Origin of the sequence: Mesorhizobium sp. M0894 (assembly GCF_040319725.1) — a bacterium.
Taxonomy (GTDB): domain Bacteria; phylum Pseudomonadota; class Alphaproteobacteria; order Rhizobiales; family Rhizobiaceae; genus Mesorhizobium.
Genome location: NZ_JAMYOG010000003.1, coordinates 1 through 111,839, shown reverse-complemented (window position 1 = coordinate 111,839; position 111,839 = coordinate 1). Strand labels below are relative to the sequence as shown.

General features: G+C 61.5%; 106 protein-coding genes, 2 tRNA genes and 4 pseudogenes (1 of these 112 running past the window's edge). 66 read left to right on the top strand and 46 right to left on the bottom strand.

What is annotated here, in order from left to right:
- Positions 1-755 carry the 5' portion of an NAD(P)H-quinone oxidoreductase gene (locus tag NKH91_RS06795; RefSeq protein WP_352847175.1) on the bottom strand. Its footprint begins 256 nt before the window's first position, so only the first 755 of its 1,011 coding nucleotides appear in the window; it begins with the start codon at positions 753-755; the stop codon falls past the left edge of the window.
- Positions 756-879: 124 nt separating this feature from the next.
- Here NKH91_RS06795 and NKH91_RS06790 point away from each other — a divergent pair, with 124 nt between their 5' ends.
- The 3 genes from NKH91_RS06790 (at position 880) to NKH91_RS06780 (ending at position 2,736) form a co-directional block, all read left to right on the top strand.
- Positions 880-1,074, top strand: coding sequence for a DUF1192 domain-containing protein (locus NKH91_RS06790; RefSeq protein WP_023720974.1), 195 nt, complete (start codon positions 880-882; stop codon positions 1,072-1,074).
- 95 nt (positions 1,075-1,169) lie between these two features.
- Positions 1,170-2,417: an MFS transporter gene (locus tag NKH91_RS06785; RefSeq protein ID WP_352480880.1), complete on the top strand. Its 1,248-nt coding sequence runs from the start codon at positions 1,170-1,172 to the stop codon at positions 2,415-2,417.
- A gap of 31 nt (positions 2,418-2,448) precedes the next feature.
- The gene (locus NKH91_RS06780; protein WP_023720972.1) at positions 2,449-2,736 is read left to right on the top strand and encodes an ArsR/SmtB family transcription factor; all 288 of its coding nucleotides are present in this window, start codon (positions 2,449-2,451) and stop codon (positions 2,734-2,736) included.
- A gap of 146 nt (positions 2,737-2,882) precedes the next feature.
- Here NKH91_RS06780 and NKH91_RS06775 read toward each other — a convergent pair whose 3' ends face one another.
- Both NKH91_RS06775 and NKH91_RS06770 read right to left on the bottom strand, forming a co-directional pair.
- Positions 2,883-3,539, bottom strand: a complete 657-nt coding sequence (locus NKH91_RS06775; RefSeq protein ID WP_352847178.1) for a glutathione S-transferase family protein — start codon at positions 3,537-3,539, stop codon at positions 2,883-2,885.
- A gap of 61 nt (positions 3,540-3,600) precedes the next feature.
- Positions 3,601-4,467 (bottom strand): alpha/beta fold hydrolase, encoded by an 867-nt coding sequence (locus NKH91_RS06770; RefSeq protein WP_352847180.1) that lies wholly within the window; start codon positions 4,465-4,467, stop codon positions 3,601-3,603.
- A 97-nt stretch (positions 4,468-4,564) separates the two neighbouring features.
- Here NKH91_RS06770 and NKH91_RS06765 point away from each other — a divergent pair, with 97 nt between their 5' ends.
- From NKH91_RS06765 to NKH91_RS06755, 3 genes are all read left to right on the top strand, one after another.
- A complete protein-coding gene (locus NKH91_RS06765; protein WP_352640174.1) occupies positions 4,565-5,089 on the top strand; it encodes a winged helix-turn-helix transcriptional regulator in 525 nt (174 codons plus the stop codon).
- A 76-nt stretch (positions 5,090-5,165) separates the two neighbouring features.
- Complete coding sequence (locus NKH91_RS06760; RefSeq protein WP_023720968.1) at positions 5,166-5,396, top strand: hypothetical protein; 231 nt, start codon at positions 5,166-5,168, stop codon at positions 5,394-5,396.
- 100 nt (positions 5,397-5,496) lie between these two features.
- On the top strand, positions 5,497-5,928 hold the full coding sequence (locus NKH91_RS06755) for a GlcG/HbpS family heme-binding protein (protein ID WP_352847184.1): 432 nt from the start codon (positions 5,497-5,499) through the stop codon (positions 5,926-5,928).
- A 10-nt stretch (positions 5,929-5,938) separates the two neighbouring features.
- Here the strand turns inward: NKH91_RS06755 and NKH91_RS06750 are convergent, their stop codons facing one another.
- The 3 genes from NKH91_RS06750 to NKH91_RS06740 all read right to left on the bottom strand — a co-directional run bounded on the left by NKH91_RS06750 (position 5,939) and on the right by NKH91_RS06740 (position 7,619).
- Positions 5,939-6,340, bottom strand: coding sequence for a hypothetical protein (locus NKH91_RS06750; protein ID WP_023720966.1), 402 nt, complete (start codon positions 6,338-6,340; stop codon positions 5,939-5,941).
- A 198-nt stretch (positions 6,341-6,538) separates the two neighbouring features.
- On the bottom strand, positions 6,539-6,721 hold the full coding sequence (rpmF, locus tag NKH91_RS06745; protein ID WP_006203806.1) for a 50S ribosomal protein L32: 183 nt from the start codon (positions 6,719-6,721) through the stop codon (positions 6,539-6,541).
- A 139-nt stretch (positions 6,722-6,860) separates the two neighbouring features.
- Entirely contained in the window at positions 6,861-7,619 is a 759-nt protein-coding gene (locus tag NKH91_RS06740) for a transglycosylase domain-containing protein (protein ID WP_031194544.1), read from the bottom strand.
- 79 nt (positions 7,620-7,698) lie between these two features.
- On the opposite strand from NKH91_RS06740, the gene NKH91_RS06735 reads away from it, so the two are divergent.
- On the top strand, positions 7,699-8,616 hold the full coding sequence (locus NKH91_RS06735; RefSeq protein ID WP_352640176.1) for a polyprenyl synthetase family protein: 918 nt from the start codon (positions 7,699-7,701) through the stop codon (positions 8,614-8,616).
- 178 nt (positions 8,617-8,794) lie between these two features.
- Here the strand turns inward: NKH91_RS06735 and NKH91_RS06730 are convergent, their stop codons facing one another.
- The 3 genes from NKH91_RS06730 to tkt form a co-directional block, all read right to left on the bottom strand.
- On the bottom strand, positions 8,795-10,684 hold the full coding sequence (locus tag NKH91_RS06730; RefSeq protein ID WP_023720962.1) for a potassium/proton antiporter: 1,890 nt from the start codon (positions 10,682-10,684) through the stop codon (positions 8,795-8,797).
- Between the two features lie 218 nt (positions 10,685-10,902).
- Positions 10,903-11,913, bottom strand: a complete 1,011-nt coding sequence (gene gap / locus NKH91_RS06725) for a type I glyceraldehyde-3-phosphate dehydrogenase (protein WP_023720961.1) — start codon at positions 11,911-11,913, stop codon at positions 10,903-10,905.
- A 158-nt stretch (positions 11,914-12,071) separates the two neighbouring features.
- Positions 12,072-14,063: a transketolase gene (tkt, locus tag NKH91_RS06720; protein ID WP_352847187.1), complete on the bottom strand. Its 1,992-nt coding sequence runs from the start codon at positions 14,061-14,063 to the stop codon at positions 12,072-12,074.
- Between the two features lie 260 nt (positions 14,064-14,323).
- Between tkt and NKH91_RS06715 the strand changes: the two genes are divergently transcribed.
- The 4 genes from NKH91_RS06715 (at position 14,324) to NKH91_RS06700 (ending at position 16,825) form a co-directional block, all read left to right on the top strand.
- Positions 14,324-14,596: a DUF4164 domain-containing protein gene (locus NKH91_RS06715; RefSeq protein ID WP_006200774.1), complete on the top strand. Its 273-nt coding sequence runs from the start codon at positions 14,324-14,326 to the stop codon at positions 14,594-14,596.
- Between the two features lie 4 nt (positions 14,597-14,600).
- Positions 14,601-14,966, top strand: a complete 366-nt coding sequence (locus NKH91_RS06710; RefSeq protein ID WP_023720959.1) for a cell division protein ZapA — start codon at positions 14,601-14,603, stop codon at positions 14,964-14,966.
- 174 nt (positions 14,967-15,140) lie between these two features.
- Positions 15,141-15,800 carry a peroxiredoxin gene (locus NKH91_RS06705; RefSeq protein WP_023720958.1) on the top strand — a complete coding sequence of 220 codons (660 nt, stop codon included), beginning with the start codon at positions 15,141-15,143 and terminating at the stop codon, positions 15,798-15,800.
- Between the two features lie 152 nt (positions 15,801-15,952).
- Positions 15,953-16,825 carry an MBL fold metallo-hydrolase gene (locus NKH91_RS06700; RefSeq protein ID WP_352847189.1) on the top strand — a complete coding sequence of 291 codons (873 nt, stop codon included), beginning with the start codon at positions 15,953-15,955 and terminating at the stop codon, positions 16,823-16,825.
- Positions 16,826-16,996: 171 nt separating this feature from the next.
- On the opposite strand, the gene NKH91_RS06695 is transcribed toward NKH91_RS06700, so the two are convergent.
- The 3 genes from NKH91_RS06695 to NKH91_RS06685 all read right to left on the bottom strand — a co-directional run bounded on the left by NKH91_RS06695 (position 16,997) and on the right by NKH91_RS06685 (position 19,999).
- A complete protein-coding gene (locus NKH91_RS06695; RefSeq protein ID WP_352847191.1) occupies positions 16,997-17,512 on the bottom strand; it encodes a hypothetical protein in 516 nt (171 codons plus the stop codon).
- Between the two features lie 347 nt (positions 17,513-17,859).
- Complete coding sequence (rpoH, locus tag NKH91_RS06690; protein WP_023720954.1) at positions 17,860-18,771, bottom strand: RNA polymerase sigma factor RpoH; 912 nt, start codon at positions 18,769-18,771, stop codon at positions 17,860-17,862.
- A gap of 187 nt (positions 18,772-18,958) precedes the next feature.
- Complete coding sequence (locus NKH91_RS06685; RefSeq protein ID WP_352847192.1) at positions 18,959-19,999, bottom strand: RluA family pseudouridine synthase; 1,041 nt, start codon at positions 19,997-19,999, stop codon at positions 18,959-18,961.
- Between the two features lie 26 nt (positions 20,000-20,025).
- Between NKH91_RS06685 and NKH91_RS06680 the strand changes: the two genes are divergently transcribed.
- The 6 genes from NKH91_RS06680 (at position 20,026) to NKH91_RS06655 (ending at position 23,199) form a co-directional block, all read left to right on the top strand.
- Positions 20,026-20,409 carry a fimbrial protein gene (locus NKH91_RS06680; RefSeq protein WP_352494185.1) on the top strand — a complete coding sequence of 128 codons (384 nt, stop codon included), beginning with the start codon at positions 20,026-20,028 and terminating at the stop codon, positions 20,407-20,409.
- The gene (locus tag NKH91_RS06675; protein ID WP_352494186.1) at positions 20,406-20,813 is read left to right on the top strand and encodes a VOC family protein; all 408 of its coding nucleotides are present in this window, start codon (positions 20,406-20,408) and stop codon (positions 20,811-20,813) included. The genes NKH91_RS06680 and NKH91_RS06675 overlap by 4 nt, the downstream gene beginning before the upstream one ends.
- A gap of 90 nt (positions 20,814-20,903) precedes the next feature.
- Positions 20,904-20,978, top strand: a tRNA-Glu gene (locus tag NKH91_RS06670).
- Between the two features lie 161 nt (positions 20,979-21,139).
- The gene (locus NKH91_RS06665) at positions 21,140-21,985 is read left to right on the top strand and encodes a DUF4238 domain-containing protein (RefSeq protein WP_352588427.1); all 846 of its coding nucleotides are present in this window, start codon (positions 21,140-21,142) and stop codon (positions 21,983-21,985) included.
- Between the two features lie 97 nt (positions 21,986-22,082).
- Positions 22,083-22,316 (top strand): hypothetical protein, encoded by a 234-nt coding sequence (locus NKH91_RS06660; RefSeq protein ID WP_352494188.1) that lies wholly within the window; start codon positions 22,083-22,085, stop codon positions 22,314-22,316.
- A gap of 244 nt (positions 22,317-22,560) precedes the next feature.
- The gene (locus NKH91_RS06655) at positions 22,561-23,199 is read left to right on the top strand and encodes a glutathione S-transferase family protein (RefSeq protein ID WP_352588326.1); all 639 of its coding nucleotides are present in this window, start codon (positions 22,561-22,563) and stop codon (positions 23,197-23,199) included.
- Positions 23,200-23,893: 694 nt separating this feature from the next.
- Here NKH91_RS06655 and NKH91_RS06650 read toward each other — a convergent pair.
- Positions 23,894-24,961 carry an adenylate/guanylate cyclase domain-containing protein gene (locus NKH91_RS06650; protein ID WP_023720940.1) on the bottom strand — a complete coding sequence of 356 codons (1,068 nt, stop codon included), beginning with the start codon at positions 24,959-24,961 and terminating at the stop codon, positions 23,894-23,896.
- Between the two features lie 116 nt (positions 24,962-25,077).
- Between NKH91_RS06650 and NKH91_RS06645 the strand changes: the two genes are divergently transcribed.
- The 4 genes from NKH91_RS06645 (at position 25,078) to tolA (ending at position 28,204) form a co-directional block, all read left to right on the top strand.
- Positions 25,078-25,518, top strand: coding sequence for an SRPBCC family protein (locus NKH91_RS06645; RefSeq protein WP_023678521.1), 441 nt, complete (start codon positions 25,078-25,080; stop codon positions 25,516-25,518).
- Between the two features lie 418 nt (positions 25,519-25,936).
- Positions 25,937-26,518 carry a VOC family protein gene (locus NKH91_RS06640; RefSeq protein WP_023720938.1) on the top strand — a complete coding sequence of 194 codons (582 nt, stop codon included), beginning with the start codon at positions 25,937-25,939 and terminating at the stop codon, positions 26,516-26,518.
- A 27-nt stretch (positions 26,519-26,545) separates the two neighbouring features.
- The gene (locus tag NKH91_RS06635; protein WP_352588332.1) at positions 26,546-27,436 is read left to right on the top strand and encodes a glutathione S-transferase family protein; all 891 of its coding nucleotides are present in this window, start codon (positions 26,546-26,548) and stop codon (positions 27,434-27,436) included.
- A gap of 363 nt (positions 27,437-27,799) precedes the next feature.
- Positions 27,800-28,204 carry a cell envelope integrity protein TolA gene (gene tolA, locus NKH91_RS06630; protein ID WP_352999141.1) on the top strand — a complete coding sequence of 135 codons (405 nt, stop codon included), beginning with the start codon at positions 27,800-27,802 and terminating at the stop codon, positions 28,202-28,204.
- Between the two features lie 137 nt (positions 28,205-28,341).
- Here tolA and NKH91_RS06625 read toward each other — a convergent pair whose 3' ends face one another.
- Positions 28,342-28,557 carry a hypothetical protein gene (locus tag NKH91_RS06625; RefSeq protein ID WP_023720934.1) on the bottom strand — a complete coding sequence of 72 codons (216 nt, stop codon included), beginning with the start codon at positions 28,555-28,557 and terminating at the stop codon, positions 28,342-28,344.
- Positions 28,558-28,889: 332 nt separating this feature from the next.
- Here NKH91_RS06625 and NKH91_RS06620 point away from each other — a divergent pair, with 332 nt between their 5' ends.
- Positions 28,890-29,882, top strand: a complete 993-nt coding sequence (locus tag NKH91_RS06620; RefSeq protein ID WP_352884049.1) for a DUF2865 domain-containing protein — start codon at positions 28,890-28,892, stop codon at positions 29,880-29,882.
- Between the two features lie 91 nt (positions 29,883-29,973).
- Here NKH91_RS06620 and NKH91_RS06615 read toward each other — a convergent pair whose 3' ends face one another.
- Entirely contained in the window at positions 29,974-30,324 is a 351-nt protein-coding gene (locus NKH91_RS06615; RefSeq protein WP_023720932.1) for a hypothetical protein, read from the bottom strand.
- 661 nt (positions 30,325-30,985) lie between these two features.
- On the opposite strand from NKH91_RS06615, the gene pstS reads away from it, so the two are divergent.
- From pstS to phoB, 6 genes are read left to right on the top strand one after another with little or no spacing between them, the layout of a single operon-like run.
- Positions 30,986-32,047, top strand: a complete 1,062-nt coding sequence (gene pstS, locus NKH91_RS06610) for a phosphate ABC transporter substrate-binding protein PstS (RefSeq protein WP_352847197.1) — start codon at positions 30,986-30,988, stop codon at positions 32,045-32,047.
- A gap of 58 nt (positions 32,048-32,105) precedes the next feature.
- Entirely contained in the window at positions 32,106-33,095 is a 990-nt protein-coding gene (pstC, locus tag NKH91_RS06605) for a phosphate ABC transporter permease subunit PstC (RefSeq protein WP_352451142.1), read from the top strand.
- A 3-nt stretch (positions 33,096-33,098) separates the two neighbouring features.
- Positions 33,099-33,950, top strand: coding sequence for a phosphate ABC transporter permease PstA (gene pstA, locus NKH91_RS06600; RefSeq protein WP_023720929.1), 852 nt, complete (start codon positions 33,099-33,101; stop codon positions 33,948-33,950).
- Positions 33,947-34,750 carry a phosphate ABC transporter ATP-binding protein PstB gene (pstB, locus tag NKH91_RS06595; RefSeq protein ID WP_352847200.1) on the top strand — a complete coding sequence of 268 codons (804 nt, stop codon included), beginning with the start codon at positions 33,947-33,949 and terminating at the stop codon, positions 34,748-34,750. The genes pstA and pstB overlap by 4 nt, the downstream gene beginning before the upstream one ends.
- Positions 34,751-34,782: 32 nt before the next feature.
- A complete protein-coding gene (phoU, locus tag NKH91_RS06590; protein ID WP_254816572.1) occupies positions 34,783-35,490 on the top strand; it encodes a phosphate signaling complex protein PhoU in 708 nt (235 codons plus the stop codon).
- A 16-nt stretch (positions 35,491-35,506) separates the two neighbouring features.
- Entirely contained in the window at positions 35,507-36,196 is a 690-nt protein-coding gene (phoB, locus tag NKH91_RS06585; protein WP_031212149.1) for a phosphate regulon transcriptional regulator PhoB, read from the top strand.
- Positions 36,197-36,205: 9 nt separating this feature from the next.
- Here the strand turns inward: phoB and NKH91_RS06580 are convergent, their stop codons facing one another.
- Positions 36,206-37,450: an ROK family protein gene (locus tag NKH91_RS06580; protein ID WP_352619693.1), complete on the bottom strand. Its 1,245-nt coding sequence runs from the start codon at positions 37,448-37,450 to the stop codon at positions 36,206-36,208.
- Between the two features lie 286 nt (positions 37,451-37,736).
- On the opposite strand from NKH91_RS06580, the gene xylF reads away from it, so the two are divergent.
- The 4 genes from xylF to NKH91_RS06560 all read left to right on the top strand — a co-directional run bounded on the left by xylF (position 37,737) and on the right by NKH91_RS06560 (position 42,818).
- Complete coding sequence (xylF, locus tag NKH91_RS06575) at positions 37,737-38,777, top strand: D-xylose ABC transporter substrate-binding protein (RefSeq protein WP_352494193.1); 1,041 nt, start codon at positions 37,737-37,739, stop codon at positions 38,775-38,777.
- A 142-nt stretch (positions 38,778-38,919) separates the two neighbouring features.
- A complete protein-coding gene (locus NKH91_RS06570; RefSeq protein WP_352494194.1) occupies positions 38,920-40,251 on the top strand; it encodes a sugar ABC transporter permease in 1,332 nt (443 codons plus the stop codon).
- A 14-nt stretch (positions 40,252-40,265) separates the two neighbouring features.
- Positions 40,266-41,066, top strand: a complete 801-nt coding sequence (locus tag NKH91_RS06565; RefSeq protein ID WP_023720922.1) for an ATP-binding cassette domain-containing protein — start codon at positions 40,266-40,268, stop codon at positions 41,064-41,066.
- 129 nt (positions 41,067-41,195) lie between these two features.
- On the top strand, positions 41,196-42,818 hold the full coding sequence (locus tag NKH91_RS06560) for a CHASE domain-containing protein (RefSeq protein WP_352817753.1): 1,623 nt from the start codon (positions 41,196-41,198) through the stop codon (positions 42,816-42,818).
- A 99-nt stretch (positions 42,819-42,917) separates the two neighbouring features.
- Here the strand turns inward: NKH91_RS06560 and NKH91_RS06555 are convergent, their stop codons facing one another.
- The 5 genes from NKH91_RS06555 to NKH91_RS06535 all read right to left on the bottom strand — a co-directional run bounded on the left by NKH91_RS06555 (position 42,918) and on the right by NKH91_RS06535 (position 46,243).
- On the bottom strand, positions 42,918-43,163 hold the full coding sequence (locus NKH91_RS06555; RefSeq protein ID WP_006328050.1) for a YMGG-like glycine zipper-containing protein: 246 nt from the start codon (positions 43,161-43,163) through the stop codon (positions 42,918-42,920).
- Between the two features lie 345 nt (positions 43,164-43,508).
- Entirely contained in the window at positions 43,509-43,679 is a 171-nt protein-coding gene (locus NKH91_RS06550; RefSeq protein ID WP_352494195.1) for a hypothetical protein, read from the bottom strand.
- Positions 43,680-43,817: 138 nt separating this feature from the next.
- Positions 43,818-44,852, bottom strand: a complete 1,035-nt coding sequence (locus NKH91_RS06545; protein WP_352515608.1) for a sensor histidine kinase — start codon at positions 44,850-44,852, stop codon at positions 43,818-43,820.
- Between the two features lie 190 nt (positions 44,853-45,042).
- Positions 45,043-45,207: a DUF1328 domain-containing protein gene (locus NKH91_RS06540; RefSeq protein WP_023678541.1), complete on the bottom strand. Its 165-nt coding sequence runs from the start codon at positions 45,205-45,207 to the stop codon at positions 45,043-45,045.
- 241 nt (positions 45,208-45,448) lie between these two features.
- The gene (locus tag NKH91_RS06535) at positions 45,449-46,243 is read right to left on the bottom strand and encodes a response regulator (protein WP_023678542.1); all 795 of its coding nucleotides are present in this window, start codon (positions 46,241-46,243) and stop codon (positions 45,449-45,451) included.
- Positions 46,244-46,458: 215 nt separating this feature from the next.
- Between NKH91_RS06535 and NKH91_RS06530 the strand changes: the two genes are divergently transcribed.
- Together NKH91_RS06530 and NKH91_RS06525 are read left to right on the top strand one after the other, a co-directional pair.
- Entirely contained in the window at positions 46,459-46,662 is a 204-nt protein-coding gene (locus NKH91_RS06530; RefSeq protein WP_023720919.1) for a NepR family anti-sigma factor, read from the top strand.
- Between the two features lie 3 nt (positions 46,663-46,665).
- Positions 46,666-47,217, top strand: coding sequence for a sigma-70 family RNA polymerase sigma factor (locus NKH91_RS06525; protein WP_023678544.1), 552 nt, complete (start codon positions 46,666-46,668; stop codon positions 47,215-47,217).
- Between the two features lie 30 nt (positions 47,218-47,247).
- Here NKH91_RS06525 and NKH91_RS06520 read toward each other — a convergent pair whose 3' ends face one another.
- Positions 47,248-47,568, bottom strand: a complete 321-nt coding sequence (locus NKH91_RS06520) for a response regulator (protein WP_502898977.1) — start codon at positions 47,566-47,568, stop codon at positions 47,248-47,250.
- Positions 47,569-47,855: 287 nt separating this feature from the next.
- On the opposite strand from NKH91_RS06520, the gene NKH91_RS06515 reads away from it, so the two are divergent.
- Positions 47,856-48,182: an ElaB/YgaM/YqjD family protein gene (locus NKH91_RS06515; protein WP_352847208.1), complete on the top strand. Its 327-nt coding sequence runs from the start codon at positions 47,856-47,858 to the stop codon at positions 48,180-48,182.
- A gap of 10 nt (positions 48,183-48,192) precedes the next feature.
- Positions 48,193-48,672 carry a hypothetical protein gene (locus tag NKH91_RS06510; protein WP_352847211.1) on the top strand — a complete coding sequence of 160 codons (480 nt, stop codon included), beginning with the start codon at positions 48,193-48,195 and terminating at the stop codon, positions 48,670-48,672.
- A gap of 58 nt (positions 48,673-48,730) precedes the next feature.
- On the opposite strand, the gene NKH91_RS06505 is transcribed toward NKH91_RS06510, so the two are convergent.
- Positions 48,731-50,257, bottom strand: coding sequence for a sensor histidine kinase (locus NKH91_RS06505; protein WP_352847213.1), 1,527 nt, complete (start codon positions 50,255-50,257; stop codon positions 48,731-48,733).
- A 146-nt stretch (positions 50,258-50,403) separates the two neighbouring features.
- Between NKH91_RS06505 and NKH91_RS06500 the strand changes: the two genes are divergently transcribed.
- Complete coding sequence (locus tag NKH91_RS06500) at positions 50,404-50,577, top strand: hypothetical protein (RefSeq protein WP_023720914.1); 174 nt, start codon at positions 50,404-50,406, stop codon at positions 50,575-50,577.
- A gap of 59 nt (positions 50,578-50,636) precedes the next feature.
- Here NKH91_RS06500 and NKH91_RS06495 read toward each other — a convergent pair whose 3' ends face one another.
- Positions 50,637-51,557: a diacylglycerol/lipid kinase family protein gene (locus NKH91_RS06495; RefSeq protein ID WP_352847216.1), complete on the bottom strand. Its 921-nt coding sequence runs from the start codon at positions 51,555-51,557 to the stop codon at positions 50,637-50,639.
- Positions 51,558-51,809: 252 nt separating this feature from the next.
- Here NKH91_RS06495 and NKH91_RS06490 point away from each other — a divergent pair, with 252 nt between their 5' ends.
- Entirely contained in the window at positions 51,810-53,153 is a 1,344-nt protein-coding gene (locus NKH91_RS06490) for a PRC-barrel domain-containing protein (protein WP_352847219.1), read from the top strand.
- Positions 53,154-53,204: 51 nt separating this feature from the next.
- Here NKH91_RS06490 and NKH91_RS06485 read toward each other — a convergent pair whose 3' ends face one another.
- Positions 53,205-54,773, bottom strand: coding sequence for an alkaline phosphatase family protein (locus NKH91_RS06485; protein WP_352847221.1), 1,569 nt, complete (start codon positions 54,771-54,773; stop codon positions 53,205-53,207).
- Between the two features lie 219 nt (positions 54,774-54,992).
- Here NKH91_RS06485 and NKH91_RS06480 point away from each other — a divergent pair, with 219 nt between their 5' ends.
- The 4 genes from NKH91_RS06480 (at position 54,993) to NKH91_RS06465 (ending at position 58,108) form a co-directional block, all read left to right on the top strand.
- Positions 54,993-55,925 (top strand): VOC family protein, encoded by a 933-nt coding sequence (locus NKH91_RS06480; protein WP_023720910.1) that lies wholly within the window; start codon positions 54,993-54,995, stop codon positions 55,923-55,925.
- 10 nt (positions 55,926-55,935) lie between these two features.
- Positions 55,936-56,571, top strand: a complete 636-nt coding sequence (locus NKH91_RS06475; RefSeq protein ID WP_352847222.1) for an alpha/beta hydrolase — start codon at positions 55,936-55,938, stop codon at positions 56,569-56,571.
- Complete coding sequence (locus tag NKH91_RS06470; protein WP_352476216.1) at positions 56,564-56,863, top strand: GNAT family N-acetyltransferase; 300 nt, start codon at positions 56,564-56,566, stop codon at positions 56,861-56,863. The genes NKH91_RS06475 and NKH91_RS06470 overlap by 8 nt, the downstream gene beginning before the upstream one ends.
- Before the next feature lie 186 nt (positions 56,864-57,049).
- Complete coding sequence (locus tag NKH91_RS06465; RefSeq protein WP_352547168.1) at positions 57,050-58,108, top strand: dipeptidase; 1,059 nt, start codon at positions 57,050-57,052, stop codon at positions 58,106-58,108.
- Positions 58,109-58,196: 88 nt separating this feature from the next.
- On the opposite strand, the gene NKH91_RS06460 is transcribed toward NKH91_RS06465, so the two are convergent.
- The 5 genes and pseudogenes from NKH91_RS06460 to NKH91_RS06440 form a co-directional block, all read right to left on the bottom strand.
- On the bottom strand, positions 58,197-58,457 hold the full coding sequence (locus NKH91_RS06460; protein WP_023720906.1) for a hypothetical protein: 261 nt from the start codon (positions 58,455-58,457) through the stop codon (positions 58,197-58,199).
- Positions 58,458-58,459: 2 nt separating this feature from the next.
- Positions 58,460-59,692, bottom strand: a complete 1,233-nt coding sequence (locus tag NKH91_RS06455) for an aminomethyl transferase family protein (protein ID WP_352847224.1) — start codon at positions 59,690-59,692, stop codon at positions 58,460-58,462.
- A complete protein-coding gene (locus NKH91_RS06450) occupies positions 59,692-60,957 on the bottom strand; it encodes a phytoene desaturase family protein (protein WP_352847285.1) in 1,266 nt (421 codons plus the stop codon). Before NKH91_RS06450 ends, NKH91_RS06455 begins: the two co-directional genes overlap by 1 nt.
- Positions 60,900-61,319 (bottom strand): annotated as a pseudogene (locus NKH91_RS06445) (NAD(P)-binding protein); the annotation flags it as partial. The gene NKH91_RS06450 and the pseudogene NKH91_RS06445, both read right to left, overlap by 58 nt.
- Complete coding sequence (locus NKH91_RS06440; protein ID WP_352884059.1) at positions 61,306-62,925, bottom strand: phytoene desaturase family protein; 1,620 nt, start codon at positions 62,923-62,925, stop codon at positions 61,306-61,308. The pseudogene NKH91_RS06445 and the gene NKH91_RS06440, both read right to left, overlap by 14 nt.
- Before the next feature lie 186 nt (positions 62,926-63,111).
- On the opposite strand from NKH91_RS06440, the gene NKH91_RS06435 reads away from it, so the two are divergent.
- The 6 genes from NKH91_RS06435 to NKH91_RS06410 all read left to right on the top strand — a co-directional run bounded on the left by NKH91_RS06435 (position 63,112) and on the right by NKH91_RS06410 (position 68,598).
- Positions 63,112-63,888 carry a methyltransferase domain-containing protein gene (locus tag NKH91_RS06435; protein WP_352847227.1) on the top strand — a complete coding sequence of 259 codons (777 nt, stop codon included), beginning with the start codon at positions 63,112-63,114 and terminating at the stop codon, positions 63,886-63,888.
- A 6-nt stretch (positions 63,889-63,894) separates the two neighbouring features.
- Positions 63,895-64,611, top strand: a complete 717-nt coding sequence (gene betI / locus NKH91_RS06430) for a transcriptional regulator BetI (protein WP_031194530.1) — start codon at positions 63,895-63,897, stop codon at positions 64,609-64,611.
- Positions 64,612-64,637: 26 nt separating this feature from the next.
- Complete coding sequence (locus NKH91_RS06425) at positions 64,638-65,726, top strand: ABC transporter substrate-binding protein (protein ID WP_352480842.1); 1,089 nt, start codon at positions 64,638-64,640, stop codon at positions 65,724-65,726.
- A 114-nt stretch (positions 65,727-65,840) separates the two neighbouring features.
- Positions 65,841-66,917, top strand: a complete 1,077-nt coding sequence (locus NKH91_RS06420) for an extracellular solute-binding protein (RefSeq protein ID WP_352847229.1) — start codon at positions 65,841-65,843, stop codon at positions 66,915-66,917.
- Positions 66,914-68,191 carry a flavin monoamine oxidase family protein gene (locus tag NKH91_RS06415; RefSeq protein ID WP_352847232.1) on the top strand — a complete coding sequence of 426 codons (1,278 nt, stop codon included), beginning with the start codon at positions 66,914-66,916 and terminating at the stop codon, positions 68,189-68,191. Before NKH91_RS06420 ends, NKH91_RS06415 begins: the two co-directional genes overlap by 4 nt.
- Before the next feature lie 5 nt (positions 68,192-68,196).
- The gene (locus NKH91_RS06410) at positions 68,197-68,598 is read left to right on the top strand and encodes a hypothetical protein (RefSeq protein WP_352480839.1); all 402 of its coding nucleotides are present in this window, start codon (positions 68,197-68,199) and stop codon (positions 68,596-68,598) included.
- A 2-nt stretch (positions 68,599-68,600) separates the two neighbouring features.
- On the opposite strand, the gene NKH91_RS06405 is transcribed toward NKH91_RS06410, so the two are convergent.
- Genes NKH91_RS06405 through NKH91_RS06395 form a run of 3 tightly spaced genes read right to left on the bottom strand, consistent with a single transcriptional unit; the run spans position 68,601 to position 71,463 of the window.
- Positions 68,601-69,674: an ABC transporter ATP-binding protein gene (locus tag NKH91_RS06405; protein ID WP_352847288.1), complete on the bottom strand. Its 1,074-nt coding sequence runs from the start codon at positions 69,672-69,674 to the stop codon at positions 68,601-68,603.
- Between the two features lie 22 nt (positions 69,675-69,696).
- Complete coding sequence (locus NKH91_RS06400; protein WP_352847235.1) at positions 69,697-70,521, bottom strand: ABC transporter permease; 825 nt, start codon at positions 70,519-70,521, stop codon at positions 69,697-69,699.
- 24 nt (positions 70,522-70,545) lie between these two features.
- On the bottom strand, positions 70,546-71,463 hold the full coding sequence (locus NKH91_RS06395; protein ID WP_352847237.1) for an ABC transporter permease: 918 nt from the start codon (positions 71,461-71,463) through the stop codon (positions 70,546-70,548).
- Between the two features lie 297 nt (positions 71,464-71,760).
- Between NKH91_RS06395 and NKH91_RS06390 the strand changes: the two genes are divergently transcribed.
- Together NKH91_RS06390 and NKH91_RS06385 are read left to right on the top strand one after the other, a co-directional pair.
- A complete protein-coding gene (locus NKH91_RS06390) occupies positions 71,761-73,179 on the top strand; it encodes an aminotransferase (RefSeq protein WP_023720896.1) in 1,419 nt (472 codons plus the stop codon).
- 108 nt (positions 73,180-73,287) lie between these two features.
- Positions 73,288-74,061, top strand: a complete 774-nt coding sequence (locus NKH91_RS06385) for a glucose 1-dehydrogenase (protein WP_031194526.1) — start codon at positions 73,288-73,290, stop codon at positions 74,059-74,061.
- Positions 74,062-74,169: 108 nt separating this feature from the next.
- Here NKH91_RS06385 and NKH91_RS06380 read toward each other — a convergent pair.
- The 4 genes and pseudogenes from NKH91_RS06380 to NKH91_RS06365 all read right to left on the bottom strand — a co-directional run bounded on the left by NKH91_RS06380 (position 74,170) and on the right by NKH91_RS06365 (position 79,635).
- Positions 74,170-76,679 (bottom strand): annotated as a pseudogene (locus tag NKH91_RS06380) (vitamin K epoxide reductase family protein).
- A 194-nt stretch (positions 76,680-76,873) separates the two neighbouring features.
- Entirely contained in the window at positions 76,874-77,761 is an 888-nt protein-coding gene (locus NKH91_RS06375) for an arginase family protein (RefSeq protein ID WP_352847239.1), read from the bottom strand.
- Between the two features lie 355 nt (positions 77,762-78,116).
- Positions 78,117-78,617 (bottom strand): DUF6496 domain-containing protein, encoded by a 501-nt coding sequence (locus NKH91_RS06370; protein WP_352847241.1) that lies wholly within the window; start codon positions 78,615-78,617, stop codon positions 78,117-78,119.
- 283 nt (positions 78,618-78,900) lie between these two features.
- Positions 78,901-79,635, bottom strand: coding sequence for a phosphoribosyltransferase (locus NKH91_RS06365; RefSeq protein WP_352847243.1), 735 nt, complete (start codon positions 79,633-79,635; stop codon positions 78,901-78,903).
- 302 nt (positions 79,636-79,937) lie between these two features.
- Between NKH91_RS06365 and NKH91_RS06360 the strand changes: the two genes are divergently transcribed.
- Positions 79,938-80,348, top strand: a complete 411-nt coding sequence (locus tag NKH91_RS06360; protein ID WP_352847246.1) for a CBS domain-containing protein — start codon at positions 79,938-79,940, stop codon at positions 80,346-80,348.
- A gap of 89 nt (positions 80,349-80,437) precedes the next feature.
- On the opposite strand, the gene NKH91_RS06355 is transcribed toward NKH91_RS06360, so the two are convergent.
- Positions 80,438-80,917 (bottom strand): Hsp20/alpha crystallin family protein, encoded by a 480-nt coding sequence (locus NKH91_RS06355; RefSeq protein WP_352847248.1) that lies wholly within the window; start codon positions 80,915-80,917, stop codon positions 80,438-80,440.
- A 266-nt stretch (positions 80,918-81,183) separates the two neighbouring features.
- On the opposite strand from NKH91_RS06355, the gene NKH91_RS06350 reads away from it, so the two are divergent.
- A complete protein-coding gene (locus NKH91_RS06350) occupies positions 81,184-81,621 on the top strand; it encodes a DUF2267 domain-containing protein (RefSeq protein ID WP_352847250.1) in 438 nt (145 codons plus the stop codon).
- Between the two features lie 48 nt (positions 81,622-81,669).
- The gene (locus tag NKH91_RS06345; RefSeq protein ID WP_352847253.1) at positions 81,670-82,140 is read left to right on the top strand and encodes a YbhB/YbcL family Raf kinase inhibitor-like protein; all 471 of its coding nucleotides are present in this window, start codon (positions 81,670-81,672) and stop codon (positions 82,138-82,140) included.
- A 39-nt stretch (positions 82,141-82,179) separates the two neighbouring features.
- Here the strand turns inward: NKH91_RS06345 and NKH91_RS06340 are convergent, their stop codons facing one another.
- Together NKH91_RS06340 and NKH91_RS06335 are read right to left on the bottom strand one after the other, a co-directional pair.
- Complete coding sequence (locus NKH91_RS06340; RefSeq protein WP_352847255.1) at positions 82,180-83,655, bottom strand: FAD-dependent oxidoreductase; 1,476 nt, start codon at positions 83,653-83,655, stop codon at positions 82,180-82,182.
- Position 83,656: 1 nt separating this feature from the next.
- Entirely contained in the window at positions 83,657-84,706 is a 1,050-nt protein-coding gene (locus NKH91_RS06335; RefSeq protein WP_352847257.1) for a hypothetical protein, read from the bottom strand.
- A gap of 104 nt (positions 84,707-84,810) precedes the next feature.
- On the opposite strand from NKH91_RS06335, the pseudogene NKH91_RS06330 reads away from it, so the two are divergent.
- Positions 84,811-85,089 (top strand): annotated as a pseudogene (locus NKH91_RS06330) (alpha/beta fold hydrolase); the annotation flags it as partial.
- 649 nt (positions 85,090-85,738) lie between these two features.
- Here NKH91_RS06330 and NKH91_RS06325 read toward each other — a convergent pair.
- From NKH91_RS06325 to NKH91_RS06310, 4 genes are all read right to left on the bottom strand, one after another.
- Positions 85,739-86,713, bottom strand: coding sequence for a glycosyltransferase family 9 protein (locus tag NKH91_RS06325; protein WP_352788887.1), 975 nt, complete (start codon positions 86,711-86,713; stop codon positions 85,739-85,741).
- A 212-nt stretch (positions 86,714-86,925) separates the two neighbouring features.
- A complete protein-coding gene (locus NKH91_RS06320; protein ID WP_352884070.1) occupies positions 86,926-90,168 on the bottom strand; it encodes an efflux RND transporter permease subunit in 3,243 nt (1,080 codons plus the stop codon).
- Positions 90,165-91,238 (bottom strand): efflux RND transporter periplasmic adaptor subunit, encoded by a 1,074-nt coding sequence (locus tag NKH91_RS06315; RefSeq protein WP_352847264.1) that lies wholly within the window; start codon positions 91,236-91,238, stop codon positions 90,165-90,167. The genes NKH91_RS06320 and NKH91_RS06315 overlap by 4 nt, the downstream gene beginning before the upstream one ends.
- Complete coding sequence (locus NKH91_RS06310; RefSeq protein ID WP_352847266.1) at positions 91,238-92,758, bottom strand: efflux transporter outer membrane subunit; 1,521 nt, start codon at positions 92,756-92,758, stop codon at positions 91,238-91,240. Before NKH91_RS06310 ends, NKH91_RS06315 begins: the two co-directional genes overlap by 1 nt.
- A 344-nt stretch (positions 92,759-93,102) precedes the next feature.
- Between NKH91_RS06310 and NKH91_RS06305 the strand changes: the two genes are divergently transcribed.
- From NKH91_RS06305 to lpxD, 10 genes are all read left to right on the top strand, one after another.
- Positions 93,103-93,858, top strand: a complete 756-nt coding sequence (locus tag NKH91_RS06305) for a response regulator (protein ID WP_352494212.1) — start codon at positions 93,103-93,105, stop codon at positions 93,856-93,858.
- Complete coding sequence (locus NKH91_RS06300; RefSeq protein WP_352788862.1) at positions 93,855-95,270, top strand: sensor histidine kinase; 1,416 nt, start codon at positions 93,855-93,857, stop codon at positions 95,268-95,270. Before NKH91_RS06305 ends, NKH91_RS06300 begins: the two co-directional genes overlap by 4 nt.
- Positions 95,271-96,154: 884 nt before the next feature.
- Entirely contained in the window at positions 96,155-97,270 is a 1,116-nt protein-coding gene (locus tag NKH91_RS06295) for a porin (RefSeq protein ID WP_352847269.1), read from the top strand.
- 354 nt (positions 97,271-97,624) lie between these two features.
- Entirely contained in the window at positions 97,625-98,416 is a 792-nt protein-coding gene (locus NKH91_RS06290) for an antitoxin Xre/MbcA/ParS-like domain-containing protein (protein WP_352515605.1), read from the top strand.
- Positions 98,417-98,782: 366 nt separating this feature from the next.
- Entirely contained in the window at positions 98,783-99,742 is a 960-nt protein-coding gene (locus NKH91_RS06285; RefSeq protein WP_352847271.1) for an aspartyl/asparaginyl beta-hydroxylase domain-containing protein, read from the top strand.
- A 225-nt stretch (positions 99,743-99,967) separates the two neighbouring features.
- A complete protein-coding gene (locus NKH91_RS06280; RefSeq protein WP_352788873.1) occupies positions 99,968-100,834 on the top strand; it encodes a MipA/OmpV family protein in 867 nt (288 codons plus the stop codon).
- 231 nt (positions 100,835-101,065) lie between these two features.
- The gene (locus tag NKH91_RS06275) at positions 101,066-101,557 is read left to right on the top strand and encodes a class I SAM-dependent methyltransferase (protein ID WP_352884076.1); all 492 of its coding nucleotides are present in this window, start codon (positions 101,066-101,068) and stop codon (positions 101,555-101,557) included.
- A gap of 222 nt (positions 101,558-101,779) precedes the next feature.
- The gene (locus NKH91_RS06270; RefSeq protein ID WP_352847276.1) at positions 101,780-103,360 is read left to right on the top strand and encodes a GMC family oxidoreductase; all 1,581 of its coding nucleotides are present in this window, start codon (positions 101,780-101,782) and stop codon (positions 103,358-103,360) included.
- 459 nt (positions 103,361-103,819) lie between these two features.
- Positions 103,820-105,916, top strand: a complete 2,097-nt coding sequence (locus NKH91_RS06265) for a DUF3313 family protein (RefSeq protein ID WP_352847279.1) — start codon at positions 103,820-103,822, stop codon at positions 105,914-105,916.
- Positions 105,917-106,050: 134 nt separating this feature from the next.
- Positions 106,051-107,130, top strand: coding sequence for a UDP-3-O-(3-hydroxymyristoyl)glucosamine N-acyltransferase (lpxD, locus tag NKH91_RS06260; RefSeq protein WP_352847282.1), 1,080 nt, complete (start codon positions 106,051-106,053; stop codon positions 107,128-107,130).
- A 493-nt stretch (positions 107,131-107,623) separates the two neighbouring features.
- On the opposite strand, the gene NKH91_RS06255 is transcribed toward lpxD, so the two are convergent.
- A tRNA-Arg gene (locus NKH91_RS06255) sits at positions 107,624-107,688 on the bottom strand.
- A 158-nt stretch (positions 107,689-107,846) separates the two neighbouring features.
- Between NKH91_RS06255 and NKH91_RS06250 the strand changes: the two genes are divergently transcribed.
- Together NKH91_RS06250 and NKH91_RS06245 are read left to right on the top strand one after the other, a co-directional pair.
- Positions 107,847-109,163: a tyrosine-type recombinase/integrase gene (locus NKH91_RS06250; RefSeq protein WP_352884081.1), complete on the top strand. Its 1,317-nt coding sequence runs from the start codon at positions 107,847-107,849 to the stop codon at positions 109,161-109,163.
- Between the two features lie 982 nt (positions 109,164-110,145).
- Entirely contained in the window at positions 110,146-110,862 is a 717-nt protein-coding gene (locus NKH91_RS06245; RefSeq protein ID WP_352884084.1) for a pentapeptide repeat-containing protein, read from the top strand.
- A gap of 381 nt (positions 110,863-111,243) precedes the next feature.
- On the opposite strand, the pseudogene NKH91_RS06240 reads toward NKH91_RS06245, so the two are convergent.
- Positions 111,244-111,753, bottom strand: a pseudogene (locus NKH91_RS06240) (transposase); the annotation flags it as partial.
- Between the last annotated feature and the right edge of the window lie 86 nt (positions 111,754-111,839).

Here is a 111,839-nt window from a genome sequence, read left to right as displayed (position 1 = left end):
CCGCCCTGCGTCGCGATCTGGACGATGCGGCCCTCCACGGACGCAGCCTCGTAGTTTCGCGCGACATAATCGCCGCCGACCATGTCGAGGATGACGTTGGCGCCCTTGCCGCCGGTTGCCTCCTTGACCGCGGCGACGAAGTCCTCCTCGCGGTAGTTGACCGCCCGGTCGGCGCCGAGCTTGAGGCAGGCGTCGCATTTCTCCTTGCTGCCGGCGGTGGTGACGACATAAGCGCCGAAAGCGGCAGCAAGCTGGATCGCCGTCGTTCCGATACCCGATGAGCCGCCATGCACGAGCAGCGTCTCGCCGCTCTTCAGGCCGCCGCGCTCGAAGACATTGTGCCAAACAGTGAAGTAGTTTTCCGGCAGCGCCGCCGCTTCGGTGTAGGTAAAGCCGGCTGGCAGCGGCAGCACGCTGCCGGCATGAACCTTGACATATTCGGCATAGCCGCCGCCCGCCGTCAGCGCGCAGACCCGGTCGCCGACGCGCCAGCGCGATATCTCGTCGCCGAGGGCGGCGACTTCGCCCGCCGCTTCCAGGCCCGGCAGATCCGACGCACCCGGCGGCGGCGGATAGGCGCCCTTGCGCTGCTGCACGTCGGGCCGGTTGACGCCGGCGGCACGCACCCGGATCAGGATCTCGCCAGGGCCGGGTACCGGCACGTCGCGGGTTTCCGGTTTCAGCACCCGCGGCCCGCCCGGCTCCGAGATGGCGATCGCCATCATCCTGGTCGGAATTTTCTGTGCGTTCGCCATGAATTTTCCCGTCGTGTTTCGCCGGTTTCTAGCGCCAGCTGTTGCCGGCCATTTGCATCCATACCCCCGCCCTATGTATGCTCATTGGCAAATCAGGCAAATGGGCAATCACGGAGGAGCGACGATGGCGGTCTTCGACGACGAACCCAAGAAGAAAGCGCGCCCGCACGAGATCGGGCAGGATCTGTCGCTGCTTTCTGTCGATGAATTGTCCGAGCGGATCGGCATCCTGCGCGGCGAGATCGCCCGGCTGGAAGCCGAGCTCATGACCAAGGGCTCCACCAAGTCGGCGGCAGAGGCGCTGTTTCGCCGCGGATAGTACTGCGGGCAATTCCAAAAGCTCGGGCACGCCGCCGAAAAGCCCGAATGCCGCTGTCTCCAGACCTGTGCCCCGAACCCCAGCCGGATTGAACAATGTTCGCAAGCTACAGACCGATCCTCTCGCTGCTGCGCGGCACCGCGTTCCTGCTGGCGGCATCCGGGCTGCACGGGCTGCTGTTGCCGCTGCGCGGCCAGGTGGAGGGCTTCTCGACCGCATCGCTCGGCCTGATGGGCACGGCTTGGGCCGGCGGCTTCGTCACCGGCTGCTTCTTTGCGCCACGCATCGTGCGCCGCGCCGGTCATGTCAGGGCTTTCGGCGCCTTTGCCGCATCGGGAGCGATCGTCGCACTGCTCACCGGCCTGATCATTGATGAATATACCTGGATCCTGCTGCGCGCCTTCACCGGCTTCACCATGGCCGGTGCTTTCATGGTCATCGAAAGCTGGCTGAACGAGAAGGCCACCAACGAAAACCGCGGCACCGTCTTCGGCCTCTACATGATGGTCACCTATGCCTCGATCATGGGCGGTCAGATGATCGTTGCCGGCGGCGATGTGAAATCGGCGTCGCTATTCATGATCACCGGCATTCTGTTTTGCCTATCGCTGATCCCGACGGCGGTCTCGACGGCGTCGCACCCCAAGCCGCTGCAGGACGTGTCGCTTGACGTCAAAGGGCTCTACGTCAATTCGCCGGTGTCGGCGATCGCCTGCGTGCTGATCGGCATCGCCAACGGCGCCTGGGGCACGCTTGGTGCCGTTTATGGAGCTCGCATCGGCATCTCGACGGCCGAGATCGCGCTCATGATGAGCCTGGTGGTCATCGCCGGCGCCGCCATGCAGCTTCCGGCCGGGCGGCTCTCCGACACGACGGACCGTCGTTTCGTGCTGGCGGGCGCGGCTTTCGGCGCTGCGCTGTTCGCCATCGCCATCTTCCTGTTCGAACCGCGCTCCGGCGTCTTCGTCATCGTCTGCACCGCCGCCTACGGCGCCTTCGCCTACACGCTCTATTCGATCGCGGTGGCGCATGCCAACGACCATGCCCGATCGGAAGACTTCGTCAAAGTGTCGGGTGGCCTGCTGCTGCTTTATGGCTTCGGCACGATGATCGGCCCGCTGCTGGCCGCCGGCCTGATGGGCTGGATGCGTCCCGAGGGGCTGTTCCTGGCTACTGCGCTGGCGCATCTCTGCCTGGCCGCCTATACGCTGCTGCGCATCAGCCGTCGCGCGCCGGTGCCAATCGAAGGCCGCGATGCCTTCAAGACCCAGCCGGCCGACCGCTCGGTGACGCCGGAAGCGTTGCGGCTCGACCCACGCAGAAAAGCTGAAACCGACGGTTGAGATTCGAGACGCTTTGCCCCACAAATAAGGCATGATGCTTTCCGACGCCTTCATGGCGATTGCCGATCCCAACCGGCGCTATCTCTTGGAAGAGCTCCGGCGCGGACCGAAGACCGTCAACGAACTGGCCTCTGGCTTGCCGGTGTCCCGCCCGGCCGTTTCGCAGCATCTGAAGGTGCTGCTTGATGCCGGGCTGGTCAACGCCAAGCCGGAAGGCACCAGGCGCGTCTATACGGTCAGCAATGCCGGCTTCCTAAAGCTCAACATCTGGCTCGACCAGTTCTGGGATGCAGAGCAGCTCGGTTCACCCGGAAGCTGAGAGGCGTCGTCCGCGCGTCGGGCAGCTCGTGCAGCCTCGGGCCTGGAGCAATTCCAGGAAAAGTGTGAAACGGTTTTCCGTCCGGAATTGCGCAAAAACAAAGGGATAGAGCGGTTCGGCGTTTCCGTGAAACGATGAACCACTCTCTAGCCGTTGTTGTAGGGGAAGAGCTTGAAATAGGGCTGCGCTTCCTCGATCACACGGGCGACCGACGGGCGCCGCAGCAGCCGGTCGTGATAGCGCCTCACCGCAGGATATTTGTCGCCGAACGGCTCGACCTTGTTAGCGTAGAACAGCGCGGGGGCGGCGGCGCAGTCGGCCATGGTGAAGCTCCCGCCCACCGCCCATGTCCTCGACTGCATGTCCTGTTCGATGACGGCGTAGGAGCTGCGCAGCTGGGCGCGCGCCTGCTCGACGCCGAACGGATCGGTCTTGCCTTCCGGCCGCAGCCGGTCGCCGACGATCTTCTGCATCGGTTCCTGGACGTAGAAGTCATAGAAACGGTCGGCAAGCCGGGCCTGTCGGGCGAGGTCGAGATCGGCAGGGATCAGTTCGACCGGCCCAGGATAATACGCGTTGAGATATTCGATGACGATCGACGATTCCGGCACGGTCCGGTCCAGCGCATCGTCGCGCAGCACCGGCATCTTGCCGAGCGGCCACAATTTCAGAAACGCCGCGCGCGACTGTTCATTGCCGAGATCGACGACGACGGATGTGAATGGCGTGCCGTTCTCATAGAGCGCGATCAGCGGCTTCCAGCAGAAGGAGGCCAAGGGATGAAGATGCATAGTCAGGGACATTGGTTGTCGTTCCTTGGGTGGTTCGTCTCGCGGAAATTCGGTGTTGAGGTCAGGCTTGGTACTATTTGGCTTGGCTGTGGGTGACGATGGCATCGATGATCGCGGCCCAGTGGTCGGGATGCAGCTCGTGGCCGCCGCCCTCGATCCGGACCAGCCTTGCGCCGGCGACCGCGTCGGCAAGAGCGGCGCCATGCTCGACTGGAAAGATCGGATCGTCGGTGCCGTGGATAACGAGGAGCGGGATCTTCATCTCGTGCAGCCGCCCCGTCCAGTCCTGGCCGCTCCGATCTTCGCCGCTCCCATCTTCGCCGCTCTTGAGCATGAAATGATTGGTGGCGCTTAGAAAGCCGCCGGACCGGTCGTAATCCTGTTCGACGAAAGCCCGCGTGCGCTGCTCGTCGAATGAGCGTGCGGTGCCGGTGAGCGCATACGCGTCCTTGACGATGAAATCGACCGCCTGGCCACGGTCAGACCAGTCGACCTTCGCGCCTTCGTCCGAATGTTTCCTGTAGGCCTCGGTGGTTCCGGGCAGATGCGACGTATCAATGCCCAAGGGCGAGCTGCTGATCACCGTAAGCGAAGTGACACGCGACGGGTATTTCAACGCAACGAGCTGCGCAATCACGCCGCCCATCGACATGCCGACCACGTGCGCCTTTCGGATTCCCTGGTCGTCAAGGACGCGGATGGCATCGTCCGCCATGTCGTCGAATGTATAAGGCGGCTCGCCCGGCGCGTATTTCGTCGAACGGCCGGTATCGCGATTGTCATAGCGGACCACGAAGCGACCCTCGCCGGCCAGCTTCCGGCAAAACGCTTCCGGCCACCAGAGCATGGAAGCCATGGCGCCCATGATCAACAATACCGCCGGATGCGCCGGATCGCCGAACGTCTGGGATACGATTTCGGGGTGTTCGGCGTTTCTCATGGCTTTCCTCCTCGGGTCGCGAATCTGATTGCAATTTGCAATCGGTTGCACGATATTAAAACCGATACGATAATGCAACCGGTTTTTGGAGATTCGCATGAACATCGATCGCCGGTCCGGATGTCCGATCAATCTGTCGCTCGAAGTGTTCGGCGATCGGTGGAGCCTGATCATCCTTCGCGACATCATCTTCGGCGGCAGACGCCACTTTCGCGAGCTGCTCAATGGCTCGATGGAGGGCATCGCCTCCAACATCCTCGCCGACCGGCTGAAACGGCTGATGGAGCTCGGCATGCTGACCAAGGCGGACGATCCCTCCCACAAGCAGAAGGCGATCTACAGCCTGACCGAAATGGCTATTACGCTGGTGCCGATCCTGGCGCATCTCGGCGCCTGGGGCCGCGTCTGGCTCCCGGTCAGCGAAGAGCTCTCTATCCGTGCCGAGCTTCTGGAAAAAGGCGGCCCGCCGATGTGGGATAAGTTCATGAACGAGTTGCGCCACGAGCATCTAGGTGCGTCTCCCGCCCCATCTGGACCCACCGTGCGCGCGACCTTGCAGGCCGCATACGATGCGGTGATCGCCCGCAATGCGGAGCGAGTCGGGTGCGATCCGGCGCCATGACCAACTTATTTTCCCAATTGCGGGCTGGCTCTGCTATCAAGGGACTGAAGATAATTTACCGGATTGGATAACGCTCTTGGTCGAGAACTCTAAGGACACTGCCCGTGCGCGGGCCGATTTGCGTTTCAAGAAACAGGAAGAGGCAGCCACGGTGCGCCAGAAGGCCATGGCGGAATATGTCGCCGAGAGCGACGCTCGCCAGGCCAAAACCAACAAGCTGCGGGCGCTGCGCCTCGCCAAGGAAGCGGAAGACCTGGCCAATGCGCCTCCGGCGCCGGTGAAGAAGTCCCGCGCCAAGAAGAAATAAGCCGGCGCTCCTTGGATCGCATTGCTTCGTTTCGTACGCGGAACAGTTTTCACCGCGATCTGTTCTGCCGGTTGATAACTGGCGCGTTTAGGAGGCGGCCATGACCGCACTGACGCTCTACAAAGCCCTTGAGATCATCGCCGCCGCCTTTGCCAAGGGTGCCGAGCTCAAGCTCAGGCCGCTTGGCGTCTCGGTGCTCGATGCCGGCGCGCATCTGGTCTCGTTCCAGCGTCAGGACGGCGCCTCGTTCCTGCGTCCGCAAATGTCGGCCGGCAAGGCCTATGGCGCGCTCGCTATCGGCATGGGCTCGCGCCGGGTGGAGGCTTTCGCCAAGGAGCGCCCGCATCTGATAGCCGGCGTCTCCGACGTGTCGGGCGGACGCGTCCTGCCGGTCGTCGGCGGCGTGCTGATCCGCGATAAGGCTGGCACGATCATCGGAGCCGTCGGCATTTCCGGCGATACGTCGGACAATGATGAAACGGCAGCCATCGCTGGCATCGAGGCGGCTGGCTTCACCGCCGACCCGGGCTGAGCCGGAATCCTTAATTCATGTTGATGTCGCGGCTGGCCGACCGCATCGACACCGAAAAGCCGGCCAGCACGTCGATCAGTGCTATGACCATCAGTGTGAAGAAAACGGAATGGGCGGCGCCCTTCACCAGCAGGAATTCGACCAGATAGGCCACAAAGACGAAGGTCGACAAAAGGTGGTCCATGATCGAGGCATTTGTCGTTCGCGTCGACTTCACCACTTCGACGAACAAGAAGATCAATGCGATCAGCACGATGAGATCGCCGAGGGTCATCGAGAACACCCCGCCCGACATCATCCGGACCGAAAACATTTCGGTCGCCCACGGGTCGTCGCCGCTGCCGAATATTCCCAGAAGCCCGAGATTGTAGAGAATGAAAGGCACGATCAGCAGCGGAATGGCACCGAACATGTGGCGGCTCCGGTTGGACTGATCTTTGTAGAGTGCGCCCGGCGTTCGCCGTCAAGAATTTTCGTGCGGCCCATAAACACGGACAAAGACGGCGTGAAACAACAATGTCAGCCCCGGTCGGTATGATCAGTTGTCGACGAACGCAAAAAGACCGGCCAGTGGCCGGTCTTTTGCAATAATAAACCGTCGAAAGCTGTCTCAGCTTTCCTTCGGCTCCAGCACCTGGCGACCGCGATACATGCCGGTCTTCAGGTCGATATGGTGCGGACGGCGCATCTCGCCGGAGTTCTTGTCCTCGACATAGGTCGGGGCCTTCAGTGCGTCGGCGGAACGGCGCATGCCGCGCTTCGACGGAGAGGTTTTTCGTTTCGGAACGGCCATGGATATGCTCCACTACATGGTCAAAACGCCCCGGCGGCCCTCGTGAAAGGGCCACGTCAGGGGCCGGAATCTGAGAAAGTCGGCTGCCTATACACGCTCGATGGCGTTTTGGCCAGCGTCGCGGTGTTTTTTTTTGACACTATCGCAGGCAGCCGACATAGGCGCCGGCGCGGCCCGCGCGCCGTTCGATCAACGCGGCAAGCCGCCTCAGTCCCGGCCCGGGCTTCGCCGGATTGCGCACGATCGGGTTCGGCAAGGTGACGGCAAGCAGCGCTGCCTGTCGGCGCGACAGCTGTTTTGCCGAGACGCCGAAATGATGTTGGGCGGCGGCCTCGATGCCGTAGATGCCCGGTCCCCATTCGGCGATGTTGAGGTAGATCTCCATGATCCGCCGTTTCGACAGCACCGCATCGAAATAGACGGCCAGCGGCAGTTCGACGACCTTACGGACCGAGCCCAACGGCCGCGACCATAGATAAAGGTTCTTTACCGTCTGCATGGTGATGGTCGAGGCGCCACGCGTCATCTCGCCGGCGAGCGCATCGTCGACGACGCCGCGCAACTCGCCTAGATCGACGCCGCGATGGAAACAGAACTGCCCGTCCTCCGACATGATGACCGAATATGCCAGCACCGGCGCCACATCGTCGATAGAAACCCAGCGCCGATCGTAGCCGGAAAACGTCGCCAGGTCCTTCAGCATCAATGTCGAAACCGGGTGCACGAATGACGGCAGGTACAGAAAGGTCAGCACCACCGGCATCAGCGCCAGCACGATGGCGACAGCGATGCCGCGCCGGACCCAGCGTTGAAGACCGATGCGGCTGCCGCGTCTCGGTCTCGCCATGTCCAACCCTTCGGTTTCGTGATCGACGATCGGTTCCGCCAAGCCACCCAATCCGCGCTACTCCCTGCCCCCGGCATAATGGCGCTTGGCTTCTTGCGCAACGTCTGAGTGTCGGCTACCGCTCCCGACCATGACGAAAGACGACCAAATGGCGTTCGAGGCTGCACTTATTGCCCGGGCAGTTCCACTCGAGGCGCTGCTGAGGCGGTTGCTCGACGGGCGCACGCTTTCAGGCGAGATCGCGCGGCCGGAACGCCTGATGGCCGCGATGCGACATGGCGTGCTGAACGGCGGCAAACGACTGCGCCCCTTCCTGGTCATGGAAAGTTCTGCACTGTTTTCAGCCGACGTCGAGCCGGCGCTGCGCGTCGCGGCGGCGCTCGAATGCGTGCACTGCTATTCGCTCATCCATGACGATCTGCCGGCCATGGACGATGATGATTTGCGCCGTGGCCAGCCGACCGTGCACAGGGCTTTCGATGAAGCGACCGCCATTCTTGCCGGCGACGCCTTGCTGACGCTTGCCTTCGACATCCTTGCCGACGAGGCGACAATGCTGCCGGCCGAGCGCAGGGCAGCGCTGGTGCTGGCGCTGGCCCGCGCCGCAGGGGCCGGCAGCATGGTCGGCGGCCAGATGCTCGATCTCGAGGCCGAACAAAGCCGGCCGGACGAGGCTGGCATCATCCGGCTTCAGGCGATGAAAACCGGTGCGCTGATCCGCTTTGCCTGCGAAGCGGGCGCCATCCTTGCCGGCGCGCCGTCGCGCGACCGCGAAAGGCTGGCCGAATTCGGCTCGGCGATCGGGCTTGCCTTTCAGCTTGCCGACGATCTGCTCGACCTGACCGCCGACGCGCATCAGATGGGCAAGGCAACCGGCAAGGATGCCGCGGCCGGCAAGGCGACGCTGGTCGCGCTGCACGGACCGGACTGGGCGCGGGACCAGCTCCATGGCCTCGTCGACCAAGCTCATGCGCTGCTCGAGCCCTATGGCGAACAAGCCGCGCTTCTGAAACAAGCGGCGCAGTTCGTTGCGGCCCGCAACAATTAAGCTGCCCCCTATGGCGCACCGTACAGCCACGGAGGATTGGCGACTGTTCGGCCAGATGCCCTCGCAGCCGGCCGATCGGGATGATTTCCGGCGATGTCGGACCACATGGACTCGCCACGCCAGTTGCCGAACCATTCTTCAGCCTCGCGGCAGGGCTCCGCGGCTCGGGTCGACGCGGTCAGCCTTCGCCAGTTGTCTTTTCCACCACGGGCTGCGGAACCGGTTCCATTTCGGCCACCGCCTCGACCGCTCGCGCTTCGGCCGGCTTGCGCCGGTTGCGGATAAAGGCGGCGATACGGTCGCGGATTTCGCCGGCGCTGAGGAACACCGGAACGCGTGCCACCGGCGCGGTCGGCTCGAAGGATAGGCCAAGGCCGGTGATCCTGCCCTTGTCGTCGACGTCGCGGACGATCAGCTCGATCGGACCGAGCAGCACGCGGTCGGCATATTCGGCGTGGCCGCCGAGCCGCGCCGTGACCAGATCGCCAATGGTGAGCTTGCGTTCCGCTTCGGTCAGGCCCGGCGCGTAGGCGGTCTCCAGTTCCTCGGCGGAGCGTGACGGATCGACGGCAAAGGCGCCGAAGAAATCCGCATCCTCGGGATCGACCACGGCACGGCTGGCGAACAGCTTGTCGAGCAGGCGCGGATAGCGGTCCGGCACGAAGATGTAGACATGATCGCCGGCCGCCAGCCGGCCCATATCCTGGAAGCGCATCGAGCGTCCGTCTCGCAGCACAAGCGACGGCCGCGCCCAGCGCGGAATGCGTTCGCCGCGCGCCACCGGGCTGCCGGGTGCCACGCGGTAGGCAAGAAGCTCATGATGGGCGGAGCCCGGCAGTTCCAATTCGACCTTGTCGAGCGGTCCCAGGCGGGCCGGCACGATAAGGCCGAGGCGGCGCGCCAGCGGCCCGACGGTCCATCCCTGGATGACCAGAGAGACCAGCACGATGATGAAGGCGGTGTTGAAGATGAGGCGGCCGTTCTCAAGACCGCCGAGCAGCGGCGTGATAGCAAGCAGGATCGACACGGCGCCACGCAGGCCAACCCATGAGACAAAGGCGACTTCCGGGCGTGGCAGACGGAACGGCACCAGGCATAGCCAGACGGCGACTGGCCGTGCGACAAATATCAGGAACAGTCCGAGCAGCACCGCCGGCACCAGGATCGCCGGAAATTGCGAAGGCGTCGCGAACAGGCCGAGGATCAGGAACATGATGATCTGCGCCAACCACGACATGCCGTCCTGAAAGCGCTTGAGGATGGTGACAGCCCGGATATCGGAATTGCCGGCGATCAGGCCCGCGAGATAGACCGCCAGGAAGCCGGAGCCGCCGACGGCGCCGGCGGCGGCAAACACCATCAGCGACAGCGTCAGCACGAAGATCGGCAGCAGGCCGTGATCTAGATTGAGGCGATCGACAAGGCGCACGATGGCCATGCCGCCGAGAATACCGATGACCGCACCGAGCCCCATGTTGACAAGGAAACCGACGGCAAGATCGGTAACCAGCACCTTGGCCTCGGGGTGGGTGTTGGCGGCGATGACCTCGACCAGCGTGATGGTCAGGAAGATGGCGATCGGGTCATTGGTGCCGGATTCCACCTCGAGCGTCGAACGCACGCGCTCGCGCAAATTGATCTCGCCGGCGCGCAGCAGGAAGAACACCGCCGCGGCGTCGGTCGAGGCGACGGCGGCACCGAGCAGGAAGGATTCCAGCCATGTCAGGTCGAGCAAATAATAGGCGGCGGCGCCGAACAGGCCAGTGGTCAAAAGGACGCCGAAGGTCGCCAGCGACAGCGCCGGCCCGGCCGCCTGCCGCAAGGCATTGAGCGGCGTGCCGAAGCCGGAATCGAAAAGGATCACCGCCAGCGCCAATGAGCCGGCAAAATAGGCAAATCGGGCATTGTCGAAATGGATTCCGAGACCGTCGGTTCCGGTGGCAAGGCCGATGCAGAGAAACAGCAGCAGGAGGGGGGCGCCGAAACGGAAGGCGATCAGGCTCGAAAACGCGGCGGCAACGACAAGTGCTGCGCCAACGAGCGTCACCAGATAGATACCATGCTCCATTCGTTGGTCGCCCCTAGTCGATATGCTCCGGCATCACGGGAGAGTGGGGCGAAGACATGGCCGCTGCAAGGCAGCAGCGCGGCTTTTCGCCCTACGCTGCCGATAGTCGAATGTTTTGGCACCTCCGAGCAGCGGAGGCTGCCTCGGGGGGGCGTGCTGCAACGAAAAACGCCCGGACTGAGCCGGGCGTTGTCCAAGTCGAGAAGATGGTTCTGCGATCAGGCGATGGTCTTGCCGAAGGCGACAGCGGTGTCGCCCATGCGGTTGGAGAAGCCCCACTCATTGTCGTACCAGGCCAGCACCGAAACGAAATTGCCGTCCATGACCTTGGTCTGGTCGAGCGCCACGATCGAGGAGTGCGGATCGTGGTTGAAGTCGATAGAAACATTGGGATGACGAGTGACGGCAAGGATGTCCTTCAGCTTGCCGTTCGAAGCCGCGATTACCGCGTCGTTGATTTCCTGGACGGTGGTCGACCGCTTGGCGATGAACTTGAAATCGACCAGCGAGACGTTCGGGGTCGGCACGCGGATGGAGATGCCGTCGAGCTTGCCCTTGAGCTCGGGCAGTACCAGGCCGATGGCCTTGGCGGCACCGGTCGAGGTCGGAATCTGCGAAAGCGCGGCGGCGCGGGCGCGGTAGAGGTCCTTGTGCATGGTGTCCAGCGTCGGCTGGTCGCCAGTATAGGAGTGGATCGTCGTCATCATGCCCTTCTCGATGCCGACGGCCTCATTCAGCACGGCCGCCAGCGGCGCCAAGCAGTTGGTGGTGCAGGAGGCGTTCGAGATGACGATGTGGTCCTTGGTCAGCTTGTCGTGATTGATGCCATAGACGACGGTGAGGTCGGCCCCCTCCGCCGGAGCGGAGACGAGAACGCGCTTGGCACCGGCGGTCAGATGGGCGGCGGCCTTGTCGCGGGCGGTGAAGATGCCGGTGCATTCGAGCGCGATGTCGATGCCGAGTTCCTTCCACGGCAGTTGCGTCGGATCCTTGATCGCGGTGACCTTGAATTTTTCCTTGCCGACGATGATCTGATCGCCGTCAACCGTCACCTCATGCGGAAAGCGGCCATGCACGCTGTCGAAGCGCAGCAGATGCGCGTTGGTCTCGACCGGGCCGAGATCGTTGACGGCGACGACGTCGATATCCTTGCGGCCGGATTCGTGGATGGCGCGCAGGATGTTGCGGCCGATGCGGCCGAATCCATTGATGGCAACTCTGACGGTCATTGTTCTCTCCCTGGGAGTTGGGGGCCGAAGATCAAGTCCGCAGCTTCATAACGGCGGACGGGCAAAGAATCCAGCCGCCGAGGCTCGGATTTAAATCGATTAGTGCTCCGCCGGCCGGCAAAACCGCTATGCCAGCCTTTGCGGATCGGGGCTTAATTTCATTTGCCGTGCAGACGGGCTTCCGCCGCCTTCACCGTTGCTTCGGCGGTGATGCCGAAATGCGGATAGAGCTGTTCGATCGTGCCGGAGGCGCCGAAGCCGGTCATACCGATAAAGATGCCTTCGGTGCCGATGAAATAATCCCAGCCCTGACGGATGCCGGCTTCGATGGCAATCTTGAGCGGCGCATTGCCGATCATCCTGCTGCGATAGTCGGCGCTCTGCTTGTCGAACAATTCGAAGCACGGCACCGAGACGACGCGGGTAGCATGGCCGTGCTTTTCCAGCGCCTCGCGCGCGGCCAGGGCGATCTCGACCTCGGAGCCCGAAGCGAAGATTGTCACCGCCGCCTCGCCACTTGCGGCGGCAAGTTCATAGGCGCCGCGGCTGGAGAGGTTTTCCGCAACGAAGTCGTTGCGTACCGTCGGCAGGTTCTGCCGGGTCAGCGCCAAAGTCGAAGGCGTCTTTTCCGATTCAATGGCCAGCTGCCAGCATTCCGCGGTTTCCACCGCGTCGGCCGGGCGGAAGACATTGTGGTTCGGGATGGCGCGAAGTGCTGCCAGATGCTCGACCGGCTGATGGGTCGGGCCGTCTTCGCCAAGGCCGATGGAATCATGGGTCATGACGAAGATCGAGCGGATGCCCATCAACGAGGCAAGCCGCATCGCCGGACGGGCATAATCGGAAAAGCACATGAAGGTGCCGCCATAGGCGATAATGCCGCCATGCAGCGTCAGCCCGTTGAGCGCGGCCGCCATGCCGTGCTCGCGAATGCCGTAGTGGACATAGCGCTGGCCGTAATCGTCGGCAGTGATGTTCTTGGTCTGGCTGGTCTTGGTGTTGTTGGAGCCGGTCAAATCGGCCGAGCCGCCGATGGTTTCGGGCACGGCGCCGTTGATGACCTCCAGCGCCATTTCCGACGATTTGCGGGTGGCGACCTTCGGCTTGTCGGCGGCGAGCTTCTTCTTGTAATCGCCAATGACAGCATCGAAGTTGGCCGGCAGCGTGCCACCGATGCGGCGTTCGAATTCGCCGCGCAATTTGGTGTCGGCCTTGGCAAGGCGGCTTTCCCAGTCGGTGCGCGCCTTGACGCCGGCCCGGCCGGCGGTACGCCATGCGTCGAGGATATCGGCCGGAACCTCGAACGGCGGATAATCCCAGCCGAAGAATTTTCTGGCGCCGGCGATTTCCTCGGCGCCGAGCGGCGAGCCATGCGCCTTGTTGGTACCGGCCTTGGTCGGCGCGCCGAAGCCGATCGTCGTCTTGCAGGCAATCATCGTCGGCTTGTCGGAGTGGCGGGCCGCTTCAATGGCATAGGCGATCGCTTCCGGGTCCTGGCCGTCGATATGGCTGGCGTTCCAGCCGGACGCCTGGAAGCGGGCGACCTGATCGGTGTTGTCGGCCAGCGACACCGGGCCGTCGATTGAGATGTTGTTGTTGTCCCAGAAGACGATCAGCTTGTTCAGCTTCAGATGTCCGGCAAGCGCGATGGCTTCCTGGGACACGCCTTCCATCAGGCAGCCGTCACCGGCCAGCACATAGGTGTAGTGGTCGACGAGATCGTTGCCGAAAGCGGCATTCATGATGCGCTCGCCGAGCGCGAAACCGACCGAATTGGCAAGGCCCTGGCCGAGTGGGCCCGTCGTCGTCTCGATGCCGGCGGCATGGCCGTATTCCGGGTGGCCCGCGGTCCTCGACCCCAATTGGCGGAACTGCTTGATCTGGTCGATGGTGATGTCTTCGTAGCCGGTCAGATAGAGCAGCGAGTAAAGCAGCATCGAGCCGTGGCCGGCCGACAGGATAAAGCGGTCGCGATCCGGCCAATGCGGGTTCTTCGGATCGTATTTGAGAAAGCGGGTGAACAGCACGGTGGCGATGTCGGCACAGCCCATGGGCAGCCCGGGGTGGCCGGAGTTTGCCTTCTCGACGGCGTCCATGGCGAGAAAACGGATCGCATTGGCCATCCGGTCATGTTGTTCGCGCGAGGTCATGCTTCCTCCAAAATGGGGGTTTGGGCCTTGGGAAAGCCCTTGAAAAGGGTGCGCGACACATAGCAGGCGCGGCCTTTTAGTCAACAAATCGGTGTGCTTTTGCCGGTCTTGTGATGGCCATGCACCACTTACATTAGCGTTAGCAGGGGACAGTCGCGATCGCTTTATTGACGTGCGGTTCACACGGCGCGTAATGTTTCAGGGATAACGCGTTCTGAACGTGGATGATTCGGTGATGGGCAGGGCGCAGGACGAAAGCCATGACCGGGGAAACGACCCTCAAGGAAGTCATTGCCAGGCTGGGTAAGGCCATCGAAGGGCTGGAAAACGCCGTCGCGGCCAAGCTCGAGCACGAGCGGGACTATTCGGAAGCCGAGGCCGAAGTGCAGCGGATGAACGCCGACCGCTCGCGGCTGGCGCAGGAACTCGACAATTCCGAGGCCCGCGCCGAACGGCTGGAAGATGCCAACAAGGAAGTGTCGCGAAGGCTGGTGACAGCCATGGAGACCATCCGCGCGGTACTGGACAGGTAGGCCAATGGCACAAGTCACGGTTTCCATCGACGGCAAGCAGTATCGGATGGCCTGCGACGAGGGCCAGGAAGAGCATCTGATCGATCTTGCCGAGCGCTTCGACCGCTATGTCTCGCATCTGAAGGATTCTTTTGGCGAGATCGGCGACCAGAGGCTGACCGTGATGGCCGGCATCATGGTCATGGACGAGCTTTCAGAACTGCAAAAGCGGGTCAAGGGCATGGAAAGCGAAGTGCTGACGCTGCGCAAGACGCGCGACGACGCACTGACCAAGGCCGACAAGAACGATTCCGTGCTGACCGGGGCGCTCGGCGCGTTGGCCCAGCGCATGGAAGACCTGACGACGACGTTAGCAGTGAGCAAGGCCTGAGCCAGCGCAGCGAAAATTCCTGCTGCATTTGCCGAGAAGCAATGAAAATATTTCGCCGCCGGCCTCGATGCCGGCGCAACAGCCGTTTGAAGGATGACGCCGGAGTGGTAGAAAGGCAAAAGCAGCGCCGGTCAACGCCGGCTGCGATCTGCACTCACAAGGTAGGGACATGTCATGAGCCTCCGCATCAACGATATCGCGCCGGACTTCACCGCTGAGACCACGCAAGGACCGATCAGCTTCCATGAATGGATCGGCGACGGCTGGGCGGTATTGTTCAGCCATCCGAAGAACTTTACGCCGGTTTGCACAACCGAACTCGGCACGATGGCCGGGCTCGAAGGCGAGTTCAGGAAGCGCAACGTTAAGATCATCGGCATCTCGGTCGATCCCGTCGAAAGCCATGGAAAGTGGCAGAACGACATCAAGACGGCGACCGGCCATTCGGTGAATTACCCGCTGATCGGCGACAAGGATCTCAAGGTCGCCAAGCTTTACGAGATGCTGCCGGCGGGTGCCGGCGAGAGCTCGGAGGGCCGCACGCCCGCCGACAATGCCACGGTGCGTTCGGTCTACGTCATCGGGCCCGACAAGAAGATCAAGCTGGTCCTCACCTATCCGATGACGACGGGCCGCAACTTCGACGAAATCCTGCGCGCCATCGATTCCATGCAACTGACCGCCAAGCACCAGGTGGCGACGCCGGCGAACTGGAAGCAGGGCGAGGACGTCATCATCACCGCTGCTGTCTCGAATGAGGATGCCATCAAGCGCTTCGGCGCCTACGAGACAATCCTGCCATATCTCAGGAAAACCAAGCAGCCTTCCGCCTGAGCAAGCAGAGGCGGCACGGAGAAATTTTTGGTTTTCCTAGCCGTGTGAGCACGGGGTGCTTGACGACGCCTGGTTGACGGACAACCATGCCTTTCATTTGCCGTGGCTGAGAAAATCATTCCTGCCACGGTGAGAGATCAAGGGGGCTGGGATTGGACGCATTATCGGCCAGGTCGCAGGTCACCGGCTTCTATGACAAGCCGAGCGGGTCCGTCCAGTATGTGGTCGCCGACATGGCGACCCGCAAATGCGCCATTATCGATCCGGTGCTCGACTTCGACGAAAGGTCCGGTGCAACGGCAACGAAAAACGCCGACGCCTTGCTCGACTTCGTCAGGGAAAGCGGGCTGGAGGTCGAGTGGATCCTCGACACGCATCCGCATGCCGACCATTTGTCCGCCGTCCATTATCTGAGGGGGAGAACCGGAGCGCCGACGGCAATCGGCGAGAGGATCATCGACGTCCAGAAATTGTGGAAGGTGATCTACAACTGGCCGGAATTCCCCGCCGACGGTTCGCAATGGGACAGGCTGTTCGCCGACGGCGCGACTTTTTCGGTCGGCGGCCTTCCGGCAAGAGTGCTGTTTTCGCCGGGCCACACCCTGGCCTCGATTACTTACGTCATCGGCGACGCCGCCTTCATCCACGACACGCTGTTCATGCCGGACAGCGGCACCGCAAGGGCAGACTTTCCCGGCGGCAGCGCCGAGCGGCTCTGGCGTTCGATCGAGGACATCCTGGCACTGCCGGACGAGACACGTCTGTTCGTCGGTCACGACTACCAGCCGGGTGACCGCGAAGCGCGCTGGGAAAGCACGGTCGCGGAACAGAAAGCCGGCAACATCCATGTTGCCGGCTGCAAGACGGAAGCCGACTTCGTCGCGCTCCGCCAAGCCCGCGACAGGACGTTGCCGATGCCGCGGCTGATCCTGCACGCGCTGCAGGTCAATATGAATGGCGGACGCCTGCCGGAACCGGAATCCAACGGGCGGCGCTATCTGAAATTTCCGCTCGATTGCCTCTGAGGAGATGGGTCGTTGGCACTACAATGCCATTCAAACTCTGCGATGGTCATCCAAGTTATTGATCCAGATTCGATTTTTGCGATGTTTGAATCCGAGAGGTCCATGCGGGAAGACGGTGGCGGCAGCCGGATGAGGAGCGGCGCAGACGCCAGCTAAGTGTTTAGTCCAGCGTCAGGGTTTTGTTCGGCGGGCTAAATGTTCATACGTGATTTGCCAAGGATCGCTCTGGGAAGATCTTTCCTCGCCGATCCAATGGAAGCTGTTGGCAGTGATCTCAGTGAAACGCCATCGAGTTTTCAGACCGCGCGAGTCATTGCCGAGCTGGACAATGTCCTTACCCTCGGCCCGGCCGATCTGGCGCGAGTGATCCCGGTTGAGCGGGTCGTTCCATATGATATGCCAGCCATCGATCCCAGGGTCGAAGATGCGCAAGGTTGTGCCATACATCGCGGACGGAGCAGGGCGCTTGGGCCTGATCCAAACGTCCTGAACCGCGCGGCCTTCGAGCACCCAGCCAAAATGGCATTCTCCATTCCATTTCTGGATTGTCCCGTCATCGAGGTAGTGGACCGTGTCCATTTCCCAGCTTCCAATTAGCCATCCATACAGGTCCATGTCTTTCGCTCGGTCGGCTGGGGGACCTTCGGATCCGAGAGCGGTCAGAAACGGAGAAATCGTCATCGTCATACTGCCTTTCGTTTCCGAACAGACGAGTTCAACTGCCCGGCGCGGCCCGGCGGCCCGTTGTCGCCCGCCTGCCGCAAGCGCCGCCTTGTGGAATTTTGCAACGGAAGCCCGTGTCGGCGCCGGAACATTGCCGCCACAGCTTGCAGCGTTGCGGTTTCCAGGGCTTGGGGAAAATTGCGGTAATGCCGCTATCGATGAGATCGTCTGCGGACACGATGGCGAGGCTACTGAGCAGTTTGTGGCAGTGGATCGGACATCCGCGAAGGCGCCGCGGAACTGGCAACCCTCTAAAATACAGGCGGCGCCAGTTACGTGGCGCCGCCGTTATTTGTTTCTATCGGGAGGCTTTACGCCGCCGGCTGCGCCTCGATGGTGCGAAGCGCCTGCATCTGGCGCTTGGCCGCGGCCTTGACCGCGTCCTGCACCTTCTCGAATGCGCGCACCTCGATCTGGCGCACGCGCTCGCGGCTGATATCGAACTCGGCCGACAGCTCTTCCAGCGTCAACGGCTCATCGGCGAGGCGGCGCGCCTCGAAGATGCGGCGTTCGCGGTCGTTGAGCACGGCAAGAGCGCCCGACAGCATGCCGCGCCGGTTTTCCAGCTCGTCCTGCTCGATCAGCATCTCTTCCTGGCTTTCGTGGTCGTCAACCAGCCAGTCCTGCCATTCGCCGGATTCGCCTTCGCTTGCCCGGATGGGCGCATTGAGCGAGGCGTCGCCCGACAGACGACGGTTCATCGACACGACTTCCGCTTCCGAGACGTTCAGCCGGGTGGCGATCTCGGTGATCTGGTCGGGCTTCAAATCGCCTTCGTCGAGCGCCTGGATCTTGCCCTTCACCTTGCGCAGGTTGAAGAACAGGCGCTTCTGGTTGGCGGTGGTGCCCATCTTGACCAGGCTCCACGAGCGCAGGATGTATTCCTGGATCGAGGCCTTGATCCACCACATCGCATAGGTGGCGAGACGGAAGCCGCGCTCCGGTTCGAATTTCTTGACGGCCTGCATCAGGCCGACATTGCCTTCCGAGATCACCTCGCCGATCGGCAGGCCGTAGCCGCGATAGCCCATGGCGATCTTGGCGACGAGCCGAAGGTGGCTGGTGACGAGCTTGTGCGCAGCCGTGGTGTCCTCATGCTCGGCGTAGCGCTTGGCGAGCATGTACTCTTCCTGCGGCTGAAGCATCGGAAAACGGCGGATTTCTTCCAGGTAGCGGCTGAGGCCGCCTTCGCCGGAAACGATACTGGGTAGTGACTGGGCCATTATAGCGCCCCCTCTCTATTGGAGTGATGCCCCCGAAACGCGGCAGGCATGTGGCGCGAATGCCAAAGGCACATTCGCGCCAACCGACATATATAGGAACAAAACCAGAAAGACAGGCATTTGTTCAACACGAAACAGTGTGTCACGCTGAAGTGAACAACGCCGGTCAGGTTTTCAGGTGGTTGGTTCAAAGCTTGCGGAAGCCGTCGACGAGGTTCTCCATGTCCCACGGTATCGGTGCTTCGAACCTCATCATTAAATGGGTATCCGGATGCCGAAATGCAAGGAGGCGGGCGTGCAACGCTTGTCGCGGAAATGCTTTCACTTTGCTGGTTAGCGGCGCAGGCAACCGGTTGGCCTTGGTGCGGAAAGCCTGGCCGTATTCGGGGTCGCCAATCACCGGATGGCCGATATGGGCCATGTGGACGCGTATCTGGTGGGTGCGACCGGTTTCCAGCCGGCATTCGACCAGGCTCGCCGTGGCGAATTCCTGCTGCTGCTCGCCAAAGCGCTCAATGACGGTGAAATGCGTTATGGCGTGGCGGGCATCGTCGCGGCCTTGCGGCACCACGGCGCGGCGTACCCGGTCGGCGGCGCGGCCGAGCGGCGCGTCGACCATCCCCGTCGGCCTTGCCGGTATGCCCCAGACCAACGCCAGATAGGCGCGCTCGAGATCGCCGGTCAGGCCGTGGTCGGCAAAGGCCTCCGACAACGCCTTGTGGGCGCGATCGGTCTTGGCGACGACCATGACGCCACTGGTCTCCTTGTCGAGGCGATGGACGATGCCCGGCCGTCTCACCCCGCCGATGCCCGACAGGCTGTTGCCGCAATGATGGATCAGCGCGTTGACCAGCGTGCCGGTCCAGTTGCCGGCGCCGGGATGCACGACCAACCCGGCCGGCTTGTTGATGACGATCAGCTCGCTGTCCTCGTAGAGGACATCCAGCGCAATATCTTCGCCTTGCGGCTCCGCCGGTTCCGGCTCCGGCATGTCGACCGACACGCTGTCACCTTGTGCCATCTTGCGCTTCGTCTCGCTGGCTGGCCTGCCGCCGATCCTGACCGCGCCCTGCTTTATCAGCATCTGCACCCGGCTGCGCGACATGTCGGGGCCGAGCCTGGCCGCCAGCCATTGGTCGAGCCGTTGGCCGGCCGCATCGGCGCCGGCCTCCAGCACGATCTGTCTGGCCCCTATTAATTGTCTGACCTCTTCGTTATGAGCGCTCATCGAAAACAGTTCCGGAATCTGCTGCCATGGCCCAGCCGCTTGCCGACGAAGACGAGGAAAAGCCGCTCGACCCCGAGGTCGAAAAGGTGCGGAGGAAGCTCGTCCGCTTCGTCGCCATCAATCTCGGCCTGCTGTTCCTCGCCCTTATGGTGGTGATCGCGGCGCTTGTCTACAAAGCGCGCAATGCACCGCCTGCCGCCCCGCCGTTGACGAGCGACATCCAGGTGTCGGCAGGCGAGCCGGTCAGTGGCGACATCGTGCTGCCGGTCGGCGCCAGGGTGGTCAGCCAATCGCTCTCGGGCAATCGCCTGTCGATCGACGCCGAGTTGGCCGACGGCAGCCGCGCCATTTTCGTCTACGACACCACTGAGCGCCGCATCGTCGGCCGCTTTTCGATCAGGAACAAATGACCGGTTTTGCCGAACACCGCAGCATTGCCACGGTCGCGCTCGTCGTCGCAAATTATGACGAGGCGATCTCCTGGTATGTCGACCGGCTGGGTTTTGTCCTCACCGAAGATGTCGATCTCGGCGGCGGCAAACGCTGGGTCACGATCACGCCGGGCAACGGGCAGGGCGCGCGGCTGCTTCTCGCCGAGGCATCCGGCGATGCGCAAAGGCACGCCGTCGGCAACCAGACCGGCGGGCGGGTTTTTTTGTTCCTCGAAACCGACGAGTTTGCCCGTGACTATGCGCTGATGTTCCAAAAGGGCGTCGAGTTCCGCGAGGCGCCGCGCCATGAAGCCTATGGCACGGTCGCGGTTTTCGCCGATCTCCATGGAAATCTCTGGGACCTGATCGAGCCAAAACGCTAGGCTTGCAGCGGATATTTCACCGGCGCGACAGGCAGCCTTAAGCCTAGTTGCTTTTTCCCAGCCGTCAGCCTATATCGCCGGTTCTTGAACGCGCCCATCGTCTAGCGGTCAGGACACCGCCCTCTCACGGCGGGAACAGGGGTTCGATTCCCCTTGGGCGTACCAATCGTTTCAACTACTTAGCGGGCCGGCAGGTAAAACCGTCAAATAACGGTCAAATAAGCCATTCGTAGGATCCATTTTTGAGGTGCCTAGAGCGCCGTGAGCCGCGCCGCTTGGCAAGCAGTTGAGCAAAACCGTTGAGCAAGGATGGGGACCATCACTATGTGCCGCAGTTTCACCTCCGGCGGTGGGCCGACACTGCTGGCTATGTGACACAATGGGGCAGAATCAAGCACAATGGAAAACTGACTAGAAAGGGGGTAGCTCCTGCTGCCACCGGATACGTCCCAGGTCTTTACGCTTTGGAGCACGTCCCCGCGGACAAGGTCCACCTTGTGGAAGAACGGGTTTTCGGTTTCGTAGACGACAAAGCAGCACCCATCCTCGAGAAGATGGTCGTTCGAGGGGCAAAATCGCTCTCCATTGAAGAACGATACTGGTGGGCGATCTATCTGAACGCGGCGCTGCTGCGTGTCCCTCATGTTGTCGCGTCGATATCAAAGCGCATTGAAGAGATGCAGCAAAAAATACTTTCGGAACCCGATGCAGACTTCGACGCTGCAAAAGGGTCCGCACCCGAACGAAACCTACTCGAATGGGCTCAGAATCACGCACCTAGTGCATTGGCCAATTCTGGCATGGAAACCTTGTCCAAGATGATCGGCGAGAGCCGGCCAATTGAGCGCCTGCTTTCCTTCTGGTGGACAGTACGCGACGTCAGCAATTCAAGTCGGCCTCTCATGCTCGGCGACGACCCACTTGAACGCATTGGAGACCTCTACCGTCCGAAATGTCTCATAAATCTCCCCATCTCCCCTGGTCACGCCTTTTTCGCAACAAACGCGCGGTCAATCGCAGAAAACATCGCTAAGATGCCCGATAGGCGCGTGGTAGACGCCACGAACATCTCCACCATCTCCACAGCGAAGAAATTTGTGTATGGCGACGCAGAGCCCAGCTTCGTCGATCGTTACCTAACAAGAACGGAGTCGTCCTCACACTTGGTCTAACTCCCTTCGCGGGGAGGCGGCAAACCGTTGAGGGGCGCTTGCGCGCCCGGCAGAGCTGCGTCACTTTCAGCCGAAAGGCAGCGAGGAAGGAGACCCGATGGCCGCAACGAAAGACCAGTGGAAGGCTTTCCGCGAAGAACTTAGCCAGCAGCTCGAAGAGGAGCGCCGGTTCATCACCAATGCCGAAGCAGGGAAAACGGGCATTTGGACTGTTCAGCCAGGCAAGGGAAAAGTCGATACCACGGCTGCTCATGTTGAGATATCGAGGCGCGCAGTCCAGGCTCTTGAGGGGGTAATTGCCAAGATCGATCAGGACCATCTGGCAGAATAACTCTTGCGGTCGAATTAGGAATATGGTCCTCATTTGCGCCGGTGCGGCGATCCACTTAACGGAGATCGCAAAATGGCCAGAACCAAACCATCCAAGCAACTTGCACAGGCCGAGATCGACCGCTTCATGGCGGCTGCGGAAGAGCTTGAGGCCGTAGCGTTGGAAGTACGCTAAACAACAGCAAGACGTCGTTGGCAACTTAGTACAGATTGAAACAGGTAAGATGCGGTTTTCGGAGGAATTGATGCATTACACACTTCATGCTGCGCCAGGCTCTTGCTCTTTTGCACCTCACATCGTCATGGAGGAGATTGGAAGGCCCTATTCGCTGGCGTTGATGTCGCCAGGTCATCCCGAAGCCAAGACCGACGAATTTCACCGCTTAAACCCGAAAGGGCGAATCCCTGTTCTCATTGCCGACAATTTCACTCTCACTGAAGCGCCGGCAATCTTATTTCACCTGGGCCTGACGAATCCAGACGCGCGGCTCCTGGGAGCGAATGCAGAAAACATCATCCGTTCCATCGAATGGTTTAACTGGCTATCGAGTGCGGTTCACGCGGTCGCCGTCCGAATGATCTGGCGCGCCGACTTTTTCTTACCGGATCAATCGATGTACGAGCCCTTGGTTCATAAAGGAAAGGAGCACTTGGCTTCCGCGTTTGCGCTTATAGAATCCAAGTTGACGGATCGAGATTGGGCCGTAGGAGAGTCCTATTCAATAGTTGATCCGTATTTGCTCGTATTCTACAGGTGGGGAAATCGCATGGCCGTAGACATGCGAAATACCTACCCCGCTTGGACCTCTCATGCACGTCGGTTGGAGGAGCGAGCGGCTGTGCAACGAGCCTTAACGCAAGAGGGAATATCCCTCTGGGAGTAGCTGTCGCGTTGCCGAATCCAAAAATTCGCAAGACCATCGATCCTACGCGGTCGTACTTAAATGTCTGGTAGCGTTGTTTAGCGGGAAACCAACGCTACGGCCTCAGCTTCACAAGAGCATTGTCCGGCCGCTGCTATCGCCTACCTGCGACCATTATCGGGCGCTTCGAGCGGTCCATGAACCCTGTTGAAATCGGTGAAGGACATTACCGGCAAGGATGCAGCTTTCATCCGATGGCACGGCTCGGGGCCAGCGATAGCGGCAGCGGGGAAGCGCCTCATTGCCACCTTAACGCCACCCATGTTGTTCTCCTTCCCTGAAATATAGCTCAAGTATCCCGGCCCCGAAACGGGGGCGACATATGTGAGTATTGGGTCCTCAGGAAACAAGATGGCGTCGTCCGTGTCGACTATCCGTTCCGTGACGCTGCCCGCCGCATGTCCGATGCCTGATTGGCGAGGATTCGGGCTTCCGTCCGTTTGAAGCTGTCCGGCTGATTTGACTCAGCGCACTATCCACGGCCCCGGCGACGCGATCGGCAAGCATGCCGACGGCATGGCTGGGCTCTAAACGCGCCATACTCCAGTTGCAGTATCGTAGCTTCTTTGCCGTTCGAATTTCTCTCAGTCATGGCTTCGCACGATACCAAGATATGCTGCGAACGACACATCCACGGCGGGCTCAACCATTCGATCTATTCCGGCAAGCCGAAAAGTGTTTGCGCGCCTGCTATTCCTCCGAGCGGATGACTTCCCATGGCGATCATCGGCTCGGTAGTTTCTGCCTCGAACACTGTCGACGCGAGCACCGTCCGTCCCAACGGCTTGCACAGCCCTTCGATGCGGCTGACAAGATTTACAGCCTTGCCGATCGCGGTGAAGTCCAACCTGCCGGCAGTGCCGATGTTCCCCCAGAGTATCTCGCCGACATGCAGGCCAATGCCATATCCGAGCTCAGGGCCGCCATTGCGGCGCCGAGTTTGGTTGAGATGATCTATCCCGGCGCGCGTGGCCTTCACGGCGCGTACCGCAGCGTCACATGCGGCATTTGCATCGCGCTCGCCAATCGGGAAAATCGCGAGGACGCCATCACCTATAAACTTGAGAACCTCACCACCAAATGCGTGCACCGCGCCCGCGACGCAATCGAACCAGGCATCAAGTACCAATACGATCTCGTCTGCATCATGAACCTCGGATAGATCGGTGAAACCTCGAAGGTCCGCGCACAGAAGCGCAGCCCGTATCGTCTCTCCCTTTACTCGACGAGAATGACCGTTGAGCACATGTGCTGCACTGCGCTTTCCCAAATATGCTTCGAGCAATGCGCGTTTCGCGGACCGTTCTGCGAGTGCGGTCATCGGAGCCGCAGCAAACCGGGAGATTTGCCGCAGCAGCTCTGACTGCGCCTCATCCGGAGTATGATCGAACGCCCACACCAAAGTCGGTGCGACACCGCCCGCTCGCTCGTCGAACACCATCGCCCGCGTCGTGCCAAGCCACTCCCGCAGCACGAGCCGGGGATCGGCATTCTGGCGGTCGGCGCCTATGCCCAAAGCCTCGACCACTTCATTCCCAGGCGCTCGCCAGAGCCAGATGCGGCGTGAAATGATCGGGTCGGGAGCATCCTGCGCCAGCGCGCCGGCGATGATCGGCAGGCCGTCTTCCATCAAATGCGTTGAGAGCTGCAATAGAAGTCGCCCACCGTCGCCAATATGCGCGGCGTCGTCCAGAAGGAATGAAAGCGAGTTTGCGAGAAGCATCGGCAGAAGGTCACTCGGCACAGGCTTATGCTTACGCCTCGAACATCTTCTTGCAACTCCCCACATTCGCTTCAATCATGCACGGTATTCGATGCGGATGTGACCTGGAGTGAGCGATGGCGGAATCGGTTTACACAGAGATTGAGGTCGCCGCGCCACAAGCGACCGTGTTCGCGCTTTTGACGGATCCGGACCAGATCGTGCGATGGATCGGGACCGAAGCGAATTTGGATGCATCGCCGGGCGGTCTGTTCCTCGTCAATGTCGGTGGTCGCCATATGGCCCGCGGTGAGTTCACCGAGGTGATCCCGGTCCACCGTCTTGCCTACAGTTTTGGCTGGGAAGACAACGAGACCGTGCCGCCCGGCTCCAGCCATGTCGAGATCGACCTGATCGCGAGGGATGCGGGGACACTGATCCGCTTCACGCACAGCGGACTGCCGAACGCAAAGGAGCGTGACAGCCACCGAAGGGGATGGGAGCACTACCTCTCACGGCTGAAGATCACTGCCGATGGGGGACATGTCGATCCCGACGTGCCGATGAAGAATATGTGATTTTCATCTAAGGGCCGCGGATGCCCGTAATCCGAACCAGGCGCGGCATGCGTCAACGAGGCCCCTTTGACCTGCCGTCGCCAAACCGGCCGCTCGGGAAACCCAGCGACCTGCGGGCTGCCGCACCATTACAGCTGCCGGCGACGGATCGTTTCGGCGAGCTCGGCGAAGGCGTCCGCGATCCCGGTGCCGCTCTTGGCGCCTGCGTGGAGTTCTTGAAACTCAGCGCTTCTGGCGCAACGCCTCGGATTGAATTAGCATCCGTTCATCAAAGCTCCGGCCGCACTCCTGCAGGATGCGGAATGCGGAGCGCAGGCGAGCGAGGCCGGGCGCGGTCACATGCCGGGCGCTGATCCAAGCGCGACTGGGCATCCGAACTTCCGTTCGGCGGCAAGACGGCGTGGCCGGGAGGAGTCAGATGCAGAAGCTGCAATCACAAGGCGTCCATCACATCACGCTGGTCGGCGCCGATCGCCAGAGCTCCATCGATTTCTGGGAAGGCGTGCTCGGCATGCCTTTCATCTTCGAGCAGCCCAACCTCGACAAAGCCAGCGAAAGCCATCTTTATTTCGATCCGGGCGACGGCCGGCTGATCACCGTCTTCACCGACGAGAGCCGCACGCCGGTCAAGCGGCGCACGCCAACCGATACGGGCTGCGTCCATCACATCGCTTTCGCGGTGTCGCGCGTCACCTTTTTGCAGGCGGTCGGCCGGCTCGACGAGCGCGCCATCAAGCACAGCGGCGTCAAGGATCGCGGCTTCATGGACTCGATCTACTTCGAGGATCCGCTCGGCCTGCTGATCGAGCTCGCCTCCTACCGTTTCGAGCCGCCGGCGGGCTTCACCCATGCCGACGTGTTGATGCAGGCGCACAAGATCCGCGTCGCGCGCGGCGACTACGCAATAGCCGAGGTGCATCTCGCCGACGCGATCCAGGCGCTTGTCGAGCGCTCCCGCGCGACCTTGTCGGAAGACCGCGCTCCGAAAGATCCATACTGACGACAGGCCAAACAAAGGGAGGACACAATGGCAAAGACGACAACGAAGAGTGCAAAGAAGCCGGCCGCCAAGGCCGCTCCGAAACCAGCTGCCAAGGCCGCGACAAAGCCTGCTGCCAAGGCGTCGAAAGCGTCCGCCAAGTCGGCAACGAAAGCCGCCGCAAAACCTGCAGCCAAGGCATCCGCGAAGTCCGCGCGGAAGGCCGTAGCGAAATCAGCGAAAAAACCCGCGCTGATGCTCAGCATGCTGAAGCCGAGCGTCAACAATATGAGCGTACGGGTGTTTGCGCGCGCGGCCGGGCTCGACCATTCCGAGACCGACGTATGGGGCCACACGCGCTCGCCTGAATATATGGCGCGAAACCCGGCCCACCTGACCCCGATGATCGAGGACAAGGGCCTGCCGAGAGGTGTCTTGTGGGAAAGCTGCGCCATCATGCAGTACCTCGCCAACAAGCACGGGCTGGAAAAATTGTACCCTAAGGAACCCGCCAAGCGGGCAATGATCGACAGTGCCATGTTCTACCTGATCGGCACGCTCTACCCCTATGTGGCGCGCGCCACCTATCCAGCACTGAATTTCCCGCAATATGCCGGCGAGGTCGGCCACAGCGACGCTCATCCCGACAGGAAATCGGAAGCCCAGAAGGCCGCGGCGGCCGCAATTGCCGAGCCGCTGGAGGTCTTTCACAGCTTCTTCAGGAACGGCAAGCCGTTCATCGGCGGCAAGAACCCGTCGATCGCCGACATCCGTCTGGCGGCGACGCTCGAGTTCCTCGCCGTCATCGACTATGCGCTGCCCCAATGGGCAAAAGACTATATGACGGCGATCGAGAAGAAGCTCGGCAAGGCCTATGCCGAGCCGGCCGGCGATGTGCGCGGCTATATCGCCTATGTGCGGTCGCAGGCCAACGCCTGAGGCACGTGCAGGCCGGCGATCGTCCGTACGTTCTGCAGGAGCCGGTAACGATCTGGGGTAATTCTTTTTACTCTCCCCTGTTTGCACGATGTGGGGAGCTTAAGGTTTCGTTAACCGAAACCCTTTCTACTGTATCCACCTCCAGCCCGCGACCACGGATGTACTGGCGCGGATGGAAAGCAAAGGTCGGCTGCTCGCCGGCCTTTTGCTTGTTGCAGCCCTGCCGAAGTTGCGGTCGACGGCGCTTCCCGACGCCTGCATGGCTGATGAAGCGCGTTGCTGGCACCTTGTCATCGCCGATGTCGGCCCTACCATCGAAGTTAGTCACGTCCTCGAGGGCGGTTCAAGGACAGAGGCCCTGTCATGAAAAGCATTGCTGGAATGGTGGTGATTGCAGGCGCCATGCTGGCGGGTGCAGCCGGTCAATCGAATGCAGCGACGCTCAACACCATGCCCGAGGTCGGGGCTGCCATCCAGGCGTGCTGGACCCCCCCAGCGAATGCCGGGAATTCCACCGTCACCCTGAGCTTCAGCTTCAGGCGCAATGGCACGCTGATCGGCCGGCCCAAGCCGACCGCCATCCGCGTGGCCGGCGACGACAAGGCGCGGCAAGCTTTTGTCGACGCGGCGATTGCGGCCGTGGACCACTGCCTGCCGTTGAGCCTTTCACCGGCGCTGGCTGAAGGCATCCCGGGCAAGGTGTTCACTCTGCAATTCAACTCGCCCAAACAAAAACAGCCTGCAACGCGAGTGCAGGCTTCGCCTTGATCTTTTCCGACAACCGGATTCTACTTTTCGGGATCTAGCGCATGTCGAGCAAAAGTGTGCAGCGGTTTTGCGACAACGACATGCATAAAACAAGAACCTAAGCGCGTCGCATGAGGCCGGGTCGACCGCGATGCGCTTTAGTGGCGGCTTCGTCTGGCCTCGACATGTCGCGCCAGTTCCGGCATTTCGAAGACATAGTCGCTCCAGGCCGATTCCGGAATCTGGCCGGCGAGATAGCACTCCAGCAAAAGCCTCTGCTCGTGGTCGAGCGGCCTCGGTGTGCGTTCATGGTCCAGCCCAAGTGAATGGAACAGATTCCTGGTCAGGCCCGCGACAGTGAAATGAATCGACATTTGCGGTCTCCTCCTTGGCCGCTCAACGCCGAACGTGGGGCTAAGGTTTCAGCAACGGCCGGCCGGTAACGCCGGATTGATCGCGGTGCGGATCCGGCCGGGTGCTTCAAACTTCGCCGTGGCGCGAGTTCGCCGGCGCTGCTGCCGGTTCGTCTCAATCTTGAAATAAAAATGTAATATTGAATTTACGCCAGCGGATATAATACACTAGAACTAAAGTCTCTGGTGGCGGTGCGGTCTACTTCAATTAGGTAAAACTGATTTAGCCAGTACTTATCCATAGTCGACAAAGAAATCCTGTTCTCGGCGCAACAAGGACAATGGTCGCTCCAATGACACGCTTCTGGCTTCTCACGATTCTGATGCTGGTGTCGGCAATAGCCGTTGCGCTCGGCACGTCCTCCTCCTATGCGGATAGCTGCGGCGCGATCAGGAGCCAATTGCTTTCGGCGGGGCGTGGCGCCGGGACCAGCCCCGAGCTTGCCCAACTACGCCGGCAACTCGCCGCGATTCAAAGGCTGGAGAGACAGCGCCGATGCACGGCGAAAACGGCCGGGTTCTTCTTCAACCCCTGCGCCGACCTCGTAAGCAGCAAGGCGGAGGTGCAACGGCAGATCGCCAGACTGTCGAATTCGGGCAGGGACACCTCCGGCCTGAAGGCCAGGTTCGTCGCGCTAGGCTGCGCCGCCCCCGCTGCCAAGAAGCAGCAGGCGCAGCAGAACCAGCCGCAGGCACAGCAGCGCACAGCACCAAAACCTCAGTCCGCAGGCGCAATAATGGGTGGCAATCGGATGATGTTTTGCGTTCGCTTGTCGGACGGATATTTCTTCCCCGCGCCAAAATCGCAGTTCGCCAAGAACGACGATCTGAAGGAAACGGTCGATCAGTGCCGCTATATCTGCGACGATGCAGGCGCCGAACTCTATACGCTGAGCGATGCCACCCGCGAGACCGAAGAGATGATCGCGCTCGAGACGCAAAAGCCCTATGTGGAGCTTGCGACCGCCTTCAGGTACCGCGACGACGCGAACTTCAAGGCCTGCGATGTCAAGCGCTATTACCAGCGCGTCGCCGAACTCAGGGCACGAACCGTGACACCGGCCAACATGAGCAACGCCATCATTCCGTTGCCGACGGCAAAGCCGGATTTTGGCATCGTCGCGGAAATTCCTGAATCCGGGATCCAAACCGCCGGTACCGCTCTCGCAGGGGAAAAAACGCCGGTTGCCGAGGTACCAGGGGCTGCCCAGCATCAGTCGGTCGAAAGAGCGATCGGCGCGCGGCCGGTGAGAGTGGTCGGGCCGGCCTTTTTCCCGGCGGACTGACCAAGGCAGGCGATGTCCCGAGACGGCGAACGGCTGGCCGGATAGCCGCTTCAAGGCCTACAGCCGCACGCATCGACCGACGGCCGGTTGGTTATTCGCAGACCATGCGGGCCCGTTTGCCGGGCTGGCTGACATTCCTGCAGGTGAGCGGCTTCGCCGGCTCCGATGACAGCATGGGCGGATTGGCGACCTTCCTTCGTGGCGCTGCAACGGAAGCTGCGCTCCGGCGCACCGCCGGCCTTTTCGGCGTTTGAGGCGCCACAGGAAAGACATCGGTCTCCAGCTGCGACTGTTCGGCTTGCGCCTGCGGAGAAGGCCGGTCCCAGAAACGGCGAACATCGAGCGGCTTGGGAATGATCACGGTGCCGTCATAGCTGCGCGCGCAGCCGGTTCCCAGAAGCAGCGCCAGGCACAGGAAGACAGGCAGAATCCGTCGAAACATCAGCAACACCCCTGCAAGCTTATAACGCTGCTTCGGCCCAACCGACAACCGGCGGAATAATGCAGAGGGAGTAGGTAAGGTGAAGTAGAAATCGTCGCACTTCCAGTCGAAGGCCCCGCTCGAAAGATCGAGCGCCGGGTCGGGCGCGGATGGAGGTCCAGCGCGAGGCGAGTTAAAACCTTGCGATTCGTCACCGCTTCCAGCGTAAGGCCATGGTGCGATCGCACCATACCCAATGGCGCGCTCAGTCGCGACAATGGGATATTCGAAGTTCCGCTCCTCCAGTTACGGGCGGGAGCAGCGACCGCCGGCAAGAAACAGGGTCAGATTTACCCCAACGGACCTGTTTCGGCGATGGCGCGGCCATGACACGTTCTGGCTGCATGCAACGCGCTCCCGTCCGGCTTTTTTCTTCTCAAGGTCAGTGGCTGCTATCGTCGAGCGGACAAAGCCGGCCGGAATTCACGCAAGCTGCTGATTCCAGCGGCAAACCGCGGCCCATGCCGACAAAGCCCGCGGCCGTTCCTTCTTAACCCGGCTGGACGACGTTACCGGAGCGACATGAAACTGTCATGCGACTGTAATAATCGGGGGCTATTGGCCTCAGCGGGCGCCGGAGGAATGGCGCCGAGAGACCATATTCCGAACAGGAGCAGGCCACATGAGACATTTCATCCGCTCGGCGGCCGTTGCGATTGCAATGGCTGCGGCGACGACTACCCTCACCCTGTCCGCCGCGCTCGCCGCGGACATCTCCGGCGCCGGCGCCACCTTCCCCTACCCGATCTATGCGAAGTGGGCCGACACCTACAAGAAAGACACCGGCATTGGGCTTAACTATCAGTCGATCGGTTCCGGCGGCGGCATCAAGCAGATCAAAGCCAAGACCGTTACCTTCGGCGCTTCTGATGCGCCGCTGAAAGGCGAAGAGCTTGAATCGTCCGGATTGGCTCAGTTCCCGATGGTGATGGGCGGCATCGTTCCCGTCGTCAACCTCGAAGGCATCAGGCCGGGCGAGTTGGTTCTCGACGGCCCGACGCTGGCCGACATCTTCCTCGGCAAGATCACGAGCTGGGATGACGAGGCGATCAAGAAGCTCAATCCCGACGTCAAGCTGCCTTCGCAGGCGATCGCGGTCGTTCACCGTTCTGATGGGTCGGGCACGACGTTCAACTTCACATACTACCTCGGCGACGTCAGCGCGGACTGGAAAGAAAAGGTCGGCGTCGACAAGGCCGTGGAATGGCCCGTGGGCATCGGCGCCAAGGGCAATGAGGGCGTTGCCAACAACGTCTCCCAGACCGGCGGCGCGATCGGCTATGTCGAATACGCCTATGCCAAGCAGAACAAGCTCACCCACACCGATATGATCAACAAGGACGGCAAGAAGGTCGAACCCACCGCGGCGGCATTCTCGGCGGCAGCGGCCAATGCCGACTGGAGCTCGCAGCCGGGCTATGGCGTCATCCTCGCCAACGAGCCGGGCGCCGAGTCCTGGCCGATGACGGCGGCAACGTGGATCCTGCTCTACAAGAAGCCGGATGATGCCGCGACCACCGGCGAAGCGCTCAAATTCTTCGCCTGGGCATACGACAAGGGCGACGAGATGGCCGGCGAGCTGGACTACGTTCCGATGCCCGACAAGGTGGTTGAGAGCGTCAAGGCCATGTGGGCTAAGGAAGTCGTCGGCGACGACGGCAAGCCGCTCTACTCGGCTATGTAATCTCCTCAGGGAGGGCGTCGATGGCGCCCTCCCTGTTGCCTTTAATCGCGAGGACCCAATGACCATCGCTTCCGATGCCATGCCATCATCTGCAGCAGCCCGGGCCAGGGAAGCTACGGTGCGGCGCTTCGCGCTCACAGATGCCATATTCCGCGGACTCACCCGCGCTTCCGCAATTCTTGTGCTGGTCATCCTCGGCGGTGTCGCGATCTCGCTGTTTGCCGGCTCGTGGCAGGCGCTGTCGTCCTTCGGTTTCTCCTTCCTGACGACTGAAAGCTGGAATCCGGTCACGGAAAAATTTGGCGCGCTGGCGCCGATCTACGGCACCCTGGTCACGGCGGCCATCGCCATCCTGATCGCGGTTCCGATCGGCATCGGCATTGCAGTTTTTCTCACCGAGCTCTGCCCGCGCCCGCTCAGGCGCCCGATCGGCATCGCGGTCGAGCTATTGGCCGGCATTCCCTCGATCATCTATGGTATCTGGGGCCTGTTCGTGTTCGCGCCGTTCCTGCAGACGACGATACAGCCCTTCATCATCAACATCTTCCACGGCGTGCCGGGACTATCCAGCCTTTTCGCCGGCCCTCCTTACGGCATCGGCCTTCTGACCTCGGCGCTGATCCTCGCCATCATGGTGCTGCCCTTCATCACCTCGATCACCAAGGATGTGTTCGATACGGTGCCGGCGGTGCTGAAGGAATCGGCCTACGGCATCGGTTGCACGACCTGGGAAGTGACCCGGCGCGTGGTCATTCCCTATACCCGCATCGGCATCATGGGCGGCGTCATGCTTGGCCTCGGCCGGGCACTCGGCGAAACCATGGCGGTGACTTTCGTCATCGGCAACGCCCATCGAATCAGTGCCTCCCTGTTCGCACCGGGCACGACGATCTCGGCGACCATCGCCAATGAATTCACCGAGGCCGACGGCGACCTCTACACCTCCTCGCTGGTTTCGCTCGGCCTGATCCTCTTCGTCATCACCTTCCTGATCCTTGCCGCCGCCCGCTATATGCTGATGCGGATCGACGCCCGTACGGGAGCCTGACCGATGTCGACATCCTCATCGCTCCACAGCCGCCGCAAAGCCAGGAATTCGGTGATGATGGCGCTTTGCGTCGTCGCCGCCGGCATCGGGCTTGCCTGGCTGGCGCTCATCCTCGGCGCACTGGTCTATAAGGGCACAGCCGGGCTTTCGTTCGCGGTCTTCACCGAGATGACACCACCACCGGGCGAGGCCGGCGGCCTGCTCAATGCCATCGCGGGCAGCCTGCTGATGACGATCATCGCCGTTGTCGTCGGCACGCCGATCGGCGTGCTGGCGGGAACCTACATGGCCGAGTATGGACGCTTTTCGCGCATCACCACCGTCGTCCGCTTCATCAACGACATCCTGTTGTCGGCGCCGTCGATCATCATCGGCTTGTTTGTCTATGAGCTGATGGTGCGGCCAATGGGACATTTCTCGGCCATTGCCGGCGCCGTTGCGCTTGCCATCCTGGTCATTCCGGTGGTCGTGCGCACCACTGAAGACATGCTCAACCTGGTGCCGAACGCGTTGCGTGAAGCCGGTGCCGCGATCGGCGCGCCACGCTGGGTGGTGATCCGTTCGGTCGCATACCGCGCCGCATTGTCCGGCATCGTCACCGGCATATTGCTGGCGATAGCACGCATTTCCGGCGAGACGGCGCCGCTGCTCTTCACCGCGCTCAACAACCAGTTCTGGAGCAGCAATATCAACGCGCCGATGGCCAGCCTGCCGGTGACCATCTTCCAGTTCGCTCTCAGCCCTTACGAGGAATGGCAGCAACTGGCGTGGACCGGCGCACTCATAATCACCCTGACGGTTCTGGGCTTGAGCATCCTCGCCCGCAGCCTTACCGGACGCAGAGAGGACAGATGACACAGATGTTGTCCCCAGACATGACGATGGCCAAAACGGTCGCCGAGAAGACGAAGATCGAGGTCAAGAATCTCAACTTCTACTACGGCCAGAGCAAGGCGCTGAAGGACATCAGCCTGTCGCTGCCTGAGCGCAGTGTCACGGCCTTCATCGGCCCTTCGGGCTGCGGGAAATCGACGCTGCTGCGTGTGTTCAACCGCATCTACGAACTCTACCCAAAACAGACGGCCGAGGGCCAGGTGCTGCTCGACGGCAAGAACATTCTCGACCGGTCGCAGGATCTCAACCTCCTCAGGACCAAGATCGGCATGGTGTTCCAGAAGCCGACGCCGTTCCCGATGTCGATCTACGAGAACATCGCCTTCGGCGTCAGGCTCTACGAGAACCTCGGCAAGTCCGAGATGGACGGCCGCGTCGAACAGGCGTTGAAGCGCGCCGCGCTGTGGAGCGAGGTCAAGGACAAGCTCAACGCCAGCGGCTTGAGCCTGTCCGGCGGCCAGCAGCAGCGGCTCTGTATCGCCCGCACCGTGGCCGTGAAGCCGGAAGTCATTCTGCTCGACGAACCGGCTTCGGCCCTCGACCCGCTGTCGACTGCCAAGATCGAGGAACTGATCGACGAATTGCAAGCCGACTACACGATCGTCATCGTCACCCACAACATGCAGCAGGCGGCGCGCGTGTCGCGCCAGACAGCCTTCATGTATCTGGGTGAACTGGTCGAGTTCGACCGGACCGAGAAGATCTTCACGTCGCCCCGCGAGAAGCGCACGCAGGACTACATCACTGGCCGCTTCGGCTGAGCCGTTCCGATCATGCATATGAGGACAGGACCATGGGCGAACACACAGTCGCTTCTTTCGACGAGGATCTCGAACAGATCAGCAAGCTGATCCGCGACATGGCCGACCTCGCCGGTTCGATGGTCGGCGGGGCGACCAAGGCCCTGTTGAATTCCGACAACGTGCTGGCGCAACGCGTCGTTTCCGACGACGCCATCATGGATGCGCGTCAACGCGAACTGGACGACCGCGCCATCACCCTGATCGCCAAACGCCAGCCGATGGCCCACGATCTTCGCCATGTGGTCGGAGCGATCCGCATGGCGGGCGACCTCGAACGCATCGGCGACCTTGCCAAGAATATCGCCAAGCGTGTGAGTGCGGTCGGCCTTAGCGTCACACCGCGCGACCTATCGCATTCCATCGATGCGATGGCGCAGCTGGTTCTCATCCAGGTGCAGGGTGTCATCGAGGAATATGCTGCAGGCGATGCGGCCGCGTTGGCCAAGCTGCGTGCCGCCGACGAGCGCATCGACGTCAAATACACGTCCGTGTTCCGCGAGCTGTTGACCTACATGATGGAAGATCCGCGCAACATCACCGCTTGCACGCACCTGCTGTTCTGCGCCAAGAATCTGGAGCGGATCGGCGACCATGTCACCAACATCGCCGAAAATGCGTATTATGTGCTGACCGGCGAGCAATTGCCGGTCAATCGTCCGAAGCAGGACGAAACGACAATGTCCGCACCGGTGACATGATGGGGGTGCCCAGCCGATGATCGCACCACGTATAATGGTGGTGGAGGACGAGGAGCCGTTGGGTGTGCTGCTCCGCTACAATCTCGAATCCGAAGGCTACCAGGTCGAGGTGGTGACACGCGGCGACGAAGCCGAGATCCGTTTGCAGGAGAATGTGCCCGACCTTTTGGTGCTCGACTGGATGATACCAGCGGTTTCCGGCATCGAGCTCTGTCGTCGGTTGCGGGTGCGCCCCGAAACCGAGCGGCTGCCGATCATCATGCTGACCGCGCGCGGCGAGGAGAGCGACCGGGTGCGCGGTCTTTCGACCGGCGCTGACGACTATCTGGTGAAACCGTTTTCGACACCAGAATTCATGGCCAGGGTCAAGGCGCTGCTGCGGCGCGCCAAGCCGGAAGTGCTGTCCAGCGTGCTAAAGGTCGGCGACATCGTGCTCGATCGCGAATCGCACAGGGTCTATCGCAAGAAGAGCGAAATCAGGCTCGGGCCGACCGAATTCCGGCTGCTCGAGTTCATGATGCGGCATCCGGGCCGTGTCTTCTCGCGCAGCCAGTTACTCGATAATGTCTGGGGCGAGACAATCTACATCGACGAACGCACCGTCGACGTGCATGTCGGGCGGCTGCGCAAAGCCGTCAACAACGGCCGGATGCCGGATGTCATCCGCACCATCCGCGGTGCCGGCTATGCGATCAGGGAAGATTGACCCGCCTGGTCAGGCTACGTTCTTTCTGACGCTGGGCCTCATTTGCGCGCCCGGCGCGAAAATCTCCTGGTCGACGAAGCTTAACGCCCGCATCGCGCAGCCTTCGCGGATCAGCGGCAATTCGTTCGGCTCTGTATCGAAGGAGATCGAGCCTGAATGCTGACCGCCGGCGGTCTGGGCGATTGCCTTCCGCAAGGCCGGCTCGATCAGATCGAAGGCGGCGGCACTGGCGCCGACCATCGCGACCGGTGCCGGATCGATCAGCGCGAACAGCGAGCCGAGACCGAAACCCAGCGCCTCGCCGGCCTTGCGGTAGGCCTCGCGTTCCGGCCCATCTTTCTCGCGCGCCCGAGCCGCCAGTGCTCGCATGTCGGCGTCGCTGACGTCGGCGACCGGTTCGCTGTCGTCGCTCATCTGTCTGGCGTTGCGCCAGATGGCGTAGTTGCCGGCATAGGCCTCGATGCAGCCGCGCCGCCCGCAACGGCAGAGCGCGCCGCCCGGACGATGGATCATGTGGCCAAATTCGCCGCCCGAGGAATGCGTCCCGGTGAACAGTTCGCCCTTCAGCACCAGCCCCATGCCGATGCCATGCGAAAGCAGGATGGCGATGAAGTCGTCGCGATAGCGATCCGGATTGCGCCAGCGCAAAGCCACCGCCATCATGTTGCAGTCGTTCTCCACCGTTGCCGGGATGCCGAATTCGCCCTCCAGCATGTCGGCAAAGGCGATGTCGGTCTGCGGCGTGATCGGCGACCACAGCATGGCGCGTGCAGGGGAGTCGGTAATGCCCTGAATCGCCAGGGCGATGCGGGCGACACTGCGGACGTCAAGGTCTGGATCCTGCAGCCGGCGCCGGACGATGGCCATGCATTCACGGATCAGCTCGTCGCGCGGCATGGTCAGCGTGTCCAGCCGGCGCTGTTCCTCGGCGACCACCTGTCCCGTATAGTCGATAATGGCGGCCGACAGGAAATTCAGCGACAACACCACGGTCAGCACCGCCGCCGCTTCCGGGTTGAGGGCGAGGCCGACCTGCGGACGACCGCGTTTCAACGAAACGGGCTCACTTGCCTTGCTCTCGGCGAGGATGCCTTCCCGTATCAGGTCGGAAGAGATCGCCGATATGGTCGAATGGCTGAGGCCGGTGGTTGCGGCGATCTCCGTACGCGATGGCTGGCCGGCCCGGCGCACGGCCGAGATCACCATCGCCCGGTTGCGCCGGCGCAAATCGTCATGGCGGATTCCGACCGACATCGTTTTGCTTTCCTCCCGGTTTGCCGCGGCCGCTCATGAACCGGAAGCCGTCGGTAATGCCGACAAATAGTGTCGGATGAGGCAAATAGTGTCAGATGCAGGTGGCGCTGTCATCGTTTATTCCGAAGCTCGAAAAAAGTCGCAGCAACATCAAAATCCATCAGAATCGATGTTGACAGCAGCGGGAGATCGGGCCAGTATTTTTTCGAGGCTCGAAAAAATTAGCGCCTCTAAGCTGGCCTTTGGGGCCAATTGGTCACGCCGTACGCGGCGCAGGGAGGATATGATGAAGAAATTCACGACCGCCATTCTGGCGGGTGTCGCCATGACGCTGGCGCTTGCGTCGGTGGCGCAGGCTAAGGACAAGGTCATCGGCGTTTCCTGGTCGAACTTCCAGGAAGAGCGCTGGAAGACCGACGAAGCCGCAATGAAGGCGGCCATCGAGGCTGCCGGCGACAAGTATATCTCCGCCGACGCACAGTCCAATCCGGGCAAGCAGCTCACCGACGTCGAGAGCCTGATCTCGCAGGGCGCCAACGCACTGATCATCCTGGCGCAGGACGCCTCGGCGATAGGGCCGGCCGTGCAAAAGGCGCTGGACGAAGGTATTCCGGTTGTCGGCTACGACCGGCTGATCGAGAACAAGGACGTCTTTTACCTGACCTTCGACAACAAGGAAGTCGGCCGCATGCAGGCCCGCGACGTGTTCAAGGTGAAGCCGGAAGGCAACTATGTCTTCATCAAGGGCTCGGGCGCCGATCCGAATGCCGATTTCCTTTTTGCCGGTTCGATGGAAGTGCTGAAGGACGCCATCGACAGCGGCAAGATCAAGAATGTCGGCGAGGCCTATACCGACGGCTGGCTGCCGGCCAACGCCCAGAAGAACATGGAACAGTTCCTGACCGCGAACGACAACAAGGTCGATGCGGTGGTCGCCGCTAACGACGGCACTGCCGGCGGCGTCGTCGCCGCACTGACGGCGCAAGGGTTGGCTGGATCGGTTCCGGTCTCGGGCCAGGACGGCGACCACGCCGCGCTGAACCGCATCGCGCTCGGCACACAGACGGTCTCGGTGTGGAAGGACGCGCGCGAGCTCGGCAAGAACGCCGCCGAGATCGCCTCGCAATTGGCCGACGGCAAGCAGATGACCGACATTGCCGGCGTGAAGGATTTCACCACGCCCGGCGGCAACACCGTAAAGTCCCTGTTCCTGACCCCGGTCGCCATCACCAAGGACAACCTCAACGTCGTCATCGACGCCGGCTGGATCAAGAAAGAAGAGGTCTGCGCGGGCGTGGCGGCGGGCGCTGTTCCGGTCTGCAACTGATCCGAGTTTCCGAGAAGTCCGAACGCCGCGGCCGCTTGCCGCGGCGTTTTTTCAAGAAAGAATTGTTTTTCCGCTTCCGGCGGATAACTTCTAGGCTGCTTCCGGCATCCGCGGCAGACGGCAACCCGGCGGGAGAAACATCATGACCGACACGACTTCCAACACGCCGGTCGACAGCTCGACGGCAGACCGGGCGCGGGAATCGGAGGCCGGCGTCGTTGCCCGATTTCTCAAAGCAACCGAACTCGACACGCGCATGCTCGGCATGGTCGGCGCGCTGCTGGTCATCTGGGTCGGGATCCACATACTGTCGGGCGGGCTCTTCCTGACGCCGCGCAATCTCTGGAACCTTTCGGTGCAGACCTCGTCGGTGGCGATCATGGCGACCGGCATGGTGCTGGTCATCGTGATGCGTAACATCGATCTTTCCGTCGGCTCCGTGGAAGGCGTGATCGGCATGGTGATGGGCGTGGCGCAGGCCGAATTCCTCGTCCGCATCATGGGATTTCAGCTTGGCAGCCCCTGGCTGTGGGTCATCGCACTGGCCGCCGGCCTGGTGCTCGGCCTGGCTATCGGAGCGTTTCAGGGTTTCATCATCGCCTATCTCCAGGTTCCTGCCTTTATCGTGACGCTCGGCGGATTGCTGGTCTGGCGCGGCATGGCATGGCTGATCACCAGCGGGCGCACCGTTGCGCCGCTGGACAGGACCTTCCAGTTGATGGGCGGCGGACCACGGGGCTCGATCGGCGCCACCTGGAGCTGGATCGTCGGTGTCCTCGCCTGCGCGGCCGTTGCCTTCATGCTCTTCAACGGCCGCTCGCAGCGCAAGCGCTTCAACTTTCCGCTGCGCCCTGTCTGGGCGGAAAGCTTGCTCGGCGTGATAGCCTGCGCCGCCATCCTCGGCGCCGTGTGGATCGCCAATTCCTATCCTTGGCCGGTCGGCATCGTACGCCAATATGCCCAGCAGAACGGCATCACCGTTCCCGAGGGCGGGTTGTTCATCGCCCACGGCATCGCCATACCTGTGCTGATGGCCGTGGCCGCGGGCATCGTCATGACCTTCATCACCAGACGCACCCGTTTCGGCCGCTATGTCTTTGCCATAGGCGGCAATCCGGAAGCGGCCGAACTCGCCGGCATCAACACACGCTGGGTCACCATGAAGGTGTTCATGATCATGGGCGTGCTGGCCGCGATCAGTGCGGCGATCGCATCGGCGCGCCTCAACGCGTCGACTAATGCGCTGGGGACCCTGGACGAGCTGCTGGTCATCGCGGCGGCCGTGATCGGCGGCACGTCGCTCGCCGGCGGCTCCGGCACGGTGCTCGGCGCCATGCTCGGCGCGCTTTTGATGCAGTCGCTGCAATCCGGCATGGTGCTGCTCGGCATCGATTCGCCGCTGCAGAGCATCGTTGTCGGCGCCGTGCTGGTGGTCGCGGTGTGGCTCGATACCGTCTATCGCAAACGGGTCTAGTGAGGAGAACGAGCATGGCAGACAGGACCGCTCCCACGGGCACGCCGCTGATCGACATGCGCAACATCTCGATCGCCTTCGGCGGCATTCGCGCCGTCGACGATGCCTCGGTCGATCTTTTTCCGGGCGAGGTGATGGCTTTGCTCGGCCATAACGGTGCCGGCAAATCGACGTTGATAAAAATCCTGTCCGGCGCCTACAAGCGCGATGCGGGCCAGATTTTCGTCAACGGCGAGGAGGCTTCGATCTCCAATCCCCGCGACGCCAAGAAGTACGGTATCGAGACGATCTACCAGACGCTGGCGCTGGCCGATAATGTCGACGCGGCTGCCAACCTGTTTCTCGGCCGTGAGCTGATGACCGGCTGGGGTACGCTCGACGACGTCGCCATGGAGGCTGAGGCGCGCAAGGTGATGGGCAGGCTCAATCCGCGCTTCCAACGCTTCAAGGAGCCGGTGGTAAAGCTTTCGGGCGGCCAGCGGCAGTCGGTTGCGATCGCCCGCGCCATCCTGTTCAACGCCCGCATCCTGATCATGGACGAGCCGACAGCGGCACTCGGGCCGCAGGAGACGGCACAGGTCGGCGAACTGGTCAGGCAGCTCAAGGCCGACGGCATCGGCATCTTCCTGATCAGCCATGACATCCATGACGTGTTCGAGCTTGCCGACCGCGTCTGCGTCATGAAGAACGGTCGGGTTGTCGGCACGGCGCGCACGACCGATGTCACCCAGGACGAGGTGCTCGGCATGATCATCCTCGGCAAGTGCCCGCCCGGCGCCATCCCAGGGCCGGGCGCCCTGAAGATCGCGGCCTGAACGAGAATTAGCCGGCTAATCACAAGTCGCCAAAATGTGCCAGCAGTCACCATGCTTTGGCCTCCCCATTGTGTTGGCGTCGGGAGTTGCCCATAAAGATGCCGAACCGTCCACGGGACGTATCGGCAATTGAAGAAACTCTTTCCGACCGTAGCTTTCATCGCCGTCGCGCTGATCAGCCTGACGATGGCGGGTTTTGCCTATTTTGCCACCCAGGAAGCCGCCCGTATAAAATTCGAGGCGACGGCGGACGACGCGCTTAACCGGATCGAAAGCCGCATCGACCTGGACCTGTCGCTGCTGCGCTCAACCCGGGCATTGTTCGATGCGCGCAATGGCGGTATCTCGCAAGGCGAGTTCAAGGCTTTCTTCAACGCGCTCGACATCGACAATAATTTCGCCGGCCTGCGCGGCATCGGCTTCCTCCGCCTGGCGAAAACTGAAAACGAGGCGGCGGTCGAGCGCGATATCCTGCACGATCACGGCGCAAGCCATCCGATCTATCCCGACACGAACTTGCCGTGGCGTACGCCCATCGTGCTGTTCGAGCCGCTGGACCCGTCCAATAAATCCAGCATCGGTTATGATATGTTCGCCGGGCCGGTGCGGCGCGAGGCGATCGAAAAGGCGATGGTCGACGACCAGCTGCACGCCAGCGGGCTCGTGCAGCTCGGCAAGGATACGGGTGCCGCGCAGACCTTCACCGGGTTCCTCGTCTTCGTCCGGCTCAATGTCGAAACCGCGCCGGACGCCGTCAACGCATCGAGATCTTCGACTGCCGGCTTCCTCTATGCGGCCTTCCGCTCCCGGGACCTGTTCCAGGCTGCGCTCAGCCGGGCACCTCTGTTGCCGGTCAACACCGAAATCTATGACGGCGCTGTGAACAGTGACAACCTGCTGTTCCAGTCGGAAACGCCGCCTGTTTCAGCCCTTGGCGACAGGCTGCTGATCACCCGCAAGATCACCGTTGCCGGTCGGCCGTGGGTCGTCCTGTTCAGGCCGACAAGTGCTTTCTCGCAACCTTCCTCGCGTGCCATTCCGGTGATGCTCGGATTGTTCGGGCTACTGCTTGCGGGCGCCATCGCGCTGGTGGCCCGCTATCAGGAGCGGGCCTATGAGGCGGTCTCGCTGCTTCACGAAACGACCGAAAAGAGCCTGCTGGAAAAAGACCTGATGCTGCAGGAGATGAAGCATCGCATCAAGAACTCGATCACGCGGGTGCTGGCAATCGCGCGCCAGACAGCATCGCACACCGCCGACGTCCAAGAGTTCTCGGCATCATTTTCGGCTCGGCTGCAGGCGATGGCGGCTTCCCAGGACATGCTGACGCGCTCACGCTGGCAGAAAGCCGATCTCGGCGACCTGCTGCGCATCGAGCTTGGCCAGGTGTTCGGAAGCGAGCTTCCTGAAGGGCTGTTGTCGGGACCGGAGGTTCTTCTCGACGAAAAGACGACGCAGGCACTCGGCCTCGTCTTTCACGAACTGGCGACGAATGCGCTGAAGCATGGCGAAACCGGCAATTCAGTCGGTGCGCTCAAGGTCGACTGGTCGCTCGAAGGCCGCGGCGGAGCCCGGACATTGGCTCTCAACTGGCGCGAGGCCGGGCAGAGGAAGCTCGAGACACCGGCGAAGAGCGGTTTCGGCACCAGACTGATCGATCTCAACGTCACACGCGAGTTGCGTGGCACAATCAGGCGCGATTTTCACGAAAACGGCTTGAACGTGGAAATCAAGGTTCCGCTGCCGGCTTGAAACGCCGTCTCGTGAGCCGCATCGCGACAGCGCTTTGGAAGTGCAAACGCGGAGACAGGTGGTCTGCCTCCGCGTTTGCTGTTCGCCTGGAACTCGAAACTAGTTGCAGCGAGCTGTGTAGATCCGGCCGTGACGATCTCTGTATTGGCAGTAGCCATTTTGCAGGCGGCGAACCAGCAGACCGCCAATCGCACCAGCGCCAGCGCCGATCAAAGCGCCCTTGCCGCCGCCGACAGCGCCACCAATAAGCGCGCCGCCCACAGTGCCGATACCCACGTTCTCTTCCGTGGTGGTGCAGCCGCTGACCGCAACCACGGCAACCATGGCAATAATCATCTTCCGCATGGAGTCATCCTCACTTTGTCCTCACTTTAACAAGCTCCAGCCGCCATCTAGCATGAAAGTGCGGCCTCTGCGCGCACGATTTCATTGTTGATTAAGATAGTCTTTTCGGACGTGCGCCGTTCGATGCTACCACGAACTCGGAAATCTCCAAGGACGCATCGAGCGTGGCGTCGGGATGCACATTCCAGACAATCCTGTCATAGCCGTCCTCGAGCGCAGGATCGACGGCAAGACATTTGGCGCCGACATGTTGGGCTTGGCCCTGCCGGTCGATGACCGCGAACGGGGGCGCGCCGCCGTGCACTCGGCCGCGGTTTCAAAGGAATCAAGCAGAGGCGAGCTCGATCAGATCAACTGGGACGCGGCGGTCAGGACGATCGCGGCCATAAGCGCAAAGGCGGCGAAGCGAAGGGGCAAAGCACGAGGCGCGGGCGCTGCGGACACGTCGGGATCCTGAAAACCGCCCATCGAGACGCGAGCGGCCTGTTCCAGTCTGTTCAAGTCGGCAGCCGTCAAGGCCCATTCCTTTCATATTGTGCCAAACTCAATCAATGTCCGCTGAATCGGCACGTTCGGACAGGATCGGACTTTATGGTGAACAGTCGGTTAAGGCGGGGTGATGCAGCCAGCCTTCTTCCTGCGGCCGCCGTTCGTTCAATCCGTCTCGAAATTGCCGTGAGGAACGACAAGACGGTATTCGAGGCGGTTCCCGGTGATCTCAAGTGTCGCCGTTCCATTCAACGAAGTGGGCACGACGCGTTCAAGTGCGACGCTGCCAAAACGCTTCTCGCTGCGTTGATTGTCGTTGGCTCCGATCACTTCGGCCCATGTCAGCGACAGCGCAGGCTCGCCAGCGGAAGCGGCCGTCAGATCGGCCGTCACCTCGACGAAACCATCGCTGCGCGACAGCGCGCCATAGCTGACCGAATTGACGGCGAGCTCATGCATGGCCAAGCCGATGTGCAAGGCAGCATTGGGATTGAGATATGGATTTGCGCCGCGGAAACGCAGGCTGTGCATGGGGTCCGCGCCGTACCTTCCGACCTGACCGGAAACCAGCTCGCGCAGCGCCGCTCCCCGCCAGTTGGATGACGTAACTAGGTCCTGCGAGGAGGCCAGCGACTGCAATCGGCCCCGGAAACGCGTCAGGAAATCGTCAATGCTGCCGGAATAACGCCCCGTCTGGGTGGCGATGCTCTGGATGATGGCCAAAAGGTTCTTGGAGCGGTGACTGACCTCGCGCAGCAGCGCCTTCAGCGTCTGCTCCCGGCGTTTCTGCTCGGTTGTTTCGACCATGGTGGTCACGACGCCCTGCACCGCGCCGGTCTCGCTGCGGTCGGCGTCGATCCATACCTGAAACCAGCGGGCGCCATCATCGGCCGGCACGCTGAGTTCGAGATGTTGAGGATTGCCGGAGACGATGACGTCGTGCTTGGCGGCGCCGATACGCTCTGCCTGCGCCGGCGGCAAGATGCCGTTGTTGTCGGAGGCATCAGAGGTCCATGGTGCGCGCATGTTGCGCGCCCACACCGTCTTCATCTCGCGATCCTGGTATAGAACGGAAATCCCGGCATTGTGCAAGGCGTGGAGAAGGGCTCGGCCAAGCTGCATTCCGCTTTCGGCGGGATGCAGAGCGATGATCTCATCCCTCTGGCCGCGGTCTTTCATTTTTCCGACTCTGGAACGCATCGGTAATTTGCTCAACCCACGTCGGGCTGAACGGCTCACGGAAAAATGGGTTCCAAAAGGAGGAGCTTCGGATCGAGCCCTAAAAAGCGGTCCGCCGAGCGGCATCCCGTTGGAGGACACTGCCCGGCGGTGGCTGGAAACCGTTTGAGGGGTGCGGCTTCCAGTGTTCGCTTGAATGGCCGCTTGGCATTCACGCCCGTCTGATCAGGCCGGCAATAAGCGATATGATCAGGAAGGCGAGAAAGATGAAGAACAATATCTGCGCTATGCCGGCCGAAGTGCCAGCGATGCCGCCGAAACCAAGCGCACCGGCGATGATCGCCACGACGAGAAATACGAGCGCCCAGTAAAGCATGATCCATCTCCTTCCAATGCTGCGGTGAAAACGTGATTCGCCTCCGTTTGTTCCACCATTTCCCGAAAAAGACGATGCTGAAAATCGTTACGGCCCGAATTGCTGCGGTGTGTGCGAAAAGGTTCTCGTCAGGTTCGGCAGCAGTTGGCTGTCGTGTGTTAAGTCGGCGTCACGCCCCCATCCGGTCCAAGGGGAGTGGCTATCCCACACCCTGGCGGCCGCAACTCGGTCGCCAGCTGTTTTATGCCGCGGCCTTCGCGTGCCGGTCAAAGAACAGGGCCTGGCTGATAAGAGCCTTGACCATATCCGGGTTGAATGGCTTGGTGACGAGGAAAGCCGGTTCCGGCCGCTCGCCGGTGAGCAACCGCTCGGGAAAGGCGGTGATGAAGATCACCGGCACCGAGGTGGACGACAGGATTTCATTGACGGCCGCGATGCCCGAACTGCCGTCGGCGAGCTGAATATCGGCAAGCACCATCTTTGGCCGCGCCTTGCCGAACATCGCCACCGCCTCCGCGTGGGTGCGCGCTGTTCCGACGACGCGGTGGCCGAGGCTTTCGACCATTTCCTCGATATCCATGGCGATCAGCGGCTCATCCTCGATGATCAGCACGTCGGTTGCCACCTGACGGGAGATCTCGTTGCTCGCCTGAGCGAGAAGTTCTGAGAATTCCTGTTCGTCGACGTCGAGAATCTCCGCCGCCTCGTCTTCGCTGAAGCCTTCGACGGCGACCAGCAGAAAGGCCTGGCGGGGACGAGGCGCGATTGCATTCAGATTGGCCGCGGCGCGCTGCTCCCATGCCGATTGGGCATGCTCCTGCGGAACGCGAATGGCCACCGAGGTGAAGAGCTTGGCAAAGACCTTGTAGAGTGCGATGCGGTCGTTCGATGCGTCCGGAAAGATATCGACATCGGCAATGATGGCCTCGAGCATTGCGGCGACCAACGCGTCGCCGCTCTCCTGCGATCCGGATACCGCGCGCGAGAAGCGGCGCAGGAACGGCAGGTGCGGAGCGATGGTTGCTGATAGGCTCATATCGGACGTCTCCCTCATATGACGTGATTACATGTTACAGCTAAAAACGGTTCGCAAGCCCAAAGTTAAAAACGCGGGTTGTGCGAAAAAGTTCCGGTCATGCGGAACTAAGTATGCGGGCTGGCGTTTAGGGCGGGGTTGGGCAACCAGACGAGGCTGCCGCTTGCCTTGCGTTATGTGTTGAAGGGCGGCTTAAGGCTGGGACAAAGGGCGAAATGAAGAACATGACGAAAGCTACCACGGCTGGCGTTGGCAACGGGCGCCGGGCTGCTTCCCGCGACCCGCTTGGGCCGAACTCGGAAATCGGCCGCAAACTCAAACAATATTACGACGAGCTGGTCTCCGACAATGTGCCGGATCGCTTCGCACAACTGCTCAGCCAGTTGGAAAAGGCCGAACCTGTACAGAAGAAGGACTGAGGCATGGCGGCCGTCTCCCAGGGCTTCAAGACCGACTTGCTCGGCTCGATCCCGAGCCTGCGGGCTTTTGCCGTGTCGCTGACGCAAAACGCCGACAAGGCCGACGACCTGGTGCAGGAAACATTGGTCAAGGCCTGGGACAAGCATGAAAGCTTCCAGCCCGGCACCAATCTGAAGGCATGGCTGTTCACGATCTTGCGCAACGAATTCTATTCGCAGATGCGCAAGCGCGGCCGCGAGGTGCAGGACAGCGATGGCGTCATGACGGCCAGGCTTGCCGTTCATCCGGCCCAGCACGGCCAGCTTGACCTCGAGGACTTTCGCGGCGCGCTCGAGTTGCTGCCGGAAGACCAGCGCGAAGCCATTATCCTCATCGGTGCATCTGGCTTTTCCTACGAGGAAGCGGCCGAGATCTGCGGCTGCGCAGTCGGAACGATCAAGAGCCGCGTCAGCCGCGCCCGCACGCGGCTGCAGGAAATCCTGAAGATCTCCGGTGAAGACGAGTATGGCCCGGACGCAATTTCGGCGCAGGTGACGGGGTCGACGGCTGCGTGATGCGTAGACGCGCTCGAACCGCTCCGCGCCTCAGCGGAGAGGCCTTCGCCCGCAGGCCGCTGCCACCGCCTCGACGAGATCGTCTCCCGAATAGGGCTTGGTGACCAATCTGACGCCGGGAAAGGATTTCTTGATCTCGTCGGCATCCGAATAGCCCGAGGCGAAGACGAACGGGATGCCCGCTTCACGCAACCGCGAAGCAAATTGGAGCGTCGAAACGCCGCTCAGCATGAGGTCGACGATGGCCGCATCGAACTGCGCGGCAACGTCTTGCTGTTCGATATCAGCCAGATCACGGGCGATGACCACATCGAGCGCGCCGTAGTCGCGGCAAAGCTGCTCGATATCCATGGCAATCAGGAACTCATCTTCCAGGATAAGAATCCGCAAACCGTCAAGCGATGGGCGCACGCAGCAATATCTCCTTTAAATGCGTCTCTATCTTAGAACGGGGGAAGTCATGATCACTATTTGGCATGCTGTCATTTAAAAAAGACGTGCTGACGCGGATACGTCGGCCTCGGCCCTTGCAAGGCATTTGCAACGAGCGCTGCCGGAGATAGGGTTAGAAGAGGTTCGCGCCGGAACCTTGGGGTCTGTCGAGCGTTTCGACCGAGCAAAACAAGGAGAGTGAAGCAATGGCGACTGCCGCAGGAAAGGCCGCGAACGAGGCCCGTACGAATTCGGACCTTGAAGCTGACATTGCGCAACTGAAGGCCGATATCGAACAACTCACCAAGCAGTTGGCCAAGACCGGCGAACACGGCTACGGGGCTGCGCGCCGCGCCGCCGCCGAGGGTGTCGAGCAGTTGCGAACCCAGGGCGAAGCAGCCTTCGACAGCCTGCGCAGCAACGCCAAGGACATCGAGGCGCAGCTGATAGCCCATATGCGCGAAAAGCCTGTGACTTCGCTGGCGATCGCCGCAGGCGTCGGGTTCCTCTTCGCACTCCTCGCGCGCCGCTAGTTCTGCACGCATGGGAATGCTTGCATCGCTGATCTCGGGCCTCGCCTCGGGCGAAACCATTGCGGCGATACAACGCGCGCGCGTCGCTGCGATGGTCTATTCGGTCGCAGCACTCGCGGCGCTGTGCGGCCTCGGCTTCCTGGTCGGGGCGGCCTATATCTGGACGGCGGCCCGCTATGGGCCGATGGCGGCGTCGCTGAGCTTCGGGATCGGCTTTCTGGCAATCGCCGGTCTCATCCTGCTCGTCTACCGGATGTCGGCCGGCTCGCGCGCCAGACGCCGGGCGAAGCGACGCAACGCCGACATGAAGGCGGTCGGCATCGCCGCTGCACTCGCCGTGCTGCCGGCGCTGCTCAAGGGCAAAGGTGGCGCGGCGAAGGGCGGATTGGGCGCCATTCTCGGCCCGGCGATAGCACTCGCAGCCTACGCCATCTACCGCGAGAACGTGAAGCCCGACTCCGACGATCCGGATACCGGCAAAGGGAAATAGTTCGGAAGCGGATAGTTCGGCGCAAACGATTCTGGCGCCCGGTCGAAAAATCCTCGCGTCACAAATCGTCGAGCGGCATCGATATTTCCGCGATTACGCCGTCGGGCCGGAATTCATGGGTCACCTCGCTGGAAATGACCTTGGCCAGGCTGCGGCGGATCAGGATCGAGCCGAAGCCATGGCGTTCGGGCGGCGCAACCCGCGGGCCGCCGCTTTCACGCCAAGCCAGCAACAGACGTCGTGCACCCTTCCTGCCTTGCACCTTCCAATCGAGATCGACCTTTCCGGAAGAAACCGAGAGCGCCCCATGTTGTAGTGCGTTACTTGCCAGTTCATGCAGGATCAGGCCGAGCCCGACTGCCTGGTCGGGTGAGAGCAGGACATCGGTGCCGGAGATCGCGATGCGCGATTGTCCAGCGGTTTGAAACGGCTTTACCTCGATCTCCACCAACTCGCGGATGCCGATGCCGCGCCACTCGCGGTCCGACAGCAGGCTGTGCGCAACGCCCAGCGCCTGCAGCCTGGCGCTGAAAGCTTCAAGGAATTCGCTTGGCTGACGGGCATGGCGAACGGTCTGCGTCGCCAGCGCCTGTACGGTTGCCAAAGTGTTCTTGACGCGGTGATTGAGCTCGCGCAGCAACAGCCGTTGACGTTCTTCGCCAAGCTTGCGTTCGGTGATGTCGTAGTTGACGCCGAAGATCAGCGTCGGCTTGCCCTCGCCGTCGCGCTCTATGACGCGGCCGCGCGTTGCGATCCATCGCGGCGGATCGAGGCCTTTGACACGGTATTCGCCAAAATAATCGTCGCTGCCGGTCAGCGCGTCGCGAAAGCGTGTTTCGGTCTGATGAACGTCGCGCGGGTCGATGGCGGTCAGGATGTCGCGCGCTCTCAGCCTGTTCGACTTGGGCAAGTTGAACAATTCGGACAGCAGGACATCGCAGTCGATCATGTCGCTGCGGATATCCCATGCCCAACTGGCGAGCGAAGCCGCGTCGAGCGCAATAGCGCGTCGCTTTTCCTCTCGAACCAGTGCGGCCTCGGCAATCGCCGCGCTGCGGGTTGCATCCTTCAGCGTGAACAGGCTCGCGGCGAGGCCAGCCAGCGCCGACAGTTGGTCGAGCTGGACAGAAGAGGGACGTGCGTGCGGCTTCCGGTCGAGCACGCAGAGCGTGCCGATCAGTGCGCCGTCGACTACGATCGGCACGCCGGCGTAAAAGCGGATATGATGCTCGCCGGTGACCAGCGGATTGGCTTTGAACCGCGGATCCGTCGCCGCGTCGGCCACCACCATCGGCACGTCGCCGGCTGCGATGGTATAGGCGCAGAACGATGTCTCGGTTGCGGTTTCGGACTCGTTGAGGCCGATACAGGACTTGAACCACTGCCGCTCGGCATCGACCAGCGTGATCAGTGCGACAGGCGTTTGCATCGCCGAAGCGGCAAGACCGCTGATACGGTCGAAATCAGGGTCGGCAGCCGTATCCAGCGCGTCGAGGCCGTGCAGCACGGCAAGGCGGTCCGCAGCGCCCACCACATGGCGAATATCGACCGGCAGGCCCGGCTTTGTCTGGCTATTGTCGTCCACTACGCCCCCAGTGGCCGGCCCCGCTGATTGATCAGGCCAACCGGCCCGTTTGCCGCCTTGTCGAGCCGGAACTTTCGCAGCGGGGAGCCGTTACCAGCCAATGCCCTGCTAGCTACGCCTGCCGGCGCCAAATATGGAGCCAGACCATGCCAAAAATCGTTCCTGAAAACAAAGCCCGTCAAGGGCGGCGGGGTCAGCATGTCCTTCGTATCCTGATCGCCGCGCTGTTGCTGGCTTTTATCGCCTGGGGCGTCGCCGAAATCTACGGCTGGATGATCGAGACGCCTAAGACCGAGCAGGGCAACACACCCAGCGGCTAGACTCTCTCCATCTCTCGTGCCAACCCGCATCACGCAACCCCACATCACGCTACCTCACGTCAGGCAACCTTTGCCTCGGCGGCGCGCGCCGGGACGAGAACATTCAACGCGCGCGGATGGATTTCGACGGTCGTCTCGCGATCGAGCTTTACCAGTTCGCCGTCCATGACGGCCTGAACTTTCCTGTTCGTCGAATGGATTTTCAAAACGGCGCGGTTTGCCTGATGGATTTCGACATGCTCGTTGCCGCGCCATTTCCCACGGGCGACGTCAAAGAGGAACCTGATCAATTCGCCGCGCCGCCGTGCCACGGTGACATAGATGCCCAGCACGCCGCCTGCCGGATTGTCGGCATAGGGCAGGTGGCCCTCGCCGAACAGATTGTTGGTGATGCCGATACCGGTGATCCGGGTTCTGATCTCGGCCTCACCGACCGTCAGCGTTACGTTCATCGCCGGTGGATTGTTGATCGTTGCCCAAGCGGCTCGCACCGAGGCACGCATCTTCCCCAGCCGCGAGCCGAATTCCATCTTCTGGCGCAGTTGCACCATCCTGGCGTGCATGCCGATCGAGAATTGATGCACGAAAGGCCGGCCGTTGGCTGTTGCAACGTCAATCGCCATTACCTCGCCGTCCGCAAACGATTTCAGTGCCGCATCGAGGGTCTGCGGAATACCGAGGCCGCGCGCAAAAAGGTTCATTGTGCCAGCCGGCAGAATTGCCAGCGCCTTCTCCCCATTCATCAAACGGGCTGCCGCGGCCGAAATGGTGCCGTCGCCGCCGCCCGCCAGCACGACGTCGATGCCGCGCCTGGAAGCTACGCCGTCCAGCGTGGCGACGATATCCTTGCCGGCGACGATTTCGATATCGATCGAGTGGCCGGCAGTCTCAAGCGTGCCGCGCATCCGGCTGGCGAAGGCCTCAAGATCGATGGTGCGCAGGGTGCCCCCGTCCTTGTTCAGCACCGCTGCAAACCGCATGGCCGTTCCATTTTCCAGCACCTATCGGGCCGGGACGGGGGCCCAGCCGGGAGTGGAACGGGGCGGCCGAGAAAATGTTCCGTTCGACCAGCGCGGCGAATCCGAGAACCATTGACATCGCACCGGGTGCACCGCGGCTTTTTTCGGAACAACAGTGTGGTCACAACGTTGTGAACATGCAGAAGACGCTGCGCCCGCAGTGACGCCAGGCGGGCAGGGCGTGCACGAAATCACCGACGAGGAGACACTAAGATGATCCGCACCCTTTTAACCACGACAGCAGTCGCAACATTGATTGCGACGGGTGCATTTGCGCAATCGGCGACGACCCCGGCGCCGGCGCAACCACCCGCCGCCCACGATACCGCTCCGGCGATACGTGCCGAGGGCAGCCTTGTCACCAACATCATCGGCGAATCCGTCTATAATGGCACAGGCGACGATGCCCAGAATATCGGCAACATCAGCGACGTCGTCTTCGACGAGCGCGGCGAGGTAAAATCCGTCGTCATCGGCGTCGGCGGTTTTCTTGGCATAGGAACCAAGAACGTCGCTTTCGACTACAAAAAGATGCAATGGGCCGAAAGAAATGGCGACCGTTGGCTGATAGCGCAAACGACGAAGGATGAGCTGACGGCTCAGCCGGATTTCGACCGGAGGCCTTACGATCCGCCGCCGCCACCAGCTTCGGCGGATAATGCGGCGCCTGCCGCCCCTTCCACCAGCGCGCAAAATACAAACCCGGCGCCTGCCGCGCCGGCTGAGCCGGTGAAGCGCGCCGAAGGCAATCTCGCCACCAATATCATCGGCGAGACCGTCTATAACGGCACCGGCGACGACGCCCAGAACATCGGCGACGTAAACGACATCGTCATCAACAAGGAAGCCAAGGCGCAATCGCTGATCATCGGTGTCGGCGGCTTCCTCGGCATCGGCGAAAAGAACGTCGCCTATGATTTCGACAAGGCACAGTGGGCCGAGAGGAACGGCGATCGCTGGCTGGTCGCGCAAACGACCAAGGAAGAGCTGCAGGCACAGCCGGACTTCAACCGCAAGGCCTATGATCCGGCCCCGGCAACCACTGCGTCGAACGATGCCGCGGCTACTGCGCCTGCCACCGTCACGCCTACCGTGACGGCCAGCACCGCGACCACCAGCAACACTGACCAAGCCAGTAAAACGGCTCAAAATGCGCCGGCGCCGGCGCCTACGGCTAATTCCGCGGCCGACCAGACCAAGACCGGCTCGATCGACAAGTCGACGCTGACTGAAATGCCGATAGGCGAAATCCGGGCCGAGGATCTGGTTGGAACAACCGTTTACGGCGCCAATGATGCCAATGTCGGCGAGATCGGCGACGTCGTGCTGAGCGGCGACAAGAAGGTCGACGCAGTCATCATCGACGTCGGCGGCTTCCTCGGCGTCGGCGAGAAGGAGGTGGCAGTCGGTATGGACAACCTGAAATTCATGACCGACAAGAACGGCAAGCGCTATCTCTACACGAACTTCACCAAGGAGCAGCTCGAGGCGCAGGCCGCCTATGACAAGGGCAGCTATGCGCAAAACCGCGACAAACAGCGCATGATCATGCGGTAAGCTGCATCTCAGTCGACAGGTAAGCCCGCGCCGGCAACGGCGCGGGCTTTCTCATGTCGACGCAAAAGGCAGGCCCGCGACATGGCCGGTAACGCCGTCATGCGTCAATTCGGCGAGCGCCAGCGACTGGTCGAGATGCTCGGCCCGCCAGGCAAGGAGCTTTTCGGCAAGTTCCAGCCGCGCCGGCAGATAGGCTGGGTCGTCCGCGACGCTGGTCGCCTCGCCGGCGTCTTTCTCGAGGTCGAAGAGCAAAGGCGGCAGGCCACCGCCGAAATGCACATATTTGAACTTTTCCGTACGGATGACGGCGAGATTGCACTGGCGTTGACCGATGCCAAAATACCGTTCGGCATCACCATCCGCGATCGAGCGGAAATCGAACTCCCAATGGGCCGCGTCGCGCCAGGCGTCCGGCTCCGTCGCGTCCAGGAAAGGCGCCAGCGAGCGGCCGTCGAGATGCGGCAGCACTTCGCCGCCAGTGAGCTCGAGCAAGGTCGGCGCCAAATCCACCGCCTCGGTGAAGCGGTCGACGCTGCTGCCGACAGCCTTGCGGCGGCGCGGATCGCGAATGATCAGCGGAATATGGAAGCTGCCGTCGAAGAAGCCGCCCTTGCCCAGCATGAAATGGTCGCCCATCATCTCGGCGTGGTCGGAGGTCACCACGATGACGGTGTCGTCCCATGCATCGGCCGCCTTGACTGCTTGCCAGACCCGGCCAAGCTGCGCATCGCTCTCCGAGATCATGCCGTAATAGAGCGCCCGGATGCGGCGAAAATTATCGTCGCCCCAGTCGCGCACCTTGCCCTCCGAGCCGGGCCGGAATTTCGACCGTTCCTGCCGGTCAAGTTCATAGGCGAGATAAGGGTGGCTTGCTGCTTCGGCCTGCCAGCTTTCGGCGCGGTCAAAAGCTGGACCGATGGCCGGATCGTACATGGCGTTGTAAGGCGCCGGCACGATGAAGGGTGGGTGAGGACTGATGAAGGAAAGGTGCGCGAACCACGGCGCATCGCGCTCCTGTTCGCCGAGCCAGCGGATAAATTCGCCGGCCAGGAAGGCCGACGGCGTCTCGTCTTTCGAATAGATTGGCGGGGCGTTGCTGACCCCGCCGTCGTTTTCCCGGATTTCGCCCGTCGGGCGGTGGATGTCGGGGGAGCCGGCGCCGGCATCGACGCCGCGCGCCTTGAGCCATGATAGCCAAGGCTTCTGGTGCTCGGGCAGAAGCTGGCGTACGGTGAAGCCGGGCAGCACGCCTTCATAGCTCTTCAGCTGCGGGTCGCCAGGCGCCAGCGTACGCGGATCGCCTGCCATATCAGTATAGCCGAACAGCGTCGGTTCATAGCCGAGGGCACGCGCCCGGAGCGCTATGTTGCCGTGGCGGGCGTCGAGCGGTGTGCCATTGCGGCAGACACGATTGTTCATCTGGTAGAGGCCGGTGTAGAGGCAGGCGCGTGCCGGCGAGCAAGGTGCGGCGCCGCCATAGTGCTTCTTGAACAGAACGCCCTCGGCAGCCAGCGCGTCGGCATTCGGCGTTCTTACCACCTTGTGGCCAGCAGCCGACAGGCAGTCGCCGCGCCACTGGTCGCAGGTGATCAGGAGAATGTTGGGGCGTTTTCCAATCAACCGCTATATCCTCATGCCGGCTACGTCGCTCATGGAGCGCAATTTCGGCGAATATGCAAGCCGGTCCAGTTTGCCGAATGGTGAACAAAACCTGCTTGATCGTTCACTTTAACAGCACAGTCCATTCTGTGTTTGCCATCTTTGCGGCCAGGAGCCGGATCCTCATATTTGCGTGGACAGCGGCAAGGGCCGCACCAGTACAAGGGAAGGAGCAGAAACATGCTCGACCAGGTCAAGGGCCTGCATCACGTCACCTCGATGGCCAGCGACGCGCGCCAGAACAATGAATTCTTCACCGGGACGCTCGGCCTGCGGCGGGTCAAGAAAACCGTCAATTTCGACGCGCCCGACGTCTACCACCTCTATTACGGCGACGAGGTCGGCATGCCCGGCTCGGTGATGACCTATTTCCCCTTCCCCAACATCGGCAAGGGCCGCCATGGAGTCGGCGAAGTCGGCACAACCACTTACTCGGTGCCCGAGGGCACGCTCGGCTATTGGGAGAAACGGTTTGCCGAGCAAGGTGTCACAGGGCTTTCTCGCGAGGAGACGTTCGGCGAGAAGCGTCTTGCCTTCGCCGGTCCCGACGGCGACGGTTTTGCGCTGGTCGAGGACAGAGCGGACAGCCGAGCGCCCTGGGCCAAGGGTGGCATTCCCACTGACGAGGCGATCCGCGGCTTTCACTCAGTGTCGCTCAGGCTGAAAGATAGTGGCGCCACCGAAGAGCTGCTGAAATTCATGGGTTATGAGGAGGTCGACAAGTCCGGCAATGTCAGGCGGCTAACGGTGAAGAACGGCAACGGCGCCGATGTCGTCGATATCGAATCGCTGCCAGGGGCCGGCTTCGCCAATCTCGGCGCCGGCTCGGTCCACCATGTCGCCTTCGCCGTCGAGAACCGCGCCAAGCAGCTCGAAGTGCGCAAGGCGCTGCTCGATACCGGTTATCAGGTGACGCCGGTAATCGACCGCGACTATTTCTGGGCGATCTACTTCCGCACACCGGGCGGCGTGCTGTTCGAAGTCGCTACCAACGAGCCCGGCTTCGACCGCGACGAGGACACCGCCCATCTTGGTGAGGCGCTGAAGCTGCCGTCACAACACCAGCATTTGCGGCCCTATCTCGAGCAGCATCTGCAGAAACTGGAAGACTGAGGGCAACGTCGTGAGTAAGGATTCGTATATTCACAAGGTGCTGCCCGGTTCGCCTGATGGACCGCTGCTCTTCGTCTTCCATGGCACCGGCGGCGGCGAGGCCCAGCTTCTGTCGCTTGGACGCGATCTTGTGCCGCAAGCGACGATCGTCGCTCCGCGCGGCGATGTTTCGGAACAAGACGCTGCACGCTTCTTTCGCCGCGCCGGCGAGGGCGTCTACGACATGGGCGACCTCACGCGAGCGACAGAGAAGATGGCCGGCTTCGTCAAGGCACATGTCGAGGCGGCAAAGCCATCTTCGGTGCTCGGCCTCGGTTACTCCAACGGCGCCAACATCCTGGCCTCGGTGCTGTTTGCCGAGCCGTCGCTGTTCGACGCAACGGTGCTGATGCATCCGCTGATCCCGTTCGAGCCGGAGGTCAAGGGCAGCCTTGGCGGCAGTCACATCCTGGTCACCGCCGGCAGGCGGGACCCGATCTGTCCGCCTAATTTGACGGTGCGGCTCGAAGCCTATTTGCGCGCCGATGGCGCCGATGTCACAGTCGAGTGGCATGACGGCGGCCATGAGGTGCGGCCGAGCGAGATCGAGGCGGCGCGGCGGTTGTTCGCCGTGGCGCCGGACGAAAGGACCGCAAGCCATGTCTGACCTATTGCCGGAGATCGAACTGGAGGACCGCGGCTCGAAGGGCCGCTATCTCCTGCGTGGGCCGGGCGGCGCCGAGGCGGAGATGACTTTCACCAAGATCGGCGAGCACCAGATCATCATCGACCATACCGAAGTGCCGGATGCATTTCGCGGCCAGGGCGCGGGGCTTCGCCTGGTCACCCGTGCCGTCGAGGATGCGCGTGCGGCGGGCAAAACGATCATCCCGCTTTGCCCGTTCGCCAATGCCCAGTTCCGTCGCCATCCGGAATGGGCGGACGTGCTGAAGCGGTAAGAGACAGCCATCGATGAATGACAGGAGAAAGGGTGCGCGGCTTTACCGCGGGCCTCTTCGGCCATTGGAGGCGTACAAACACAGCGGCAACATGCGGGATTTGCGAAGAGCGCCCGTCTTGCCTAAGTATTGCCAACAAACCGGCTCGCCGTCTGCGGCCCGACCACTTCAACCGAATGGCCCTCCATGACCGAATCCGATCTCGTTCCCGTCTTCGACGGCCACAACGATACGCTGCTCAGGCTCTACCAGTCGAAGGATGCGGACGTCGAAAAGCTGTTCGTCGAGGGGACGCCGGGTGGCCATATCGACCTGCCGCGCGCGAAGAAAGGCGGATTTGCCGGCGGCATGTTCGCGATCTTCCCGCCGCCTGTCGAGAAATCCAAACGCGGCTCGGTGCCGCTGGCGCCGAGTGACAGCGAGCCCTTGCCGCCCGAGGTTCCGCGCGCCGATGCGCTCAACTCCACCATGGCGATGGCCTCGATCCTGTTCAGGCTGGAGCGGGCTTCGGCGCTCACCGTTTGCCGCAGCGCCGGCGACGTGAGGAAGGCGATGGCGCAAGGCTCGATCGCGGCGGTGTTCCATATCGAAGGGGTCGAGGCGATCGATCCTGAGCTCACCCTGCTTGACGTCCTCCACGCAGCCGGCCTGCGTTCGCTCGGTATCGTCTGGAGCCGTCCCAATGCCTTCGGCCACGGCGTGCCGTTCCGTTTTCCGTCGTCGCCCGATACAGGGCCAGGGCTGACCGATGCCGGCAAGGCGCTGGTGAAAGCCTGCAACCAGCTGAAGATCATGATCGATCTTTCGCATCTCAACGAAAAAGGTTTTCGCGACGTCGTCGAAATCAGCGATGCACCGCTGGTCGCGACCCACTCCAACGTGCACGCGATTTGCGGCCATTCGCGCAACCTCACCGAATGGCAGCTCGGCGCAATCCGCGACTCGGGCGGCATGGTCGGGCTGAACTTCGCCACCGGGTTCCTGCGTGAGGACGGCAGGATGAACGCCGACACCAGCCTCGACATCATGGTGCGCCATGTCGATTCGCTGCTGCAGGCGCTGGGCGAAGACGGCGTTGGCCTCGGCTCGGATTTCGACGGCGCCATGATTCCTGCCGTGATCGGCGACGTTGCCGGCCTGCCGAAGCTGCTCGACGCGTTCGCAGCACGCGGCTTCGGGCGCGCGTTGATCGAGAAGATCGCCTATCGCAATTGGCTCAGTATGCTGGAAAAGACCATCGGCTAGGGCACCCAAAAGTACGCTCCGCTCCGGTTCTCGGAACCCACAATTTTCGACTCGGCCTGACTTGAATCTCAACACGCCCCAGGGCGAGCTATTCAAAACCTATGCGTTTAAGCCAGTCCTGGCCAATGCCGCGATCGCGGATGATCGGCAGCGGATCGGTCGAGTCCAGCCTCGCACAAATGCGGTAGACCTCCAGCGTTTCAGCGCTCATCTCGCCGCGTTTGTAGAAGAACATGGCCGCGGCATAGCGGGTGCGGCCCGACCATTTTTCGCCGAGCGGCGTGTTGACCAGCTGCCACTGTTCGGCGGCTTCGGCGTCATCCTCATGACGTTCGGCTTCGTCGGACATGCTCAGAAATCCGCGGGCGGATTGGCGGTGCGGCGGTCGAGCCTGACGAACGGCCGCGCCACGATTTTGGCCCGCTTCATCAGCTTCTGGTACTGCAGCTCGCGCATGGCGTAGATCTCGACCCAGAGGTCGTCGACGACGGTCTCGCCGAACGGTCGCGTCAGCGAGGCGATGGCGATGTTGCGCTTGGCCATTGGCGACCACATGGCGGCGCTGACCAGCCCGACCTCCTGGCTTTTCCTGTGGTAGACGATCGCGTGCTCGGCCGGGATATTGCCCTCGATCTGCAACCCGACCAGGACATGGCGAAGACGCTTCTTCGCCCGTGCGTGGAGTATTGCGCGGCGGCCGTTGAAATGACCCTTTTCCAAGTCGACCATGAAGCCGAGGCCGATCTCGTCCGGCATGCGCAGGCGATCGGCGCGGATGGCATGCTCGGCGGTGACGAAATCTGCATTGGCGACGATCAGCCCGGCTTCGAGCCGGGCGCGGTTCAATGCGGCGTAGCCGATGGCGCGGATGCCGCGCAGCTCGCCCGCCGTCATCAGCCCATCCCAGAGGCTGAGCGCCTTATCCGTTTGCACGAACAACTCGTAGCCGAGATCGCCGGTGAAGCCGGTGCGCGAGATGGTGATGGTGACGCCGTCATGCGGAAACTCGGCGAGGTCGAATATTTTCAGTTTTTCTATACCTGCAAAACCTGCATCGCGCAGCACGGCAAAGGAGGTCGGGCCTTGCAAGGCGAGGCCGGCGACGGTTTCGGTCTCTTCTTCACCCGCCACGTCGAAGCCAATGGCGCTGTCCAGAAGCCACGGCAGATGCCGCTCCTGCGAGCACAGCCGGAACCGTGTCGGCGATAGCCGAAACAACGTGCCGTCGTCGAGGACAAAGCCCTGATCGTCGCACCAGGCGGTGTAGTTGACGCGGCCGGGCTTCAGCCTAGTCACGTCGCGCAATGTCAGGCGATCGAGGAAGGTCTCGGCATCCGGTCCCTCGATGCGGTACTTCGTCATCGGCGAGATGTCGAACAGAGCGGCCTGGCTGCGGATGGCGAAATATTCGAGATCCTCGTCCCATAGGGAATGTGGGGCGCGATAGCCGGCCCAATTGTACCAGTCGTTCGTCTTCGCCAGCGCATCAATGCGCGCCTGGAACGGCGTGTCGAGGCGCAAACTGCGGAAATGGGATTGTGCCGCGATGCGGGCATCGGATGGGCCAATGGGCTGATGGTTCATCACGGCGTTCTTTCGCCGTGGAGCACGGTCTTGGCTCGTTGCACCATGACAGCTACCCCCTCACCGTAATGATGCGCCTTGCGGCATTCAGGCCCGGCACGCCGGAGAGCCCGCCGCCCGGATGCGAGCCGGCGCCTGCAAGGAACAGCCCGTCCACCGGCGTGTCGTAGCCGGACCAGCCGGAGATCGGCCGTTGACATCAGCATCTGGTCGGCCTGCAGTTCGCCGTGGTGCCAGTGCCCACCCGGCATCCGGTAGCGCGCCTCGATGTCGGCCGGCGTCAGCAGGTCGGCATGGAGCACGCTGCCGCCGATTCCCGGCGCATAAGCCTCGAGTTCAGCCATTAAGACTTTGAGGAATTTCGGCTTGCCGACGCCCCAGCCCTCTTTCAAGGCATAGGGGGCGTATTGCACCACCGCGGACAGCACGCAGGCCCCCTCGGGCGCGAGCGAGGCGTCCGACAGCGAGGGCAGCGTGATCTCCATCACCGGTTCGGGTGAGAACTCGCCATATTTCGACGGGTTGAAGGCGCGCTCGACATGATCGGTCGAGGGCGCGATGACGAGACGGCCACGGTGGCCGGCGGCATCGACGCCGACGAATTGCGGTGGCTGGTCGAGCGCCAGATTGAGCTTCGCAGCATCGCCCTTCATGCGGATATTGCCGACCTTGCGAACGAAGCCGGTGTCGACTTCACGCGGGCCGACAAGGTCGACCATGGTCGTCGCCGGGTTGATGGCGGACACGACCGTTGTCGCGCGGATTTCCTCGCCGCTGTCGAGCAGCACGCCGACGGCGCGGCCCTTCTCGACGATAATCTTTGCCACCGGCGTCGCGGTGCGGATGGTCACGCCGGCCTGTTGCGCCGATGCGCGAATGGCGGCTATGACGGCGCCCATGCCGCCCTTCGGCAGCATCTGCGCGCCGCGGAACCGCCGGTCTCGCCGGCCAGGCGGTAATAGAGACCGAGCAGCGAGGTCGGCGAGCGCGGGCCAAGATGGCTGCCGAGCGTAGCGTCGAAGGCAAGCAGGCCCTTCAGCCGGTCGTCGGCAAGCTGCTCGTCGAGCAGGTCGGCAACGTTCATCAACAGCACGCGCAGGAAATCGCGCATGTCCTCCTTGCCAAGCTTCTTCAGCGCCAGTCCGGTTTGGCCGAGCGCTGCCGTGTTGGCGAGCGACATGGCGCCGAGATCGGGCGGCCGGCGTGACAAGAACAGCTTCAGGATGCCGGCGTAGCGCAGCAGCTGTGCCCGCAACTCCTTCCAGGCGGACTGCTCGGCAGGACTGGTGCCGGTCAGCACCTCGCCATAGGCGCCATGCAGGAAAAGCGGCGGACCGCTTTTCGCCAGCACCACCGACGGCGCGAAGTCGCCGCGTGCGACCTGCAGCCCGTGCTTCTCCAGCTCCAATACCTTCACCACATCGGGGTGCAGCCGGTTCAGCAGATGGGCGATCGACGAAACACGAAATCCGGGCGCGAATTCCTCCGTGCGCGCGGCGCCGCCGACCTCGCCGGCGGCTTCCAGCACCAGCACCTTGCGGCCGCTCTTCGCCAGAACGGCGGCGGCGACGAGGCCATTATGGCCGCCGCCGATGACGACAACATCCCATTTGTCAGATGACGTCATGGGCCGGGCTCATATGCTGATTGGGCTTGGCGAGATCACGCAGGATCTCGGCGGCGGCATTGCGGCCCGGCGCGCCCATGACGCCGCCACCGGGATGGGTCGAGGAGCCACAAATGTAGAGTCCATCGACCGGCGAGCGGTATTGTGCGTAGCCCGGCACGGGGCGGTTGAACAACAACTGGTCGAAGGTCAATTCACCCTGGAAGATATTGCCTTCGGTGAGGCCGACCTCGGCCTCGATCTCGCGCGGCGTGCGCACTTCCATGTGGACGATGCGGTCGCGGAAGCCCGGCGAATAGTCCGATATCTGCGCGATCACGCTTTCGGCAAAGCCGTCGCGGTCGGCGTCGGTCCAGCCGCGGCCGTCCACCTTCGGTGGCGCATATTGCACGAAGCAGCTCATGAAATGCTTGCCGGGTGGAGCCATGGTCGGGTCGAGCGTCGTCGGGATCACCATGTCGAGGAAAGGATCGGCCGACCAGCGCCCGGCCTTCCAGTCGTCATAGGCACGCTCCATGCGCTCGATCGAATCGGTGAAATGCATGTCGCCACAATAGACGGGCGAATCCTTCGGCAGCGCCGGGAATTCCGGCAGTGAATCGAGCGCGATGTTGACCTTGCCTGACGAGCCGCGGATCTTGAAATTCCTGACCCGGCGCAGGAAAATCTCGGGCAATTCCTTTTCCTCGACCAGCTTGAGGAAGGTGCGCTTCACGTCGGCGTTGGAAACCACGAGCTTGCCGTATATTTCCTCGCCGCCGGCCAGCACCACGCCTTTGGCCTTGCCGCGCCGGATCAGCACATGGTCGACCTCGGCGCCGGTACGGATGGTGCCGCCCGAAGCCTGGAAGGATGCGGCGAGCGCCTCGGTGACCGCGCCCATGCCGCCGCGCGCATAGCCCCAGGCGCCGACCGAGCCGTCGACCTCGCCCATATAATGATGCAGCAGGACATAGGCGGTGCCGGGCGACATCGGCCCGAGCGCGGTGCCGATGATGCCGGACAAAGCGAAATTCGCCTTGATCACGTCGGTCTCGAAATATTCGTCGAGAAAGTCGGAGATCGACATGGTCCAGAAGCGCAGCGTCAGCGCCATTTCCTCCGCAGTGAGCCCCGTGAACTTCTTGCCGAGATAGAGCAGTTCGCCAAGGTCGCGCGGCCGCAGGCTGGTCGGGTCGGGCGCCGTGCGCATCAGCAGCGGCTGGATGAAGCGGCACTGCCGCGTCACGTCGCGGGCATAACGATCATAGGCCTCGGCATCGCGTTTGGAGAACCGCGCGAATTCGCGCCGGTGGGCATCGTGGTCGCGGTAGTTGGCGAGATAGTCGCCATCGCGGGTGAACACCGCGCCGCCCTCATAGGAGATCACCTGCAGGCCGAAGCGCGGCAGCTCGAGGTCGCGCATGATCTCCGGGCGGAACAGCGAGCAGACATAGGAGCAGTTGGAATAGAGGAAGCCGGGCGTCAGCTCGCGGCTGGTGGCGGCACCACCGACCCAGTCGTTCTTCTCGACGACCAGCACGTCGAGCCCGGCACGCTGCAGGTAGCAGGCATTGACCAGCCCGTTATGCCCGCCGCCGATGACGATCGCGTCCCAGCTCTTCACTTTGGCCCAGCCTTCATCGTGCCCGACCTTCTTTTCGTGTGATGCGCCCCCAATAAGCCGAATTTCGCACGAAGACGGTCATCCTGTCCAGCCATATTGAATGAATGTTCAACAAATGATGTTGCGTTTTCGTGTTTATGCGCTGGGCTTTGGCTCATTCGAGGATAGCCTTGGGACCAGGGGTTGATGATCGAAACGGCAGAGGCCGAACCGGAGTATGACGACACCGCCATCTGGGGCGACGGCTATTTGTCGCCGGGTGGGCCAGAAGAGGTCGACCGGGTCGTCGAAGGGCTGTCGCTTGCGGGCAAGACAGTCCTCGACATGGGCTGCGGTTCCGGCGGCATCACGCTGCATCTCATCGAGCGTCACCGCGCGGCCCACCTCACAGGCTTCGACGTCGAACGGCCCGTGATCGAGACGGCCAGGAAGCGGGCCGCTGCGCGCGGGCTCGCGCGTCGCGCCGATTTCATCCAGGCGGCGCCAGGACCGCTGCCTTTTGCCGACGGTGCCTTCGACGTCGTATTTTCCAAGGACGCGCTGCTGCACGTGGCGGACAAGGATGCATTGTTCGCCGAGATATTCCGCGTCCTGAAGCCTGGCGGCGTCTTTGCCGCGTCGAACTGGATGATCTCGCATGATGGCGAGCCGTCGCCCGAGATGAAGGCCTATGTCGCCGCTGAAGGCCTGTCCTTCGCCATGGCATCGCCGGCCCGCTATGTGCAGGCGATGCGCCAGGCCGGCTTTGCCGACATCACCGTGCGCGACCGCAATCCCTGGTATCGCGAGATCGCGGGGGAGGAGCTGAACCGCTTGAAGGGGCCGCTCTACCCGGTGGTCGCGGCTGCCGTCGGCGCGGCCTATGTCGACAAGAATATACGAACCTGGGAAGCCATGCAGAAGGTGCTTGACACAGGCGAGCACCGTCCCACTCATCTTCGCGGCCGAAAGCCGGTTGGCTAGCCGGCGATGCTGGAGACCATCAATCCCATGAAGACAACAGAGGCGCGCGAAGCCCTCCTCGAGGCGACGCGAAAGAGCGACACCGAAAAGCGTGGCCGCAAGGCGTCGAAAGAGACCAGGCAGCTTCAACTGATCGAAGCGACGATCGATTCACTGGCCAAGCGCGGCTATTCGGATACGACGATGGCCGACGTTGCCGACGGTGCCGGCCTGTCGCGCGGCATCGTCAATTTCCATTTCGAAAGCAAGGAGAAGCTGCTCGTCGCGACTTTGCAATACATGTATGACGAGTATTCGGCGCATTGGCGCAGCGCCTTGCAGAAGGCCGGCGATGATCCCGCCCGCCAGTTGCAGGCATTGGTCGCGGCCGATTTCGACCGCTCGATCTGCAACAAGCGCAAGCTGGCGGCCTGGTGTGCGTTCTGGGGCGAAGCCAAATCGCGGCCGACCTATCAGGCGCTGAGCAGCGCACGCGACGCTGTCTATCAGAACATCTTTATCGACCTTTGCGCGACGCTCAAGCAGAGCGGCGGCTATTCTTATGAGCCGCAGGTGATGGCGCTGGCGCTTAGCGCCATGCTGGAGGGACTGTGGCTGCGGCTGATGATGGGCACCGAAGACACCACGCGTGAGACTGCGCTGCAGGCCGCGAACGCGTTCCTGTCCGCGGCATTTCCCAAGCATTATCCGTGGCCGACAGCCGGCGGTGCCAAGCCGGCGTGAAACAATCAAAAGAGGATGGAACAGCAATGAAGACAATGACGCGACGCCCGACGCTGACATTGACGCTGACATTGGCATTGGCCGGAGCGCTCGCCGCTTCGGCGGCGGCGCTGGCTGCGGACAGGGATCTCGTCGTGTTCGACTGGTCTGGCTACGAGGAGCCCGGCTTCCATCCGAAATATGTCGAAAAGAACGGCGATTCGCCGACTTTCACCTTCTTCGGCGACGAGGACGAGGCGTTCGAAAAGGTCCGCTCCGGTTTCAAGGCCGATCTTGGCCATCCCTGCTCGCAAAGCGTGGTGAAATGGCGCGAGGCCGGCCTGCTGCAGCCGCTCGACACCTCGAAGATATCAGGCTGGAAAGACCTCAATCCCGGCATAATGGCGATGAAGGATCTCGCCACCACCGCCGACGGCAAGGCCTGGTTCATGCCTTGGGACTGGGGCAACACGCAGCTGACCTACAATTCCGACAAGATCGATGCGAAGGACGTGCAGTCGTTGAAGGCCTTCGCCGATCCGAAGTTCAAGGGCCGGGTTTCCGTCGGTGACAATGTCGACGACGCCTACGCGCTGGCCAGTCTCGCCATCGGCCTGAAGGACTGGACCAAGATGACGGACGACCAGTTCAAACAGGCATCAGGCTTCCTGCGCCAGGTGCACAAGAACGTCCGCTCCTACTGGACCGACTCAACCGATATCGTGCAGCTGTTGAGCGGCGGCGAGGTCGATCTCGCATGGGCTTGGAACGACGCGACGGTGCAGTCTGTCGCCGCCGGCGTGCCGATCAAGGCCAAGAAGGACACCGACGAGGGCATTTCGACCTGGGTCTGCGGCTATGTGCTGTTCAAGGATGCGCCCGGCAATGCCGACAAGGCCTATGATTATCTCAACGCCGTCAACGATCCGGAAGTCGCCAAGGTCCTGGTCAAGGACTGGGGCTACGGCCAGGCCAATGCCAATGGCATGGCCGGCGTCGACCAGGTGGTGCTAAAGGAGAAAGGCTATGACGACGTGCAGAAGTTCGTCGACAAGACGCTGTTCCAGTCGCCGGTTCCATCCGATCTCAAGCTCAAGATGATCGCCGAGTTCGAGAAGATCAAAGCCGGCTATTGAGCTCTCCTCGCTTGGCCCGTCTGCCCACGGACATAGCGGGCGGACGGGCTCGCCAAAGCTCCCGAATTCTCCTAACGTCGCCGCGGTGTTTCCCGCGATGAGGAGCTTTGCGCCATGAATTCCGTGCTTCGCCGCCTGGCCATCGCCGCGGCCTGCGCAATCGGCGCAGGCACAGTCGCGGCACTTGCGGCAGGCGGCGGCGACCTCGTCGTGTTCGACTGGTCGGGCTATGAGGACCCGCTGCTGCATCCGGCCTACACCGCCGAACAAGGCGCCGAGCCGACCTTCGCCTTCTTCGGCGACGAGGAAGAGGCCTTTCAGAAAATGCGGGCCGGCTTCAAGGCGGACATTGCGCATCCCTGCTCGCAAAGCGTGGTGAAATGGCGCGAGGCCGGCATGCTGCAGCCGCTCGACACCAGCCGTATCGCCGGCTGGAAGGATCTCAATCCCGGCATCATGGCGATGAAGGATCTCGCCACCACCGCTGACGGCAAGGCCTGGTTCATGCCTTTCGACTGGGGCAATACGGCCCTGCTTTACCGCACCGACAATGTGACGCCGGATCAGGCGCAGTCGCTCAGGATCTTTGCCGATCCGAAGTTCAAGGGGCGCGTTACCATTGGCGACAATGTCGACGACGCCTACGCGCTGGCCAGCCTGGTCATCGGCCTCAAGGACTGGAACAAGATGACCGACGCGCAGTTCAAGGACGCCTCGGCATTTCTGCGTGACGTGCACAAGAACATCCGCTTCTACTGGACCGACGACACCGATATCAATCAGGCCTTCTCCGGCAACGAGGTCGATCTCGCCTGGGGCTGGAACGAGACTTTCGTCACCCTCAAGGGCCAAGGCGTGCCGATCGCCATGAACCGCGATACCAAGGAAGGCCTGTCGACATGGGTGTGCGGCTATGTGCTGATGAAGGACGCACCGGGTGATCTCGACCAGGCCTATGATTTCCTGAACGCTGTCAATGCGCCTGCTGTATCCGACTATCTGGTCAAGACGTTCGGCTATGGCCATGGCAACGCCGCTGCCATGGCGGCGATCGATCCCAAGATCCTGGCCGAGCGCGGCTTCGACGATCTCGACAAGTTCCTCGACAAGACGCTGTTCCAGCAGCCGGTGGCGCCGGAGCTCAAGCAGCGGATGATCGCCGAATTCGAGAAGATCAAGGTCGGCTATTGACGTCCGAGATCGAACGAGCCGAGGTGGTCGTCGTCGGCGCCGGCTTCACCGGCCTGTCGGCGGCGCATGAGCTGAACAACGCTGGCGTCGATTTCGTGCTGCTCGAAGCCCGCGACCGCGTCGGCGGACGCGTCGAAGCCATGCCGAACGGGCTCGGCGAGCGCATCGACAGCGGCGGCCAGTTCCTGTGCGAGGACATGCCCGAACTGATGGCGCTGGTGCGGGCACGCGGCAAGACGCTGGTCGGGACGCATTTCGCCGGCGAATTCATCACCCAACCGCGGATGAGCGAGGCGCAAGCCGAGCGCACTTATGGCACCGCCATGCGAATACGCGAGCGGATGAACGCGATTGCACCGGACGATCCGGCCATTGCCGGTTTGACCGTCGCGGCATGGCTCGATCGCCAGAATGATCCCGATGAAGCCAAGGCGGTCTTTCATTCGCTGATCGAGGGCCTTTGGTGCCTGGCAATGGAAAGGCTGCCGCTGTGGTACCTGATCGACAACGACCGCCGCATCACCAACGAGGTGTCGGAACTGCAGTATTTCGTGCGCGAAACCATGCATTCGCTGGCAGACGACCTGGCCCGCGACCTCGGTGGTCGCCTGCGGCTGAACACGCCGGTCAAGACCATCGAGCGTCGAGCGGAAGGAGTTCGCGTCGTCTCGGCCGCAGGCTCAATCGAGGCGCGAGCGGTGCTGGTCGCAGTCCCGCCGATGATGGCGTCGAGACTGGATTTCGTACCGCTGCTGCCGGCTGCGCTGGAAGCAGCGCTCGGCGTCTGGCAAAGCGGCGCGGTAATCAAGATGCTGGCGCGTTATCCCACGGCCTTCTGGCGCGACAGGGGCTTGAGCGGCATGGTGATGTGGCGCGATCCGCACGGGCTTTTTGCCTGCGACGCCGGCAATGACGACGGTCATCCAGCACTTGTCGTCTTCATCGGCGGGCCGCTGGCCCGGCGCTGGCGCGAACTGGGCGAGGCGGAACTGCGCGCCAAGGTGACGTCAAAACTGGAGCAAGCGCTCGGCGCCGAGGCGGCCGGCTTCTCCGATCTCAGCTACCGTGACTGGACGGACGATCGCTGGAGCGGTGGCGGCTACAGCGACCTTATCGTCGATGCGACGGCAACCAATGCCGAATGCATCATCCGCGCCGGCGCGCCGCCGGTCCATTTCGCCTCGTCGGAGCTGTCGCCGTCATTCCCAGGCTATGTCGAGGGTGCAATCGTCGCCGGGCGAAAAATGGCGCGGCGGTTGATCGAGGAGATCTGAGCGGTATGAAAACGGTCTCGAAGATCGTACTCACCGGTGCGGTCATGGCAGTTACAGGATTTGCGGCTGGCTATTATTCGGCGCCCCACCCAATCGAGATTGGTGAACTCGACAATACATTAAAGAAGGTCTGCGAATACTCGGCAAGCTCACTTAAAGCTGACCTTCAGGGCGGCTGGCCGATCAACTCATTTGCTGTTTGGAAGTCCGGCGACCGTGCGCATTATCACGTGCTTAGCCAATTGGGTAATCTCAAGTGCGGGTTCGACCCGGAGCTTACAGTCGTCTATTTGCAGAACCATGGATTGGTCGACATTGATGATCTTAAAATGCTGCTGGAGGATTCAAAGAAGGCAGGCGACAATCGATTAAGTGACTATCTGTCCGCCGAATTGGAGGTGAGATAGCGTCAATCTGCCATCGCCACCAAGGCCTCTGGGTCGTAGGCGAGGCGGATCGTGGTGCCGACCGGAATGTCGTCGGCGCCGAAGTCGTTGGTCTCGGTCACCGACAACGGCTTTTCCAGCCCTGGTATCTCGACGATCAAATGGGTGATCTCGCCAAAATAATGGCGCTCGACCACCTTGCCGGCGACCTCGAATTTTGCCGTCGCATCGTCCCACAGAACGCGCAGGCGCTCGGGCCGGATGCCAAGCGTCGCGGCGGTGCCATTGCGCACAAAAGCTTTCGGCTTGTCGGTCTTGACGCGGCCGAAGCCTAGCGTGTCGAGCACCAGCGAGGCGCCGTTCTCCTCGACGATCTCGGCCTTGACAAAATTCATGCCGCCGAGAAAATCGGCGACCTGGCGATTGACCGGCCGCTGGTAGATCTCCTTCGGCGATGCGACCTGCGCAATCATGCCGCCGAACATCACTGCGATGCGATCCGACATGGCCAGTGCCTCATATTGGTCGTGGGTTACCAGGACAAAGGTGATGCCGACCGCCTGCTGCAGACGGCGCAGCTCGACCTGCATCTGCTCGCGCAATTTCTTGTCCAGCGCCGACAGCGGCTCGTCGAGCAAAAGCACTTTTGGCCGCATCACCAGCGCACGAGCCAGCGCCACGCGCTGACGCTGGCCACCGGAAAGCTCGGTGGCGAGACGTTTGCCGAGGCCGGTCAGCGACACCTGGGCGAGGGCTTCTTCGACACGGCGCCTTTCCTCCGTGCCGGCCAGCTTCAGCCGCTTCAGGCCATAAGCGACGTTCTGCTCCACATTGAGATGCGGGAAGATGGCGTAGCTCTGGAACACCATGTTGGTCGGCCGGCGGTTGGCGGGGATGCCTTCCATCGGTTGGCCATCGACGGAGATCGAGCCGCTGGTCGGATTGTCGAAACCTGCGATCATGCGCAACAGCGTGGTCTTGCCGCAGCCGGACGGGCCAAGCAGCGAAAAGAATTCGCCCTCCCTGATGATCAGCGAGGCGTCGTCCAGCGCCTTGAACGAACCATAGCTGCGCGTGACGTTGCGGACCTCGATCATAGAGCGTTCGATTTGGGGCCGCTCAGGCATGGAAGGCTCCCTCGTTCTGGGTGCGCCTGGCCGCGCGGCGGCGCAGGATTTCGGCGGTCATCATCAAAAGAAACGAGGCAACCAGCAACAGCGTGCCCAGCGCCAGCACGCCGGGCAGTTTCGCGGCGAAACGCAACTGGCCCCAGATATAGATCGGCAGTGTAGCCTCGGTGCCGGTCAGGAAGAAGGCGATGAGGAACTCATCGAGCGAAATGGTGAAGCAGACGAGCAGGCTTGAAATGATCGCCGGCGCCACCATCGGCAGCGTCACCCGCCGAAACGTGCCGAAGGCGCTCTCGCCGAGATCGGCGGAGGCTTCCTCCAGGCTGCGGTCGAAGCCCTCGAAGCCGGCGGTCAGCACCGTCATCGAATAGGGAACGCAGACCAGGACGTGGCCAAGCACGACGGTGAACAGCGACAGGCTCAAACCGAGTTGCAGGATCACCAGTAGCAAGGAGATGGCAACGATGATTTCGGGCAGTACCAGCGGCGCCATGATCAGGCCGTTGATGGCGCGGCGGCCGGGATAGCGGTAGCGGGTGATCGAGCGCGCGGCGAGGATGCCAAGAACGGTCGACAGGATGGAAGCCGATACCCCGACGACCAGGCTGTTCCAGGTGGCGTCGAGCAGCGCCGGCGTGCGCGGCAGGTCGTGGTACCATTTCAAGGTGAAGCCGGAGAGCGGGAATTTCGGCGTCGCGGCGGTGTTGATGGAGAAGATCGGCAGGAAGATAACCGGCAGATAGAGAAACACGACGTAGAGGAACGCATAGGCCGGCAGCAATCGGCCCGGCAGCAAGCGGCGCATCGCCGTCATCGCGCCGGCCTCATCGCGCCAGCCTCATCGTGCCAGCCGCTGGGCGGCACGGATGATCAGAACCGTGGCGCCTGCGATCAGCGTCACAACCAGCATCGTGGTGACGGAGAGTGCAGCACCCAGCGGCCAATTGGAGGCCTTGCCGAATTGCGCCTGGATGGCATTGGCGATCATGACGCCGTCCTTGCCGCCGACAAGCTTCGGCGTGACGTAATCGCCGACCGTCGGGATCATGACGATCAGCGCTGCCGAAATGATGCCGGGCGCCGAAAGCGGCAGCGTCACGCGCAGGAAGGAACGGACAGGGCCATCGCCGAGGTCCGTGGCCGCCTCGACCAGCGTGCGGTCGATTTTTTCCAGCGAGACGAAGATCGGCAGGATGGCGAAGGCTGCCCAGGCGTGGGTCAGCGTGATGATGACGGCAGTCGAATTGTAAAGCAGCGCGGTCGACGGCTCGTCGATGATGCCAAGGCCCATCAGGCCGGAATTGAGCACGCCATTATAGCCGAGGATGACCTTCCACGACATTACCCGCAGCAGATAGCTGGTCCAGAACGGGATGGTGATCAGGAACAGCCACAGGCTCTTGTGGCGGCCGCCGTGGAACGAGATGAAATAGGCGATCGGATAGGCGAGCACGACCGTGAAGAAGCTCACCGTCAGCGAGATGTAGAGCGAGCGCCACAGCAGGTCGCGATAGATCGGCTCGGTCAGCGCGAGGCGGTAGTTTTCAAGCGTGAAGGTATGGTCGACAGTGAGGTAATTCTGCGTCCAGAAGGAGTGCGCGATGACCGCCAGGATCGGCAGCACCAGAAGTATCAGCGCGTAGACGAGGGTCGGGCTGATCAGGGCAAGGCCCTGAACGGGTTCGGATTGCAGAAGGGCATTGCGCATGGCCCGCGTCATACCGAAAGCGGGCGACCCTTCCGCGGCCGCTGTCATTGCAGGCTCTCGGGCAGGGTCCCCGGCGTGATTTCGGTTGCTGGCGCGGACTGTCCTGCCATGCGGCATCCCATTGCTGGAACCGGCTATCTGTACCCACTTTTATGCCCAGGGCGCAATCGTGCTCCGAGCTTGCCGGCTTTCTTTCATCATGAGCGCATCGGCGGATTGAAATCAAGCGCTATTTCTGCAATATTGATTGAACGGCCATTCAAAATTGACGAAGAAAGCCGAGCTTTCCTGGAGTGTGGACTAGCTCTGTGTCTGTTGAATTGCGGCATACAATGCGAGGCGACGATGGCGGCGGTAAGAGATGTCACTTCGACCGAAATGGCTGGAGCCGGCGCTCAGGATGCCGTCGAACTGGCCAAGCGCCATCTTGTCCAGCCCTGGCCGTTCGCCGGCTCGGTCGGCGCGGAGGCACGCGCCCTGATCGGCGCGGGCGAGGGCATATATATCACCGATGCCACCGGCAAGAGGCTGATCGACGGGCCGGCCGGCATGTGGTGCATCAATGTCGGCCACCGTCGCGAGGAGCTCGCCAAGGTGATGTACGACCAGGCGATGGCGCTGTCCTACAACACGCCGTGGTACACGATGAACGCGCCGTCGGCGGAACTGGCCATGCGCATCGCCGGCCACGCGCCGGGCGATCTCAGCCATGTTTTCTTCACCACCGGCGGCTCCTCGGCGGTCGAGACGGCGCTGCGCTTCATGCAATTTTACAACAATGTGCGCGGTCGCCCGGAAAAGAAGCTGATCCTGAGCCGGGGCGGCGCCTATCACGGCTCGACCTATCTGTCTGCTTCGCTTAACGGGCGTCCGCGCGACCGTGACTGGATGGACGGCGCCGACGAGCTGGTCGTCAAATTGTCCTCACCCGATCCGTTCCGCCGTCCGAAGGGCATGAGCGTTGCCGCTTTCACCGATGCGCTGGTCGCTGAATTCCGCGATATGGTCGCCCGTGTCGGCGCCGACAGGATCGGTGCTTTCGTCGGCGAGCCGGTGCAGGCGTCGGGCGGCGTCATCGTGCCGCCGGAGGGCTATCTCCAGCGCATTCGGACGATCTGCCGCGACAACGACATCCTCTATATTTCCGACGAGGTGGTGACCGCCTTCGGCCGGCTTGGCCATGTCTTTGCCTCCGGCGAGGTGTTCGGCATCGAGCCCGACATGATCACCTTTGCGAAAGGGGTGACCTCAGGCTATTTCCCGCTCGGCGGCGTCATCCTTTCGGAACGGCTGCTGGAGGAGCTGCGCCGCTCGAACCATCCGGACGCCATGTTCGGCCATGGCCTGACCTACACCAGCCATCCGGTCGGCTGCGCGGTGGCGCTGAAGAACCTCGATATTCTGGACGAAAGCGTGCTGGCCCATACGCGCGAGGTCGCGCCCTACTTCCAGGCGCAACTGAAGACGCTGGAGGAATTGCCGCTGGTCGGTGAGGTGCGCGGCATGGGGCTGATGGGCTGCGTCGAATGCGTCGCCGACCGCGACAGCAAGGATCCACTGCAGCTCGACAAGGATGTCGGCAAACGCATCGACGCGCATTGCCACGAGCTCGGCCTGTTGGTCCGGCCGCTGATTAACATGTGCGTGATGTCGCCGCCATTGATCATCACGCGCGAGCAGATCGACGACATGGTGTCGATCCTGCGCGAAGGCATTTCGCGCACGATGGACGATCTGCGCCGGGAAGGCGTCTGGCGGGGATAAGCGTTTATCGCCGGCAATCTCGCCATTGCTGACAGCGGTCGTTCGCGCTTACGATGTACGGCAGGGCCTCGATCGCCTGCATCTGGCCGCATCTCTGGGAAACAAACATTGACCGACCTATCGGACCTGTTCGGCCTCGCCGGCAAAACCGCTTTCATCTCCGGATCGAGCCGCGGAATCGGCTTTGCCATGGCGAAGGCGCTGGCGAGCGCCGGCGCGACGGTGATCATCAATGGGCGGGACGAAGACCACGTTCAAAAGGCACTCGGATCGTTGGCCGAATCCGGTATCCAGGCGATCGGCTCCACCTTCGACGTGACCGTGGCTGAAGACGTCGAGCGTGAAATCGGCAGGCTGGAAGCAGAGCGCGGCCCGATCGATATTCTCGTCAACAATGCCGGCATGCAGCACCGCGCGCCATTCGCCGATTTCCCGCTCGACATGTTCGACAGATTGATGCGGACAAACCTTTACAGTGCATTCTATGTCACCCGGCCGGTGGTCCGCTCGATGATGGCCCGCAAGACCGGATCCATAATCAACATATGTTCGGTGCAAAGCGAACTGGGGCGTTCCTCGATCGTGCCATACACGGCATCGAAGGGTGCGATGAAAATGCTGACCAAGGGGCTTGCCACCGAGCTTGGCCCACACGGCATCAGAGTCAATGGTATCGGCCCAGGCTACTTCCGGACAGAACTGAACGAGGCGCTGGTGCAAGACGCCGAGTTTTCGCGCTGGCTGGTCGGGCGCACACCGCTGGCAAGGTGGGGCGAAGTCGACGAACTGGGCGGCGCCGCGATCTTCCTGGCTTCCGACGCATCGAGCTTCATGACGGGCCAGATCATCTATGTCGACGGCGGCATGACCGGCTCGGTGTGAGCGCGGGCGTCGCGGTCGCTGTTGGGGCGCGATCAGGGCGCCGCGCCGCCATGCTTTGGCTAGCTTCGGCGACCCTCATCTCGACACGTCCAGCGCTGCTGAACATCCTTATACGATGGCCCGGTCCCAACCGCCATAATGCGCGGCGCTGCGCGTGCCGCGCGGCAGGCTGAGCCCGACCAGCAGCGCTCCGATCGCCAGATTGGCTAGGCTCGCCGCCGCACCGCCGGCGAGGATAAAGGGAGAAAGGGCGATCCAGGCTCCAAGCGCGATGTTCAGAAAGCGGACGGCGCGCGCCACTTCGGCCATCGCAGTAACGGCGACCATTATGACCAGGCAGCCGGTGACATGGTCGCTGAAGTAGAGCGGCGGGCTTGTGCCGAAGGCGAGCGGCGTGATCATCAGCAGGGCGCCGGCGAGGGTGCTGGCGACTAGGGTCCATGGGAAGTTCACACCGCCGGTGACGAAGTCCCGCGCCACTTCCGACAGCGGCCGGTCGAGATCCGGCGCCGGCGTCTGGTCCTCCGAAAGTGCCGGGCCTCCGCACCAGAATGTGCGCCAGAACGGCTCTCCCGCCTGTTTCGCACGCCAAAGATACTGGCAGCTCGCCAGCACCTCGTCGACCGAATAGGGGATGAGCACGACGGTGACGGCATCCTGGACGATGCAGAGCGTGCACAGCGCTCCGATGAGCGGCGGCTGGATGATGATGAAGCTGACGCTGACCACGCCGAGCGGGACGACCAGCAAGCCGAACAAAAGCACCATCCACGGTATCGTGCGCCAGCGGCGGCGGTCGCCGATCGCGCCGGCGAGGATGTCCAGCGCATAGGCAAAGGCGCCCAGCCCGGCATCGGCGATCGGAAAGCCCTTGGAGACCCAGGAGGTGACTACCGCCTCGCTGCCATTGCCGGCCGGCGTTTCGCCCGGGCCGAAGAACGGTTCCCAAAGGCCATCGATATGGCCAAGCTGATAGGCAGCGAGATAACGCGAGACGAACAGGCCGACAAAGGCGAGGCCGATTATGGGAATGCGCTGGGTGAAGAGCGAGGGCGAATAGCTCCAGCCGAGCGGCCGGTCGTCATCGGCGGCAAGGGCACGCCGGCTGATACCCGGCGTTGGCGGGACCATCACCGCGAACGCGACGATCAGCATGCCGGCCAGCGTGTCGGTCGCGTAGGCTCCGGCGCTGGTGGTCCAGAACAGGAGCGGCGCGAACATCACCCAAACCCCGATCGAGGCGGTGATCCATTGCAGTCCGTGCCAGCGCCGGCGCATGCCTACAAGCGCCAGCGACAGGATGGCGAGGCCGGATACGATCTCACTGATGCCGAGCCTTCCGTCGCGCGTCTCCGGCGAGGCGATCTCATGTCCGAGCGCCGGCGGAATCGGTGCTGAAGCGGGATCGAACAGGCCGAGCGTGAAGGGCGCCGCCACGAGCCACAGTCCGATGGCAACATTGGTCAGTGGCGCCCAGAGCGTTGCGGCCCGGTGGCGTTCGGTTTCCACCTCGACCTCGTCGTCCGAGCGCTTGAGCGGACGCCGCAGCCTTGCGGCGGCCTGGTCGAGCTCGGGCGCGGAAGCGGCGACCGCCGACGGTTCAAGCTTGTTCTTCTTGTACCAGTCGGTGGGATCCGCCTTCAGCCGCCGGATCATTTCCGGCAAGGTAGCGGTCAGGCTGTGCCGCGGCTTCCAGCCAAGCAGCCGCCTGGCGCGGGAGATGTCGATCTCGTAGTGATCGTCGGCGTTCTCGATCATCCATGGCTTGATGTCGGTCTCCTGGTCGAAAACCTTCTCCTGCATCCAGGCGCCGAGCTTCGTCACCTCCTTGGGCAGGGACAGGTCCGCCAGATCTCGCCATGCAGGAGCCGCCCAATCTGCTTCTGCATCTCGTCGTAGGACGGCGTCTGCTCTTCGCCGATCAGCAGTACGGTCTCGTCGGGAAGCTCGCTGCGCCGGTCGACGGTGCGCACTACGGCGTCGACGAGGTCGTCCAGGTGCAGGTAAGGCTGTCCGGTGGTGATGTCGCCGGTGAAAAGATAGGCGGTCGGCATGCGCTCGAAAATGCGGGCGATCTGCTGGGCGATGAAGGCGGCACCCGCCAGTCGCAGGATCGCAACCTTGATGTCGCCGTGCTCCTTCAGGATCAGTGTCTCGGTCTCGGCCTTCGATCTCGGATAGGCCCAGGCCGGATCGATCGGCGATCGCTCGTTGATCTTGGCGCCCTTCGCCGGGCTCGGCGCATGCACCAGCAACGTGCTCGAAAACACGAACTGCTCCGTCTCGAGCCCCCTCAGCGCGTTCAGCAGCCGGCGCGTTCCCTCGACGGTCACCGCGCCGTATTTCGGATTATCCTCGCCGGTCGTGTCGTAATAGGCCGCGAGATGGATCACCGAGGCAATGCGGCCGCCACTCCGTTCGCGCACCTCGGCCAGCGCCTTCGCCGCGCTCGTATCCGAGGTGAGGTCGATCTCGATCGTCTCGACGCCGGGCAAGGACCGCCTGGCAACATCAAGGCCGATGATGTCGTGGCGCTCCGTCAGGCCGCGAGCGATGGCCTGGCCCAGAAACCCGCTGCTGCCTGTGATCAGGACGGTGGGACGGGTTTTGCCGGTCATGGCGAATCTCCTTGGCGGTAGCGAGATGAAAGGGGCCAAATGCTTTCAGTCGCACACTCGGAACCATGTTCGTTGAGAACGGTTCCCGATGAGGTGGCATCACGGAATGGATGCGCGCGGCGATCCGTCAGACCGACTGCCATTCGCTCCGGCGGATTGCATTCGTGCACAAGTGCAGGACGACTGCCATTGGCCTACCGGTCGCGAAGTGCAGCAGTCAGAATGTCGATCAGCAGCTTGCCGCAGCGACGATCTGGATCGCGGTCGGGATCATAGATCGTCACCTCCATCCCAATCACGCGTGAATCATTGTACCATGTGCGAAGAGCTTCGACGGCTTCGTCGGGCAAGACACCGCCGGCTTCCGGCGTATCGACAGCCGACATGATCTCGCTGTCCAGCACGTCGACATCGAAGTGAACGAATACACCCTCGACGTCCTGCCCTGCGACCGCATCAAGCGCTACGCGTGCAGCATCGGCGACGCCGAGCCGCCGCACTTCAGCCAAATCCATCCGGCGAACATCGGTGTCGAAGACGGCCTTGGACGTATACGTCGCCGGGTCCTGCACATCGCGGTAGCCGAATGCGACCACGTCGGCCTCACGGAACAAAGGAGTGTGCTCGCCGAAATCGGTCAGGAGCTTCGGTCCATGGCCAGTCACGAAGGCCAAATCCATGCCCGCGGCTCCCTTTGAGGGCGACGTATCCGGCAATTTGAAATCCGTGTGCCCATCGAAAAAGATAAGGCCGTAGCGGCCACGACGCCGTAGCGCGAGCGCGGGGCCAAGCAACACGCTGCAATCGCCGCCGAGTATGAGCAGGAACCCTCCCGAGTTCAGCTCCTCGCCGACGCCTTCGGCAAGCGTCTCGGAATACTGGCGCAGCGCCTGGACATTGCGCACGCCCGTCGCAGGGTCCACCTCAGGCCGATAGGGCGGAGCCCGAACCGTGCGCAACGGACCGGCGCCCAAACGGTTGGCGAGACCAAGCGATTGAAGTACCTCCGGCGCCTTCCATGCGCCGGGCTCCGGCTCACCCTCCCGCGGCATCAGCCCAAGATTAGAGGGCGCGCCGAGCAAAGCGATATGTCTCGCCTGAGGGGTGGTTCGTGGCATTGTCGTGCTGGCTACTGAGGACATGATCAGAGTTCTCCGCGTTGTGGGCAATAGGCATCTGCTCAAGAAACAGGCTGCGCTTTCCTCCCGGTCTCCCGTCGACTTTGCCGCCGAGTACCTCCGGGGCCTTGTCGCCGAGTACCTCTGGGTCGGTGTTACGCGTAAGGGAACATTTCGAGCGAAGGCGTCGATGTTGTCCCGCAGATGCAGTCACTGATTCGCCTTGGGCAGCGGCACCGTCCCACGCTGCAGGAGCGGAGCTCGATACCGGTCGTTTGGGCCATATCGGGTTTCCTAGAGCCGAACTGCCATCTTTGACCTATGCGTGGTGTGCCCGCGTTCTGGCGGCCTTTTGCGCCGCCGCCTTCCTTCCGCTGGCGCCTTTCGTCTCGGCGGCTTTCTTTGCGGCTGCGGAACGCTCCTCAGCCGTCCGGCGCGAGGCCGCACGCTTTGCCTGCTGCGCCAGCGCCTCGTGCGACGCTGTGTTCTTCGGCTCGTGCTCGAGCACCTTGGAGACGGCTTTCGAGACCCGCGGGCGGCGTTTCGGCGTGCGTTCGCCCTGGCCGGCCTCATAGGCGTATTCGGCGCTTTTGCGCGTGCTCTCCTTCACCTTGCCCTTTTTGGGCGGGGGCAGGTCTACGCCTGCGCGTCTCGCCTCGGAAAGCCCGATGGCGATAGCTTGCTGGGTCGAGCGCGCGCCGTGCTCGCCGCGGCGGATTTTATCGATCTCCTCGTGCACGAACTCGCCGGCCTGCGTGCTCGGCGATTTGCCCTCGCGCTTGTCCTTTCGGGCCTTCTCGATGGTTTTCTTGTCCGGCATTGTCTTTCTCCCACATACGGGCTCCCACATACGGATTGCGACAGCCATTGGGGTTGCAGCTGCGCGCTGTCTTACGAGGACCTTAACGCGTTGAGGACGCAAATGATCCCGGGACTGGTGGTCCAACCCCCAGCTGTCAGGACGTGGACGCCGATCTGTCCGAAATCAGATGGCGCAAGAAAGGCCGCGGGCATCCGGGGCAACGAAAGATTGCCCTTGAGCGTGATAGGCCCCGCGGGAACATGCACGACGTGCTCGCTATCCCGGTCCATATCCACCTCCGTTATGTCGATCTGGTGTCAGGCGCCGGACCCGCACTCGCGTGCCCAGCCAATTCCTCTTCGGAAGCGGCAGGCTTGTCGGAAGCGGCAGGCTTGGGCACGGACCTGGCGAGGAGCGCGCGGACCTCTTCATCGCTCGTCTGTGAGAAATCCACGTACCACCGCCCGACACCGAGCAGCGGCTCTGGTGTCGTCGCGCAAACGACCTCGTCGGCGTCCGCCCGCATCGCGTCGCAAGTGTCGGGGCTACCGACGGGAACGGCCGCGACGATATGGGCGGCGTGGTTTTTTCGCAGCGCCTTGATCCCGGCCCGCATGGTCGATCCGGTCGCAAGCCCGTCATCCACGAGGATAATGGTTCGTCCGCTCAACTGCGGTGGGGGCCGCCCGTCCCTATAGACGTGCTCGCGGCGCAGAAGCTCTTTTTCCTCCTTTGCGGCGACCGCGTCGATGACATGTGGCGGGATCGCGAGACCGCTGACGATTTCGTCGTTGAGGACGCGTACGCCGGAGGGCGCGATCGCTCCCATGGCCAGCTCCTCGTGACTGGGGACGCCGAGCTTGCGCACGACGAAGACGTCGAGCGGTGCCTTGAGCGCCTGCGCGACCTCGTAGCCGACCGGCACGCCGCCTCTGGGCAGCGCCAACACGGTCACGTCGTCGCGCCCGGCAAAGCGAACGAGCTCTCCGGCGAGTCGCCGCCCGGCCTCGCGGCGATCTGAAAAGATGAGAGCCATGATCTTCAATCCGCGTGCATCTGTTTTTCCGGTGGATGTTTTTCACCAGCCTGCGGCGACATCCCGTGGGATGGCTGCGACGCCGGTTACCGTTTTGGAACTCGCTCGCTGCCTGGACGTTCCAAGAATAGTTTCGATCGCGAGGTGCCGGCACGTGCATTGGCGCGGGATCGAGAGGATAGCGATCGCGCAAGCCTCGTCCGGCCAGCTGGCAATCTCGCGATGCGCGGCAACAGCGCGTTTGGCGACTTGTTGCCTCAGCAATCAGAGAGAGGAAATATGCCATGCAAGTTCAGGAGATCATGAGCCGTCGGACCGAACTGGTCGGCCCGAACACGACAATCAGGGATGCCGCCCGGAAAATGCGGGCCGACAATCTCGGTGCCCTTCCGGTCGGCGAGAATGACAGGCTGGTCGGCATGGTGACGGACCGCGACATCGTGATGCGCGGCGTCGCCGAGGAGCGCTCAGCCGGCAACACGACCGTTCGCGAGGTCATGTCCGAGCATGTCTATTGGTGCTTCGACGATGCCGATATCACCGATGCGGCGAAGATCATGGCCAAGCATCAGGTGCGTCGTCTTCCGGTGATCAACCACGACAAGCGCCTCGTCGGCGTCATTGCCTTGGCCGACCTCGGGCGGACCGGTGAGGAAGCCGCCAAAATCGCTCTCGAAGGCGTTTCCGAGGCGACGGACGATCCCCGGCGCTAGACGCTCGCCCTGAGCGGTTGCCGCCGTGCTCGCCGCTCTCCTTCCACAGGGGCTAACGCCGCCTGCTCAGGCAGCCTTCAGTTTGGCAACTATCGCGCTTTCACTTCTATGCGGCGTGTTTTGTCCTTTGCAGCGGGATTCTTCGGAAGCTCGACAGCCAAAACGCCGTTCCTGAAAGTGGCCTGCACCTTGTCGGCATCGATCTCCGTTTCCAGGGGGATGGTCCGCTGAAACCGGCCATAACTGCGTTCGCTGTAAGTGCGGCCGCCGTCGCCTTCCTTGTGCTCCGAACGCTTCTCGCCCGTAATGGAGAGGGTGTTGTCGCGCAGCTCGAGCTCAACATCCTTCTGCTCGAGCCCCGGCAATTCGGCGGTGACCTTATAGGCTTGGTCTGTTTCATATACGTCGACGCTCGGCCAAAGACCGCCGGCCGTAGTCGCTTCGGCCATTGGTGCAAAGAAGTCGTCGAACAGGCGATCAATCTGCCGGTGAAATGACGTGAGCGGGTCTCGCGCGGACGGGTAGAGGCTGCGCGATGGCGTCCTGGGCGCCAAATCGTGATGTGCCATGGTTTTTCTCCTGTTTTTCGTGTCTGCATCACTCGTCGCCATGTGATAGGCGACGGCAAACAAAACTCGTCCACCCATGAGGATGTTCCGAGCGTCGGCCAAGAAAGGCGGTCGAAAAAACAGCGGCAAAAAGCCGGCCCGAATCCCCTCATGACGGAACCTCCGACAATGAATGCGCACCAGGACATGCGCATTGGGGAACAACGGGCAGGTACGGCTGTTTGGTCATATCAGCCTAGTCGGATTTGAATGGAAGGAGGATTTCGATGAACGCCACCGGACTCGACGTATTCGACAAGACGCTGCAGATCACGAACATCTGGCTCGACGAGATCATGGACGAGATTGGACCGGATCGGCAGGTCGCCTGGCACGTTCTCGGCGCGGTGCTGCACGCCCTGCGCGACCGTATGCAGCCGGATCTTGCAGCCCACCTCGGCTCGCAGCTGCCGATTCTGGTGCGCGGCGCCTTCTATGACCAATATCAGCCTTCCAAAGCTCCCGAGAAGATGCGGTCGCTCGACGAGTTTCTGGCCAAGATCAAGGCGGAGCTGGAATTTACCCGTCCGGTCGATTCCAAGGATGCATTCAGGGTCGTGTCCAAGGTGCTCGCCCATCACGTCGGAGAAGGACAGATGCACAAGGTCTGGGAATCCCTGCCAGGAGAGATAAGACGCGTCGCCGAAGCTCAGCAAGCGGCGTGAACGGCGCCGCGCGGGTTTCTCGGTCGCAACCTTCTTGGGGAAATAACAATGCCACTCACCCTTATCAGCCCGGCGTTCCGGGCAGGCGGAAGAATTCCCGAAAAATATGCGCGTGACGGCCAGAACGTCTCGCCGCCGCTGAAATGGTCCGGTGTCCCGGATGGTACCAAGAGCCTTGTTCTTGTCGTGCGGGATCCCGATGCGCCAAGCGGGATTTTCGGGCACTGGGCGGTGTTCAATATCGCGCCGGATGCCGGCGGACTCGCCGAGGCCGAAGACGGCAAGCCCGGTCCATCGGCCCTCAGGCAAGGCACCAACGATTTCGGCAATGCCTATTACGATGGTCCGCAGCCGCCTGCAGGGCATGGCGTCCACCATTACCACTTTCTGCTGGCCGCGCTCGATGTGCCGAGCCTCAGCGTTCCGGGACAGGCGGGCGTGCATCAGGTCTGGAAGCAAGCCCAGAAACACGCATTGGAGGAGACGGAGTTGGTCGGAACCTACGAACGGCCGGCGTGACGCGGGCCGCGCCGATCGCCGCCTTCACAGTGGCCGCCTTCACAATGTAATCTGGGCAAGCGGTTTTCGGGCAGGGCCGTGGATGACCGAACCGTCGGCGGCGAAGATCGAGCCGTGGCAGGGACAATCCCAGGTGTGGTCCGCATTGTTCCAGGTTACGGTGCAGCCCTTGTGGGTGCACGTCGCCGAAACCGCCTGGAGTGCGCCTTCGGTGTCTCTCCAGGCCGCAATCTTTTCGTCTCCCCTGACGATCACGCCACCCATGCCGGGCGCAATGTCGTGGGTGCTCGAGACGATCGATTGACTGCGGCCATTCTTGCGGAAGTCCTCGGGATAGGGCCGCGCCGGATCGTAGAGTTTTTGCCATGGGCTTGGGCGGGCGCAGATCAGGTCGGCTATCATCGTGCCCACGGCCGTCCCGTTGGTGATGCCCCAGGCGTTAAAGCCCGTGGCAATGTGGAAGCCGGCGGCCTTGGTGGGATCGGGTTCGCCGGCGTATGGGATCCTGTCGGCCGTATCATAATCCTCATTGCACCAGCGCCACGAGACGTCGCCGACCGGAAGGTTCTTTCTTGTCCATTTTTCCAGTTCGACAAACCGCTTCGCCACGTCGCCATCCCAGCCGGTGTTGAATTTAGGGCCAAGCGTGACCAGCAGTGGACCTTCGGCATCACGGCCTGTGCGAATGGAATGCGTCGGGTCGTCGATGCCGATGAACATGCCGTCGACAGGGAGGAGATCATCGATCCGAAAGGCCATCACGGTGTGGCAGCGCGGTTGCGTCCGGTTCGCCATGCCGACGGGGCTCTTCACCGTCATGTTGGTGGAGACGACGACGTGCCCGGCATCAACGGCGCCGCCATCTGTGACGACGCGCCAGCGGCTTGCCTCGTCGATCGAGGTGGCGCGGCTGTTTTCGAAGATCCGGCCGCCACGGGCCGTCACCGCTTCCGCCAGACCAACCAGATACATCGCCGGATTGAACTGCGCCTGGTCGGGGAACCGTAATGCCGCGGCCGTTTCGAAAGGCAGCGGTGCGCGTTCGAGAACCTCGGCCTCTAGCCCGACCTGGCGCACGGCCTCCGCCTCGGCCGCGACCTCAGCGCGCCGGCTTTCATCGCAGGTGTAGGTGTAGGCGTCCTTGCTCTCGAGATCGCAGGCGATGGCGTAGTTGTTAACCCAATCGCGGATTTGTCGGGCGCCGGCGGAATTCGCATCGGCGTAGACCTGGGCCAACTCCCGGCCGACAGTGTCGATGAGATGACGATAGATCAGCGTATGCTGCGTGGTGATCTTGGCCGTCGAGCGGCCGGTCACCTGGCCGCCCGTGCGCAGGCCTTCGAGGACGACCACCGATCGGCCCGCCTCGCAAAGCCGAAGCGCCGTCGTCAGCCCGACAATTCCAGCCCCCACGACAACGGCGTCCGCATGGATCGAACCTTCGAGCTGGGGATAGTTCGTGGATCTGGCTGCCGCCACCCAACAGCTTCCCGGTTTTCCCAAGAGAATGGCCATTTCAACCGCGTTCCTTGCGTCTCGGTGCACTTCCATCGACAACCGCGCCGGCAGAGGAACGTTCCCGAGCTTGGTCGCTTTCAATCATTGTCTCGCCACCCCGGGTCAGAAAAGCACCAGGAAGATGTGAGGTGCAGGCCATCACCCACGTGATCGCCTCGCGGTCGTATTCGTCGCCGGAGCGCCAGTCCTCGAAGAAGGCGTTCAGCCTATCGACACGCCCCGGCCAGATACCGGCGGCCTGCAGGCCGAGCGAAACGCCGTAATTGGTGAAGGCGAACTTGGTGTCGCCCAGCCATGGGGCACGGCTGAAATAGCCGGGCGGGTCGACCCACATCGTTTCCAGGGTTCGCAGGGAACGCCTCGTCTGGGCCTCGGCCCACGGCTCGTCGGGAAAGAAATGGGCGAGCCACAGCATCATGCCGAGGCCGAGGTCCTGCTCGATGTCGAGGGTGCGCCAATCGCGCTGCATCAGATCACGCATTTGCGCGATCTCGGGCGCCAGTGCGTCCTCATCGAGCGTCCGGTAAGAGACGTAGCCGTCATAGGCATCCATGCTGCCGAGACCGTAGCCAGGATATGGGCTGCTTAGATCCTCCTGCATCTTCCAGATCACACCGCGGCCGGGGACCACAAATGCCGGGTGAATGTCACGCGCCAGCGCAATGCCGCGCTTGCGGTATTCCGGCTTCAGATCGCCGAGGCGCGCCAAGGCGAACAGCCACATCGCGAGATAGTGGAAGTACTGGCCGTCGCGATCGGCCGCTTCGCCGATCCTCAGTCCGCGCCGGCGGCCGAGCACACGCTCGACATCGGCGACCAGCCGCTCGGCCGCGTCCAGCCAGCGCTGTTCGCCAGTTTCTGTGTAAAGCGAGATGTAGAGCACGACCCCGAATGCATCGGTCCACAGATATCGCAAGCCGTTGGGCCAGATGCCTTCGGCGCGCATCCAGTCGAGTTTTCGCAGGACGTAGTCGACGTCACGCAGCATCGTGCCAAAGCCCGAACTGGCCGAGCCGGCCGATGTTCGGTGTCGCGCGATTGTGAGCATGCAGAATTTCGAGCATGTCTCTCCTCCGTTGCGGTCGATCTGGCCAGATACCGCGAAACGATCTGATCGGCGGCAGGTTCCTTGGCGCTTTCAACGGCGCGACCCGTCGGCGGCTTGCGGTCGGCCTGATGGAGAAGCTGGAGGGGAACCTCAACTGGTTCCCGAAATACCAAGCTTATCTGCGCAAACGGCAACCGCCGACACTGATCGTCTGGGGTCCCGAGGACGGCTATATGCCTGCCGCATCGGCCCGCGCCTACAAACGCGACTTGCCGCAAGCTGAGTTCCACCTCCTCGATGGCGCCGGCCACTGGCTACTGGAAACCCATTTCGATGAGGCGCTTGCGTTGGTGCGCGACTTCCTTGCACGCGTCCACGGCTGATGACCGATGCATCCCTCGGGTAACCTATTGAAAGCATGGTGAACCGACCGGTCTGTGGCGAACCAGTCTCCGTTGATATTTCCTGCTAACAGGCAAAAAGCAGGGTATTTGTGCGAAATGCGCGCTTTGGGCGGGCAGAACATCAATATCTTGTAGCGATGTCAGCTACTTAGTGGGAGATTTCCTGCGCGAGGCGTCAGGGAATATCGACCAGATTTGCGTGAATATTCGCGGCCGCCGGTGAATTAACAGGGAAATCCGTTGTCGTTATGTGGGATGCGATTGCCGTTAGCTGGGATCGAATGTTCGTTATCCGGGAACGCGCTGCCGTCTTGCGGAAAATGAACGCGCAATAACGGTTCGAATCGCGCTTGCGAGGGAATGCAATGCTCTCACCCGGAAAGACATTGTCATAGCGCGGGAGGCGATTGTCGACTCGCAAGAGGCTATCTCAAGGCGATGAGCAGTAACCGACGGCGGGGGTGAATAGGGTATTTTGCTGACTTGGCCGTTCATGAGACGCAGAGTGTAGTTTACGATATCTCGGTTCTGGATCGAGGCCCGGCTTTGATCTGATGGACCTAGGCCGCTCGCCGTCGATCCGGCCAGTTGTTAGGTCCGCCGCTTCAACGAACTAGCTGAGCTGAGCTTAACGATTCGGTATTGATTTGAGCGTTTCGAACTCGATCAGGTCGAGGGTAGCTGTGGTGACCTCCTCTACTCGCACGCGATGCACACAGTAGACGCCACCGGGATTGTTCGGCTTGCACAAGTTGGGAGCAGCGCATTGGCAGGGCAGCCGAGGCGCCACGATCCGATGCGGAACTCCGAGCGGCCCCCATATGTCCGGCGGTGTCAAGCCGTAAAGGCCGACGACAGGAGTCCCTACTGATGCCGCCAGATGCATGGGACCACTCTCATTTCCTAGAAAGATAACGGCGTCGCCAAGCAATGCCGTCAGTGTTTCAAGCGAGACCTTCCCAACCACGCTCGCCACAGGTGACACAGCCAATGCGAGTATTGTCTGCTCGGCTGTTGTCTCGTCCCGGCCACCAATCAGCAAAGACCGAAGGCCGGTGGCGGCATAGACTTCATCGATTGCCGCTGCAAACCGCTCCGGTTGCCAGCATCGCCCCTCAAATCGTGCCCCTGCATGGACGACGATATAGGCGTTTTTGACCAAACTCCTTTGCGCCAGGATTTGTGCGCTTTCACTTTGAGCGGCGCATGTGGGCACAAGCCTTGGTGTGGAGTCAGCGAGGTCAATGTTGAGAGCCTTTAGAGGAGAAAGATATCGGTACAGATAGTGGATGCCGCCGTGACCACAGGTGGCGGCGTAAACGTTTGCCGGTTGAACCTCCCAGAATCTCAGTGGCCTCTCGGGAGGATCGAAGCCAACCCGCAGCGGCGCGTCGAGCAATCGGTGCAGAATCCTGGATGTCTTGGAATCACTCAGATCAATAGTGAGATCGTACCTTCGTTGGCGGAGATCAGAGACCAAGCTCAGATACGCTCTTAGCCGCTGGAAGAGGCTCTTTCCCTTGCCGCGGCGGTCGAACCCGATTGCTTCGTCCGCGATGTTTTGGCTGACTATGAACCGCCGAAGACCGGGGGCGCAAAGCATGGTCACGGTGGCATCCGGGTAGGCGAGACGTAGATTGCGCACCAAAGCTGACGTCAAAACAACGTCGCCAATATACTTTGTCTGAATGATGAGAATGGACTTGACGGACAGCTGGCCAGTCGTGGCAGGCGCTCGCGATCTGCACCCGCCATGGCCGAATAGACGGACAGCGCGGCTAGCCAATGCGGCCAAAGTGCTAGCACTCATCGGCCTCAATTCCGACGCGCGGGTCGTTCGGCAGGAGGATGAGAAAGTCCGTCCGCTGGCGTGGCAGGCCAGTTCGATCCCGCGCCTGTTTCACGAAGGCCGGATCGTAGTCGAGGTGCGTCCCAGGACCGCTCCCGCCGAAGCGGTGCCTCGAACTGCACTGCGTCTTCAGGTGTGGAAGCCGGCGAGGTCTCATGCTCTCCTAGGGCGGCAAGCCGTTTGAGAAGCCTGAGAAAGTCATCGACGAAGGTGAAGATGACGGGGATCGCGACGAGGCTAAAGACGGTGGAAGTCATCAGGCCGCCGATGACAACAATTGCCATGGGTTGACGGAAACTGGAGTCGCCGCCGCTGAGACTGAGGGCTACCGGAAGCATGCCGCCGCCCATCGCGATCGTCGTCATCACGATCGGGCGAGCGCGCTTATGGCAGGCGTCGACAAGAGCGTCGAAGCGCGAGAGGCCGGCGCGGCGTGAGATGATCGCGTATTCGACCAGAAGGATCGAATTCTTCGTCACCACACCCATCAGCATGAGCAACCCGATCACCACTGGCATGGAAAAGCTCGTGCCGGTCAGCACCAACGGCAGCAGGGCGCCGCCGAGAGAAAGTGGCAGCGCCATAAGGATCGTCACCGGTTGAAGGAAGTCGTGGAAGAGGAGGACCAGCACGGCATAGATGCAGAATATTCCGATCCCCATAGCGATGGCGAAACTGCCAAAGAGCTCGGAGCTGCGCTCTAATTCTCCTTGCTCGACGAGCCGGACGCCTTCCGGGAGGTTGCGAAGGGCAGGCAATGCCTGTGCCTCGCGATAGACGTCGCCGAGGATGCGCCCGTTCAACTCGAGCGATAGCGTGACATTTCGCGAGCGGTCGACGCGGCTGATTTCCGACGGGCTGCCGCCGATGCTGATCTCGGCGACCGAGCCAACATCGACGCTGCCCCTGGCGCCGGCAACGCGAAGATTGGCAATGTCATCAAACGTCGTCCGGTTGCTGGGGTCAAATCGGACACGGATAGGAAGCTGGCGCTGTGGCAGGTTGAGCTTCGCGAGCGAAGAGGAATAGTCGCCGTTTGTTGCCACGCGAACCGCCTCGGAAATCGCTTCCGCCGTCACGCCGAGAGCGGCCGCGCTGTCGAGGTTCGTGACGATCTGGATTTCCGGCGCCTGCAGGGAGGCACTGGAGGTGACCGCGCCGACTCTCCTGAGGGTGCGCAGTTGCTCTTCGAGCGCGCCGGCTGCCTGGCCGAGCGCATCGGAATCGTCGCTCGCCAACGTGATCTCCAATGTCGTGCCGTTGCCGCCCGTCCCCACAGCGATCCTGGTGCCGGGAAGGACGGAAAGTGCCTGCCGGATATCATTCTCGATCTCGGTCTGCGTGCGGGTGCGATCGCCGATCTTCTTGAGATCGACCACGAGGGAAGCGGCCCCCGTATCGGCGGTCGTCGAGGAATCGATCAAGTCATTCGAAGAGACGCTTCCCACGGAGGAGAACACATGCGTCACGTCCGGCAGTCGGGAAACGATCTTGGCGGCTCGCCGCGTGATCGCCTCCGTCTGCCCAATGGTGCTGCCAGGTTGCAGCGTCAAGGTGACTTGCGTCTGCGCATCATCCGAAGCGGGCAGAAAGCCGGAACTGAGGAACGGGATCGTCGACATGGAAAGGCCGAGAAACAGCATGACGCCAAGGACCGTTAGTTTGCGGCGCTGCAGGCAGATTCTGACGACGGCCATGTAGGCGCGCATGATCCAGCCGTCCTTTGCCTCGACGGGATGCGCTTTCATCATGTAGGCGGCCATCATCGGCGTCAGCAGGCGCGCGACGACCAGTGAGGCGAGGACCGCCACGGCTGCCGTCACCCCGAACTGACGGAAGATCAGGCCGGGAATGCCGCTCATGAAGGCAGTCGGCAGGAAGACGGCGACGAGCGTGAAGGTCGTGGCGATGACGGCAAGGCCAATCTCGTCGGCGGCCTCAAGCGCGGCCTCCTTCGGGTGTTTGCCCATTTGCAGATGGCGCGCGATGTTCTCGATTTCGACAATCGCATCATCGATCAGGATGCCGACCACGAGAGAGAGCGCGAGCAGCGTCACCGTGTTGAGGCTGAAATCCGCCAGATACATCACAAGAAAGGTCGGAATGACCGATAGTGGCAGCGCAACCGCCGAAAGGACAGTCGCCCTCCAGTCGCGCAGGAAGAGCCAGACCACGACGATCGCGAGGATGGCGCCCTCGTAGAGCATGTGCATGGAGCCGTCATAGTTTTCAATGATCGGCCCGGTCGTGCTGTAGGCCTCGACGATCTCAACATCGGGCTTGGCGGCGGCGAAGTTCTGCATGCCAGTCCGGATGGCTGCCGCGACGCCCGTATCCGAAAAGCCGTTCGAGCGTTTGACCTGCACTGCGATCACCGGCTCGCCATCGAGATAGGCGATGGACCCCCGGTCAGCGAAGCTGTCCGTAACGGTGCTGATCTCGTCGAGACGCACCAGGGCGCCACTTGGGAGCGGGATTGCGAGCGCCCTTAATGCCTCAATCGAAGAAACCGCGCCGAGCGTGCGGATCACCTGCTTGCTGCCGCCGATTTCCGCCCGGCCGCCAGAAGCGTCCGACTGCATGGATTTGAGCCGCGCGGAAACGGTTGCGGCGCTGAGGCCGAGCGAACTCATGAGTTGGGGATTGAGATCGATCTGCACCTCACGATTGATGCCGCCAATGCGGCTGACCTGGCCGACGCCGGGCACGGCAAGTAAGGCCTTTGTCATGTCGTTGTCGACGAACCAGGAGAGTTCCGTCTCATTGAGGCGGACGGAGCGCACGGCATAAGTAAGGATCGGTGAGCCTTGCACCGTCGTTTTCGTCACGCTTGGTGTCTGCATCTGGGCAGGCAGGTCGCCGCTCATACTGTCGACGGCATTGCGCACCTCGTTCAGCGCTGCCTCGCCGTCCTTCTCCAGCTGAAATGAGACATTGATGCTGACCGCGCCGTCCGTAATCGTGGTAGTGACATGCTCTAGGAGGCTCAGAGAGGCGAGCTTGTCCTCGATCTTGCGCGCGACTTCGGTTTCGAGTTGGGCCGGTGCGGCACCTTCGAACGCGGCGTTGATCTGGACAGTCGGCAGCACCATGTCGGCGAAATTCTGTACCGCTAAGCGATCGAAGGCGAGCAGGCCGCTAACGGTGAGCAGGATGAATAGCAGGATTGCGGGAACCGGATTGCGGATCGACCAGGCGGAAAAGTTCATCGTGCGTCCTCCTCTACCCGGACAAGAGCCCTGTCCGAAAGGAAGGCGCCGCCCGCCGTCACCACGTCGGCCCAGGGATCAAGGCCCGAGAGGATCTCCACTTCGCTGCCATTGCGGCGGCCGGTTTCAACTCGGACGCGTGACGCACGCCCGTCTGTACCCACGGTGAAGACGTAAGCGATGCCATCACGCATCACGAGGCCCGTCTCGGGCACGGTGAGGGCCTGCGTGGTCGCAAGCTCAATCTGGCCGCTGACGTAGAGGCCGATGGGTGGGTGCGCGTCCGCCGGCAGCGCCACATAGGCGAGCACCCTTCCGGTATCGGTGCTGACCGTCGGCCCCACGAGCCGCACGGTCCCTTTGACGCGCCGCCGCTCCGGGCTGATGATCGTGGCGGTCAGGCCTTCTTTGATGCGAGGCAAATAACGTGCAGACACTTCCGCCTGCCACTCGACGCGCTGCTGGCGCACGAGACGGAATAGCTCCGTGCCGGAGGAGACGACAGCGCCGAGTTGGACCGAACGGGCGGTGATCAGCCCGTCGTCCGGGGCCATAATGGTCGTCTGAGCAAGCTTGATCCTCTGGCTTTCCAGCGAGGCTTCGGCGGATTCGACACTCGCGATCGCAGTCTGCTCGGCGATCAGGTATTCAGTGATCTTCTCCTCAGAAAGCGCACCGCTTCCCTGCACCTTGCGTGCTCGGTCCGCACTAGCCCTGGCTTTTGCGAGGTCCGCCTTGGCACTTGCCAGGACAGCCTCTTCCTTGCGCAGTTCCGCCCGCACCGTTTCGTCGGCCAGCCGAACCAGGGGCTGATCCTTTGAGACAACCGACCCGACATCGGCAAGGACATCGGTCACACGCAGGCCGCCGATTTCCGCGGCGATGACCGCCTCGTGCCAGGGCTTCAGCCAGCCGCTGGCGGGTATCGTTTCAGGCCACTGGCGTTCCGCGGGCTTTGCCACTGCGACGGTAAGCGCTGCCGCCTCGTTCTGTTGCGCGAGCGCGGGCTCTACGGCGAAAACAAGGATCCCGCTCAGGGTAGCGGCGAGGAGAAGAGGTGAAGATCGCATCAGAGCAGGTTTTCTTTCGATGTTTGCGGCAGGTCCTTGGATGAGGAGGCGCTCGCATCCCAGCCGCCGCCCAGCGCCTTGTAGAGGGCGATCCAATAGCGCACGGAGTCACGACGGATTTCGATGAGCGAGACCTCCGCCGACTGCGCCGAACGCCGGGCTTCCTCGCGGTCGAGCAGGCTTGCGCCACCGGCCTTCCAGTTCGAATCCACGGCTTTGAAGTAGGCGCGATAGTTGCGCGCCGCGACACTGGCGTCGCCGATCTGCCGTCGCGTACTGTCGATCCGCGCGAGTGCGGTCTCGACTTCGGCGACCGCGTCCAGCACACCTGATTTGTAGGCGGCCACCGCCACCTTATATGCGGCTGCCGCGCTGCCCACTGCCGCCCGGCGCGAACCACCGTCAAAGAGCGGGATCGAGATGGCCGGGCCGAAGGACCAGGGCAGAGAGGTTCCGATCAGCGATGAACTGTCGATCGTGACCGAGCCGCTGAGGCTGAGACTCGGATAGAGATCGGCTTTTGCCGCGCCGATCTCGGCGAGCGATGCAGCGACCTCGAGCTCAAGGGCGTCGATGTCGGGGCGCTGCCGCAAGGCGTCGGCAGGCACGGCGGATAGCTTGAGGGTCCTCGGCGTGGGTAACCCGTGCTTGCCCATCGCCAGAATATCGCGGACGTGAGGCTCGTCACCGCCGATAAGGCGGGCGAGAGATTTGACGAGAACCTCGCACTCGGCACGCTGGGCGGTCCGTGTCGAGGCCGAGGTAGCAGCACTCGCCCGCCCTAGCGCGAGGTCGGCGCTCGACGTAAGGCCGGAGGTTGCGGCCATTTCCATTGCCCGGATCGTCTCGCGCTGCGAGGCGAGTTCGGTGGTATAAACTTGCTCCAGCTGCCGGCAGGCACGGTACTGCATATAGTAGTCCGCCACCTCCGCCGCGAGTGAGACGCGCGCATCGTGCCAATCGGCGGTGCGCTCGTGTACCCGCAGCCGCGCAGCCTCGCTCCTCTGCCGAGTCTTGCCGAACAGATCGATTTCCCAAGAAGCGTCGAGGCTGCCGCTCACCGTCGTAGCGGCAGCAACTTGGTTGGCTTTGTTGCCGCCGGTGCCGGAGCGGGCGAGCGATCCCGAGCCGCCAAACCCCGGAAAAAGGCTCGCCTGCGTAGATGTCAGCGTGGCGCGCCCCCTCTCGATCTCTGCAGCGGCCGACTCGAGACTGGGGCTTTCCGCCTGCGCAGATGCAATGAGGGCCGTCAGCGATGGATCGGAAAACGTGGACCACCAGGACACGAGATCGCCGGCCCGGCCGCCATGCGGAAAGGTCGCGTGCCAGGCATTCGCGATCTTCAAATCAGGTTCCTGAACGCTGGCCACGGTCGTGCAGCCTGACACGATCAGGCACGCTCCAAGACCGCCCATACCGACAATCCTGCGATAGGCCGCCTTCATCGCGGCCTTCGATTGGCAGGCATTACGGCCCGGCGCGAAACAGCCAGCAAGAAAGGCCATCATGATGATGGCCACTAGTCGATGCATGTCTACCGCCTTGTTCCGGGGCCGCCACCCGGCGGAAACATCTAAGTCTCCACCGGCAGCACCGCACATTTCGCGAATGTTCTTCGCAATCGCGCCTGGGGCATTAGTCCGGTTTTGTCATTGCCGTGGGTTTTGTATTGTTAAGAGTTGCTAAGGCGCAGCGGCTGAGCGGCCCGCCGGAAGCACCGGTGCGCGTCATTCGTGGGCCGTAGATGCAGCGGCTGTCGGGCCCGGAGGCGGCCTGTGGGGGGCGCAGCAACAAAACTAAACACAATTGTTGCTGACAGCCATCATGTACAGCGTGTTATTCCGGAAGGGAAAGGGCAACGAAAATGGCCAAACCTATGGATAGCCTCGGATACAATGTCCTAACTCAAGCTTCAGCCCGAATCCTCGTCGTCGAGGATGACCGGGATATAGCCACCATGCTGATCGAGTTGATGAAGGATGCTGGTTATGCTGCCGAGACGGTCGGATCGGCGATGGAGATGGACCGCGTCTTAAAAAAGAGAGAGTTCAACCTTATTGTGCTGGACGGAATGCTGCCGGGAGAGGATGGTTTTAGCATTTGCAGAAGGATCAGGGCATCCGATACGACGCCCATCCTTATGCTCACCGCTCTGACGAAAGAGGTGGACAGGGTCGTTGGGCTTGAAATGGGTGCCGACGACTATGTCACAAAACCGTTCAGCTCCAGGGAGCTGTTGGCGAGAATAAAGGCGCTGTTGCGCCGTTCGTCTTATTCAAGCCAAGTCAGGCCAAGCCAAGATCCGATGACGTTCGCGGGCTGGCGCATCGACCCTGTCACACGCGAATTAACTGACGTTGACGGTGTGCATGTGCCGCTTACGACGGCGGAATTCGATGTGCTGCTTGTGTTCTGCGAGAATCCTCGCCAGGTGATGAACCGGCACGACATACTTGCGCGTACCCACGCTGGCGCTGCCGGACCTGTCGAGCGCAGCATTGATGTGCATGTGAGCCGTATCCGGCAAAAGATAGAGCCGAACTATAAGGAGCCCACTTTCATCAAGACAGTGCGGCTGGGAGGCTACATCTTCACTCCGGAGGTCTCGGTAGCCATATGATCGGTCGGTTCAGACGGGCGCCCATTCGGCTCCAGTTCGTCGTGCTCGCCGCGATCCCTATTCCGGCAGTGCTCCTTAGCGTTGTCGCGCTCTTGCCGGAGCCGTACATCTTCCAGGCCAAGCAAGTGGTGGCGGTCAGAAGCACGCAGATCGAATTGATCGTAGAGCAACTCAGAAACAGCGCGGACGATGCCGACGCCGAGAAGCTGCTGCGCGCGAGCGCTCCCACCGGTCTGGAGATGAGCGTTTTACCGTGGCCTGATCTTAACGTCGCAAGCAGCCACCAAGGGAATATGCAATTCATCGCCGATGATCTCCGCGACGTGCTGCCCTCTGACTTTGAGGCCACGGTTGTTCCGCAGGATGCTGAACACAATGCCCTGGCGGTGCGTGTCGACGCCAAGCGCGGCCTCCTGGTCCGGTTCTCTGACGCCGATACCTATCCAGCCGTGTTCGGCACGATTGTCGAACTCATTGCCAAGATTCTGATGTTGATCCTGCCGATGCTTCTGCTGGTCCTCTATATCGGCGGCGTGATCACGTCGCCTCTCGTCCGCTTCGCCGAGGCTGCAAAGAGCCTGCGCCTCGACGGCAACGAGGAGCAGTTGTTCACTGTCGCAGGCGCCAAGGAGCTTCGCACCCTCGCAACGGCACTTAACGACATGCGGCGCGGAATTCGCAAGATGGTTGATGACCGCACGCGGATGCTGACCGCAGTGAGCCACGACCTGAGAACACCACTGACGCGGCTAAGAATGCGCGTGGAGCGATCAAAGGAGATCCCGTCCAAACAAGCGATGCTTGACGATATCGCTACATTGACAGCGATGATCGAGGAAAGCCTCCAGTATCTGAGCAGCACGGCCCGCGACGAGCCGCTTCGAAAAGTTGATATTGCGGCCCTGATAAAGACAATCGTTGCCGGGTTCTCCGATGTTGGACACACAGTGATTTACGTCGGCCCCGAGAGATTCGGATATTCATGCAAGCAGAAAGGGCTGACGCGGGCAGTCACCAACATCGTGGAAAATGCCGTCAGATTCGGCAAGATCGTGCATGTCCAATTGTCCAATTTCCCGCCAAGCAAAGTGTCCATTGTTGTGCAAGACGATGGCCCCGGCCTTGCAGAAGGTCTCCACGAGAAGGCTCTAGAGCCTTTTTTCAAGGCAGATGAGGCCAGATCCTCGAATACCAACAGCGGTTTTGGTCTGGGTCTTTCGATCGCGGATGAGATCGCAAAGAGCCATGGTGGCTCGCTGTTGCTCGAGAACATATCGCCGCATGGGCTACGGGCAACTATATCGTTGCCGCCGGAGCAGGTTGTTCCGCTCAAAAACAGCAAGACTGACGAGATGCAACGACAGGCTTCAACGCGGCAGGCGCTCGCCAAGGGCAGGCAGTCGACCACGTAGCAGGACGCAGGATGCGTGACGTTTGACAGCCGCGTTCAAAGTCTTATCGCGGTGAGGGCGGCGTCTCCTGCGTCCGCAAGGGCTCGTCCTTGCCATGACACCGGTGCGACCGCGCCGCCGCATCCTGAAGCAGTTTCTTCATCTCTCTCAAAGAGACCCGGTCCGCACGCATCATCTGTCTTATGAGTGGGTCTTTCAGGATGTCTGCCCGCTTTAGATCGTCATGGGCCATAAACGGTCTCCGTCTTTGTCGCATTCGAACGTAGCCGCGGCCGAGATCCTGGCGATGTCAAAAGCGGGACAAAACCAAGGCGGTCGGTGAAGTTTTGTTGCCGGCCACCGTGGCGGGTTCGCTCCGGTCAAAAGTTCCATCGGCAACCGAAATGGCCACGGCGATCGGTGAGCTTGCCTCATGCCGAGGCCGGCGCGCTCGGTCACTGCGCAACTGTCGGGCTGCTCCCTCGCCAGCCAAACCTGCCCAGCGCCTGTCCGGGCCCGACCCGATCGAAATTGCTTCATTGGGCATATTTCCGCGCGCTAACGGACGCGATTGCATAGGAGGCCTTCTCCCGAACGACCAAACATCGTGAACTGGCTGCGGGAGAAGGGTATTTCATGATGAAATGTAAAATCGTAACATACGTTGCAAATGTGCCATCAGTTCCACGCGGATTATAAGTACAATTCGTGCCGAAATAGGTGATATTTACGCAACATGAGTGCATATACTTAGTAATTGTCGTCACACGATCGCAAAATACCATTGATCAATTCGACCCCATCGATAATCCCTTGCGGAGAGGCGGCGCGTCACGCTGCTTCGTGGACGGGGATCGAGGCTAAGATCTTGGCCAGCCCCTTTTAACTTCACTGGAGGTCAGAAAATGAACATCAAGAGCCTGCTTCTCGGCTCAGCTGCGGCCCTGGTCGCAGTTTCCGGTGCTCGCGCCGCCGACGCCGTCGTCGTTGCCGAGCCGGAACCTGCTCAATACGTCAAGATTTGCGACGTCTACGGCGCTGGCTATTTCTACATCCCCGGCACCGAAATCTGCCTGCGCATCGGCGGCTACATCCGCTACGACGTCGGCGTCGGTGACCGGGAGGGCGCGCAGAACGTTCCGGATCATCTCAAAACCGGTAAAACAAACGACACCTACTACAAGCAGGCCCGCTTCACGCTGAGGACCTACACCGGTCAGGAAACCGAGATGGGCACCTTGAAGACCTACACCGAGACCCGGTTCAACTTCGGCAACAGCAGCGGCGATTATGCTGACCCGGATGGTGCTGGCCCGTTGGTTGGCGGCGCTGGCTGGCAGGCAGGTAACAAGGACGTATCGCTGAACTTCGCCTGGATGCAGCTCGGTGGTCTTCGCGTCGGTAAGGACGAATCAGCCTTCGATACGTTCATCGGCTACGCCGGCAACGTCATCGACGACACGATCGTCCCATACGGCTCGTTCGACACCAACGTCATCCAGTACTACTTCGACGCTGGCAACGGCTTTTCGGCCGTGGTCTCGCTCGAAGAGGGCGCTGGCGCCGACACGATCGACAGCTATGTCCCGCATGTCGTTGGCGGCGTGAAGTACACGCAGGGCTGGGGCGCGGTCACTGGCGTCATCGCCTATGACAGCAACTATGAAGAAGTGGCGGGCAAAGTTCGCTTGGACGTGAACGCCACCGACGAACTGTCGCTGTTTGTTATCGGCGGCTACGGTTCGGACTCGAATGCTGCTCACAACTTCTACAAGCTATGGGATGGCGAGTGGGCAGTCTGGGGTGGTGGCACCTACAAGTTCAACGAGAAGACTTCGTTCAACCTCCAGGCCTCGTATGACGAAGGCAAGACCCTCGGTGTCGCTGCCAACGTTGCCTACGACCTCGTCCCCGGCCTCACCGCCACGGCAGAAGTCGATTACTACAACAAGGGTGCCAGCGTGTATCACGCCAAGACCGATGGTGTCGGCGGTATCCTTCGCATGCAGCGCTCGTTCTAGATTTCGTCTGGTCTGGCTTGGTCCGCGGCGGGCGCCGCGGACCGTTTTCTTTCCGGCTTTTCGCATGACCGTCGGACTGCATTAGCTTTCCGGCGCTGCGCGGTAGTAGAGAAAAGGCAGATCGCGGTAGCGCTCGACCAGGGGCCCGGCCCTCTCGTTCAATCGCCGCAAAGCAACGGCATCTGAGGCGCTCTAGGTCAGAGAGGCAATGGTGGAAACGCTCGATCAAAATCGAAAAGAATGGAAATATCCGAAAATATTTCTAAATCTATTCAAACAAATTATTGCTTTAAAAAGCAATTGAGACCGTTATTTTAAAAAGGTTTCCACCTAAATCGCAATAGAGGTCCGATTATGAGCTCTCGTAAGCTGATCATCCTGACTAAAGCCTTGATGGGGTCCGATGATGATCAGCGCGCATATTTGTATCGCGACAAGGTGATGAAGGTTCCGGGTGTTATCAGCGCGGACAGTTTCCGTTGCGCGGATCATCCCGGAGGCCCAAGCCCGTATCGCTGGGGTTGCATGGTGACCTATGATCACGAGACTACGGACGTCAGGCAGGTAATAGAAGGTGCGGTGGCAAGCTCGGGAAACGAAAGCGAGCTCGGCGGCGCAACGCGCGAACCGGACTCTGTTACCTACTTCGAGCCCGTAACCGAATTCAGGCGCAAGACGGAGTTTCTTCGTGACAATGTATCCAGGGGCACAGGGCCGTCTGAACAAACAAATGCCGATTTGGCGCGAGTGAATGCGGGGCGAGAGTCTGAACCCTATTTGACGCGATGGCGACTCGCCGATGTTGCCACGATGCGTCTTGAAGACTGGGCAGGCGCGGTTGTCGGGCCAACATACCTCGAGGAAAATCTGCAGATTCCGAGATCGACGTTGCACCGCTGGCAGAAACGCAACCAGGTTATCGCATTGCGCAAGGGCCTCGGCCGGCACGTGTTCCCGCTGGCCCAGTTCGTTGACGGCAGACCCGTTGCCGGAATACCTGAAGTGTTCGCGCTGGCAAAGCAGCCAAGGCTTGCGTGGTCATGGCTCGTTCGCCCTTCACCTTACCTCGAGGGCAGTATTCCCATCGATTTGCTGAGACGAGACCTAGTCGACGAAGTCGTGATAGCTGCCAAACGTTCGTTTTAGCTGATCATTCGTCGAACGCGAAAGTTGAAGCTTGGAATCCCCCGCGCAGCGAGTGATGTCAGGCGAAAGTCGTAGGCCGAAGCGGCCATAGCAAGCACGCTCCCAGCATAGCAGATCATTTCGAGCAAGGTTTGGCTCCGGCCCTCATCGGCCGGATGGTCGTCCGGCGACCGTCCGTGATGAATCGTCTGGACCGAAAACAACTCTTAACAACACAAAATCCAATGCAACGACGAATCTGGACTAATGCCGCCATCCGAACGTGCGAGCGCGCCTCGGATGAACACATTCTGAAGTGTCTGACTTGGGTCGGCGCAACGGAAGCATCTCAACATCGCGGCAACTGGCGCATTCTGGGCAAATCTCATGCTAATTCTTGTCGTCATGGTCACGCTAGTGGCCGCGAGCACCGTGTACGTCTACCGCTTCCGGGGTGAAGTTCGCTACGAAAGCCTGTCTGAATACATCCGCAAGGGATGGCCAATTTTTTCGCCGTTGAATTGTGCCTTGTACATGACAACGCTGCCGCACGGATCAAGGGCTGTTCTCGACCCGGCCGATTTTCCTGAACTCGAGGTGCTGCGTCAAAACTGGCACACCATTCGCCAGGAAGGCCTTGAACTGCTGCGCCAGAACTACTTCGACGCCACCAAACGACCGGGCACGGCGGGAACCTATGACGTCGGCTTCCGCACGTTCTTCAAGTACGGCTGGAGCCGCTTCTACATTAAGTGGTACGGATATGAGCACCATTCAGCAAAACGCCTTTGCCCCAAGACGGTCCAGATCCTCCAGAGCGTGCCAAGCGTCCATGGAGCGATGTTTGCCTATCTTCCCAAGGGCGCGCAACTGACACGGCATGCCGATCCGATCGCCGTGTCACTGCGCTACCACCTCGGTCTTGTCACCCCGAACTCCGACGCCTGCTTTATCAATGTCGATGGCCGCAAGTTGAGTTGGCGCGACGGCGAGGCCATCATGTTCGATGAGACCTACCTGCACTTCGTGCGCAACGATACCGACTGCGATCGGCTCATCCTCATGTGCGATGTCAAAAGGCCCTTGAACCCGGTGGGTGCAGTGTTCAATTTCTTCTACGAAGGCCTGACACGAGCCACGGTGGTGCCTAATACCCCGGAAGACCATCGTGGCTTCGCTAACAGGGTCTTTGCGGGGCTCGCGCCGTTCCTAGCAGGCACCAGGGCGCTGAAGTCGACGAACCGCCCCTTGTACCTCGTCATCAAATGGTCGGTGAATACCTCGCTGTTGCTGTTGGTGTTGGGGCTGATTGCCGGTGTAGCACAGTTGCTGAGCCAACTCGTCTAAAGCACAGTTTTTAGTTGGCTCCTGATGTGCGTGATCTGAGCGAAGGCCGCGCGATTGTTACCCCGCCATAGCAACCCAGACGGGTCGAGCCGCAACATGTCTTAACATCACTAAACCCAAAGCAATGTCGTAGTCCGAGATAGTGCGTGCGCTGGAGGTACGACTGTGTCGGGCTTCCCTTTTGCCGTCTTTGAATACCTCCACCATCCCCAGGAGACGATTCGCATGCCAGCCACAAAGTCTCGCTCAACCCGCTCGCGGGATGCTCTTGTCGCCACGAGCCTCTCAGCAGTGGCTTTTTTGCCGTTCCAAGCAGGCGCAGCTGAACCGTTCGAGAATGAAGCGGCTGCAACAGTGCCCTCTGCGGATGCTGTCGACGAGAGACGGTACGGCCCCATACGCCAGAAGCTTGCCGACTGGAACGTGATGCTTGCCGCCGGAGCTATGTACGCGCCAAAATACGAAGGATCCGATGAGTTCGAACTCGTCCCGCTACCGATGATCTCCGCAACCATTGGTCGTCTTACCATTGATCCGGGCGGCCTGAGCATCGATGTGCTAGAATCCAACGGTTTCAAGGTCTCGGTGAAGGGCGGCTATGACATAGGCGGAGGGCGAAAGGAAAAGGACTCCAAGCACCTGAAAGGCCTCGGTGACATTGACGGCGGCGGCGTCGTCGGAGCGCAGATCTCATACGAAATGGGGCCGATGGAAATTTATACATCTGTCGACAGGACGTTCGGGGGCAGTGACGGCCTGATTGGTCAAATCGGCGCAAACGTTTCCCATCACTACAACGCATTTATTCTCTCTGCGGGCGCGTCGGCGACCTTCGCAGACAAAAATCACATGCAAAGCTACTTTGGGGTGACTGCTCTGCAGTCGGCAAGATCGGGGTTGCGGCAGTACGATGCAGGTGCAGGGCTTAAGCGCTTCGATATCGAAGCTTCGGTAACGTACATGGCATCTCAAAACTGGTTTGTGCGCGGGCAGGCAGGGGTTGGCTTCCTCACGGGCGACGCGAAGGACAGTCCGATTGTTCGGAAAACAGTGCAGCCTTCAGGGATGCTCATGGCGGGCTATAGGTTCTAGGACTTCCGTACTAACTCCCGCGCTACCCCTTCGACACTTTCCGGCCAGCACCGGCCCTTAACTCTGCTGCCTGATCGGCGTTTTCCGCCTTAGGCTTACGGATAACAAATATTGCCTGTCGGTATGCGGAGCTCCGCAATGTTGGATCCTACTACTCTATTTCGAACCTGGATGTCGGATACCTTCCGGACGGCCTTGCTCGTGCCTTCCGGGAGAGCTCTGGCAGTGGCAATGACTCGCGAAATAAGTTCTGCGCAGTCTCCGGTGGTTGAGCTTAGGCCCGGAACCGGTGTCTTCACCCGACAGCTTATCATACGCGGCGTGCCTCAGCAGCGCATTGCGCTCGTCGAAAACGCTGCGTCCCTTGCCCGCGTGCTACGTCGGCAGTTCCCCGCTGCCGCGTTGCTGGATATCGACGCAACGGAGTTGCGGCGATGCAATCCCTTTGACGGGGAGAAAATAGGCACGGTGATCAGCAGCCTCCCGCTTTTTACTATGCCGGCTTGGCGTGTGTTCGCCATTCTGTACGGCGCTTTTCACATTCTTCGGCCGGGAGGAGCCGTCTATCAGTTCACTTACGGCTGGCGGTGCCCAGTACCTGACACCGTTCTCGACCGGATCGGGCTTGAGGCGACGTTTATGGAATGGGTCTTCGCAAACGCGCCGCCTGCGCAGGTTTACCGGATCGCCAGAAGATCGGACGCGATCGGGAGTGAACGATGAGCTTGTCGTCAGCCATCCACCGCCGACCCAGCCCACATCAAACTGCGGACGTCAGCGGCTGGCCGCTCTGAAGACAACCTGATCCTGCAGCAGCTCAGGCGCACCGTCGACGCGATGGTGGCCTTCCCCGTTGGGCAGGGTTGCCAGGCCGTTTAACCATGGATCGAGGGAACCCAGATGATCCAAGTTGTGCGGTCCCCCAGGAAAGGAGGATACGACTACGTGGTCATCGGCTCTGGTTCGGCCGGTAGTGTGGTGGCCAGCCGGTTGGCAGAGGATTCTGCCCGAACGGTCCTTCTCATTGAGGCGGGCGGGTCCGACCAGTCGATCGATGGAAGCATGCCTGCGGCCATAGGTCTTCCGTTGATAAGCGATCGGTATAACTGGAAATATTTCGGTATGCCCGAGATGAGGAGGGGCCAGGACGTCGGCGTCTATCAACCCTGCGGCAAGGTGTTGGGAGGCTCTTCGTCTATCGGTCGCATGAACTGGACGCGCGGCAACAGGAAAGACTACGACAGTTGGGCAAGCTATGGCGTTCAGGGTTGGAGTTACGATGAGGTTCTGCCGTTCTTCAAAATGTCTGAGACTTTCGAGGGTGGCGACAACCGGTTCAGGGGAGGCCAAGGCCCGATTCAGGTTGAGCGTTCCAAAGCCGACAATCCTCTGTTCCAGGCCTTTCTTGCCGCGGGCGTGGAGGCAGGTCACGGCGTGAATCACGACCACAACGCGGCTTATCTAAGCGGCGTCCATCGCATCCAACACAACATCGGCAACGGGCGCCGAATGAGTGCGTCCTTCGCCTATCTCCACAATCGGCCGGTCCGGCCAAATCTGGATGTCTTGCTCAACGCGCGCGTAGTTCGCGTCATTTTCCAAGGCCATCGTTGTGTTGCGGTCGAGGTAGTTAAAAACCGCACCCGCATCACGATCCCGGTCCATCAGGAGGCCATTTGCTGCGCAGGAGCATTAGTCTCGCCGCAATTGCTCATGCTGTCGGGTGTCGGACATGCGGACCATTTGCGACAGCTAGACATACCGGTCGTCTCTCACTTGCCGGCAGTTGGTCAGGGATTAAGCGATCACATCTGTTTCTGTGTTGAATATGAAGTCAAGGATTCCCGCGAGTCGGCCGCTCAAACCCTGCCCTTTGGTGGAGGACTTACGCCGGGTCTGGAATGGCTACTATCCCGGCGCGGCCCGGGGACCTCAGGTCTTTTCGAGGTAGGAGCCATGCTATCGTCCGACCAGACGGTGAGCCGGCCCGATGTGCAGATAGAATGTCTTGCGGCGCGATCGAGCTTCGGCGCCGGCGAAATCAGCATTGCCCCAGGGTTTCAGTGCTTTGTCAGCCTTCAGCGGCCTACAAGCACGGGTCTTGTTTGGCTGAGTAGCGCCGATCCTTTTGCTCCCCCGGCCTTTCGGTTCAACTACCTACGAACAGAGCATGACAGGAAGCTGGCGGTTGTCGCGCTCAGGCAGCTGCGCGACTTGATGAACCAGCCCAGCATGGTGACCAAGCTCAAGGGCGAGGTCGGGGAACAGGTCGCCTGTCGCACCGATAAGACGTTGCTGTCCTGGGCAAAACGGGTCGCGAAATCCAGCTATCATCCTTCGTGCACGTTGCGTATGGGGAGGGGAGAGGGGAGTGTTGTGGACTCGTCCGGAAAAGTGCACGGGTTCGACAATCTGAGGGTGGTGGACGCATCGATCTTCCCCACGATCCCTACGGCGAATCTTAACGCGCCCACGATCATGTTGGCGGAGAAGATCTCTGCCGATCTGATCCGGGTGTTGGCGTAAGCGTCGTCGGGAACGGCCTGTGGGGAAAGGGCGCGCTTTCCAGTCAACCAAACGAACAAGAGCCAAACCGGCAGCGCCGAAACGTCCGCCATCAGCACCAGCTCAGTCGGTGCTAAGGTCGGCCGGGGAAGCATCCGCATAGCTTCCGCCGACCGCAAGATGCGGTACCAGCCCGGCATTGGCACATTGTGCGACGATCTTCGCCGAGCCCGTTCCTTCAAAAAGTCAAACCATTGACGGCCGCGGCCTTCGACTCGGCGGCGCGGCCTCTTAAGCGCAGAGCGTTTGCCGGCGAGGATTGCAGGGCGAAACAACTCTTAACAATACAAAACCCACGGCAACGACAAATCGGGATTAATGCCGCCAGACGCGATTGCGAACAGCGGTCGCGGGTATGCCGACCGCCGGTGGAGACCTTGATGGTTCCTTCCGGCGATGGCCCGGGACAAGGCGGTAGACATGCATCGACTGGTGGCCATCGTCCTGCTGGCCTTCCTTGCGGGCTGTTTGGCGCCGGACCGCATTGTTTACGGGCCAAAGGCTGCGACGGTAGCCAGCATCCGAGGGTTCAGCGACATTCGTATTTATGCAGATTCGGCCCGGAAACTGCGCGACGCGCAAACCTGGTTGCCCATCCCGAGACACAAGGAAATCAACTACCTCGTCCTGTCGAGCGGCGGTGGCGCAGGCGCATTCAGCGTCGGCGCGCTCGAGGCTTGGTCGGACAATGGACAGCGGCCGGAATTCGAGATGGTCAGCGGTGTCAGCACGGGCGCGCTAATTGCGCCCTACGCCTTCCTAGGCTCGGCCTACGACCAGCCCCTCGTGGATCTCTATACAAGCGGTGTCGCCAAGGAGTTGGTCGATGCGGATTTCCTACCGAAAGGCCTCTTCGGAGCAAGTCTCCTGAAACAGGAGCCGCTTCGCAAAATGGTCGTGCGCTATTTGACGCGAGACATACTGAAAAAAATCGCGGCTGAGCACCGCAAGGGGCGACGACTGCTTGTTTTGACCTCCAACCTCGATTCCCAAAGAGCGGTGATCTGGAACATGGGCGCAATCGCCAGCAGCGGGCGGCCCGGTTCGCTGAAACTCTTCCAGGACATACTCATCGCCTCGGCAAGTATCCCCGGCATTTATCCGGCCGTGCTCATCCGCGCCGAAGCTGGAGGGGAGGCGTTTGAAGAAATGCACTCCGACGGCGGTTCGGCGACCCAGATCCTGACGATCCCGGAGGGGTGGATAGCCAATTCGGACAAAAGCGTCCTGCCTAAGAACCTCAAGTTCAACATGTACATCATCATCAACAATGCGCTCATGCCAGAATTTACCACGACAACGAACAATACGTTTTCTGTCATGGCCAGGGCGAATTCCACCCTTGTCAAGTCACAGACCCGCAGTGCGCTGCTGGCCACTTACGTCTACGCCCAAAAGAACGGCATTCGATTTCGCGTGGCTTCGATCGACAAGCAGCTCCCCTACAGCATGACCGATCCGTTCAACACGGACTACATGCGCGCCGTCTACAACCTGGGATACACAAAAATGGCTCGTGGCAGCCTGTGGCAAGACAGGCCCGTGTTCACCGACAAGGTTGCTGCCGATCAGCCAGCGAAACAGATGCAGCAGCCACCCGCCTGCCTCCCTCCATTCCCCAAGCCCCAACAGGAGAACGAAGTGCCAAATTTCCATACAAACCAGGCTGCCGGTCGGCTGCAGCATAGATCGATCGGCGCCGCGCTTCTGCCGTCGCTGCTTGTATCGGCAGTTGCCGGCTGCACCTCGGTGCCACTCCAGCCGGACAACTCGCTGGCCTCCTATGACGGTCTCACCAAGGTCGACGGGCGAATAAGAAAGGCAGAGTACAAGGCTGTCCCCGAGGATCTCAACGTAAGCAAAACAGTGTACATTGAGCCTACGCTGGTTTCGCCAACCGCAGCGCAATCCTCCATAAAGCCCGCCGATCAGGCCTTGGTGGCAACCGTAGTCAGCCGCGCGCTTTGCGTTGGCGTCAGCGATCGTTTCGTGGTCACGGACGACAGAGAAAATGCCGATCTGGTCGTCCACGCGACGGTCACCCGCATTGTGCCAACGAACGCCACAGTCGCCGGCCTGTCGACCGCGGCGTCGATTGGCGCTTCGTTCGCGTCCTCCTCCGTCCCTATCCCGAGGATTCCGCTGGGACTGGGCGGGCTTGCCGTCGAGGCCGAGGCGACCACGAAGGATGGAAAACAGGCGGCTGCGATGGTGTGGTCGAAGGGCGCGAATTTCGTGACAACAGGCGCGCGGATGTCACAGATTGGCGACGCCTACTCTCTGGCGGAGAGTTTCGGAAGCGACTTTTCCAAGATGCTTGTCACGGGCAAAACACCATTCAAGTTTGGCTTCCCGAAGCTTCCGTCTTATCAGAAGCTGAAATCCGGGCTCGGCGGCAAACCCAAATATCAGGCTTGCGAAAGGTTCGGTCGGTCGCCAGGCCTGAAGGATTTCGCAGGCGGGCAACTCGGTTTGCCGCCGTCCTGGACGGACAAGCCAGCTCGCCCGCAGAGCTAGAGTAGAATTTGTATCGACCAACTCCATCGCCGGGCATCCGGATTTATGGACTGCGTCGTCCGCATGCGGACCCGCGGTAAGTCGGTCGGCCTGCACTCCCCTGCCCCCCGACAGGCCGACCGACACTTTGATGAATGCAAATCAAACCAAACCAGTCCTGCCATGAACCGAGCCTGACCGTGCCGCCGATCTTTCAGCCGAGCGGAGTAGCTTTAGCCGAACTCGCCAAAGAGGCGGGAGTGCTGCTGCCCGTAGCTGCCAATCCAGACATGCTTCTGCAGAGCGGGGCGAGCCTTGAGACGGCACGGTCGTGGCATATCGCGTACATTGATCATGCACGCTACACGAACGCCTTGCGCACCACCAAGGCCGGCGCTTGCTTTGTCACGGAGCGCTTCGCCCATCTGGTGCCGCCTGGCACGGTTCCCATCACCGTCCGGGATCCCCGCCTTGTTTATGCCAAGGTGCTTGCCCGGCTACACCCCGAGGCATTGCGAGCCGCGCCGCTTTTGGGCAGCCCTGATGTCACCGAGGGATGTTTTGTGCATCCATTGGCGCAGATCGGCGCCGGCGTCGTGCTCGATCCTGGTGTTGTCATCGGAGATCGGGTGTTCATCGGAGCCGGCACCACAATAGGCGCCCATGTGGTGCTGGGTCCGGACGTGGTAATCGGCTGGGACTGCTCTATCGGCCCTAGCGTCTCAATAGCCCATTGCAGCTTAGGTGATCGGTCGATCGTGTATGCGGGCGCGCGTATAGGCCAGGATGGTTTCGGCTTTGCGATGAGCGGCTCAGGACATGTAAAAGTCCCGCAACTCGGTCGAGTCACGATCGGAAACGACGTCGAGATCGGAGCCAACAGCACGGTCGATCGCGGTAGCTCGGGCAATACTGTCATTGGAGACGGGACAAAGATCGATAATCTCGTCCAGATTGCGCACAACGTACGGATCGGGCGTCATTGCGTCATCACTGCCCAGGTCGGGATCGCGGGCTCGACCGTGCTGGAGGATTACGTTGCGGTGGGTGGCCATAGTGCGATCGCTGGCCATCTGCGCATCGGTCAGGGCGCTCAACTTGCGGCGGCTTCGCGGTTCATGAGAGACGTACCGGCAGGCGAACGCTGGGGCGGAATGCCCGCCAGACCTCTGCGAGAATGGTTCCGCGAGCAGGCGACCCTTAGGAAACTAGCGAAGTATCGCACTGGTGCTTGACTCTGTAGCTGTCCCATTCTCACCCGACTGTTCAAGGCTGTTTGAGCTCAGATAGAACCCAGTGTTCCGGGCGGTGCTGGCCGGGCGCGCGATTCGATGTACGGTTCCATAAATGATGCTCTGCGACCCTTGACGGTCGGCTTCGCGCCAAATGCGGATCCTCCCGGTCGCGATTCGGCTATGGTGTTCATGTTCTCTAATGCGCAAGGGCGGCACTGGCAGCTTTTTGAACCCGAAGCAGACCTTCAACAGGTCAGCTTTCGGGCCAACCGGCCAGAAATTCGTTGGCGGCTAGCTTGAACTCTGAGCGAATTCCTGGCCTTTCCTGAAACACGACGGAAACCACCTGCAGAGACAGGTCGTGAAAAGGCTGTAGAAACAGAGACCGGCTCGGCGACCAAGCCCGACTGTTCAGAGACCGCCCAGCCTAGCCTACGGATACGTCGAGCGAATTTCGAGCCACCCGGTGCGAGCCGTATTTGTTGTGACTGAGTGGTGATCCCGACAGGAATCGAACCTGTGACCTACAGATTAGGAATTTGTCAGATCGCCTTTCCTGGTGTTTCCCAATGCCGCTCGCTGTACGATTGCGCTGGTTCTAACATGTTAAAGTTGTTGCTGTTTTCGTACTGAGCGGCTATCATGGGGTAGACAAACCAACAGATCGAGCCAGATCGAACACGACGCAATTGCCGTACTAATCCCGTACTAATTTCATGACAGACCTTCGCCTCTCCCTCACCGACCGCGCCATCGAACGTCTCCAGCCGGCGTCTTCGGGCCAATATTTTGCTCGTGACACCGATCTGCCGGGCTTCATGGTGCTTGTGGGCAAACGGCAAAAGACATTCGTTGTCCAGGGTGAGCGAAGGAAGGCGGGCAAGCGGCTTTCCGTCCGAATGAAGGTTGCTGAGGTTGGTGAACTCACGACGCGCGCGGCGCGGAAGAAGGCGAAGGATATTCTTGGCAAGATCGCCAACGGCGTTGACCCTCGCGCGTCGACACGCAAGCCGGACGGCAATGTTGCAGCGGTTGATTTGCCATCGATTGCGAACCCCACGCTGCGCATTGCCTGGGAACGCTATCGCGACGGGCATATGAAGAACAAAGGCCGAAGCGGTGGGACGATCAACAACTATCGTGATCACGTCGAGCGGCTGTTGGCTGATTGGCTTGACGAGCCGCTTTCCAAGCTCGGCAACGATCCTTCCATCGTGACCGTGCGGCATGAGAAACTCACCAAGGAGAACGGCGCCTATATCGCCAACGGGTGCATGCGAACGCTGTGCGCCGTCTACAATCATGCTCGCAGGGCCGCCCGCACGCTGCCAGCGGACAATCCGGTCTCAGCCATAGATTGGAATGCCGAACATCGGCGCAATACCGCGCTGGGGCTTTCGGACCTCGAGGACTGGTTCACCCAACTCACGGCATTGAAGAACCCAATTCGGCGGGAGTTGCATCTGTTCATGTTACTCTCAGGCCATCGCCCTGAGGCGATCAGGAAGGCGAGGGTCGAGCATGTCGATTTTCGCGCACGTGTCCTGCACATACCCAGGCCGAAGGGCGGCGAGGTCAAGGCATTCGACATACCGCTTTCGCGAGCCATGATCCGCTGCCTGGTTCGAGTGATGCGCATTGGCCGGGCTCTCTATGGCGAACAATCGCGTGAATGGCTGTTCCCAGCCGAGAGCAAAAGCGGTCACATTATCGAGCATAAGGAAAAACGCAGCGATCTGTCGAAATGGGGGAATGACCTGCGGCAGACGTTCCGCACCATCGCCCAGGCCGCGGGCGTTGCGGAGCTGGACGTCCACCTTCTGATGAACCACTCGATCCCGGGTGTTAATGCAGGTTACATCACGCGCAACAAACTGCTGAGCGACCACCTGCGCCAGCAGCAGGAGGTCATCTCACGTCGGATGCTCGAAGCGGGGCAATCGCGACAGAAAGAAACGAAGCGCCGTAGATTCGCGTGGCCCGCACTTCCAAGCAGGCGCCTGCTTTCTGAACTGATGAGCGGGAAGGGTTAGGCGGCTTGCTGCCAATAATTCGCAAACGAGTTCGGGGGTTCGAGTCGGGAGAGGGATACCGTCAATACAGTGCGGCCACCGAATTCGTTTGCTGACGGGGCTTCTTAATCAGCGCAAATAAGTCCGACTCCGACCTCCGCAACCAGTTCCAGCATAAATCACTAATAGTCGCGATCTGATCAAAGCCCCGCCGGAAAAAACGGCAAGGCCTTTTCCACGGCAGGTTTGGCGAAGCGCGGAAGGGCACTCTGCCGCCCAGAGTAACCGGCCTGCACGGTGAAGACGAGAAGGACGCTCTTCCAAGCGCGGAGTTCGAATCCTCCCTCTCCGCCATAAGACATTGTTTTACATTGATAAAAATACAAGAATAGGTTGCGCGCCCGCCATAAAGCCCGCCTACCGAAAACGGCGTATTCGCGGCACGTCAGCTTACGACACAAATATGCGGGTTGATGCTTCAACCTGGTAGATGGCAGAGATCAACTTCGGCCTCGCTAAGCGAAGTCGTGGGATTCATGCGACAGCGGAATCAGGATACGCGACTAGCACCCCGTGCCGGGTCAACCTCGCCGTCGGGAAGTACCGACCGGTGCGGAACCAAGCGGATTCACGCTTGTCGGCAGCGGACGCCGGCGGTTGGCGGTCTGCACTCGAGCAGGCTCCCAATTAGCGAGACAAGCGTCCAGAGCGGAGGCCAATCTTGGCACGCGACTTCGCCAGCCTGAACGACCGCTCTCCTCGGCTTAGTCAAGCATACCTACGGAATGATGCGCCTGGCCGGTGACAAATGAATCTCTGCTGGACCGCCGATGATATGGGGAGGCGCTCGCAAATCGCGCCCTACGCGCGGGTTGATCGGTTGAACAACATCAAAGCTTGAATATGAGAAATGCGCTAACTGTGACGGCGGTGGTCACCGTGGCTCGAGTGTCAGCAGATGTGGTAAGGTTGAGTGTCGGCGAGTAGCAGAGGTCCAGCAACAATGACTTTGAGGCGAACCAGAGCTTACGGCGCATCCGGCTTGGCTCTAGCGGTTTGCACTGTGTTTGCTTGGCAGAACGCCACTGCTGCTCACAATTGCCACGCAGCCGCGACGCCTGGCGTTAATTGGCACGAGTGTGACAAGAAGCTTCTCATCCTAGAAGGACAGGACCTGAGCGGGGCGAACCTGTTCGGTGTTGATTTCACTTCGACCGACCTCAGGAACAGCAATCTCCTTGCGGCAAATCTTGAGAAGGCAACGCTTGTGCGTGCTTCCCTGGCCGACTCGACCGCCAAAGGCGCCCGGTTCGACAGAATCGAGGCCTACAGGACCGACTTCAGCCGTATGGACGCGCAGGGCGCTGTGTTTGCGAGCGCGGAAATGCAGCGCTCGAATTTCCAGGGCGCCAATCTGACCAATGTTGATTTCACAAAGGCAGAATTGGGGCGTGCGCAGTTCCATGACGCCGATATCAGTGGCAGCCGCTTCTCGTTTGCCAATCTCGCACGGGCGGACTTCCGAGGAGCGAGGTTCACCGCGCCGATAGACTTTGACCGCGCCTTTTTCTTTCTGACCCGTATCGAGGGTGTCGATCTTTCCAATTCGGCGGGTCTGTCCCAGTGGCAGCTCAACATGGCTTGCGGAGACGCCCGGACCGAGTTGCCTTCTGGCTTGACGAGGCCTGAAGATTGGCCCTGTCAATTCCAGCAGGAATAGTTGTCGGCAAGCGAACTGCGGCAATGCTGCACCCGACAGGATTCGAACCTGTAACTTCTGCCTTCGGAGGGCGCAGATCGTCCGCCAAAGTGGCACGTTTCTGCAGTATTGCTATTGGCGAAATCGCGGCCGAAGGGTGTTTGTGCCCCTTCCGTTCACCGCTACCGGTTCAATCGAACCGGTAGCTCCTGTCCGAATAAGTGGCAGCAATTCTTGTATCCGCGAGAATGACTACCATCGTCGTGATTATCATTCAGAAGCCTGGCACCAACGCGTCGATCATACTCGCCTCGCAGCACTTGACATAGGCCGCGGCATCTTGGGGGCTTAAGCTTTCGTCGGTCAAACGCCTGTCGAATGCATCTAGAGTATCCGTCTTGGTCAAGGAAGGGATGGCGACCATTTCCGGTCGTCCCTGATGAGGGCGTTAGCGAGAACGACGAGCTTTCTCATGATGGCGGTTATGGCGAGTTTTGCAGGTTTTCCGCCGTCTCGGAGGTCTTGGTATTTTGTCTTGAGTGACTGATTGAAACGGACCGCGACGAGGGCTGGCATGTAGAGCGCCTGCCTGACCGACGATCTTCCTCCCCGGATGAAGCACTTGCCCTTCCACTGCCCCGACTGGCGATCGACCGGTGCGAGGCCGGCGAGGCTTGCGACCTGCTTGTTGGCAAGGGTTCCCAACTCCGGCATGTCGGCGATGATGGCGAAGGCTGTGACTTCGCCAAGGCCTGGGATACTAGTGAGGATGTCGAAGCGACGGACAAGATCTGGCTCGCGGGCGACCAGCGTACGACATTCGGCGTCGATCGCATTGATCTGGGTGGTGATTTGCCTGAGCCGCTGCTCGGCCTGGCGCTTCAAAAGCGGGATGGTCAGGTTCTTCTGCCTGGGGACTGTCGGGAATTCTGTGCGCGAGGCCATGATGATGGAAAGGAGAGAATCATCGCATGGCTATTGAGAAGGAACTTCTGGAC

Bases quoted from the DNA above. Each gene is read 5' to 3' on its own strand.
- NKH91_RS06790 (WP_023720974.1), top strand. From the start codon at position 880: ATGGCGGTCTTCGACGACGAACCCAAGAAGAAAGCGCGCCCGCACGAG.
- NKH91_RS06785 (WP_352480880.1), top strand. From the start codon at position 1,170: ATGTTCGCAAGCTACAGACCGATCCTCTCGCTGCTGCGCGGCACCGCG.
- NKH91_RS06780 (WP_023720972.1), top strand. From the start codon at position 2,449: ATGATGCTTTCCGACGCCTTCATGGCGATTGCCGATCCCAACCGGCGC.
- NKH91_RS06775 (WP_352847178.1), bottom strand. From the start codon at position 3,539: ATGTCCCTGACTATGCATCTTCATCCCTTGGCCTCCTTCTGCTGGAAG.
- NKH91_RS06770 (WP_352847180.1), bottom strand. From the start codon at position 4,467: ATGAGAAACGCCGAACACCCCGAAATCGTATCCCAGACGTTCGGCGAT.
- NKH91_RS06765 (WP_352640174.1), top strand. From the start codon at position 4,565: ATGAACATCGATCGCCGGTCCGGATGTCCGATCAATCTGTCGCTCGAA.
- NKH91_RS06755 (WP_352847184.1), top strand. From the start codon at position 5,497: ATGACCGCACTGACGCTCTACAAAGCCCTTGAGATCATCGCCGCCGCC.
- NKH91_RS06750 (WP_023720966.1), bottom strand. From the start codon at position 6,340: ATGTTCGGTGCCATTCCGCTGCTGATCGTGCCTTTCATTCTCTACAAT.
- rpmF (WP_006203806.1), bottom strand. From the start codon at position 6,721: ATGGCCGTTCCGAAACGAAAAACCTCTCCGTCGAAGCGCGGCATGCGC.
- NKH91_RS06735 (WP_352640176.1), top strand. From the start codon at position 7,699: ATGACGAAAGACGACCAAATGGCGTTCGAGGCTGCACTTATTGCCCGG.
- NKH91_RS06730 (WP_023720962.1), bottom strand. From the start codon at position 10,684: ATGGAGCATGGTATCTATCTGGTGACGCTCGTTGGCGCAGCACTTGTC.
- gap (WP_023720961.1), bottom strand. From the start codon at position 11,913: ATGACCGTCAGAGTTGCCATCAATGGATTCGGCCGCATCGGCCGCAAC.
- tkt (WP_352847187.1), bottom strand. From the start codon at position 14,063: ATGACCTCGCGCGAACAACATGACCGGATGGCCAATGCGATCCGTTTT.
- NKH91_RS06715 (WP_006200774.1), top strand. From the start codon at position 14,324: ATGACCGGGGAAACGACCCTCAAGGAAGTCATTGCCAGGCTGGGTAAG.
- NKH91_RS06710 (WP_023720959.1), top strand. From the start codon at position 14,601: ATGGCACAAGTCACGGTTTCCATCGACGGCAAGCAGTATCGGATGGCC.
- NKH91_RS06705 (WP_023720958.1), top strand. From the start codon at position 15,141: ATGAGCCTCCGCATCAACGATATCGCGCCGGACTTCACCGCTGAGACC.
- NKH91_RS06695 (WP_352847191.1), bottom strand. From the start codon at position 17,512: ATGACGATGACGATTTCTCCGTTTCTGACCGCTCTCGGATCCGAAGGT.
- rpoH (WP_023720954.1), bottom strand. From the start codon at position 18,771: ATGGCCCAGTCACTACCCAGTATCGTTTCCGGCGAAGGCGGCCTCAGC.
- NKH91_RS06685 (WP_352847192.1), bottom strand. From the start codon at position 19,999: ATGAGCGCTCATAACGAAGAGGTCAGACAATTAATAGGGGCCAGACAG.
- NKH91_RS06680 (WP_352494185.1), top strand. From the start codon at position 20,026: ATGGCCCAGCCGCTTGCCGACGAAGACGAGGAAAAGCCGCTCGACCCC.
- NKH91_RS06675 (WP_352494186.1), top strand. From the start codon at position 20,406: ATGACCGGTTTTGCCGAACACCGCAGCATTGCCACGGTCGCGCTCGTC.
- NKH91_RS06660 (WP_352494188.1), top strand. From the start codon at position 22,083: ATGGCCGCAACGAAAGACCAGTGGAAGGCTTTCCGCGAAGAACTTAGC.
- NKH91_RS06655 (WP_352588326.1), top strand. From the start codon at position 22,561: ATGCATTACACACTTCATGCTGCGCCAGGCTCTTGCTCTTTTGCACCT.
- NKH91_RS06650 (WP_023720940.1), bottom strand. From the start codon at position 24,961: ATGCTTCTCGCAAACTCGCTTTCATTCCTTCTGGACGACGCCGCGCAT.
- NKH91_RS06645 (WP_023678521.1), top strand. From the start codon at position 25,078: ATGGCGGAATCGGTTTACACAGAGATTGAGGTCGCCGCGCCACAAGCG.
- NKH91_RS06640 (WP_023720938.1), top strand. From the start codon at position 25,937: ATGCAGAAGCTGCAATCACAAGGCGTCCATCACATCACGCTGGTCGGC.
- NKH91_RS06635 (WP_352588332.1), top strand. From the start codon at position 26,546: ATGGCAAAGACGACAACGAAGAGTGCAAAGAAGCCGGCCGCCAAGGCC.
- tolA (WP_352999141.1), top strand. From the start codon at position 27,800: ATGAAAAGCATTGCTGGAATGGTGGTGATTGCAGGCGCCATGCTGGCG.
- NKH91_RS06625 (WP_023720934.1), bottom strand. From the start codon at position 28,557: ATGTCGATTCATTTCACTGTCGCGGGCCTGACCAGGAATCTGTTCCAT.
- NKH91_RS06620 (WP_352884049.1), top strand. From the start codon at position 28,890: ATGACACGCTTCTGGCTTCTCACGATTCTGATGCTGGTGTCGGCAATA.
- NKH91_RS06615 (WP_023720932.1), bottom strand. From the start codon at position 30,324: ATGTTTCGACGGATTCTGCCTGTCTTCCTGTGCCTGGCGCTGCTTCTG.
- pstS (WP_352847197.1), top strand. From the start codon at position 30,986: ATGAGACATTTCATCCGCTCGGCGGCCGTTGCGATTGCAATGGCTGCG.
- pstC (WP_352451142.1), top strand. From the start codon at position 32,106: ATGACCATCGCTTCCGATGCCATGCCATCATCTGCAGCAGCCCGGGCC.
- pstA (WP_023720929.1), top strand. From the start codon at position 33,099: ATGTCGACATCCTCATCGCTCCACAGCCGCCGCAAAGCCAGGAATTCG.
- pstB (WP_352847200.1), top strand. From the start codon at position 33,947: ATGACACAGATGTTGTCCCCAGACATGACGATGGCCAAAACGGTCGCC.
- phoU (WP_254816572.1), top strand. From the start codon at position 34,783: ATGGGCGAACACACAGTCGCTTCTTTCGACGAGGATCTCGAACAGATC.
- phoB (WP_031212149.1), top strand. From the start codon at position 35,507: ATGATCGCACCACGTATAATGGTGGTGGAGGACGAGGAGCCGTTGGGT.
- NKH91_RS06580 (WP_352619693.1), bottom strand. From the start codon at position 37,450: ATGTCGGTCGGAATCCGCCATGACGATTTGCGCCGGCGCAACCGGGCG.
- xylF (WP_352494193.1), top strand. From the start codon at position 37,737: ATGAAGAAATTCACGACCGCCATTCTGGCGGGTGTCGCCATGACGCTG.
- NKH91_RS06570 (WP_352494194.1), top strand. From the start codon at position 38,920: ATGACCGACACGACTTCCAACACGCCGGTCGACAGCTCGACGGCAGAC.
- NKH91_RS06565 (WP_023720922.1), top strand. From the start codon at position 40,266: ATGGCAGACAGGACCGCTCCCACGGGCACGCCGCTGATCGACATGCGC.
- NKH91_RS06555 (WP_006328050.1), bottom strand. From the start codon at position 43,163: ATGCGGAAGATGATTATTGCCATGGTTGCCGTGGTTGCGGTCAGCGGC.
- NKH91_RS06545 (WP_352515608.1), bottom strand. From the start codon at position 44,852: ATGCGTTCCAGAGTCGGAAAAATGAAAGACCGCGGCCAGAGGGATGAG.
- NKH91_RS06540 (WP_023678541.1), bottom strand. From the start codon at position 45,207: ATGCTTTACTGGGCGCTCGTATTTCTCGTCGTGGCGATCATCGCCGGT.
- NKH91_RS06535 (WP_023678542.1), bottom strand. From the start codon at position 46,243: ATGAGCCTATCAGCAACCATCGCTCCGCACCTGCCGTTCCTGCGCCGC.
- NKH91_RS06530 (WP_023720919.1), top strand. From the start codon at position 46,459: ATGAAGAACATGACGAAAGCTACCACGGCTGGCGTTGGCAACGGGCGC.
- NKH91_RS06525 (WP_023678544.1), top strand. From the start codon at position 46,666: ATGGCGGCCGTCTCCCAGGGCTTCAAGACCGACTTGCTCGGCTCGATC.
- NKH91_RS06520 (WP_502898977.1), bottom strand. From the start codon at position 47,568: ATGGATATCGAGCAGCTTTGCCGCGACTACGGCGCGCTCGATGTGGTC.
- NKH91_RS06515 (WP_352847208.1), top strand. From the start codon at position 47,856: ATGGCGACTGCCGCAGGAAAGGCCGCGAACGAGGCCCGTACGAATTCG.
- NKH91_RS06510 (WP_352847211.1), top strand. From the start codon at position 48,193: ATGGGAATGCTTGCATCGCTGATCTCGGGCCTCGCCTCGGGCGAAACC.
- NKH91_RS06500 (WP_023720914.1), top strand. From the start codon at position 50,404: ATGCCAAAAATCGTTCCTGAAAACAAAGCCCGTCAAGGGCGGCGGGGT.
- NKH91_RS06495 (WP_352847216.1), bottom strand. From the start codon at position 51,557: ATGCGGTTTGCAGCGGTGCTGAACAAGGACGGGGGCACCCTGCGCACC.
- NKH91_RS06490 (WP_352847219.1), top strand. From the start codon at position 51,810: ATGATCCGCACCCTTTTAACCACGACAGCAGTCGCAACATTGATTGCG.
- NKH91_RS06480 (WP_023720910.1), top strand. From the start codon at position 54,993: ATGCTCGACCAGGTCAAGGGCCTGCATCACGTCACCTCGATGGCCAGC.
- NKH91_RS06470 (WP_352476216.1), top strand. From the start codon at position 56,564: ATGTCTGACCTATTGCCGGAGATCGAACTGGAGGACCGCGGCTCGAAG.
- NKH91_RS06465 (WP_352547168.1), top strand. From the start codon at position 57,050: ATGACCGAATCCGATCTCGTTCCCGTCTTCGACGGCCACAACGATACG.
- NKH91_RS06460 (WP_023720906.1), bottom strand. From the start codon at position 58,457: ATGTCCGACGAAGCCGAACGTCATGAGGATGACGCCGAAGCCGCCGAA.
- NKH91_RS06455 (WP_352847224.1), bottom strand. From the start codon at position 59,692: ATGAACCATCAGCCCATTGGCCCATCCGATGCCCGCATCGCGGCACAA.
- NKH91_RS06435 (WP_352847227.1), top strand. From the start codon at position 63,112: ATGATCGAAACGGCAGAGGCCGAACCGGAGTATGACGACACCGCCATC.
- betI (WP_031194530.1), top strand. From the start codon at position 63,895: ATGCTGGAGACCATCAATCCCATGAAGACAACAGAGGCGCGCGAAGCC.
- NKH91_RS06425 (WP_352480842.1), top strand. From the start codon at position 64,638: ATGAAGACAATGACGCGACGCCCGACGCTGACATTGACGCTGACATTG.
- NKH91_RS06420 (WP_352847229.1), top strand. From the start codon at position 65,841: ATGAATTCCGTGCTTCGCCGCCTGGCCATCGCCGCGGCCTGCGCAATC.
- NKH91_RS06410 (WP_352480839.1), top strand. From the start codon at position 68,197: ATGAAAACGGTCTCGAAGATCGTACTCACCGGTGCGGTCATGGCAGTT.
- NKH91_RS06405 (WP_352847288.1), bottom strand. From the start codon at position 69,674: ATGATCGAGGTCCGCAACGTCACGCGCAGCTATGGTTCGTTCAAGGCG.
- NKH91_RS06400 (WP_352847235.1), bottom strand. From the start codon at position 70,521: ATGACGGCGATGCGCCGCTTGCTGCCGGGCCGATTGCTGCCGGCCTAT.
- NKH91_RS06395 (WP_352847237.1), bottom strand. From the start codon at position 71,463: ATGACAGCGGCCGCGGAAGGGTCGCCCGCTTTCGGTATGACGCGGGCC.
- NKH91_RS06390 (WP_023720896.1), top strand. From the start codon at position 71,761: ATGGCGGCGGTAAGAGATGTCACTTCGACCGAAATGGCTGGAGCCGGC.
- NKH91_RS06370 (WP_352847241.1), bottom strand. From the start codon at position 78,617: ATGCCGGACAAGAAAACCATCGAGAAGGCCCGAAAGGACAAGCGCGAG.
- NKH91_RS06365 (WP_352847243.1), bottom strand. From the start codon at position 79,635: ATGGCTCTCATCTTTTCAGATCGCCGCGAGGCCGGGCGGCGACTCGCC.
- NKH91_RS06360 (WP_352847246.1), top strand. From the start codon at position 79,938: ATGAGCCGTCGGACCGAACTGGTCGGCCCGAACACGACAATCAGGGAT.
- NKH91_RS06355 (WP_352847248.1), bottom strand. From the start codon at position 80,917: ATGGCACATCACGATTTGGCGCCCAGGACGCCATCGCGCAGCCTCTAC.
- NKH91_RS06350 (WP_352847250.1), top strand. From the start codon at position 81,184: ATGAACGCCACCGGACTCGACGTATTCGACAAGACGCTGCAGATCACG.
- NKH91_RS06345 (WP_352847253.1), top strand. From the start codon at position 81,670: ATGCCACTCACCCTTATCAGCCCGGCGTTCCGGGCAGGCGGAAGAATT.
- NKH91_RS06340 (WP_352847255.1), bottom strand. From the start codon at position 83,655: ATGGCCATTCTCTTGGGAAAACCGGGAAGCTGTTGGGTGGCGGCAGCC.
- NKH91_RS06335 (WP_352847257.1), bottom strand. From the start codon at position 84,706: ATGCTCACAATCGCGCGACACCGAACATCGGCCGGCTCGGCCAGTTCG.
- NKH91_RS06325 (WP_352788887.1), bottom strand. From the start codon at position 86,713: ATGCTTTGCGCCCCCGGTCTTCGGCGGTTCATAGTCAGCCAAAACATC.
- NKH91_RS06320 (WP_352884070.1), bottom strand. From the start codon at position 90,168: ATGAACTTTTCCGCCTGGTCGATCCGCAATCCGGTTCCCGCAATCCTG.
- NKH91_RS06315 (WP_352847264.1), bottom strand. From the start codon at position 91,238: ATGCGATCTTCACCTCTTCTCCTCGCCGCTACCCTGAGCGGGATCCTT.
- NKH91_RS06305 (WP_352494212.1), top strand. From the start codon at position 93,103: ATGGCCAAACCTATGGATAGCCTCGGATACAATGTCCTAACTCAAGCT.
- NKH91_RS06300 (WP_352788862.1), top strand. From the start codon at position 93,855: ATGATCGGTCGGTTCAGACGGGCGCCCATTCGGCTCCAGTTCGTCGTG.
- NKH91_RS06295 (WP_352847269.1), top strand. From the start codon at position 96,155: ATGAACATCAAGAGCCTGCTTCTCGGCTCAGCTGCGGCCCTGGTCGCA.
- NKH91_RS06290 (WP_352515605.1), top strand. From the start codon at position 97,625: ATGAGCTCTCGTAAGCTGATCATCCTGACTAAAGCCTTGATGGGGTCC.
- NKH91_RS06285 (WP_352847271.1), top strand. From the start codon at position 98,783: ATGCTAATTCTTGTCGTCATGGTCACGCTAGTGGCCGCGAGCACCGTG.
- NKH91_RS06280 (WP_352788873.1), top strand. From the start codon at position 99,968: ATGCCAGCCACAAAGTCTCGCTCAACCCGCTCGCGGGATGCTCTTGTC.
- NKH91_RS06275 (WP_352884076.1), top strand. From the start codon at position 101,066: ATGACTCGCGAAATAAGTTCTGCGCAGTCTCCGGTGGTTGAGCTTAGG.
- NKH91_RS06265 (WP_352847279.1), top strand. From the start codon at position 103,820: ATGCATCGACTGGTGGCCATCGTCCTGCTGGCCTTCCTTGCGGGCTGT.
- lpxD (WP_352847282.1), top strand. From the start codon at position 106,051: ATGCAAATCAAACCAAACCAGTCCTGCCATGAACCGAGCCTGACCGTG.
- NKH91_RS06250 (WP_352884081.1), top strand. From the start codon at position 107,847: ATGACAGACCTTCGCCTCTCCCTCACCGACCGCGCCATCGAACGTCTC.
- NKH91_RS06245 (WP_352884084.1), top strand. From the start codon at position 110,146: ATGACTTTGAGGCGAACCAGAGCTTACGGCGCATCCGGCTTGGCTCTA.